Genomic DNA, 115,343 nt, shown 5'->3' on the forward strand with positions numbered 1-115,343 from the left:
AAACATGATAATTCCCATTTTGACTACTGTTGTCGATAGCATCAATCGCATTTTCGTACTCTATTATGGCCATATTAGCAGCAGCAGAAGCGGTTACGCCATTATTGAGCTCTATTACCAAGGTTTCATCAGGTTGCATAAAGTGGCTTATAAGATCGTAATCTGGGTCATCCTCGTGCGGTGCTTTAAAATAATCATTATATCCAAAAAATGCCTTGCATCCCTGACTCACCATTTCAGGACCCAGTGAATCTCCTGCAAAACAGGCATGGAGATGGACAATTTTGTCATCCAAATAGTTGGCTAAATCATTATCATCTTTATCAAATATTTTGGTATGCCCATAATCATTGATATAGTCAAAATGGCCATGACCACTAAAGGTGAATAATGCCTCCGCGTGGTTAGTGCAACCATTTTTTATAGCGCTGGCTCGGGCTCCATTGGATTCATAAGCAGCAACAACATCTGAATGAATGTTATTATATAGATGTTGTTTTCTATAGTCCCCTATTTGGGTACTATCTTCATCGTTTTTAACGTCTACGTAGATAATGCTCATTCCTCTGAGTTTAGGCGTTGTACCATCAAATCAATTGTTTTGAGTTCTAGTTGTATTAGATATTTTGCATGTTCAGAATCCTCTTTGATTAATTGAATGGCCTTCTCTCTGTCAACTTTGCCAACATCGGGCAAACGAAAAATACCATAGTTTTTTACATTTTCCAATCGGTTAAGCGCAAGCTCCTTTTTAGCGACTTCTGAGATGGAATCCGCTTGAAAAGGAAGTATTCTCTCCTTTTGGTTTGAATCATAATCTTCTAGAGTAATTTCATTACCGTTCTCATCAATCCTTATCACCAAATTCCATTGGTCTTTTGGTATTTTGTTTCTTTCCGGTTTTTTTTTCTGCACTGGCATATAAAAGTAATTAGATTAATCAATTTCATCATTCTTGTAGAAAGGAAATACAAAGTGTTCTTTGGCAGCACTAACCAAAGTTCCTTCGGCATTAAATAGTAATCCGGAAATATGTGCCCCACCGCTAAACTTGATATTATTCACCCACCAACTCTTTTTTGTAAAAGCAGTTCCGCTTGCCTCTACTTCAACAATAAGTATAAAGGAATTGGGTTCATTCAACTTGGTAACAATGGCTTCGATCTGCATTGATGATGCTAGCAAACTACTTTTGTCCTCCCCAACTTTATACAATCGTTTTGTCAAAGTATCAAAGACAGAAATTTGTGCTAAAATCTTCTGTAGGCCAGCACTTATCTCATCCAATCTTTCCTTTCTTTTCTTCTTCAATTTTGCATCCTTTTCATCAGCATGTGCTTTTTTGGCTTCTCCTTCAAGTTTTTTCACCTTTTCGGATAATTCAACAAATTTCGTATGTGTATCTGTAATGTTCTTCCATGCCATGGACAAGTCCCCAGAATTTCCGTTGAGTATGACCGGTATATGAACAGGTGAAATTATATTCACCCCACTAAATTTCTTATTTACAGCCTTGAACAAACTTGCCGCTATAGACACTTGTGAAATTTCATTTTCAGTAACTGTAAAGGATTGATCTACATTAAAAGCCGATTTTAAGGCACCAATAGTTTGAATGAGTGAATACACACCAACTAAAGTTGCTGTAAAACCAGCTAAATCAATACTTTTTGCATTGGGGTCAAGTGGTATATTGGCAATAGCCTTTAACTTTATGTACTCGCGCTCAAATCTGGTTTTAAAATCTTTCAAATCTAACTTGAGTTCCTGATAGGCTATTATTTGAGCCTTTATGGTCTCATTGTAAATGATGACATTTTGCAAACTTTTTGAATTGGAACTTACCACATCGCTTGTAAAAATGGATTGAACCAATTTTTCCATAGTATTATCAACCGCCTTTTGAGCCAATATCTCGTTTTCAATATGGACACCGGTTACCGAAGTATTTGATTTTACCGGATCCAGAGTCAAAGGCGACTTGAGTCCATCCAACTTTGCTGTCCGTTCTGCTTTTTCATTTTCAGCAATGGTTTTCTTTAAGTCAGATATCGTTTTTAGCTCTTTTAATGCTTTTACTTCTTCAGAATCAGGGGGTGTGGTATCCGTACTGTCAGTTTGGGCAGTGGTTTTGGCCATGATTAAAAAACTTATGATTAATAATATTGTTCTCATATTAAATAATAGTAAAGGCTAGATATTTGATACTGCATTATCTCATTTCAAAATTAGCATTTCTATGTATTTATTTATATACCCATTATTGGGTATTTTTAAACATGCTTGGGGATGAAAAACGTAGGTGTTAAATACTTTGAGGAATCTAAATATAATAAAAAATTAACAAGAAAGTAATTACGGTTTTCCTTAGTGATTTTAGAATTGTAGTAAAATACCATTTATAAAGAATCTTTTCGTTAGAAAACTTTTAAAATAAACTTTAGAGGTCATAAACTTTGCTTTTAACCAAAGCAAAGTGATCCTTCGGCAATACTTCGACAAGCAATGTTCCCAGTCACATCAACCCGCAACTTTTTATAATTGATTTTATGATCAATTATAAAAACTCGTGTAAAATATCTCGCAGTGATCCTATTTTACTATAATCGTAGCTGCTGGGGCCATTAAAAATCATTTTAAAGTGTTTATGATTTAAACCTCAAAGTTTGACACTAGTATCGCATTGGTAAATACCCTGATTTCCCAATTTATTATTATTTTATCCTAAAATGATAACCGATTCCCATTCCAAACCAATAAAAATCTGAGGGATGATCAAACAATTTGGTATAATTTGCGCCAATAGATAATCTGCTTTTTGAAGAAAGCTCAAAATCTAACCCTATACCGGCATTAGCACTCAAATAAGATTTATCATTCAAAACCCCGTGGACACCTGGGCCTAACTCGCCATAGATGTTTAAATTTCTTCGAATGGGTAAATATCCTTTTAATTGCAATACTCCAGACAGAATATTGAGATCAGGCTTAAAGTGCTCAAAACCTGCTAAAAATTGCAAACTATATTGCTTTTTTATTTTCCATTCTACATCCAGTTTACCATAAATACCGGAATCAAAAAAGGTATTTAAATTTCCTCTGGGTAATGTGGTTCCAGCATGAAAACTAAGAAACCATTGTTTAGTATTGGTATCTGGTAAAGTTCCATCATGCCATACTTCATCATAAAGCTGTATCTTAATATCTGGTTTGCGATCGGTAGTGGTAGACATCTCAATTTGATACGTACCATTTCCCATATCTTTTATCTCCTTCAATACCCCATTAGTAACGTGTATATCAAATACATGCCCATAATCAGGGCCCAAATAATTTCCAAATTTGTCCTTAGGTTCAAATTCCCATATCCAGGTATAATTTCCATCTGCTCCAGGACCTGATTTACTAATAAAAACATCTGAATCATCAAAACTGAAATTTGCAAAACGTACGACCACCGAACGTTGCTCTGTTCTTTCAAAATTTCCCAGAAAAGGATGATTTCCTTTTATAGTATAAATTATAGTGTATGTTCCGGGAATATTAGTGTTTGTAAAGTTTTCGCGAAAGACTTTATCTGATCCCGAGCTTAGTGTAATAGGTTGCTCTATCGGAGTTATTTTATTTACAAATGAAGGATCCTGAACCAGCACCGAAAGTTTTTGAGCTCCTATAGGTAGTCCAGGCTCAAATGTAGTAGGAGCCGGTGCATTGGTTGTACTTAATAAGGTTCCTAAACCTTGTTTTGGTCGTAATACTTTTGCGGTTACAGTGATATTCTCATCAACTAATTCATCATTAACCAGAACTTCTGCATTTATAGCTATAGGTTGCCCTACGAGATTAAATAGGTTACCGGCAGATAAATTATATTTTAGTGAGGATTCATCGGTAATAGCAGCTATTTCGTAAGAGGCTTGTCTTGCTCCATTTCTTAACACTACCGACCAATCTCCTTCAAAACGTGGGCCTTGCATTAAAGAAAGCACCTCAAAAGGAAAACTATAAATCTTATAAAACCCACCATTAATCACTCTTGCAAATTGGGTAACATCGACTTTCCCTTTTCTAATAGAGACACTTATTTCATCTCCCAGAGCATAACTCACTTTAAAAACCACTTGTTTTGATGGTGAATTAATTGAAAAAGATTCTGTTTTGAGATCATTTAGAATCCCTTTTCGATACGCTACCAGTTGCGGACTAAAGCTTCTTAGAGCATCTACTAACTCCTCTACAAAAAATTGTCTTAAATCCTCGTCGGGAGCAGTTGTGATTTTAGTAACTCCATTGGTAGCACTAGAGATATCTGCTAATTGTGATTCGAACGATGAAGTTGCTCCTACTCCTATAGTATTTACTTTTATCCCTAATGCATTATCTAGTGTAGTAGCCGGAGTTGTTGGATTTACATTAGAATTTGTTCCAAATTCTCCATTTTGTATATCCAAACCAGGAAAAGACACTCCCGGATCTACATTTTGCATTCCGTCTGTAAATAATATAATATTTCTTGGTCTTGATGTATCAGTTAGTTCATTGATGGCTACTTGCAAGCCTCCCCCCATGGCAGTTAACTGTGTGGCACTAGTGGTTTGCGAATTTACATTGGTAATCATTGCGTCTGTATTATCTATTACAGGTAATAAAACATCTCCACCAGAACTAAAATTATCAACATTGGTTCTAAAATATATGGTACCAATTCTATCATCTTCTACGGCAAGTCCTTTCCATAGTTGCATAAAAATCTCTACCGATTCTTTTAATACATCAAGCTTCGGATCACAAGTTGAGCAAGCATTACTTAACATGCTGCCTGAAATATCCAGCACCAAGGCAACATCTACCGGATCGCGTTCTGAAAAGTTGAACGTCCAGGCTCCTCTTCCTAATGTTCCGGCTAATAAAATATCATCTGCTGTATCATATTCGAGATCATATACCGGTACAGGAGGTAAATTTGTGCCTAATGGAGCCCAAGTACTAAAATTTGGCCCCGGAGCAATAAATACACCTATATCTGTCCCTACCGCTAGAATATCATCTCCGCTGTTAGGAATATAAGCGATGGATCTAAAGGTGCTCCCCGGATTTAATAAAAGTAAATTTCCTGTAATATCTGTCCAGCTAGAGCCGGTATCATCGGTTTCGAAAACACTATTGCTATCAATTACGTATGCAGATTGTGAATCGTCTGGATCTAATGTTACTCCTTGTACCGAGCCTCCAGTATATGCTGTAGAATTGGTAAAAGCTGCCGGAGCTGCTGCGGTTCTAATTTGCACATTAGAACCCGAACCGGCATAAATTATATCTGCATTATCGTTTGCCCCATATGCGATCGCATCCTCACCAGAATCATTTGTAAAAATTCCGTTGACCGTAAAAGTTGAAATGCTGGTAACTGTTGCCCCTCCATCAGAAGATTCAAATAACGCTCCATTTGTTGCAATTAATATTCTACCATCCTGGTTATTAACTTTTATAGGATTTACAAAGCCAAAATTGGTTATTGCCAAACCGGTGGCTGTATTGATAAGTCCTGGAAATACCTGACTTTGAAATACATTTCCTGTAGAATATACTCTACTTCTGAAATTACCCAGGTTTTGAGAACTGGCATATCTTGTTGAAGTAGTAGTGCTACTAACATCATCAATTGCAACATCACCACCGTCTCCTCTTACAATAGTATTCCAGGTACTGTTGGTCGGGAATTCTTGTTCTGGCACCCCATTATCTTGTAATCCACTGATAATAATATTAGAATTGGCGTCCCAATCTACACTATGGATTTCTGAAATATTGATATTTCCATTTAATGAAAACCAATCTCCGGTTGCATTAATGGGAGCTGTTTGTTTGTATACGCCCCCATCGTCACCTTCGATCAGATCGCCATTAGCATCAAAGTCCATATCCCTGGAGTCAGCATGCGGAGCACTGTTACTTGCCGTACCGACATGGGTAATACTAGTAAATTGACTTCCTGATGGCTGAGAAGCATCTACTCGGAATAACCTTCCTGAATAATCATTTGCTCCAAGTGAGTTAGGAAACCCCAGGAAAGGAGTAACCACAGGTTCGTTTGCCCAAGGTTGTCTGTCACCTCCAATATATACAACATCATCATTTGAAGGGTCTGCTATCAATGAAAGATGCGTATTTCCTTGTCCACCTACATGTATTCCATGAATATTACCGGTTTCAATGGTGGTTGGAATATCCAGTGCAGAATCCCAGCTAACTCCGGCATCTCCGGATCGATATAAAGCAGACAACCTCCCTAAGGTGACTATAGCCACATAAAGATTGTTATTGTTACCAATGGCAAGTTCCAGATTACCAGCACCAGCCAAACTTGTGTCTACAGTGGCATTACTTATTTTGGTCCAGGTCGCCCCGGTATCATTACTTATATAAATACCATTAGTACCTGCGTTGGTATATAAAATTGTAGTATCATTAGGATCAGAAACCAGATCAAAAGAATTCCCTGAAGGAAGCCCGGTACCAACCCCTCCTGATATCTGTATCCAATTCCCTCCAGTGTTAGTAGTTCTCCAGATACCACCAGAATCCGAGGCAACAATAATAGTTGCTCCTCTGGCTGCTATTCCTGTAATATCTCGTGTAGAGAACAATCCTCCTGTATCAATATTGGTCCAGGGCGCATTACCCGTAGTTGTTCTGTATACTCCTCTTGTACCCCCTCCTGCACTTAAAAAAGAACTTGTTCTTCCATTTCCCATAACTAACGTTTGGTTTGAAGCATCTGTAGGATCAAATTCTAACGCTCCAATAGATTGGCTCGGTAGAGTTCCGGAAATTAAAGTCCAATTTGGCGGAGAACTTAGTGCATTTTCAGTTTTCCATACCCCACCATTAGTACCACCAATATATAAAACATCTGCATTAGAGGGGTGTGGCGTCACACAATTTACAGCACCTACCACATGACGATCAGTGATATTTTCTACTTGCCCGTTTTTACTTGGTCCAGGGCCTTGTTGAATCCATTGCGCTTGCGATGTTAACGAGATAAAGAGTACTAAAATTATCGCACCAAACTGTAAAAAATTCTCAGAATGGATACCATTTCTTTTTATGCAAAATATACCCCTTTTTATGCTAGGTTGTTTTTTAAAACGTATCATACGAACAGGTTTTAAGTGTATTTAATAAATAGTAAAATGTGTGGGGTATTATAATGCATTATGCAATGCATCAAGTTTTTTTGGGTTACCCTTAAAAAGGATTGACCTGCAATTAAAAATGAAATACGGGAAGTTATTTTCAAGGAGGTGTTGGACCTCGATAAATTGTATCTAAAATTTCTATGGTCCACAAAACCTCACCGGTTTTCAAATTAATAGCTTTAAGTTGTAATGGGACTGTGGTTATTCGATTGTTTATATTTCTAGAGTAAAGCCCTGTCTCATATATAAGAATATCATTTTTGACAAAAAAAGGAGCATAAGATTTATGACTTTGGATTTCACCTAGTTTCTGACGTGTTCTTGTATCGTAAATTTCCCAGGAATATTTGTTAAATGCATCATCAGAAGCAATCTTTTTACTTAGCAAAATATTTTTTTGATCCTTTGAAATAAATTGTTGTCCTTCTATTCCTTGAATTTGTTGAGTCGAAGTCGGAATAATTGACTGAGCCATGTTAGAAGGTAATTGATTTTGCCTTATAGTACTGATTTTACCCTGAGTATTCAACCTTAGCGCTCCAGAACTACTTAAAAGATCATTAAGTGGAAGAGAATCCTTTTCTATGAGTCCCTTAAAATTTCTTTGTTGAAAATCCCAGCTAAAAAAAGTTTGATTTCCCACTACCTTAGCCCTTAAATCAAAAGAATTGTTAGCGCTTTGTACAAATCCTGCATTTACCTGTTGAGGTAAAGCTATAGAGTCTATCGAGATGTTTACACCCGATCTACCTAGATCAAGCTGAGTAATAATTACACTTTCTGGAGAAATAGTAGATTTACTTTGACAAACCAATTTATTATTGATGATAGCCAGTGCTTTGGCTTCTACCTGACTACTCCATAATGTCTCGCCAGTGGTGATAGAAATAGCTTGAGGTTTTCTTTCTGGATTAGTAATAAAAATCTGCCCCCTGATTGGATCTACCACAGCACCATCTCTCATAACGAAAGGTACTTCATTAATAGCCTGGGCTTGCATAGGAGTTTTACATCCCAAAATATTAAGAATTAGTAACCCCAGCAGTATTGTTCGAAATAATTTAGTTTTTTTTGACTTCATAATATGCATAATTAATTATGTCCTACAGTATTTTGCGGGGTTATTATAGCTGCATACATTTCATTCATTACATATTGCAAATTTAAACATATCAATAGTAGTGCCAAAAGGAAATCAACCCAAAGTAAGGGGGAGATTTAACCCTAAAATTATTTATAAATCATTATACTTAAATGTTATACAACTAAAATCACAAAGCTATATTGTAGCAAATTGGTGTATACGTAGTATTTACATAATTGCAGATATAATGTTTTAAACCTTATTATATAGATAGTAATTATGTACGTGCTATTTGTGACTTAGCCCTCCCCTGTTACCTGTAGAACTTCAATTCATCTTTTTTAATGTTTCAAGGCAAAATTCAGGGTAGTATGTCAAGTGGTTTTATTGTTTTTCTAGTATCGCAGGTAATATATAATCAATCATCATTTTATCGGCATTAACAATAGATCCAGGTTTGTTATATGCCGAAGCCGTAATGACAATAACAAAAGGAATATTTTTAAAGATATAAATCCTATTGCCTCCATTTCCAGTGCAAAAAGATACTTCATAATCTTTATCATTGATTGTATATACTCTATTCCAGAAAAGGTAACCGTAATGCAAGCCTTCTATTCCTCCATAGTTCTGCGATACTTGTTTGGCTAAACTTTTTTCTACCCATTCTTCAGTTAAGATTTGTTTGCCATTCCAAAGTCCTTTGTTTTTATACAGTTGTCCATATTTTGCAAAATCAATAGCACGAAGTTGTATTCCCCCACCTGTATATGCAGTATTTTGAGGAGTATAAAACCACTTATAATTGGTAATACCTAAGGGGGCAAATAATTTTTTATCGGCATAAGAAACAAGTCCATTAGGAACTGATTTATGAATAATATCCCCTAGCAAACCACTACCAGCAGTAAAGTAATTATAGTCTTTGCCTATTACTTTATCTTTATGCATAGGTAAATCTAAAGCAAACTTCACCCAGTTATCAGAAGATTGCATCTTATCTTCAGTACCAGGACTTTCATCATCCCTATCATCACCAAGAAATCCAGAACTCATGGTTAAAAGTGATTTTAACGTTACAGAATCTTTTTTGGGACTATAATTTTTATATGATTTTAAATCGTAAAAATCTTTTAATAAAGCATTTTCATTTTTTATTAATTTTTCTTTAACGGCAATACCCATTATTGTAGAAGCAAATGATTTTCCTACCGACATAGGGTTGTGCAAACTATCTCTTGCTGCGCCGTTAAAATATTCTTCTATTAGGAGTTCATCATCTTTTATCACTACAATTCCATTAATATCCTCAAATCTACCTTCTGCTATTTTTCTATTTAGAGCTTCAATTTTATTGTTGTCAAAATTATCTTTAGAAATTTTCCAACCACTATTAGGCTGTATTTTCTGAACAGGCACTAAACTTTCATCTATAACTATTTTAGGCACTTCTACAGCAATACTTCCTTTAGCCAAAAGAGGGCCAACTTTTAATCCATCTCCTTTTAAATAAGGTCTTACTTCGATACTAAAAGTATGATTTCCTTCTGTAAATGCATCTAGCCCACCATTAATTTTCATAAATCGTTGCCACATAAACCAACCCCAAAAATTAATTTGTTCTGGTGTTACTAGTGGTATTACTTGCCTGAGTTTTTCTGTTTTACGTGTTTTTGGCCCTGCTCCAGTGTTTAAGTTTTCCGCATAAATTAATTTTCCATCTACTAAATATGAAAATTGAAAATTTCCTTTGCTTAATAATTCATCTTCAGATAAGGTTGGAGCTAATTCTTGAAGACTTTGTATCAATGGTTTATCTAAGTTAAAAACAATACTAAGGTAGGCATCGTTATGTAAATTGAAGTTTTTTGAATATTCTTCTGAGGAAATTTTAGCTTTTGTAAAGTCTACTGTTGAAAAATATAAATTTTCTATTTCGTTTGAAGGTGTATTATCTGATTTTGACTGACTATTATTCTTGCACGATATTAATATACATACAATAAGTACTAAAAAATAATTTGATTTCATAGTTGTATTGATTTTAGCTTTAATTGAATTCAGAATTAGCGTAAGAATATTTTTAAATTAACATTGCTATTTCCTACATTAATTTTTGTAAAGAAAACTTTTTTTTGTCATCAGATGTAACAATTGTCGTTATTAGATGTCCTAAACTATAGTATCAGACCATTTTTTTAGTCCATACATAAATAAAGATCAAATTCTAACTAAATGAAATGATAAAAAATAGTAAACCTATTTTAATGTTAGACTAAAACACAACAATATTAAAATTTTGAGTGGATGAGTATATCACTATATGAGCTTTTTCTGGTATTAGTTATTGGTCAGTGTATTTTTTTGATTTTTGCCATTCAGTATATCCCTAAAAAGCATACAGGAGCAAACAGGACTATACAGTATTTATTGGCTATTTATAGCCTTTTTTTATTCGAAAGGGCTTTAGGTGCTGAATTTGAAAGAGACTTTTTGAGGCAATATAGTAATATCATTAATACTTTTTATCTTTTTATTGGGCCTTTAGTTTACACGTATATTAGGCGGTTACTTTTTTATAAAAATGGAAATTATCAGTTAGCATACTATCACTATTTGCCAGCATTATTGTATGTAGTATACTGTTTTTTTCATGTTTATATTTATGATTCAATAAAGGATTTAAGCAGTTATTTTAACACGTTATTGTTTTGTAACGACATCATATTTTTCGTTTTTATCTCGGCTTATTTATTCAAATCTAATAGACTACTAAATTACTATAAGAAGAATGAAGGACAAGAACTATCCTTTAATCAAACCATTATAAAATATATAGAGATTATGCTGATTGGTTTGTTAATTTATATGATTTTTTGGTTGCTAGGCATTGTTGAACGCTTTGTTGTTAAATTACCAATCGATATTAGAATGATCTGGGATATATCATGTTTAATCTTTGGTATACAAATTTATATAGTAGGTTTTTATAATTTAAAACATCCAGAAGTATTTAAAATTAGGTTTCCTTTAAATAAGGAAAACGAATCTAAAAGAAAGAATACGCTTGACGAAAAAGAAATAAATAAGATTAAAAATCTAATTGACACCTTCTTAGAAGAAAAGAAAGGCTATTGCCGACCAGAATTAAGTTTGTCAATTTTAGCTAATGAAATTAATACTACAACTAATAAATTGTCGTGGGTTCTAAATAATATTTATAAAAAAACTTTTTACGAACTGGTTAATGAATATCGAGTTGAGTATTTTTTACAAAGAATAAATGAAAATAAGCATAAAGAATTTACATTAATTTCTATTGCATTTGAAGTTGGATTCAATTCAAAGTCTACCTTTTACAAAGCATTTAAAGAGATAACAAATTTTACTCCTACAGAATATATTAGAAAGGTTGAGAACTTGCAAAGATAATGAGTATTAATAAATACGTAGGTTCAGGTTACAAGTGCAATTCTATATAACAGTGACATTTTATCAATGCTATGTTTAAAGTGTATGACTAAATGTGTTTTACCCTCTGAAAGCGGCTTAGATCTATATATCATCAGCGTTTATATAACAACGGTTTTATGACCTTAATTTCATTAATATTCGTAGGCTATAATTCTGTTTTAAGACACTAATTATTTTGGAATGTTTGTTAAACATTCCAAAATAATTACAAAAAATCAAGATTTCATTCTATAGTTATTAATTAACTATCTCGGATAAAAGCGCTGCAGCAACTTTACCAATTTCACCATCAGAATCTAAAGAAATAGCCTTTTTGAGTACTTCTTTTGCTTTTTGAGTTTCTCCCGTTGCAATGTATGATTCCCCTAGATATTTATAAGCGTTTGCTGAATTTGGAAATAACTCTAAAATCATAGAAAATACTTGAATGGAGGCCTGAATTTGTGGTGTACGACTACTTTGCAATAAAATGTTTCCTAGTGTAATTAGCTCTGTCTCAAAATCACAAAACGCATACAGTGGGTCTTGGATCATTTTAGGAAGTTCTTCTGCCAGTTTTTGTGCTTGTCCAGATAAATACAAGCTTACTATATAATCCATTGGCTTAGGTTTAAAATCCTGAACATTAAAAGTTAATGCTGCTTCTAATACAGGATCTTGATTGTTAGCATACTCATCAAAACTCATAGTAACTGGAATACTAGGGGCTATCCAATCTGCATTTTCTAAAGCTGGCTTATCTTGCCACCATAAATACGATAAAGAGATATTAATAGCACTGTTTGGTAGTGTTACAGGGCGGTTATCCCCCCAAAAATTGATATTTTCTGCTGTGGGCTCCCCCACAAAAATAACATTGGTATAATTGTCTATTTCATTAACGAGGTTTTGACAAGCAGAAAAGGTTCGTTTTCCTATAATAACAAATAGCTTTCCTATTTTATTTATCTTTTCAGCTTTAATGAGACCTTTTATAACATCTTTATTTAAATAGTTATTTCCTCCGCCATTTAAACGCAAATCAATAATTAATTTCTCGGTACCGTTAGTTTCTATTTCATTAAAAACACGGGCATAAAAATCCTTGGTACTTTCTTCGGCTTCATCTGCTATTCTACTATGTCTAACATACATCGCTTTTTCTTTGGCTAAGTATTCTGAAAAGTAAACCTTATCTAGCTGTTGTAAATATAAAGGTGTTGTTGATTGGTCTCTTGCATCTAACCAATTGTCTTTTTGATATACATAACCACGGTGTGTGGGCACAGTTTCTCCTTTAGGCAATGCAGTAAAGGATTGTGTAAATACTTTTCCACCTTTTTCTAACGTAAGTGTTATCTTATTTTGAAGGGTTTTTGTTACTTTTTGAGCATGTAAGACTTCAGGATATCGTATATTATTAATTCCGTAAGCTTTAAAATATTGTGAGTTCTCTACTTCTACTGTCGGTTCAATTGCTTTTAAAACCTCTGAAATTGGCTTCCCTTCTACCGCTACGACTTTTGCTCCAACTGCTTCTGGGTAGTTCTTGTGTGTTCCCTGAATATAAATCCCGTCATTAAATTCATATAAATTGAATGGAAATTGTGAAAATTCAAATGGCTTTTGATGAAAACTAATATAGGTATGCCCGTATTTGAATAAAGACACGAGTCGAGACATCCCAACAATAATTTCGTGTTCTTGTAAATTCGGAATGTCATTATATAGTGTTTCTACTTCGATATCAAAATTTTCTTTTGTTGTTTTTACAAAAAGAAACGAATAGTCTTTATGTATGGTGTTTTGTAAAAAACGAAGGTCTTCTTGCCATTGAGCTGTGGTTAGAGTCTCTTGAGACCATAGTTGAGTAAATAGAAATAGGTTGAGGATAATTAGTATTTTTTTCATGATGTTATTTTTTTAACCTGGATGTATTTCAGGAGTTTTGATTATATATTGATTGATGAATTAAAAGTGTTTATTTACTGTTCGTTCTTTCTAAAATTAAAGTAGCAAATGATTGTACGCCATGTTTTATGGTGGTTTCATCCACAGCAAAATTTGGTGTATGGGGCATAGAACTTATACCTTTTTCAATATTAGATCCTCCTAGGAAAAAGAATACTCCTGGTACTTTTTGTTGATAGTAAATGAAATCTTCGCCAAAATAAGGTGTTTGTCCATACAGTGGTTTAAACATTTCTTTATTATAAAAACTAGAAATTGTTTGTGATGCAATTTTTGTGAGTTTAGGATCATTTATAGGAGTTCCTGAATAGTCTTTTGAATATTCAATGGAAATAAAAGCATCTTTAAATTTAGAATTCAGGATTTGTTTTTTTATTTCAAGGGGTATGCTATTCACTTTTTTAACATCAGTTTCAAGAAAACTGGCGTTGTAAAAAGTAGCTCCATTATCTGTATTAAGCCTTGCTCCCTGTAAAATGAAGTAATCTTTAAAAATTGTTTCTTTTTTTGTCAACCCTATTTTAGAATCTGAAATCTTATTTATGATATCCCAGGGTGAGCCATTCTGTTCTATATTACGAACAAAACCATTTAATATAGTATTCATAAAGTTTTCTAACTCTTTTTCATTGGCACTAGGCTTGAATTTTATCTTAAGTGATTTTTGATAAGCAAATAACTCATTAGCCTTAACATTAATCTCTCCTGATGGACCAGGACCAATGTGTAATCCATAAATTTCATCTGGTTTAATAATCTCGAAAAGACCATCTTTAATCATATCCTTTGCACCTGAAAAAGTTTCTTCGGCAGGCTGGAAAATGAAATAAACGGTACCTTCTAAGTTTTCTTTTTGTTGCGATAAAACAGTAGCGATTCCTAAACCAATTGTGGTATGCACATCATGACCACAAATATGTCTCACTCCTTTATTTTTAGATTCAAAATCTACAACATCTGCTTCGTCTGTTTTTATGGCATCCATATCTGCTCTCCAAGCTATTTTTCTTCCTTTTTTACCGCCTTTTAGGATTCCTACAACTCCATATCCTCCAACATTCGTTTTAACTTCTAATCCCAAATTTCTTAAGTATTCCGAAACAATTTTAGAAGTTCTTTTTTCTTGCTTCGATATTTCAGGGTTCCTATGTAAATCCCTTCTAATTTTAACCAAGCTATTGTAGATGGCATCAGCTTGTTTTTCTATTTGCTGATAGTTGTTGGTATTTGTACCTGATTGGGCAGAAAGTATTCCGGTAGTTACTAAAAGAAGTATGACTATAAGTTGTGTTTTCATGATATAATTTTGTTTGCTATTATATCACAAAGATTGTCTTATTATGTCGTTAGAAATAGTGCTTTTTGTTGAAGTATCGTATTTGATATTTGAAACGTCACAGTAGCATTATTTGTTCATCCAGTCTTTAAAATCACTAGTCTTTTGTCTACTTACAATAAACTCTTGATCTCTTGGATTTGAAACAGATAACTTTACTCTATGATTAAAGTATGGTTCTATTTTCTGAATTGAAATTTTAGAGATAATCTGACCTCTATTAATTCTGTAAAATTTAGTGTCATCTAAGGAATCAAATAATTGATCCATCGTTTCATCTATGATGTAACGTTTGTTATGGGTAATACCAAAAGTAATACTATCCTGCGAATATATATACAAAAGCTCTGATACCCTTATTTGTACAAAGCCACTCCCCTCTTTCACCAATATTCCTGAGCGTTTTTGTGGGGTCTGAATACTACTCAGGAGTTCTTTTAAGATATTGGGTTCTATAGGATTAGATAGACTTTTAGATTTTGAGAATTTGTGTAATGCAGCGTCTAAGTCTTTTTGTTGAATGGGCTTTAGTAAATAGTCAATACTATTTACTTTAAATGCTTGAATAGCGTATTGGTCAAACGCTGTAGTGAAAATAATAGGTGTAGTAACTTCTACTTTTTGAAATATCTCAAAACTCAATCCATCAGCTAGTTGAATATCCATAAATACTAATTCAGGAGTAGTGTTCTTTTGAAACCATACTACAGCATCTTCAACGGTATCAATAATATCTAATAATTGAAAATCAAGAGTGCTTTTCTTTAACAAGTTTTGTAACTGACTTGCAGCCCGGGGTTCATCTTCAACAATTAGTATTTTCATGAGTTGTATTTTGATTTGATGCTTTTAATAATGGAAGAGAAACTGTAAAATGCTCCCCGTTATTATTGATAATAGGTGCTTTACTTGATATAAGTTGATACCGTTTTTCAATATTCTTTAATCCTATTTTTGTGGATGGTGTTTGGGTTGACTTCGCTTGTATTTTATTACTTACTACTAAATAATCATCTTTGGTTTCTATAGTAATAATCAAAGGTTTCGCCCTAGAAACGATATTGTGTTTTATAGCATTTTCTAGTAAAAGCTGCAAACTCATGGGGACAATCATAGCCATTTGTTTGCTTTCCGGAATACGCCAATTCACCTTTAGATTATCTCCAAATCTTTCTGATTGAATATGAATATAAGCTTTTGCAAATTTTAATTCTTTTTGTAATGAAATTAAATTGGTATTTCCTGATTCTAGTATAAATCGGTATACATCAGACAGATTATCAACAAATCCCTTTGCATCTTCTTTAGCCTCTTGATCAATAATATCGCGTAAGGTGTTTAAACTATTAAATAAAAAATGAGGTTGTGCTTGATTTCTTAAGGTATCTAACTGCGCTTGTATCATTATTTGTTTGGTCTGCTCTTCATCTCTAATTGATTTTTTAAGCCTTACATAATAATAAATTGCTTCATATATCGCCATTGTCATAATAATGATTAAAAAAACAGGTAAAAGAACCTTCAATATTACCATATGTGTGGAATTGAATCCCAAAAAGGTAAACAATTTTGCAAGCAAAAAACCCATTGTAAAATCAACAAACAACATCACACAAATAATTGCAAAAAGAAAGAAGATAATACGTTTTAAATCATCTTTAAAATCAGGATATTTTTTCCGTAAATGAATCAAAATAAACCTTATGATACACCAATCACAGGTTGTGGGAATTAATGAAGCAAACCAACCTATGAGTACTAATGTTATTGATTCTCTTTCTGATGGGTTATTGAATAAATAGTTTGTTATAAGACTTATAATAAGAATACCAATTACAGAAAACCATATATCATTAAATCCCAGATATTGTATGCGTTTTTTTTTATTAAATAGTACCATGAATTATAAGCGTATTAGCGGTATACCTTGTTTAACTTGATAGAATACAAATCCAAAAGCAATTACAGTAATAACCTGATTCCTGCTTCTAGTTTTCCATTATTAGAGGCATAATACGAATAACGGAATTATTTGTATCCTGTACAAACCAAAAAAAGGGCTTTTATTTGTAGTTCAAATATCTTAGGATTGACAAAAAAATGAAACCATAATATCTTGAAATGTCGTAATATGTATCTGAATTGTTATACTTTTTAGATATAATACCATTCTATACACATTCCCCTACTCTCCTACTATCGTTACTGGTAAAGAGTATTCCATTACAGTTGCCAAAGAAACTTTTGGAAAGGAAAAAATCAAAGAAGATTAGTACTGGTAAAAGCTATTTCCCAAGCAAAGTTACATAACGCAGAACATTATAGTATATATTAAACCCTAACTTCCATAACATTCTTTGTACTTTCGCCAATATAAATAATCACAATAATTAGTAAAAGAGTACTTACCATTACTATCACAGTTTTTTTTATTCTCTTGTTTGTGAAATAGGTATATAAAAAATAGGTTACATACAGTATTAGAAAGATAAAAGTAATCAACATTCCTATTGAACTTGAATCATAATAACCAATTGAGTTTACTAAAAAATAAAATGTTATTCTATTAATTAATAGAACAAATGATTGAATAATATTTATAGCACTCAACAAGAAGAGCGCAGCTATAATCGATCGGATAAATGATTGCTTCTTATAATCTCTTAATAGATGAAAAATAATAGAATATAGTGGGATAATTAGAATTGTAATTATAAAGTAAAGCCACCTCACTTGTTTCGTGTCCGGACCACGAGTATTAATTTTTATATATTCTTTTTTACCGTCTTCTAGTATTTGAAAAAAATCTCCATTTAATAAATCCTGAGTCAAGTTTAACATCAAAAATAAAAGTCCGAGTGTTGTAATATAAAAAAGAATGGGATTTTGAAACGGTCGTGTTTTCCCAGAAACAAATCGATTAGTTGTGTTTCCTCCTGAATAGAATAAACTTTTTAAATTATATACAAATCCTTTATCAAAAGAAAGTCCTTCTTTTATCATTTTCAATAAATAACTAGCATCAAATTGATCTATCTTTTCTTGCCCGCAATTTGGGCAAAACTTCATGTTTAAATCAAGTTTTTGATTACAATTCTTACAGTTCATTTTTTTAAGTATATGTAAAAGCTATTTCTATACTTTTTGATAGAATTCTCTTTATATATGTTCCTGATTGCGATTGTATGGTGCTTAACATTAATCGTAATGATTTTCTAAAATTTCAATTAAATTTATAGACACTATGCAGATTGTTTTAACACTTCTAGCCTTTGTTTTTTAATATAATTACTTCAGGTTTTTATCTAAAACTAGCTGGTGTTCTTCCATACTTTTTTTTAAAAGCTCTGTAAAATGCATCTCGGGAATTGAAACCTACCATTTCACCTATCGCTGCTATTGTATATTTATAATAATCATCATCTTCTAATAATAACTTGGCTTCTTCTACACGATAATCATTTACAAAATCAAAGAAATTTTTATGCTCTATATGATTGATTACATAAGAAACTTGTTTACTATTAACAGCTACAGTATCACTTAACTTCTTCAACGTAAGTTTTGGATTATGATATAACTTGTCACTTTTAAAAGCATTTTTTATTTTAAACCTTAATGATTTAATTTCTTCGTCGGGCAATTCTATAGTCTTCTTTTCTTTTTTATCAAATTGATCAATTGTTACTCCGATACTTTCATCTGTGTGGTTTAATGCAATAATAACAAATAGAAACACATGTAACGACATCAATACTATAGATACAGGTTTACTATATACACTTTCTAAATTGAAAACAACGGGAAATAATTCGATGCTAGATTCAATTCCCCAAATTAATAAATAGCCAAACAAAAGATTTTTCATCCATGATAATTGTAATTTAGAAATATCAGAAAAATACTGTTTTATATAATTATTGTATTTATAAATCAATACAAGAGAAAGTAATAAATAAATGAATGGTTGTATATGCCAAATGGCAAAATGTTGAAAAGCTTCAACTATGGTTTGATTACTTTTTTGATTACTATCTAAATAAACATAGGCATTTTGGAGCTTTCTTATCTTTTCTTCTTTTTGAAGTAAAAGAAGTTCAATACGGTTTACAAATACAAATAAAGTTGGAATAAAATGTAAAAAATCTACCCATTTTAACCGAATTCCTTTAATACAAATAAAACGGACATATAAAAAGATTAATGGACCAATTGCAAATGTAAAAACCGGTCCTAAACCCAAAAAATAAGGAACACTTATCATATAACGGCTATATGAGAGCACGTCATGAATGAGGACAAAAGCAAATATGAGTAGTAAGAACCCCAATAAGTAGGCTCTGGTTTTATGAGCTCTTTTTTTTACAAACATATATAACCCAAGAAAGATTCCCTGGGTTATAGCAGCAATGCCTATAATTGTGTAAATATTAATAATTAGCTTATTTTCTTCCATTTAATTAGACCAATTTGGCTGTGCATCATCCCAATCATTATTAGTTATTTTTTTTAACATTGTTCCATCACTTTTAATCGTATAAATGTCTAAATCTCCGTCCGCATCAGAGTTAAAAACTAAAGTCTTTCCATCTGGACTCCAATCTACCGCATAAGCAAAGAACGGTGATTCCCAATTACATAAAGGGCTTTTTAAATTAGCTTTGACTGTTAGATTAACAATTTTATTTGTTTTTAAATCTAAAACTAGTACATCTATATTATTGTGTACTTGATTAAAATTTAGATATGCCAATTTACTATTATCAGGTGAAATTGAAGGTGCAAATTCAAAACTAGTGGCAGTATTACTTATATTTTTTCTATTAGATCCGTCTATATTCATAGAGAAAAGGTCGTAACTCCCATTTTCTGAAACAGCATAGCAATAAATCATTTTATCGTCTTTAGAAAAAACAGGTGCATAATGGCTAAATTGTTTATAGTTTTTAGTAATATTTTTTGGGTTTATACCATTTGTATCTGTTATAAATACTTGTCTTTTACCCGATCGCCCTGCATCAAAGCCGATATAAGCAATATAATTACCGTTATTAGACCAAGAAGCATCGTATTCATATCCAACAGAATTTTTAATCAACTTATTTATCGACCTTAAATCAGACGTCGCTTTAGCCAACTTCCAACCACCATATCTATATGTATTAAAGGTAATGTATCTATTATCTTTTGAGAAATGTGGTTGATATTCGCTTCTTGACTCTTTTTTTGTGAGTTGTTTAAATGAAGAACCGTCTGGTTTTACAGAGCACAACTCTTCTTGTCCAGCTATTCTACTCACAAATAGTATACGTTCTGAAGTTTCTAAATAATCTTCACTATCAGAAGAATACAATATTTTATCATTAAATAAATCTAAATTACTTAATAGCCCAAGACTTGTTAAAACTCCAATAAATAGTATAAAATTTTTCATATTCCGCTTCATGTGTTAATTATCAAGAGAAGTTAACTGTGTTGTTTTTTGAGTATCAACATTTATCTTATAAATCTCTGTATTTCCGTTCTTATTAGACTGATACACAATAGTTTTATTATCTATCCACCTTGGTAAGAAATCGTGGTTTTTGTTATTTGTTAATCTTTGAATCTTTTTGGTTTTGAGATGCATCACATAGATTTCATAATTTTCGTCTGTATTTGAAACAAAAGTGATTTTTGATTTATTAGGAGAAACTTCCCCCATGAACTCATGACTTTTTGTATTAGTAATTTGTGAGTTTTTGCCAGTTATGATATTGTGTTGATAAAGTTCATAATCCCCAGTTTTATCAGAATTATAAACCAAAGTCTGATTATCTATCCAAGAGGGATTCTCTTCACTTACTTCTTTTGTGTTTGTAACATTAATGGTTTTATTAGTAGATAAATCTAATACCATTAGGTCTCTTTTACTATTCAATTCTACTTCATAACAAAGTAATTTTCCGTTAGTAGATAAAGTCGGGTTACTCTCATTATTTTTACTATTTACAATCGCTTTTTCTTTTTTTGTTTTTGCATTCCATCTATAAATATCAGATCCATCTGGAGTCTTTACTTCGTAAAAAATTTGCTTTAATGAATTAGCTACCGGAATATTTAGATTCTTGTTTGATGAAAATACCAGTTTAGATTTCTTTTCCCTTAAATGATAAGTATATACTTGAGGTTTTCCTTCCCTTTTAGAAACAAAAAGAACATGATTTCCTACAACACTTGGAGATTCATTTATTATAGAATTTCTGGTGATATTTTTATAATTCCTTCCATTCTTATCTATTACAATCACTTCGCCCATACCAAATGTTTCGGAAGAAAAGGCTATTTTTTTACCATTTGGAGACCAATCGGGTATATAACTATTCGTCAATTTTGAAGTTAAATGCTTTCTAAAGTTTCCCTCTAAATTTGTTTTATAAATACTGTTACTCCCTAAATCATTAGCTACAAAAACAATTTCTTTAGTATTAGATACATCCGGTGCCCATTCATTGATATTCGACGTATTAGTAATTTGCTTTATTTTCAAATCATCCAATGTCATAGTGTATATATCCTTATTGTTTTCTCCATTAAAATTTGCTCCGAAAATGATTTGTTTACCATTGTCAAAAAAATTGGCTTGCGATGCTCTATTCCCTTCTTTTACTAAAGTTTTGAGTTCAGTTCCATCAATATTAATAATGTATAAACTCGATTTTCTTTTTAATGACATATCAAAAACGATTTGCTTTCCGTTTGGAGACCAAACAGGATGAAATAACAACCCTTCTAAACCTGTCTTTATCTCTTTTATGATATTACCTTTTAAATCACTGATTACCAATATTCCTTTATCTCTTGTACAATACACTATAGATTTCCCATCTGGTGAAAACCTAGGATGAGAACCAAAAATATTTCCAACTTTTCTTTCTTGATTTGTTTTGATATTGCGAATGTATATACCTTGTCTATTGATCCCATAAGCATAATAAATTAGAGAAGTCCCATCTGGAGACCATTTTGGATGGTATTCTCTATTGGTTGTTCTAAATTGTGACCAAGCATTCATACATAAAATGGCAAAGACAATTAATGATGTTATTCTTTTAACGTTCATGAATTTCATTTTTTAAGTTTTTAACAAAGAAAAAGCTTACGACTTCAGAATGTCGTTTTTTGTAGTGTATTGATGTCTTATGTCGAGAATTAGGACATTTTTTTAACAAAATTTAAGGAGTTATCTCCTTTGACATACTATTTAAGAAAAGAAAATTAAGTATAGAGTTTCATTTCGCACATGTTCATTGTAACAAATTGGCCAATACCACGTATTTGATATAATATCAGATGTAACAGTATATCTCGTGTTTTAATCAAAGTTTTCTAAGGCCATTTCAACTATAATTTTGTCCTTTTCAGATTATTTATCATAATGCGCTTTGAATAAGTTAATATGTTTACTAAAAATAAAATAATTTGAAAAAAATTAAGTGCCTCTTAACGATACTAATTCTCACTATGTGTTCTAATGCATACGCTCAAGGTGAATTCGAAAAGAAATATTCTGCAGACAGTTTAAAAACATGGACTCGAAAAACAATGAAAGAAGTTTATAAAAGTCATCCAGGAATGTATCGATATACATCTAAAAAGACTTTTGATAAATTAATTGATTCAATAACAGTAACAATAAGTGACTCTCTATCTACAATAGAATATTACAGAAAATTAAAACCTTTATTCGCTAAAATAGGTTGTTTACATACCTCTTTAAATTTATCTAAACCCTACCAAGAGTATTATGAGACTCGATATAATTTTATCCCTATAGAAATCTTTATAGATAGTAATGATAAAATATTTATTACTAAAAATTATAGTACTGATACTACAATCCCAATTAAAAGTGAAATAATATCAATTAATAAAAAGCCTATTAAAGAGGTTATTGAGCAATTGTATAAAGCAATACCATCAGATGGTTATAATAAAACTTTAAAGACACTTGTATTAAACTATCATTTTCCGTTCTGGTACGAAAGTATTCTTGGTAGTACTAATGATTTTGAGATTAAAATAAACGACAATGGTCAAAAAAAATCTTACCATCTAAAGGGTGTCACTCGGAAAGAATTAAAATTACATGATTTTAATATTGATCAAAAAAGTCCATTAGCATTTGAAATCAAGGAAGATATTGGATACTTAAAAATTCAAACATTTTCAAGTAGTTCTTTTAAAAAAAATAATCAAAAATTTAAGGAAATTATTAAAGATGTATTTGTTAAACTTAAAAAACAGAACATACAAAATCTAATAATTGATGTAAGAGGCAATACTGGAGGAAGTGATAAAAACGCAGTAAAATTAGCATCTTATTTTTTTAATGATCCATTTCAATATTGGAATAATCCTGTAGAGATATCTGAAGGATTTTATAACGAATATAAGTTTTGGTATGGGATTTTTTTTAGAAGACCAAAAAAAGTAGATAACACCTATCAATGGAAAGGAATGCATTGGTGGCTTAGTACCGCTTTTAACTATTACAAAATTCAAAAGCCTTCAAAACAAAATTTTAATGGAAATACCTATCTAATAATAGATGGTGGTTGTATGTCTTCTTGCGCTGATGTTTCAGCAATTTTATCACATAACAAAAAGGTTATAGTTTTTGGAGAAGAAACAGGAGGAGGTTATCAAGGAAATACCAGTGGTATGATGCCTGTTATGCCTGTTTCTCCAAATCTTACAATGACAATTCCTCTACAGAAATATACAAATGCAGTTGATGCTACGAAGAATTTTGGTAGAGGTACTATACCAGATTACCCTATACATAATACCCTGGAAAGCTGGGTAAACAAAATGGATATACAATTAGATTATGTAATACAGTTTATTAAACACAAATTATAAATGCAGAAAGCTAGAAAAGACATAACTATTTCTTTATTATAGTCCTTAAAAAAGAAAAATTATCAAAATTTAAATCACTTCGTTATAAAACTACGTATATGGCAAAGAATACCTTAATTTTATTTTTATTATTCTCCTCTATTGTTTCAAGTCAAAGCCATAGAATAAAAGCTATCGACAGTCTTTTTGTTAAATGGAATCAACCGAATTCGCCTGGTTTTTCTGTTGGAATTATTGAAGATTCTAAATACGTTTATGCTAAAGGTTTTGGTTTGGCAAATTTAGAGTATAACATTCCAAACTCCCCTTCTTCTGTTTTTAGAATTGCTTCGACCTCGAAGCAATTTACTGCTGCTTGTATTATTCTATTAATTGAACAAGGTAAACTAAATCTTAACAATACATTAAACGAGTATTTCCCGAATTTTCCAGAGTATTCTAAAAACATAGCTATTCGCCATTTATTGAACCACACTAGCGGTATTCGTGACTATTTAACATTAGCCTTTTTAAAAAATTATGAAAGTAATGATTATTATGATGATAATGATATTATGCAATGGCTTGTAAACCAGAATGAGCTTAACTTCAAACTTGGTAGTGAATATTTATACAGCAATTCTGGCTATTGGTTACTCGGACAGATTGTAAATAAAGTCACTGGAATCAATATGGCAGATTTTGCTGAAAAAGAAATTTTTGAACCATTAGGTATGGTAAACACGCACTTTCATAATGACCATAACCATATTGTAAAAAACAGAGCTGTAGGTTATATCCCAAAAGATGACAATGATTATTCTATTAGTACAACCACTTTAGACATGATTGGTGATGGTGGCGTTTTTACAACAATTAACGACATGAAAAAATGGGATGATGAGTTTTATAAAAGAACGTTTTTTAGTGACACATTTTGGAATCTTATGACCAATCAAGGAATTCTAAATAATGAAAACCAAATTGAATATGCATCTGGTTTATTTATTGGACAGTATAAAGGCTTAAAAACCATCTCTCATGGCGGCGCATTTGTAGGATATAGGGCTGAATATATCAAATTCCCTGAACAAAAAACCTCTATTATTCTATTAGCCAATCGTGGTGATATCTACCCAACAGGTATATGCTATCAAATTGCTGACATTCTTTTTAAAGATGATTTTGTAGAAAGTGAAAAAGATATCAATATAACTCAAAAAAAAGAAGAATTTATTACGATACCCATTAGCAAATTAGAACAATTTTCTGGACATTATTGGAATAATGCTGGCTCTTATTCGAGAAAAATCTACGTGAAAAATGACACATTACGCTATTCTAGGTCAAAAACCAATGAAAGTAGTTTACTGCCTGTTAACAAAAACACATTTAAAATGTTGAATATCAACGCCAATATTCTGATAAAATTTGAAAGAGATAGTAAAGATAATTTTAACATGGTGTTTAGTGTCAATGAAGGCAATCCATTTATATCTAAAAAATATACACCAAAAGACTATAAAGATAAAGAGTTACAAAAATTTGTAGGTGATTATTATAGTAAAGAGTTGGACATGTACTATAAATTGAAAGTTGAAAAAGGAACCTTGCAGTTATACATAAACGATAAAAAATTTCTTATGAAATCTATCATGGAAAATTTCTTTACTAATAATAGATTTGGAAATATTCAATTCATTTTAAACTCTGACACCAATACTATTAGAGGATTTAACCTTGCTAGAGGAAGAGTAAAAAACCTAATCTTTAATAAAGTTGAATAATTATTCTCGCATGATGAAAGTTTGCCAATATAGATTAGGTTTGTATTTATTATTTTTTGTAACCTATTCCTATTCTCAAAATACTACAAGCCTAAATGGCGAATGGATATTGGAGACAAAAGCAAGTGTGCTTTACTCCAAAATAAATAACAAACCTATATCACATACAAATTCAGGCTATTTAAGAGTCACATTTGCCAGACCTAATTTAGTAGATATTACTAATAATTATGCGGCTAATTTACATTTTCAAAAGTTTTCACGTACAGACAATATAATTACGCTTCAGTTTGGGAGGCAATTTTTAATCGAAAAATTAACTGCAAAAGAGCTTGTTTTGGTTGAACTTGAAAATAACCAAATAAATATAAAATCTGTTAGATATTGGTTCATTAAGGAGCAATTGTATTTAGATAAACTTCCTTTAAAAGCAAATGACAGCCTATTTATAAACGGTAATTTTGTGTATCGTGCTTCTAAAAAGTTGTATCCAAAATTTACTAATAAAAAATATCCAGATTTTCATATTTATATGGATACACATATTAAGAGTTGTTATGAGAATGGAGAGAATTTTTACCTCGTCACTTTTGTATTAAAGCCTAACGGGAAAATTAGTGATATTGAAATATTTCATCGAGTTAATAAAGAACAAGATAAAAAGATAAGAAGAGCCATTAAAAACTCTGAAGGAATGTGGAAGCTTCCTAAACTAAATAATAAAAAAGTACCCATTTTATATTTTATTGAAGATAGAGTAAATAAAAAGAAAACTCAAAAAAAACTATTAAATTTTGCACCTCACACTTTTAAGAAATACTCTGATACGTACTATAAAAATTTCCATAAAGCTGTATTAAACATAAAGCAAAAAAATTATGAAGAAGCTTTAAAATACATAGCAATCTGCGAAAATGTCAATCCTAATGAGCCTAACCTTATTTTTTATAACATAAGATGTTATGAAAAAATAGGAAATATGAAGAAATCTAATGAAAATAAAGAGATACTAAAGAACACTAAACTTAAGTACTTATTAAAATAAAATCAATCATCATTTATTACTAAAATGAAAAAATTAGCCGTAATTCTTATTATGTTAATCACCTATCAATCATACACTCAAACAAAAACCATTTTTGAATATGTATGCGATGGGAATATTAAAAAAGTTGATTCTCTATTAAAAACAATTGACATTAATACAAAGAGTAAAAATCAATCTAATTTATTGCATTTTGCTACGTATTGTAACCAAAAAGAAATATTTGATTTTCTAATCAATCAAGAGATTAGTATTAATGAAAAAAATAAGTTTGGTGATACACCACTGATGTATGCTGTATTGAGAAGGAATGTAAAAATGACGAAAACACTCATTGCCAAAGGTGCTAATGTAAACACTGTAAACAAAGACAACCTAACACCATTATACAATGCGGTACAATCTGATAATAAAGAATTAGTAAATATCCTTATAAAAGCAAAAGCAGATATCAATTTAGAAGCTACTTTGCTGCACAAGGCAGTACTTAACAATAGTTTAAACGTTTTAAAAATGATAATCAATAGTGATACAGATATTGATATTATAAATGAGTATGGAAATACACCTTTAGCACTTGCGATACGTGAAGGAAATCCAGAAGTAGCAGAGTTTTTAATAACGAAAGGTGCTGATCGAAAAAAAGTACCTAAATATAATCTTAAAGGAGAATATTTAGGGCAAACAAAACCTGACAGCATTCCCATATTATTTGCTAAAAGCTTTATTTCTACAGAAAATTTTGTACATAGTCCTACATTTTCTTCAGATGGAAAAGAACTATACTACACTGTAGAATCATGGAGGTATCATGGAGGTACCATATTTGTCACAAAACAAGAAAATGGAATTTGGACACAACCAAAACCTGTAGAAATTGATGGAGACTATAGAGAAATAGACCCCTTTCTGTCTCCAGACAACAACACTTTATACTATTGCACAGACAGACCTATAATTGCAAGTGATTCTACACGAACGAATTGTGATATGTGGATGGTGAAAAGACGTTCAAAAACATGGAGTAAACCAATACATCTTGGTATATCTGTAAATAATGCTGAACATCATGATTGGTTTCCAACGCTTTCTAATGATGGTACACTGTTTTATTCAACTGGACCAAATCGTTTGAGTAATATTGTTTTTTCAGAATATAAAAATGGAGTCTATCAAAAACCTGTAGACTTGGGTATTAAAGTTAATTCGGAAAGTAGAGATTATGACCCTACTATAGCTCCAGATAAAGACTTTATTATTTTTTCTTCTAATAGATCAGGAGGATTTGGCTCTGTAGATTTGTATATTAGTTTTAAAAATAAAGCAGGCAACTGGACAAAAGCCAAAAACATGGGTGAATTAATTAACACGAAGAGCATTGAATTCGCCCCTCGACTATCGCCAGATGGGAAGTATTTATTTTTTAATCGTGGAGCTAGCATTTATTGGGTATCGACAAAAGAAATTCAGAAATTAAAGTAATACACCAAATAATTCTAAATTACCATGCCAAACTCTTAATTCGTGAAAAAAAAGACTAACCATATATGGCTTATTGTAATATCAGCAGTTGTTATTACCCTATTAGCTAATGTAGGGTTGTTTAATCACTTTCATAAGCTTCATAATTTAAAAGATCCTACACCAATGGATCAAGAGCAATATTATTTTACTATTCGAATTGGTTTTCTAGGCGTGGCTACTGAATTATTAATGCTTGTAATTTTTACATTTTTTAATTATTCATGGAAAGATAAACTAGTAAAGAAAAATAATACGTGGTTAATTATTATAAGTAATCTACTCATATTAATAGCTTTTGTTGGTATGAAACTATTTATATTTAAATATATAACCAAAACACACCCAAATTTAGTATTCTCTTTAAATTACTTTAAAGACTATCTAATTAATCATTCGTTGGTATTAACCATTGCCATAGCAGCTCCTTATATGTTATTGCGTATGGAAAAGGCAAGGGAAATGGAAATGAATTTAGTTAAGATAAAAGAAGAGAAATCTATCGCCGAACTATCTGCACTAAAGGAACAAATTAGTCCACACTTTTTCTTTAATACTTTGAGTACTTTGAGTACTATTGTTAGAAATGATACCAAGAAAGCAAGTCTTGAATTTATAGATGATATCTCAAACACTTATCGCTATTCGTTGTCATCTACTAAAACAGATTTAGTAACCTTAAAAGAAGAGCTCAACTTCATAACATCGTACTCAGATTTGTTACAAAAACGTTTCGGTCAAAAATTAAAAATTGCTTTAAACATATCCGAAAAAATATATGACAGTCATATACCACCTATGTCAATCCAATTATTAATAGAAAATGCTATACAACATAATATAATTACTACCGAAAATCCTTTATACATAAAAGCATATAGTAATAATAGTTTCATATGTATTGAAAATAATTTACAGGAAAAACAAGAAATTGAAAGTTTTGGTATTGGTCTTATGAATTTGAACAATCGCTATAAACTAATAGCCAATAAAGAAATTTTTATTGAAAAAAAATCAAATCATTTTTTAGTAAAACTACCAATATTAATATGAATGTAGTAATTATTGAAGATGAAACCAGTGTTGCGCAAAACTTGAGTGATTTGTTACTTGAGATTAATCCTAAAATTAAGGTTCTGGTTGTGTTAGAAACAGTAAGAGGAAGCATACAATGGTTTCAACAAAATAAACCACCAGATATAGCATTTTTTGATATTAAAATAGCAGATGGTAGTTCTTTTGAAATACTTGAAAAAATGACACTTAGCTTTCCTATAATATTCACCACTGCTTTTGATGAATATGCTCTTAAAGCTTTTAAATATAATAGTATTGATTATTTGTTAAAACCCATTAATAAATCAGATTTAAAGAAAGCGATTCTAAAATACAAAAACCTTTATACTCATGATAAGACCATTTTAAAAGATAATGCAAGGCTAATAGAAATAATAAAGGAGATTAAAGAATCTACTAAAAACAACATTTATAAAAATTCTTTTTTGGTAAGTTACAGAAATCAATTAATCCCATTAAGCACCAATGATATCTCATATTTTTATTTAGAAAATCAAATTATTTATATCAGAACAAATGAGAATAAAACCTACAAAACTCATAGTACTTTAGAAACATTAGAAAAGCAATTAAATCCTTTTTTGTTTTTTAGAGTAAACAGACAATGCATTGTTTCAAAACGAGCTATTAAGTCTGTTAATGTCTATGAAAAGAGAAAGCTAAAACTTTTTTTATATCCAGAACACTCTTTTGAAATAGTCATTAGTAAACTTAAAGCAACTAACTTTAAAAAATGGATGAAAAATTTACAGTAGATATTAGAGTACAACTATGTTTATATAAATAAAACGGTGAATAGAACTTTTTACTGCGCTAATTTCACATAATATCGAAACTATCTAGAACTTTTTTTCTTAGTCGTACACTTATAGGTATTTCAAATTCTCTAATGATTATTTGATTCTCTATAATTTTATCTACTTTATATTTAGACACTACGTATGATTTATGTGTTTGTATAAAATTATCTTTTGGCAATTGTTCTTTAAAACTCTTTAAAGGCATATTTGTAATTATAGTCTCTTCTAGCGTTATTACTTTAATGTAATTTTGCATTGCTTCTACGAATAGAATATCATTTATATGTATCTTTTTAAGCTGTTTTTCACTTTTTAAAAACAAAACTTCATTTTCTGTACTATTGGGGTAATATTTATAGACTTTATTAAGTGCCTGTAAAAAACGTTCGAACGAAATGGGCTTTACTAAATAATCTAAAACGTTATATGCGAAACTTTCCAGTGCATAATCTTCGTATGCAGTTGTCATAATAATTGAAGGAGAATTTTTTAAATCTTTTAACCAATCAATACCTGAAACTATAGGCATATTGATATCTAAAAAAATTAAATCAATTTGATTTTTTTCTAAATAATGATTTGCTTGCAATACATTCTTACATAACGCAACTACATTTAAAGACGAAATCTCATTACAATAATCTTCGATGCCTCTTCTAGCAATGGGTTCATCATCAATAATTAAACAGTTAAATTGTTTCATTTTTAAACGTTATAAATTAATAGAAAGGTCAACAATATGTTTGGCCTTGTCCTTTTTTATCTTGAGTTGATGTTGGTCAGGATATAATAATGATAACCGTTTTTGCACATTGGTTAATCCTATTCCTCCTACTCTAGTATTATGTACTGAAGATTCATCATAATTATTTACAACGCTTAAGGAAAGTTTTCTTTCAATTTCTTCAATTTTTATTGTAATAGTATTCAAAGTACTATCTATATGATTACTACCATGTTTAAAGGCATTTTCAATAAAAGGGATTAATAATAAAGGTGCAATCTTTAATTGAGAGTTTTCTGATTTGATTTCATAATCTAAGCGAATATCTGGGCCTCTACGTGTCTCTTCGATTTTAATATATTTTAATACATAATCTAATTCTTTTTCTAATAAAATGTGGGAGCTAGTTTCATATAACTGATAGCGCAACAATCCTGAAAACTGTAGCAAAGTCTCTTTTGCTAAAACATCATCTTTACCAATTAAATGATAAACACTATTAATACCATTAAATAAAAAATGAGGATTTAACTGTGCTTTTAGATATTTCAGTTCTGTTTTATAGGTTTCTTCTATCAATTTTTGCTTTGTTTTTTCCGATTTTCGGTATTCAAATTTTACGATGTAGTAAAAACCAGCGGCAGTATATAAAATATGTACAATAAAATTAGTTGAAAAACTTCCTAACAACGGCTCGTTATCCACATTATAGGCGTGATATAGTATAAAGTCACAATATGTTTCGATTACCGTTATTATTATAATTACAAGAACAGTTACTAGATAAAAGTTTACTTTTTTGTTACGCTTATATATTCTTGTGAACAAAAAAGCTTGCGAATAAAACAAAACTGCATTAAAGAAAAGCCCATAGGCATATGCGTACGCTAAACTACCAGAGATATAGGTAAAACCATTCCAATTAAATTCTGATCCAAGAGCAACAAACCAATAATTTAGTAACCAGAATATTAGATGTCCCGTATATAGCGCTATTCTAGATGTATTCATTGCACATTTTTTAACAAAGAAAGACAAAATTAATTTGTTTAGTTACGTACTTCAACGTTAATCAATAAATATAGAACGTTAATCAAATATTTATTTTCCGATACTATATTTTCTGTTGTTTTGTTTCAAATATTGAATATGAGAAAATATATTTTCGCCATCCTGTGCATATCTGGTATTACACTTAAGGCACAAGAAAAAATATCTAATAAAAAAAAGAATAAGCTTGAATTTTCTACAGCTTATAATTTTGGAGTATTAAAAAATTTAGAGCTCGCTCCTGTAGCACGTTACGATTATAACGGTATAGTTTACAAATTGAGCTACGAGCGTAGAAATAAAAACCAAAATATATTTGAGATAGGTTTAGGTTTCTTAGGAAAAACAGCATTAAAAACAGACAGATTATCAAATTTTAATACAGAACTTTTAAAAGGAAGGGTAAATTTCTCGTATTTAAAACAACTGTATACAAAGAATTCTTTGTCAATACATTTAGGTTTACAATCGCAATCAAATATTTCCCGTTTTTTTAACCATGGTGACTATGTAGATATACATCAAGAATTTGGCATTACTAGTCGTTTTGGATATCGACTAAATGAAAAACAATATCTATCATCACAAATTTCTATTCCGTTTGTTTTGGGTAGAGTTACAAGTATTAATGCAGGCTTGTATTTCTTCAATCGCTATCAAAGCATTTTATGGAATTTAAAGTATGGGTATACCCTTTCAGATAACTTAGATATAAAAGCAACCTATGATTTTAGTTATAGTAGACTTCAAATACCTATTGCTTATAGAGAATTACAACATCAATTAAACCTTGGTATTATTTATAAATTTTAAAACTTATGAAACCTATAATTTATACTTTCTCATTCTTAATTGTTTTATTAATGAGTTCTTGCGCTGATACTCTAATAGGAGATGAAGGACAAATCGAAGAAGATATTTTTTTAAATTACCAGACGAAAACAGAATTAGAACTGCCATTTGAAAACGAATGGTATGTAGTTTGGGGAGGAAAATCAATAGTACAGAATCAACATTTTAAAAATCGTCATGAGAGATATGCTATAGACATTCTTCAAATAGTTAATGGAGCTTCTTTTACTGGGGATGGTACTCAAAACGAAGATTATTATTGTTTTGGCAAACGCTTAAATGCGCCTGGTGATGGAAAAGTAATAGCAATAGAAAATAATATTGAAGATAATATTCCTGGAGTTCTTAATAAAGCCGGAGGTAATTATATCATAATTGATCACTTAAACGGTGAAATTTCTGTAATGGCACACTTAAAAAAAGAGTCAATTATAGTTGCTGTTGGTGATGCTGTGGTTAAAGGTCAAGAAGTCGGAAAAGCTGGAAATAGTGGAAATTCTACTGAACCACATTTACATTATCATTTAACAACATCAGATAGTTCAAATGGTATTGGGCTTCCTCCTCAATTTATAAATTACTATGAAGATGATATATTTGTAGAACAAGGTGAACCAGTAAGAGGACAGAAGGTTAGAAAAAATTAAAGTATAGTTAGAAATCCCATTCTATACACTTTTTGCCTCCACTCCTCTGCCCTAGTTGTAAAAAGAGTATTCCATTACAGTTATCAACACTTTTATTTGAATAAAGTCTTTATGCCATTTTTTAGTTCGAAAATAAATTTCACTTCTTTAAGATCTAGTGGTTTATCAAAAATGGTAAGCTCATCCATAAAGCCAATATAGCCTAGACCTAACATGATCTTTCCTTTTTCTGCTTCCCATGTGAATGGATCATTAACATCTTTTATAGCACCTTTGAATGTACCATTTAAGTATAATTTGAATATAGATTTTGTTGTATTCACTTTTGAGAAAGTAATAGTAATGTGTGTCCATTTTCCTTTGCCAAAAGGAGGTTGTTTTACGGTAACAGTGCGTTGTTCCCACTTAGCATCATCATTTTTGTTTTCTGGGTTCCAAACGTCTAAATCTCCCAAAGCTCCAAATCTAAACTTTCTTGGATCATGATCCGTAAAATCTACCCATAATGCAGCATCATTGTATCTAACATCTGTAATACATATTGGGTCACAATAACCCGGTGCCAAATCATTGTCGGGGTCTAATTGTAACCAAAATGATATGGTACCACTCCATGATTTATTACTGTACCCCACATTTTTATATGCCTTATAAAAAACAGCGGAAGTTTTTGCCTTTTTAAAGTGAAGTGCATCACCTATAAGGCCTTTATTTTTAGCTAAAATAACATTAGGATCGTTTAAACCCAATTTAGCATTATCTGCTTTTTTATAATTTTCGGCTGTATACATCATTGCATCGCCAACAGATACATCTGCAGATAATTTTCCGTCAAAAGAACTGTAAAAAAGTATATGGTCTTTTAATTGTTTATTTTGTGAAAAAGAAATAGTAGTAATTAGTAAAAATAATACTCTAGATATAGATAAAAGCATTGTTGTTTTCATGATTTCTTGATTAAAGATTAATATACATAACATCTGCCATGTTGTTTTTGGATGTATTAAAATTATTCAGATCACCTTAGCAAATATCAAATCCACATTAATTATGTATACTCCATTCAATAGCTTTATGAGCATGAATTTTTCCTGTATCGAATATTGGAATAGCTATATCTAATTCTGAAATTAGAATAGGTAATTCTGTACAACCTAAAATAACACCTTGGGCACCTTGTTTTTGTAGTTCTTTTATAATCCCAATAATTTTTTGTTTTGAAGCCTTTGTAAATTGCCCATTAACTAATTCGTTATAAATTATATCATGGACAATTTGTCTATCGCTTGTATCAGGAATTAAAATTTCAAGTCCAAAATCATTAATCAATGTTTTGGTATAAAAATCTTTTTCCATAGTGAATTTTGTACCCAATAACGCTACTTTTTTTATACCTAACTTTTTGATAGATTCACCAGTGGTTCTGGCAATATGTATAAACGGAATACTTACATTTTCAGAAATATAATGACTTACTATATGTATAGTGTTTGTGCCAAGTAAAATAATATCTGCCCCTGCCCTTTCTAACTGCTGTGCTGCTTGTTTCATAAGTTCTCCTATAGCATCCCAATCGCCCTTAAAAGTCAATCGTTCTATATCTGCAAAATCTACCGAAACCATAATGCATTTTGCAGAATGAGAACCCCCTAATATATCTTTTACTTTGGTATTTAAAAACTCATAATACAGTTTTGATGATTCCCAACTCATTCCTCCTATTAACCCTATTGTTTTCATATTCTTAGTATTAGCTTCAACAAAGCTATGATGAATAGTTAGAGGTAAACAGTTTTGAAATTGAGATAAATAAAATTATAACTGAAATAATTTCAACTACAACCTATACATAAGTAACTTATCTTTACAATTTATGGAACTCAAATATTTCAGATTAATAAAAACAATCGCTGAAGAAGGCAGTATTGCTAATTCTACCGAACGACTTTTTTTAACGCAGTCTGCTTTAAGTCATCAATTACGTGAGTTAGAAGAACGATTGGGTTTTAAAGTCTTTCAGAGAACAAGAAATAAATGGGAGTTAACTCAAGAAGGTTCAGAACTATATAAATTGGCTAATAAACTTTTTGATGCGATAGATGAAAGCCTTAGTACTATTCAGCATATAAAAGAAGGCTCAAAAGGTACCATTAAGTTAAGTGCAGAATGCCAATCGTTTTTTCATACTATTCCTGCGTTTATACAAAAAATGGGAATTCTATATCCAGAAATTGATATAGATATAACTCTAGGTGCAACACATCAAACCATATCACAACTATTATCTAATGATATAGATATTGCCATTGTAACATCTAAACCTGCTTCTGAAGAATTGGAAAGTATAAAAGTGTTTGAAGATGAGATTTTTGCTGTTATACATGAAGAAAATCATCTTAATGGTTTAGATTATTTGGAAGCAAGTGATTTTTCAGACATACACTTGTTAATCAACTCTTTCCCGCTAGAAGGTGTAGCTGTCTATGAGCAATTTCTAAAACCAAATGGAATACATCCTATTAAGGTTTCTGCAATTCCGTTTACAGAAATTACATTATCAATGATACATGCTAATATGGGAATCATGTGCGCTCCAAAATGGCAATTGACTCCTTTTAAATTGTCGAAAGAGTTGATGTTTAAACGCATTGGAAAAAATGGTTTAAAACGAAAACATTACTTAGTTGTAAAAATGAAACATCGAAATAAAAAGTATATACACGATTTTATCTCTAGTTTTGAGGAAGATTTTTTAGACGTATAATCTATTTCACATATATTTTCCCTAAACCAATCAAGATAAAACTCCCTAGTTTCCACCCAACCCACAATTCATCCTTAAAAAAACACAATTCGGTAACATCATTTTTATAGATAGCAATGTGCTTGCGATATTTGAACAATCAATAAGCAAAACCATCTATGATTCAAGTACAAAACCTTTCCAAATCATTTCAAAACATACAGGCGGTAAACGATATTAGTTTTACTATTAAAAAAGGAGAAATCTTCGGGTTTTTAGGTCCCAATGGAGCTGGAAAATCTACCACACTCAATATGATGAGTACTATTTTAAAAAGCGATGCAGGAACTATTCATATTGATGGTAAAAATAGTACTAAAAACACTTCAGTATGTAAGCATCTTATCGGTGTTGTACCGCAGGAAATATCCTTATACGAAGACCTTTCTGCCTATAAAAACTTATTGTTCTGGGGAAATCTATATGGAATTCCGTCCAAAATATTGAAAGAAAGAATCCATGCCACCCTGAAGTTGATTGGATTATTAGACAGAAAGAAAGATTTGATCAAAACCTATTCGGGGGGAATGAAACGCAGAATCAATATTGCTGCGGCATTGTTACATCATCCAAAAGTATTATTTATGGACGAGCCAACTGTGGGAATAGATCCGCAAAGTAGAAACCACATTTTTGAAGTCATCGAAACCTTAAACAAACAAGGAATGACCATTGTCTATACCACACATTATATGGAAGAAGTAGAGCGTTTGTGTGATCGTATTGCAATTATAGATTCAGGAAAAATCATCGCACAAGGAACACAATCTGAGTTGAAAGAATTGGTACATACAAAAGAAAGTATTCAGTTCGAATTTGATTTCCTTTCCGAAAGCAATGTAAATCAACTCAAAAAATTACTTTCCCATACATTGACACAAAATAAAAACAAGTTGTTGGTAGAGTGTACCGTGAAAGAACTTTCTAAAGTAATTACAGCGTGTAATGAATTGCAATTACCTATCAAAGACATACAATTGAACAAAGTAAACTTGGAAGCGATCTTTTTAAGCCTCACAGGAAAACAACTAAGAGATTAATTTCATATCCATCAATTACAAAATCAACCATCATGTTTATTACTATATTAAAAAAAGACTTAAGATTATATTTCACAGACAAAAAAGGAGTCCTGATTACTTTTCTATTACCTATTATTATGATTACACTATTTGCCTTTGCATTTGGAGGTGTTGCAAAAAAGAAAAGTGCTCCAAAACCTTTAGGGGTTTTGGTCGTGGATAAAGATGCTACAACAACTTCTCAAGAACTAATTACAAAATTGAATAGCATGCAAACCATTCGTTTGATCGCTTCTGAAGAAGAGAAAGCCTTAGACCTTGTTAGAAAAGGGAAAAATGTAGCCGTCCTAATTTTTGAAAAAGGATTTTCGGATGCTGTTAAAACCGATACAGACTTGCCTATCGAACTAAAATACGATGCTGCAAGAGATTTACAGATGCGAATTGTACATACCGTTTTAAAAGAAGGATTCAAATATCATTTAGGAAAAGTAGATGTGATTAATACTATAAAACTAAAAACAACTTCGCTAATCAAAGAGAGTTCTACCAAAGCACACCCTGGTTTGGTACAAGCTGTAGGAGGAACAGCAATTATGATGTTGTTATTTAGTATAGCCGCTATTGGCGGTGGATTGTTAGATGAAAAAGAGGCCGGTACTTTAAAACGTTTGCTAATTGCTCCTGTAAAACCATTAGATATTTTATTAGCAAAAATGGGAACAGCAATGGTGGTTTCTATTTTACAATTAACCACCATGTTTGTCTTTGCCTGGTTGGCATTTGGGTTACCTATTTTTATGGATCTATTCTCATTAATCGTATTGATTTTATGTATCTCGTTTGCAGTTTCTAGTTTTGGAGTTTTCTTAGTATCTACGGTAAAAACACGTCAACAATTACAAGGAATGAGCACCATTATTATCATTCTGATGTCAGCAATTGGAGGAAGTATGATTCCGATTAGTATGATGCCAGCCTTCATGCAAAACATTGCAGTAATTAGTGTAAATTATTGGGGAATTGAAGGTTTCTTTGATATTTTCTGGAGACAATTACCTTTGATAGCCATTCTTCCTAAAATGGGAATTCTATTAGCCATTGGCTTGGGAATGACTTTGATTTCTACAGTACTATTTAAGAAGAATATTATTGCCATAGAGTAAGCTTTGCTCCAATTCTTCAGCAATAAAATTTTTGATAGCTGTAACCCCAATTTGTTTTATGGTTTAGGTCTTAGTGTCTCAATAATCTGTGCATCTACCCAGAATATGTCTACGTTTTCATATTTGTCGGAGCCCATATTCCTATTAAAGAAAAGATATTTACCGTCTGGTGTAACACTTGCAGCTGCTTCCCAGGCACTGGTGTTTATCTTATCCCCGAGGTTGATAGCCTCACTCCAGGAACCATCTTGTTGTTTAAAACTAATGTAGATATCCGAATCTCCATATCCGTTTTCTCTTTCACCATCCCAGATTAAATAGGATTCATCTGGTGCAATAAATGGGTGTGCGTTCATCTTTCCGGTGTTAATCTTTTTACCAAATGCTTTAGGTTCTTCATGCCTCCCATTTATTAATCGAGAATACCGAATCACACCGTCTCCATCTGGCATGCCCACTTCATCAAAAACATAGGTTCCTTTTGATGAAGTCGTAAGGCGCATGATCTCTATTTTTTGAAATGAGGAGTCTAGTTTTTTTATCCCTGACCACTCCCCCGTCTCGGTTCGCTCCTTATATCGTCTGCCTAAATGCATGGTCTTACCATCGGGTGAGATAAATGGCTGCCCTACTCTCGCAGATATCACTGACTCCTGCCACCTATTATTTTTATATTGAAAAACAACAAATTCATGTTTTTTATTTTCCTTTACTTCTCTGATAAAATAAAACTCTTTCTGGTCGGGTGTAAAGACTCCTCCGTATTCCCAACCCTCAGTCACGATCATACCTGGAGCAAAACGTTCAGGTATTAAACCAGGTGGCTTTTGCCCCAGATAGGGACTTTCTATAATTGGTGAAGTAGTAGTTGTTGCGTGCTGTTTTTTAGTAGTGCAAGCATTAAAAACTAGTACCAATATAAGAAGCAAAATAAAATGTACTTTTTTCATTGTTCAACTTTTTTTATTCTTGGTAATTTATTGTACAGATCATGATTTGGGCCTGAGTTTCTCGATAATCTTAGCATCTACCCAGAATGTATCTACATCATCGTATTTATCAGTTGGTTTTGTTTTACCTACATTTCTATTGAAGAAAAGATATTTCCCGTCCGGCGACACAAATGCACCCGCTTCCGAAGACTCTGTGTTTATCTTATCGCCCAAGTTAATAGCCTCCCCCCATGAACCATCTCGCTGTTGAAAACTGATATAGATATCAGCATTACCATATCCACTATCTCTTCTACCATCCCAAAGAATATAGGATTCATCGGGAGCAATGAAAGGGTGGGCATTCGATCCTCCGGTGTTTATCTCCTTACCAAACTGTTTAGGTTCTTCACGTTCTCCCTCAATTAATCTTGAATAACGAAGAATACCTTCTCCCATTGAATCAAAAACATAGGTACCTTTAGCAGAAGCCGTAAGGAGCATGATTGGGAAGTCTTTAAATGGAACACCAAGGCTTTTTATCTTGGACCAATCGCCAGTTTCCGTACGCTCTTTATATCTTGTACCCAAGTGCATGATCTTACCATCGGGCGATATAAAGGGTTCTCCCACTCTGGGTGATATAACCGACTCCTGCCACTTATTATTCTTATTTTGAATAACAACAAATTTCATTTTTTTATCCTCCTCTGTTTCTCCAACTTCTCTGATGAAATAAAATTCTTTTAGGTCGGGTGTGAAGGCACCACTCCATTGCCATTCCTCTGTCGTAACAACACCAGGAGCAAAAGGTTCAGGAATTAAGCCTGGTGATTTTTGACCTAGATAGGGACTTTCTAAAACTGAGGAGTGATCTTTAACAAACGCAGGTAAGATGATTTTTGAAACCTGAGTCATTATAGTATCTTCTCTATCATGACCAGTAATCACAACAACTAAGTCAAGTTCATCAACGGTGATAATATATTGTCCACCACCACCCCAAGCGAAAGTGGTATCATAGCTTTTATCACCGACTGTTATATTCGTTTGATAGAAAAAATAACCATAATTAAAGTTGTCGGGTTGCCAATCTTCAGTAGGTTTAGTAATATTACTGGTGGCTTTAGCTAAAAATTCTGCTGAAATCAATTGTTCGCCATTCCATTTACCTTTATTGATGGCCAAAGTTCCCCACTTGACCATATCTCTCGATGTCATGCTCACTCGCCAACCAGCTTCTGGCAGGCCACTAACGCCAGTTCGCCAGCGATAATTTGTGATCCCCATTTTATCGAGAAGTTCATTTTTGATGAAATCCTGGGCGGTGCCTGGGACGACGGCCTCAATGACTTGCATCACCAAACTTGGATTGAAGTTGCCATATGAATAGTTCTGAGACGCTGAGGTAATAGGTGCACTATGCTCAAGAAGGGTTTGAACTAGGCCTTGGCCTTTTAACTTGCTTGGATTTTTCTCGAACTCTTTTCTCTGTTCTTCACTAATGCGAAGCCCCCCGCGCATGGTTAATACCTTATGGAGCGTGATTTTTTCTACGCCATCAGCAAATTTTGTTGGATCCAGATCTTTTAAAAAACTAACCAGGGGTTTATCGAGATCGGCCATTGTAAGATAGCCCAACTGGATAGCACGGCCCAGTATGAAGCTGGTGTAGGCTTTAGCGGCTGACGCTTGGTCACTGGCCAGATTAACTCGACCGCGCCGGTAGTAAGATTCAAACAAGAGCATACCTTTATGGGTGATAAGCATGCTGTCATAGAGACCGTGCATACTGTCTGCGATCTCCTCGGCTAGCTTGACAATCATGTCTTTATTGCCACCATTAGCGCCCAATTCACCTATTGCTAGACCGTCCTTTTTATCTGTTGGCGTTGTATCGATAAAGGCTTCTTTGAGATATGGTAAATCCCAGAACGATATTTTGGCTTCGGCAGCTGTAGCCTCTGGTGCGAGGCTATCACTTTGTTGGGCAAAGCTAATACTTGTTATTAAAAGTATAATTAAACAGAGAAATCGCGTCATGTTTTTCATTGTTTTATCTTTTGAATTCTAAATCGTTTAATCTTACAAAACCACTGTTATTTTTGTGTTTTTAACCAAACTGCTCCAAAAGCATTATTTATAAATTTTTCTACTGAGGAACCATCGTTGTTCATCATATAGACATGTTTTTCTCCATTCTCATCTGAGGATTGGAAAATTATTTTAGAACCATCAGGAGACCAGGAAGGATTCCAATCATCAACATCATTATTTGTTAATCGTTTTTGATTGGAGCCATCTATATTCATTACATAAATTTCATGATTTCCATCTCTATTAGACATAAAAACTATTTGTTTACCATCTGCAGAAACTTCAGGATGTAAATCTTTAGCTTTATTATTGGTTAACTTAGTTATGTTGCTGCCATCAACATTGGCTATGCAAATTTCTTCACTATTGGAATGAAAGATGGAATGAAAGACGAGTTTCCCTTCTTGAGTAAAATATGGTCCTCCACCATTCAGTGGTTTTATTTGAGCCTGGTCACTACCATTTGAATTCATAATCCAAAGTTCTGCCCTCCAAACTTCTTCCGAATCTTGATAATCTCTTGCAAAAACAATTTTTTTTCCATCAGGAGACCACGTAGGTGAATTATCCCATTTGTTTTTTGCATGCGTTAATCGTTTCATGTTGGTACCATCGCTATTCATGGTATGAATAGACCATGTGTTTCCTCCATCATAATAACCATAAGAAGTGATCCGTTTTCCATCAGGAGACCAAGCTATATAACCATCTCTCCCAGGGCGATTTGTGATTCTAGTTTTTGATTCAGCTCTACTATCGGTCAGGTAAATTTCTGAATCACCTGTTTCTTTTGATGCATAAGCAATCGTATAAGATATGGATTTCGAATTTTTATTGTTCTGACTATAACCAACCAAAAAAGAAAGGAAAGGTAAAAAGATTGCGATAGTTTTTATGTATTTCATATTCTTACTTTTTAATACTATTTGGGTTATACTATTAAACAAACCTATCAAATAGAATCCCTGAAAAACTGTAAAGCAGACGAATGATATCTTCTAACAGATACATACCTATCATCAACAGAAAATATTCTTAATCCGCAGGAAATGAGATTTGGGCAGTAGGTTATTAAGATTCGTCTTTATTACTGTAGTGCTCAACTCATATTTTATATATTTATGCTCTATGGTTAAAAGAAAGAACTTAATTGATTGGATTCTTCAGAATAGAGTTGTTTCACACCTCATATTTTGGTTTTTATTGTTTATAAGTTTACCCATATTGGCTGCATTAAATGATGGAAGCGTTGAAAAGACTGTAAACTCTAGTTTGAGTTTTTTACCTGCCCAATTATTAGCAAGTTATTTTTTAGTCTATTATCAGGTACCCAAACTTCTATTTAAAAAGAAGTATCTTAAGTTTGGATTCTCTTTTTTGATATCTGCATATGTGTTTTTAGTTATTTCAAAGCTTTCAAATATGTACTTGACTAAATTTTTTATTCCTAAATATTACGAGGAAGAAAGCTTCATAGAAATATTAGCAGACCCATTTCACTTGGCTGTCGTTCATTTTCCATCGGTCTATGTATTCGTTTTTTTAATGCTAATGACTAAGATAGTTAAGGACCGTTTTGAAGAACGTCATCAACTGGAAGTTTTACAAAAAGAAAAAGCGAATACTGAGCTTAAGTTTTTAAAAGCGCAAACAAATCCGCATTTTTTGTTCAATACGTTAAATAATTTGTATTCATTAACATTAGATCGATCTGAAAAAGCATCTGAAGTTGTTTTAAAACTGTCAGACATGCTAGATTATATGCTGTACCAGTGTAAAGATGCCGAAGTTCTTTTAAAAAAAGAAATTGCGTTGATACAGGATTATATAGATTTGGAATCCCTACGTTACGGTAATAAGTTAACATTGAACTTTACATACCACCTTCATGACCCTAACGTAATGATAGCCCCCTTGATCCTGATCTCATTTGTCGAAAACGCTTTTAAACATGGTGCTAGTAATAATCTCAATGATTCGGTAATTCGAATTGAATTAACGACAAACCAAGATCAACTTTGTTTTAAAGTTTTTAATACCCTACCCGATAGCAAACAAGACATTAATGAAAATGAATCCCGTTCTGGAATTGGATTTTCTAATTCGCAAAGACAATTAGAACTGAACTATAAAAATAACTATGACCTGAAAAGCATCAAAACAGATAATGATTTTCAGGTTGTATTAAGCATTAATTTACAATAATATGGAAATAAAATGTATGGTCGTAGATGATGAGCCACTAGCCATTAAGGTACTTGAAAAGCATATCATGAAAGTACCGGACCTTGAACTTGTATCAACATTTGATAACCCTATCCATGCGGGAGATTTTCTTCAAAAGAATACCATTGACCTTTTGTTTTTAGATATCCAAATGCCTGTAGTTACCGGTATTGATTTTATAAAAAACACAAACATACAACCCAAAGTTATACTAACTACAGCCTACAGAGAATACGCTTTAGAAGGATATGAACTGGATATCATTGATTATTTGTTAAAACCTATATCTTTTATTCGGTTTTATAAATCTATCAATAAATACAAAGCATTGAGTGCAGGGATCCAATACGTTTCTGATGAATCACCCGAAGCTAAGAAAACATTGGATCACATCTTTGTGAATGCTAACAAAAGAATGATTCGGGTCGAATTTAGCAACATTTTGTTTATCGACAGCATTAAAGATTATGTAAGAATACATACTGCAGATGATACCATCATTACCAAAGATAAGATCAGTGTCTTTTTACAAAAATTACCTTCTAATTTTTTGAGAGTGCATCGTTCCTATATCATTAATACAGAAAAAATTGCTTCTTTTACCTCAAAAGATATTGTCCTACTTAATGGTATGGAAATTCCGATCGGTGCCTCCTATAAAGAAATTATTAAGTTAATTAAAAATTGATAGCGCTCGACTATTAATTGCCACGCTCCTATCCTTTTGACAGTACTTCAATATTTCGATAGACTGAGTGTAAACAAACTTAGGGTGGTAACTTAGGAATCATATCTTTTTATATCATAGACATAGTATTCATTGCACAATGCGCTATGATCACAGGCCATAAATTTCTATTGAGTTTCACATAAGCGATCCCCATAATAATTCCGATTAGTGCTACTGATATAGAACGTTCAGAAATATCATACGAGTGTCTAAAACCCCAAATACAAGCTTGTATTATAATAGCAATTGCGGTCCTAAATTTTAAATTTGAAAACATACCCTCTATCCAGGTAATTAAGAAGCCTCGTTCTAGCAGTTCTTCAAATGCAGATTGTAGCCATACAAAAAGAATAACAGAAAAAAAATAGCCGTAATCTCCATTACTAAGAGAATACCCTGTATTGGTTCCTTTTACCGCTTCACTACTTTCTTTGACAACCAAAAATGAATCTTGTATTAGGTTAAAAACAAGAAGTGTAGCGATTATAGTAATAAATATTATTCCTGCATTTAAAAATGTTTTAGTAATGTTTTTAGGCCTTATAAGTCCTAAAGATTTCCATGTAACTCCTCTCCTTCTCATTTGCCAAGTAGCTACTAATAAAGTAGTACCTGAATATAAAAAACCTGTAACTAAATAGTGTGTATTAGGAATAAAGGTCTCTCTAATCAAAAACATGATTGTTATGTAAATAATTAGATCAAAGAGAAAACTAAGTTGGTTGTTTTCTTTTATATTATTTTTCATGCTTTTAATTCTATTGTAACTTTTCTTTAAATCGATTTAGATTAGCCGTAAAAGAATTTAGCAGCCTATGAGATTGCTTTTTAGCTACTTCTACCGCTTTTTCGTAGTTTTTTAAAGCTAAATCGAATTGTTCATTATTCTCGTAAGCTTCACCTAAACTATCATACATATTTGCTTCATCTGGAAATAAATGCACATTTAGCTTAAATAATTTTATAGCAAATTCAGTATTTTTCTCTCTCATAAACTCATAAGCAATAAGATTTAAACGTTGTGGATGATTAAGAGAATAGTTGTGTATTTTCACAAAGCTCTCAATATCTTTTAAGTCATTGAAATTGTTGATTTTAGCTTTGTTACTGTAAATAAAAAAGCGTAATCTCTCTTTTGGCAATTGGTATTTTTTATTATATAAGATATCCTCTATATAGTATACAATGTTTCTAGATATCATATCGTAGTTAGATAAAGCAATTATGGTGTATTTGTCATCTAAATATCTTGAAAAATATGACGAAAACCCTGGTAATCCTCCACCATGACCTACTACTCTATTATTATTTTTATTTTCTACCTGAAATGCCAAACCGTAAGTTATTTTTGGTATAACATTGGTAAATAATTTCTTTTTAGAATTTTCATTAATTAGAAGTGAAGTGTATAATGCTTGGTCAAATTTCAACATATCTTTAACTGTAGATAATATTCCTCCATCAGATTGTGGTGAACTATTTGTATATATCGTATTTGTATACTTACCAGATATTGACTTTAAATAACCTAATGCTCTATTTTCGACAACATCATCCCAAAATCTCATTTGCGTATTGTTCATTTTAGCGGGAATAAAGATATTCTGAGTAATAAATTCTGAATAAGACTGTCCCGAAATTTTTTCAATAATTGCACCTAACACAACCATTCCAGAATTAGAATATGCAAATTTTTTCCCTGGAATATCAAACTCTAATTTTTGTTCATAAATAAAAGGTATTATATCATTGATTACGTAACGTTTCCCTCTATTTGCTCTATACACTTTGTGCCGCATGTAATTGCTTAAACCTGAAGTATGAGACAGTAAATGATGAATAGTTATTTTATTGCCAAATGGAAAATCTTTCAGGTATTTTACAACCGGATCATTTATTTTTAATTTCCCTTGTTCTTCTAATTGCATAATGGAAACGCCAGTAAACATTTTTCCCATTGAAGCAATATTAAACTTTGTATCTATATTGTTTTTTATTTGATAACTTTTATTTGCATCGCCAAAAGCTTTTTGATATAAAATTTTGCCTTCTTTTGCCAGTAAAACAGTTCCTGAAAATTGATCAAGCTCAACGTGCTTTTGCATCATTTCCTCTATCTTGTCGTTTATTGTTTGTGCCTGTAAACCTGACACAAAACAAATTATTAAAAATGTAATTACTTTAATCATTGATATATAGTTTAATATGAATACATCAAAATTGATTAAATGTGAGAACTTATTAAAATGAAATAGATAGTTACGATACAATTCTAGACAAACAAGAAGATTTTATCTATTATGTAAAATCGGTATTAATAAATCTTTGAAAATCTTTTCTGTATTTTTCTGAAACTGGAATGTATTTATCCCCAAATACAATACGATTACGTTCTATGGTCGTTATCATCTTTAAATTAACAAGAAAAGAACGATGTACACGCATAAAGCTTTTTTTAGACAACTCTTCTGCTAAAGATTTCATGCTTTTTAAAGTGAGGATTGGCTTTTCAGAATTAACCGTGTAGAGTTTTAAATAATCTTTTAAACCTTCAACATAAATTAAGTCTTTTAAATTTATCTTAATTAGCTTGTAATCTGACTTTACAAAAATATAATCATCTATATAGTTTGTTTGAGTTGAGTTGTTAAGCATTAATTGTTTTGCCTTATTCGCAGCAGAGAAAAACTCAGGATAACTAATTGGTTTTACTAAGTAGTCAATAGCATTAACTTTATAACTTTCGAGTGCAAATTCTTCAAATGCAGTTGTAAAAATAACTTTAGTGTTTTTATTTAAAAGTAGTTTAGAGAATTCAATACCAGATAGGTTAGGCATTTGTATGTCTGTAAAAATCAAATCAACCGATTTGTGTTCTATAATTTCCATTGCAGCAATCGCGCTATTGCATTTAGCAATCAATTTTAAAAAAGGTGTAGATTTTACATAACCTTCTAATAAATTAAGAGCCAATGGTTCGTCATCAATTAAAACACAAGTAAGTATCATTTTTTAAAATTAAGTATTAATGTTGCAATATATTCGTTGTTTTCTTCTCTGGTGGTTAATTTAAATTTATTAGGATACAATAATTCTAATCGTTTTTTTAAGTTCTCTAACCCTATTCCAGAATTGGTAACTTTTTCTTTTTCGGGAAAAGAAGAATTAGTAACAGAATAATTAATACAATCATTTTCTATTGTTAAGTCAATGTAAATAAAGCTTGGTTGTATAGCATCTATACCATGTTTAAAAGCATTTTCTACAAAAGAAATAAGAAGTAATGGAGCAATTTGTATAGGTTGATTAATTATAGGAAAACTCTTTTTTAACGTTAGATTAGCAGATACTCGCAATTGCATTAAATCTATATAACGTTCTAGAAATTCTATTTCTTTTACAATAGGAACTTTATTAATTGATGCTTCGTGTAATAGATAACGCATCAGTTTACTTAGGGTGTGTATTGACTCTTTAGCCAAAAAAGGAGAACTATCAATTAATGCATAAATATTATTTAAGGTATTAAATAGAAAATGTGGCTGAACTTGATACTTTAAATACTTAATTTCAGTATCTAACTGTGTTTGTTTTACTTCTTGTAGTAATATTCTATTTTTATTAAATCTTGAATTTACTTTTAAGCCAACGCACATACCAATACTTAAAATTATAGGTAACATTAATTGAACAGTGGTCATAGCGCCACTTCTTACCTCTCGTATTAATTCTCCATTAATTGTTGGATGAAATACATTTGATTGTAACAGTTTTTTTAATAATACATAGAGTATAACAATCAAAAAAAAATTTAGAATATAAAATAACACCTTTTTACTTTTAAAAAAAAACTGATCAACTAGTACAAAGTAATTGAAGTAAAAAGCAAGAAAAATACTTGAAATAGACAGCCAATTTCTATTAATAAGATATTGCCCGTTTGGAATATGATTTAATGAAGCTATTGGATATATAAATACAACCAGCCATAAAAAACTGTGTAATATTATTTTTAAATAACTTTTCTGCATACCATTTTGATAAAAAACTAAGGTAAGCTAAACAAGGTAAATATTTGTAATCATATAGACGGTCTTTCTAATTTTATAGACGATTATTATAATTCTATCTATATTATTCCACACAGATTATACTCCTCTCCTATTTTTTAGTCAAAATTGCACGAACCCAAAAACACCATTATGTATATTTGTAAATGAGCATGAGAGTGTTAGCAAAAAATATAACTTGTATAAACCTCAAATGTCTTTTTTAGTATGGAGAAACCAGTAATTGAGTTTATCAAACACATAAGGCAATATAGTACACTTTCAGACGAAGCAGAAAACGCTATTGTAGTACTAGCTCGTAATGAGATTTTAGCTAAAGGTACCATCTTAAGTAAAGAAGGAAAAACATGCAAACGTCTCTATTTTTTAAAAAATGGGACGGTTCGTACCTATTTTTATCAAGACGGAAAAGATATTACACATTGGATTTATCCAAAAAACAATATGGTAACTTCCTGGCATAGTTATCTTTCGCAAACACCATCAAAAGATTATATCGAAACTACCGAAATCAGCGAGGTTATTTCATTAACCTATACGCAATGGCAGGAATTATATACAACTTTTCCAGAGTTAGAACGTTTTGGACGCCTACTCATAGAAGAACAAATGGCATTGATAGATGATTTTTATAAAGGCTATTATTTTTTATCGGCCAAAGAAAAATACCAATTATTAATAAAAGCAATTCCTAATATAACGCAAATTGCCAATTTAGGACATATCGCTTCAATGTTAGGTATAAGTCAAGAAACATTAAGTAGAGCTCGAAAGTAGATTTTGACATAAGTCAAAAATAACACTAAACGCTCTGATTAGTTTTGCCTCATAATCTTCATAAACCATTTACAATATGAATACTAATAATTTTATTTGGGCAGACTTATCCAGTTACAATCTTGATAAAACAAAGCAGTTTTATGAAACTGTTTTTGGTTGGAAATATTACAATACCGATAATTATTTAATTGCATATAACAGTAAAAAAGAAACTGTTGGTTTATATCAAACACCACAGAAGTTTCAAGATATGAAAATGCCATCTTTTTGGATGCCCTATATTCAAGTAGAAAGCGTTACAGAAACTATAGAAAAAGCACGTAAACTAGGTGGGATTATAGAACTGGTAGATACCAAAAATTCTATTGGTAGCATCGCTTTAATACGTGATACATTAGGTGCAGGGTTTACTGTCTATGAAGGCAATGCATTGAATTCGAGAACTAAAAATAAAGAAAACACTTTAATTTTTAACGAATTACATGTGTCTGACATCCAAAAAGCGATTTTATTTTATAAACAGCTTTTTAATTGGAAATTTCAAAAAGTGAATGATAATAGCTTCGAGATTTATAACTTAAAAAATGAGCATATAGCAACTATTAATGAAATACCTAACAGTATAAAAAGTAAATACGAATATTGGGTATGCACATTTGGTGTAAAAGACCTGAAACAATCACAAAAAACTATTGAAGCAAACGACGGAAATCTAATTCTTGATGAAGGTAACCGGTTATTATGTTCTGATGGAACTGAAGCCTTCTTTTACATACAAAAAGTATAACTTCTTACTAGGAAGAACACTATCAAAAACTTATAAAAACATAAAAAAATGAAAAATTCAACATTATTGTTCAGGAGTTTAGCCGTGGTTATCCTACTTGCTGGTAGTGCACACTTGGCAAGCTATGCTTCACAAAGTTCAAACGATACATCTCGAACTGATTTAGAAGAAAACACTATTTCTCAATTTCCTGATGAGAAAAAGCAAACCATAGAAAATGAAGGTGATAATAAAGAAGCTTCTAATACTTCTACAAACTATTATAATAAAGAGACAGATTATATTATTGGCAATTGGAGAGTTACTTATCACTCAAAAGAATTTATGGGTGCGATAGTATATACTATTAAAAAAGAAGACAATGTATTTAATGCCTATACCTACCAATATGAAGACGAAAGTGGAAATAGCAAAAAAGCCAAAGGCACAAAAGCGCTTATTATAAAATCATTTGATGGGTATAAAGGAAAAGGGATCTATACAATTGAATATAAAAAACAAATGTATGATATCGAGTGTGCCATTGATATGGTTGATGAAAATACTTTTAAACTAAGCTATGACTATTATGGTTATAGCGATGTAGAAACTTGGAAAAGACAATAAATCATGATTGAATTTTTATCAAAACAACTAGACTGGGTCGATGTTAATTACTGGTTTTATCTAATTAACGATTTAAGTTTACTGTACATCATTATTCCGTTTTTTGTATTAGAGCTAATTCGTTATGCATGGCAAAAGCGCTTAAACAAAAACCTAGTTTTTGATAGTATTGCTAATATAATTACGTTTGGTGCATTTCTTCTTATTGAAATTATCCTTGGAGTTTTAGCCATAACTAAACTTTATTATTGGTTATATAATAATGCCAGTCTACCGCATTTAGAATTAAATTGGGCAACAATTATTTCTTGCATAGTATTAGCAGACTTCGCTTATTATTGGGAACACCGTATGATGCATCGTATAGGTATTGGATGGGCAACACATACTGTACACCACAGTTCACCACATTTTAATATGTCGGTAGCCTATCGTTTTGGTCCTTTAGATGCTATAATGCCAATTCTTTTTTCACTTCCATTAGTGATGTTGGGATATGATCCTATTTTAGTATTATTATCTGAAGTATTTGTACAAGTGTTTCAAACCTTATTACATACCGAGATTATTGGTAAGTTCACAAGGCCAGTAGAATTTATTTTTAATACACCATCACATCATCGCGTACATCATGGCTCAAACAAGCAATATTGGGATAAAAACTATGCCGGAATTCTTATTATTTGGGATAGAATGCTTGGCACATTCGAACCCGAAGTCGAAACCGTAAAATACGGTATTTCAGAACCCTTAAATAGTACCAACCCAATAAAAGTATTTTTTCATGGAATAACTCGATTGTTTAAAAAAATGGTTGGTGTTGAAGGTGTCAAAAACAAACTTCTGGTCTTGATTAAACCACCCGATTGGATGCCAAAAAGTTAAACAACAACCTCTTGATTTACTTAAATTACCATCTACATCATAAACCTTAGGTAATTATAGAGGAATGATAAATTATAGAAATTTCAAATTAGTTAAATATCTATTATATAATTTGCCAAAAGGTACTTTAGACGAGTTTTGCATCAATTAAGTTCAAAAAAAATCTATCAGGATGACTTTAGATCTAAAGAATTAGAGTGCAAAAATGTTTCTACACTTCGACGGTTTTAAGTAAAAACATGTTCGGTATCAACTCAGGAGTTATGTTGTTTTATAAGAAATTAGCTTTCAACTTTTTCCAAGTGGTCTTTAGAATCAAAAGAGATAATAAATTTGGTTCCGACACCTAATTCACTTTCACAGTTAATTTCGCCATCCATCGATTCGATATATTTTTTAACGATGGATAATCCTAATCCAATAGATGCCTCACCTTCTGTGGGTTGTGCGCTAAGTTTCTGAAATCTACCGAAAAGTTTCTTTTGATCCTCTTTGCTAATACCAGGTCCTTGATCTTCTACCACAACATATGTTTTAGCGTCATGAGATTTTACATGTAATATGACTTCACTTCCTCTTTCAGAAAACTTGATGGCATTAGAAACCAGATTTTCTAAGACCTGGATCATATAGTTTTTATCCACTTCTACAAAGTGACTTCCTGGTTGTGATGTAGTGATCATTTTAATCTCTTTATCCTCGGCGGTAAGACGAAAACACCTTACCACATACTTCACCAATTCTACCAAATCAAGAATTTGATTCTTTAATTTAACCCGATTTGTTTCTAATGCATGTATATTTAAAATACGACCAATCATCTGTGAGAGACGATCTGCTGAGTTGTCGATTTCGGTTAAATAGGATACCTGATCTTTAGTCAAATCTAGAGAAGTAATATCAATTAATTGTAGCAATAATCGTATATGACTCAACGGAGTCCTAAGATCATGAGCAACTATATTGACTAACATATCCTTTTCCTTGTTCAGGTTAACTAGTTCTTCATTTCGAATAGCGACTTCTGCTGTTCGTTCCTTGACCTTCTTCTCAAGTATTATATTTTGCTCCTGAATTAGTCTTTCATTTTCTTTGGCTGCCAACAGCGCTTCTAACTGTGCATCTTCTTTTTGTTTTTTGTACATATTAATTCGATCACCCAACGCAAATGAAAGCAGTAAAACTTCGAGAGCCGAACCAATCTGCATCGCATTTAAATACGTCATCACAAAAGTTAGATTTAAAGACTCGAGAATGGCAAAACATATACCAATAATAAGGGCACCCCAGGCTAATAAATAATATTTGGCCGGGCGATATCCTTTTAATTTAAATCGAATACCTAAGATAAGAAAGTATGATGCCATGATTAACAGTCCTCCTTGTGATAATTTTAGGCCTTCTATTTTAAAACCTAATAACACAAGAGCACATACCAAAATACCAATAACAAGAAATACCATGGATCCCTTGTGCATAGTAGAACCTGATTCTTTGGTGTTTAAAAATTTTTGGGTAAATAAAGTGGCAGTAATCATAGTCAAGCCAGAACTAACAACCACAATTTGATTAATGAAAGGGGTATTAGGCCAAAAATATTCAAAGAAATAGCCAAATACTGAAGCCATAAACCAGGTAATACTAAATACATAAGCAATATAATAGAGGTATATTCTCTCTCTGGTCGAAAAATATAAAAAGAGATTATATAAGAAAATCAAGAGCATAAACCCAAAATAGATCCCCTGCAAAAAGTCTAAATCATGCTCATAGTCCAAAAAATTGGGAAGTGTTCCCACCCGAAGCGGAAAAAACAAAGGTTGATCACTCTTTACCCTAAGGTAAAAAGTTCGTGTACTATTTACATCAAAATCAAGAGCAAATAGATAATTACCTACTTCAATTTCCCTGGTATTAAAGGGTAAGTCATCACCAGTATGTCTGGTAGAAATTAATTGATTTGTCTTATCAAATTCATAAAGTGATATAGAATCTATGAACGCCGAACCTACATTCAGATAAAAATCGCCCGGTATAGTCTTAGTAATTCTAAATTTTAACCAGTAAGCAGAAGCTGTACTGGAAAAATTTATAGTTTCCTGAGTACACGCTTTAAACCTCGTTTCAAGGCTATTATCTATAATTTCTTCAATAGATAGTTTAAGTGAAGTATCCTCCAGATACTGCGTTTGTTTACCTATATCTCGCAATTCTGTCGAATCATCATCTAGAAGAATAGTAGTTTGACTAAATACATTAAGGGGAGACAATAATATAATCAATAAAAACCCCAAATAGTATTTAAAATATGTTGTCATTCTTAATGTTTAATAGTTTGAGAAATCATTTTTTGCTCAACAAGGAAATTTAATGCATCATACTACTTGAATTTCCTAAAATATCTATTGTATATAATAATTTTACTTGTAAGTTTATAAACCTTTTTACTAATATATGAACAAACTCGAAATACTTAAGGAAAAAGCCAAAGGAATTGTACTTCATGCCTCCGAAACTCCGCAGAATCGCTATAAATTACGTTACGAATTCTATCAAAAATACGGAGAACCTTTCATTAATGGAAAAGAAGGACTGGGAAATTCTGAATTAGCATTTATGGATTGGGAAATAAAAAGGGGTACACTTAATTCTATAAACGTGCAACCCCCTGGTAGTCTGTGGTGGAGATCAGTAAATAGTCATTTTTTGTATCTAGCGACACTTGCACAATTAATCTATGAATCTGGTGAAACGTTTCCGGATCTACCAGTTCCTGTCAATTTTTGGTTGGAGTATATTCATACTCCCAATGAATGTTCTTGGTATCGTGCTCATAACTCTAGTATCATTGCTGGGTACCAAGTAGCCGATTCGTTAGCATTTAAAGAAAATATTTATGAACAATATTTTATGAATATCGTGCTTTATCGCGTATTGTATGCTCAGTCAATGGTTGAAGGTGTAAGTTTTGGAATTTTAGGCAAAATATTTGGCAATCCGCGAGGAGCTGCAGTTTCTATCCTAACAGATATCGAAGCTTTTTATCCAAGTCATTATCCATTATCTAAAAAAGACATTGAGTATGTTACGCATCGTGCACATAATCTAAATGGATTAATTGAAGATGTTTTCGACAAGCTTTTTATCATACCACATTTAGATGAGTTATATACCGAAGCTGCCAAATGGAACAACTCTCCCATAGTATTAGAGTACATCAAAAAAAATAAACCGCTCTATCCGATTAGTGAGAGTGAATTTAGTTCAGCACATTTCAATACAAAATTAACACCTAAGAAAATCCATACTCTTTAAAATTAATAAACCAATGCAAAACTCAGAAAACAAAAAGAAAATAGCCATACTAGGTAGTGGTATGTCATCACTAACAGCCGCTTATGAACTTAGCTCTTACGAAAACTGGAAAGATCATTACGATATCACCATTTATCAAATGGGTTGGAGACTAGGAGGAAAAACCGCTACGGGTAGAGGTCCAAATGAAAGGATTCAAGAGCATGGTATTCATATTGCCCAGGGATGGTACGAAAATGCTTTCCGATTGATCCAGGATTCTTACAAAGAATGTGAGCAACATAATCTAATGCTCGATAGTCCCTTTAAATCCTGGGAAGAAGCTTTTGATCGGGAAGATACCACCCTACTCACCCACTTTGATCCTAAAACAAATCAGTGGATTAAAAAAAATATCATTTTTCCATCTAATGAGTATATACCTGGCCAGGGTGGCCCTTTGCCTTTTTCGGCCATTATTCACAAAGCAGTAGGTCTAGTCTCCGAAATTTTGTTTGGTACAGATCCAAATAAGGATAATCTGGTAAGCATGGTTTCTGAATCTGCTAAAGAAATCAAACCACCTGAGCATCATCCGCTTTGGGCAAGTTTTAAATCTAAATTTGAAACGTTTGTAAAAGATAAACTCTTTAAGCATGAAGGTGAAAAACTATTGAATTATATATCAGAATTGGTTCAGAACCTGACCAGTGAGGATCACGATCATGCACAACGAAAAGAGCATCATTCTATGATCAAAGAACTACTCGACTTACTTTCTAAATGGGTAGCTAAACTTATTGATTCTATAGCAGATCACAACGAGTACTTCTATTGGTTAGCCGTATTTGTAGAATTTGGTTTAGTCAATATGAAGGGAACATTTGAAGATGTATATGACCCTGAAACTCATGAGTTAGATTATGAACGTATCAATGATTTAGATTATCGTGAATGGCTTAAAAACCATGGAGCAAGTGAACGATTATTGAGTTCTGCTATGGTAAGATTTCTTTACACAGGAACCTTTCACAACCTTACAGGATCTAATCACCAGGGTAGTTTGGCAGCTGGAGTAGGGCTTCATTTTCTAACAAATTCTGCAGGGTATAAAGGATCTTTTGTATGGAAATTCAAAGCAGGAACTGCAGATACTATGATTACTCCAATTTATTTGGTCCTTAAAAACAGAGGTGTGAAATTCAAATTCTTTCATAAAGTAGAACAGGTACATTATTCTGATTCTAGAGAAATAGAAAAGATATCTATGGCCGAACAGGTCACCTTAAAAAATGGGACGTATACCCCTACTTATAAATTCAAAAATCTGGATGTATGGCCTGGAGAGCCACTTTATGATCAAATAGACGATCAACAGGCCAAAGCACTTAAAGAAGGTAAATATGATCTTGAAGAAGCCTGGTGTGGTTGGGAGAATGTTGGCAAAATATCTTTAGAAAAAGGTAAAGATTTTGATGATGTGGTTTTAGGTATCCCTATTGATGTATTGGGTGGTGATGAAGGGATCTGTAAAGAGATTATTGATAATAATGAGGCATGGAAGAATATGTACAATCATGTTAAAAGTATCCCTACCATGTCTATGCAATTATGGATCAAACCTACATTAAAAGAATTAGGTATGAATTTGCCCGATTGGGGATTTCCTGAAGGGTCATTACCCAACCTGGTTACGTATGCCGATCCTCAATATTCGTTTATAGATATGTCGCAGGTGATGCCATATGAAAATTGGAAAGGTGATGAACCCGGGGTATTAATATATTTTACAGGATCGTTTCTAGATCCAGAAGTAATACCTCCATACTCAGATCATAGGTATCCTCATGAGCAATTAGAACGTATCATGCGTGTTTCAGAACAATGGTTAAAAGATAAAATGGGATGGTTTTTCCCGAATGCTACTACTCTGGAGTATCCGGAAGGAATGAAATTGGATGTAATTCATGATTTCTCGAAAAATGCCAAAACTGATTATAGTAGGTTAAAAACACAGTTTTTTCGTGCTAACGTAAACCCAACAGATCGATACACACTATCACTTCCTGGTTCTAATAAATACCGTCTTAAAGCTAATGAGTCTGGTTTTGATAATCTTATCCTTACCGGAGACTGGATCAATTTTGGTGTTAATGTAGGGTATTATGAAGGAGCTATCGTTGCAGGTCTTCAAGCGGGTCAGGCAATTAGAGATAAACTTGAATTACCAAGTGAAACAGAAATTTTTTCTGGAGTAAAATTGAAATAATAAAACGAAATACTTTCACAATACAAAAAGGTTGATTACAAGTTGTAATCGACCTTTTTTATGATTATAATCCAGAAACCCACAGGATAAAATATTAGATATAGATAAATAATTATTCTTAACCACAGCCTTTATAGGCGATAAAAATTATGATGCCAATAATAATCAACATCATTGTTCCACCTCCTCCTGATGAATTATTTTTATTTCCTCTTCCATAATCATTTTTGCTTCGTGACCGTTGAGCATCTTCAAAATCATTTGCTTTATCCTCTCTTTCAAACCAAGAATCTCCCATATCTTATATTTTTAATATTACTAACAAATAGAATTCATCTAAAACACGTATTACACAAATTGATAATCAAAAAAATGGGGAATAAAAATGACGATTGAAGTACCCAAAATTAGCAAGTACGTATTGGATATAAAATAAGTAAAAACACTTGTTTTTTATATTAACAAATTTTTGAAAAATTTCTACATTAATAAAATTACATCATTTTTATATCCACAGCACACTTATTTCTATAGTCTCTTATCCCTCTTTTCAAGTTTATCTACAGTTACTCTATTTTTATATACGGATAGCTTCTAAACAGCTCTTTTTTTGATAAGAAAATGATAATTTGATTATATTTCCAGTTATGAGTTCTAACAAAAAAAGAAGCCTTAGTCATATTATATTTTGGGTGGGAATTTTTCTTTTCTACATTTTTTCTTCTACTAATCCAGAATTGTTTGAACAATCTATAGAAACAACTTTGCTTAAACTCCCAATATTGATGATAGCTGCTTATACTTTCAACTATTGGCAAATACCACACTATTTAAAACATAAAAAATATGTTGCTTTTGGATTATCTATGATTTTTATGATTATCATATTAGTGCTACTATTTCGTATAATGGGATATTATCATCTGGACAAATATTGTGCAGATGGTCCTTACCCATTAATCAGTTTAGACGATTTTCCTTTTTATATGCTGTCCTTTCATTTTCCTGCCTTGATCATGTATTTCTACAAGACTAATAAAGAGCAAGAATTAGAAAAAGAAAAAGTGTATCAATTAGAAAAAGAAAAAATAGCTACAGAGCTTAAATACTTAAAAGCGCAGTTAAATCCTCATTTTTTATTCAATACACTAAACAACCTATATTCTTATGTGATTACCAAATCTCCTAAAGCGCCGGATATGGTATTACAACTCTCAGAAATTTTGGATTATATTTTATATAGAAGTCAGCAAACATCAGTTCCATTGGTCGAAGAGATTCATACTATAGAAAATTATGTAGCGTTAGAACGAATTAAATATGGTAAACGATTACATGTTGTTTTTGAAAAAAATCATTTTAAAAATGAACAACCAATAACTCCTTTATTGCTGCTATCTATTGTCGAAAATGCTTTTAAACATGGAGTTAGAGGGAATATTAAAAAACCAGAAATAAAAATTACGCTTGAGCAATTTGACGGATATATAGAGTTTGGTGTCTGGAATACAAAACCTGAAACCGAATACAACTATAAAACAGAAGAATATAAAAGCGGAATTGGCCTTGCTAATATCCAACGGCAACTGGATTTAATCTATCCCGAAAAACACAAATTTGAGATTGATGAATCTGATATATTTTTTAGTTTAAAACTGACTTTAAAAACAAATTAATATGGTACGATGTTTACTTGTTGATGACGAATCTCCTGCAATTGATTTGCTAAAAAATCATATAAAAATGCTTGATGATCTAGAAATTGTTACCAGTTGCTATAGTGCTGTAGAAGCTTTTGAGGTCATCAAAAAAGAAGAAATCGATTTGTTATTTTTAGATATTGAAATGCCCGTTTTAAAAGGTCTCGATTTTCTAAAAACATTACAACACCCCCCTAAAGTGATTATTACCACAGCCTACAGAGAATATGCAATAGAAGGATATGATTTGGATATTATAGACTATTTATTAAAACCTATTTCTTTTGATCGGTTTGTAAAAGCCATTGATCGCTATTATGAAAGAGTACAATCTCCTCCTTTGGCTATTGTCGAAAAGAACGATACATTTTTTTATGTAAACGTGAATAAAAAACATATTAAGATCGTATTTGATGAAGTTTTATATATCGAAAGCCTAAAAGACTATGTGAAAATCCATACTACTCACCAAAAATTGGTCGTTAAAAGTAACATTGGTAAAATAGAAACTCAACTCCCTTCAACTCTGTTTCTACGTACCCACCGTTCTTATATTGTTGCTATTGATAAAATCACGGCGTATACACAAAAAGATATAGAAATAGATACTATAGAAATCCCAATCGGATCTAGTTACTCTGGCAAAGTCTTCTCTTTATTATCACATACTTAGACACTTTTGTAGTTTTTATCAATGGTTAGTCTAGCATCATCTATTTTTTAAAAATAGTATTCATATCGAATATAATTTTACCATAAATTAATTAAAAAATGTAGATATGAACATGTTTAAACATCTAAGTATTTTTTTACTTGTAGTGAGTTTTTCATCTTGCCAATCCCAGAAAACAGAACGCGAAATTGAGGACGATTTTGTTAAAAAGTATGCTCCTTCTAATTTAAATACTCATGGGTTTACCCTGCCTGTAGACTCAAAAGTATCAGAGGTACATCAACTCTTTAATGATCTTGAAGCAAATTTCTTTTTTTATGGAGATAAAGAAGAGTTTGAAAAGAAAGCGGCAAAGATTATGAAATTAGACCCTAATTACCCTAGTGGTTTTTTAATGGGAGGGTTTTACGAACAAGACCCAGAAAAATATAAAGAAAAAGTAACTAAAGCATTTGAACTCTCTAAAGTAACAACATTAAAATCAGAGCGAGATATTATGCAAGCAGAGTATTATCTATTGGTAAAGGAAGACTACTCTAAAGCTCAAGAATACTTTCAAAAAGTAGTGAATATGTATCCAGACAGCGCTGCGGCTGTTTGGTCTTTAGGTATGGCATATTATTACAATAGTGAATTTGACAAGGCCTTAGAATGCTACAAAAAGAGTACAGAATTAATACCAAATCTACCCAAAGGCTATGAGTTTATGTCTGTTATGTATTATGAAAAGAAAGAATATAAAAAGGCATTAGAATATCTTGAAAAGGCCAAAAAATATGGGGCCAACACCAAAAATGACATCTATTTTGCAGAGTATGAGCATATTGTTTACTACAAAAATGGGTTTTATGATAAAACAATGAAGTCTATTGAAAAAGCCTATACCTATGGAAAGTATTTTAAAAACAGTGAAAGTCTAAAAAAAACATATGAAGTTGCTAAAGCAAAATTAGATTCGATACAATCATCAAAATTGTAAAGTATAATGTAGTGAATAGTTAAAAATGGTTATTTAATAACCTTTGAACTTCGGTATCAAAGGTTATTTTTTCTATACAACGATGGTGTTATACCTTCAAATTTCTTAAATGCTCCATTAAAAGAGGAAAGACTACTAAAACCTGTATCAAAAGCAATTGATGAAATCGTATATTTATCACTTCCTGCACTCGAAAGTAGTTTCTTTGCATCTTGAATTCGATAATAGTTAATAAAATCGTTGAAATTTTGTTTGGCATATTGATTAATAACCGATGAGGTTAGTTGTGTACTTTTTCCTATCATTTCACTCAGTTTTGCCAGAGATACATCTGGTTCGAGATATAACTTAGAATCAATAACCAATTTTGAAATCTTATCAAATAAGAGGTTATTGTTGTTTGCTTTAAACACGTTACCATCCAAATCTGTAACTTTAAGTTGGAATGCCTTATAGCTTAAAAAATAGATAATTACCGAATATAATATTGGGCCTACAATATAAGGTACTGTTTCATCTAATATGTTTAGAACATAAGATCCCCAGATAACCACAAAACCAATAATCAGGAAGTGTAACCAATGTAGTACAGCACTACGAGATTTTGTTTGTTGTTCTTGTTTATAGTGCTTCTTTGCACGTTTTAAGATTCTCCAGGATAAAACTATATAAAAAGCGAAATGCAGATATATAAAAACAAGACCACTCGAAAAAATGATAATAACCAACTTGCTGTTTTCATACCATTCTTTGGTCACAAAAAGACTAGCGATAAAAATCAAAGCAAATGGAATGAATTCTGAAATGTAATACTTGGGTAATTTAAAATTAGGACGTGTCATTCCTAAAATATACCACCTTAAAAGTGGTCCGATTAGTAAAAGAAATGCCAATCCTATAAAAATGAATACCGGTTCTAAATCATCACCAAAATTTAACATAACCGATTTACCTATTCTAAATGCCATACATACAAGAATCAATCCCAGCAAAAGGTTACTCAGTGTCTTTTTCTTTTTGAAAACAGTTAAATAAAAGGCAAACAATACTCCATGCAAAAGCCCTGCACTACTAACAATAACAAGTAATATATCTAAAAAACTCAATGGAATCATTTTTTCCAAATGTAGGGATATTTAGAATTCAAAGAAAGTACAAACCAAGTATTGATTTGTACTTTAAATCTAAGACAAATACTACTTATGCTATAAACCTCTATATGTTTTTGGATTCTCCTTTTGCATATGATGTTAAACTAACAAGGTTAAAAAACCGTCCAATACTACCTCTCATGATTGCAACGGCACCATGTACCGCTATAAGTTCTCTGGCCAAAGGTTTATTTTCTACAGTAGATATTTGCTTAATTACTTCTTTGGCTTTCTGAGTACCTCCTTCTTCATAAGCTATTAATACCTTCATTGCATTTTCTTCGGCTGTGATTTCTCTATGTTTTGGTGTATATCCCAATGCCGAAATCATCGTTTCGGCTAATCCCCATGTTGACCAGGGATTTTGACCTGTCACTAAGTTTTGATCACGGCTAATATGCTCTAAATACATAGCTCCTTTACTAAAACGTGCACCCTGAGCTGTTAATTTATCTTGTAAAAAAAAGGGAAATATAGTCTCAGCATCAGGAATGAGTAGTAATTCCTCATCATTGGTAAAGCTACTCACTTTTTTGTTTTCCAGTAGCGGGCGACCAGTATCGAGAGTTACATTTACCAAAGCTGCCGGACCATGACATACCGCTCCTATAACCTTATTTGATTGATATAAATGACGTACAATATGTTGAATAGCCTTGTTTTCTGGGAAATCAAACATTGCCCCTTTTCCTCCTGCAAAAAATACGGCCTCATACGCTTCTGGGTTAATATCTTTTACCATAATAGTATGTTTTACTTTATGTTGAGCAATGCTATCGTTTAAAAATGCATAATCATATTTCCCCATGTCATCATCATCGATCACAACTGGTGGCTCTCCTCCTAACGGACTTGCAATATCAACTTCAAAACCATTAGCCATAAACACATAGTATGCACGCGATAATTCGGTTAACTCATATCCTGTACTTTTATCGGTGCTTCCCATAGTATTTGTACTTGTCACTATAGCCAAAATCTTTCCTCGTGGGGGCTGAATGTCTTCAGATAAATATGGTAAATCAAATGTTTGTGTCGTAGATACGTCTGGACCTATTTCTTCTGATGAGGGTAATAAACTTATAAACCACCAGCCAAAAATAAAAAGTAAGACGATTACACTGCCAAGGATAGTTAGACTCCACTTAAGGATTGGATATTTTTTAAACATAATATGATTTTTAGAATTACAGTGCGAAGTACTACCAAAATCACTGTAAAAACTGTCGAAATGATAATTCCGTCAGACTAAATTATGTTTTGAATACCTTATGTAGTAATTAGATAAGTAAAAAAGAGACCCTCTATAAAGATGATCTCTTGAATATTCTAAAAATAAATTCAATTAGAATTTTAATATTATTAAAAGAGATGCTAGCATATATAATGACCGCTCCAAGGTATATAACAACATACCTTAACACCATCTACATATATAAATGAACCATCTCCACCGCATGGACGACTTGGGCCTGCGCCTCCATCAATACTTTTTTGCTCATTTTTAGATAACTCTTTAGCTCCTGTTACATTTAAAAGTGCTTTTTTCATAATTCAGAATTTTAGGTTTTAAGAATGTTTTTTGAATAGAATTTAACTCTAAATTTAATGTTTTTTGGTGTGATATTCTATCACATTAATTAAACTTTAGGAATTATGTTACAAACGATCATAACGTAAAAAACCTATCACCAAAATGATAGGCTTTTACTGGTAGAATTGGCTAATTCATTACCATATACAGTTGATATGGTATTACCGTTGGATTGCGTTCCTTACCAACGTGAAACTTTTATTTTGCTAGTAATTCTCTTTTAAATCCGTTATTAAATTTGACATTTGTAGTGGTTTGTACATACAATACTTTACCTTTAATATTTCCATCCCAATCTGCTGGAATTACTTTTCGCTTTGCCATAAAAGTATATCCGTTCACGGTTTCATATTCTATTTCCATAAGAGATATCCCTAATGCACTTCCTTTTACAGTAAACAAAAATCTATCTACAAGAAAAGTAGTTGGATTAATATACAGTACAAAATCATCCTGAACATCCCCGATTCCTTGTTCAAAACCTATTTTTACTATTTTGTAGTTGATCTTGTTATGTACTCTATCAGGCAGCTGCGTATACACAATACCTTTATCTAATAACTTAGGCATCATGGTAAACCAGTAATAATTAGCTTTACGCAAAAAATCAGAACTTCGTAATGTTCGTGTATCTGTTATCTTAGTGTTTTCAATAGTTATCCACGAATTACCTGTACTTTCGTAATATTGGGTAACTATTCCTTCCTTCTTAGGAAGCACAAATACATTATGTGTCTTATATTGTCCCCACGACACTTCTCCATTAAAAATATAACGCTCTACAGAAATATCACTTTTTCTAGTCTTTGGACTATAAAAATCATAGGTAAACTCAACATCTTTTAGCTTCTTAAGTAGTTCATAACTTCCTGTTTTAGCAACCATTTTTTCTATTAGCGCTTTAGCAGAATCATTACTTGATAATTCCTTTTTTTGAGCAAAGGTTATGTTAGCCAGTATACAGGCTATACCTGTAATGTATATTTTCAATTTCATAATCTTGTAATTTTATAAGAATTTATCAGCTTTTTCATTTTTGTCACGTTTTTTACGTTTTAGTCTTTTGTTTTTTCCTCCACCAAAACGGTAAGAAAGTCCAAAATAAACAGATTGGCTATCTCGCCTAAACTCACCATCTTGAATAACAGTCCTATACGCTTCAAAAGCAAACCTTTGTGTTCTGAAAATGTCATTAAAATTAACACTAAAAGTTCCTTTCCCTTTGGCAAAATTGTAACGTGCACCGGCATTTACGAAAACATTATCCTTTAATTCGTACTGTAATATTTTTTGCGGACCACTATAAAAAGTAAAGATTTGGAATGTTAAGTTTTTAGAAGCTTTAAAACTATTATTAAGCCTAGCATTTAATAAAGTATTATGAACTTTTACATTTTGACCTTCAATAACTCCTTTTTGTGTTCTGGTGTACACATCAAAGTTTGCATTAAAATTCCACCATTTTATTGGTCGGTAACTTGCAGAAAATTCAACTCCATACGCATCATTACTATCAAAATTTGCATAATCAAGAATGAGTAGTGTTGGATTGTTTTGATCAAAATAGCCTATTCTATTAATCTCATCATTAATTTTTCTATAAAAACCACCAAACGTTATATTGCCTTTATTTATTTTTCTATTATAATTGAGTTCGACAGAATTAGTAAACTGCGGCCTTAAGTTTGGATTACCAACGATAATAATCTGCGGGGTACTAATCCGTCGTATAGGATTAATCTGGTTTAGTGATGGCCTATCAATTCGTCTACTAAAACTTAATTGATACGAGTTTTTTTGTTCTTCATCGGGTGTGTATTTTAAAAATCCAGAAGGAAATACATTAAAAAGGTGATCTTTAAAACTATCCTGTGGTTCCTCTACTTCAATAAATTGAGTCGTTACACTATAATCTTCTAATCTAACCCCTACATTATATTGCCATTTATTAAAGTTTTGACTAAAAGTTGTATAAAATGAATAGATATCTCTATCATAAGAAAAGGTTGAATTTCTAAAATCAACACGACTCGTTTCATAAGAATTATCGGTACGTCGAAGACGTGTTTCTACTCCAATTTCTACGATTGATTTCTCGCTAAGAGGGTTTACATAATCAAGATTTACTATCGTATTTGTTCGTTTATCATCAACAACTTCGGTATAATTGTTTACAGGTGAATTTCCTGCAAACTTAAAATCGTTAGCAATATCACTTTGTAGCGTATTATAATCTAATTCGAGTTCTATAGTATGTCCTTCTTTAGCAAACGAGTGTAGAAAATCAACATTATAAGTCGAATTTATATTATCTCTATTTATCGTATCATATTGTATGAAGTTTGAAGCAGTATCATTAAAAAAAGTAAGTGTTTTTTCACCTTCTAAATCTGCACTAAACAAATTTTGATTGGTATACACCGAAAATGTGTTTTTTTCGTTAATGTAATAGTCGACACCTACTTTAAATAGATGTGATGTACGACCATTATTATTTTTGGTTAACTGATTCGTTTGTTCTATAGTTCTGGTAACAGTTCCATCTGTTATTTGCGTCCCGAAACGATTGCCATAGCTCCCGTAAAAATTAGTTTTCCCTGTTCTGTAATTTAGACTCAGCGAATTATTAAATCGTGCCTTTTGCCCAAAAGTTACTCCAGAGTTTATGGACCCGTTAAACCCTAAACGAGTACTCTTTTTTAGGATGATATTAATAATTCCACTCATGCCTTCAGGATTATATTTTGATGAAGGACTTGTAATCAATTCTATGGTTTTAATTGATGTAGATGGTATTTGTTGTAATAGATCGGTAGCGCTAATATTGGTTGGTTTTCCATCAACCAGAATACGAACATTTTCATTACCTCGAAGAGAGATTTCGCCATCTTGATTAACACTTACCGAAGGAATATTACTCATAATATCACTAGCCGAAGCACCGGCAGTGGTTAAATCTTTTCCGATATTAATAACTTTTCTATCTATTTTTTGTTCAATAGTCGAACGTTCGGCTGTAATTTCGACTCCCTCAAGAGCGACAGCTTCTTCTTCTATTAAAATGGTCCCAAAATCGATTTTATGGTTTGATTTGGTGATTGTAACACCCTTTGTAACTGTCTTGAACCCAATAAACTGAACTTCAAAATCATATGCTCCAAAAGGAATTTTATCTACAAAAAATACCCCCTTGTCATTTGTAATCCCACCAGTTGCGATCTTATCTCCAGATTTAACAATTACGTTCACATAAGGTATAGGTTCTTGTGTATTTTGATCTAATATTTCTCCTGTAACTGTACCCGATTGTCCATACATACCTATAGAAATAAGGAAAAGGAATATAAATGCATGCTTTCTATTCTTTAAAAGGTAAAGTAACATTGTTTTCATAAAGTTCATTCTCAAAAAAATTATGGTTTGAGCGGCTAAATTATAAGAAGAGTAAACCCGTATAAAAAAAAGCAGACGGAAGCAGTATAAGCGATGCTATAGATTGGGTTACAGCCGATATATGAATTTGTCTACGGGAAATAGATTTTCGGCACCACAAACCCGCAGTTTGGTATCCTATACTAACTTGGGTTCTTTAAATTTGTACCTTTACAATCAATAGAAATAGAAAACGATATGTTACATAAAATCCAAAGCTTTCTGGAAGTTTCAAGATTCAAGTATCTTATATTTGGGCTTTTGATTTTTGTCTTTTCCGCTTCTGCCTCTAGTTGGTATTATTCTACAACTGAAGAATTACTAATCACTTATAGTATAAGGGTTATACTACAAATTGCTATGTCCTATGTGATTATAGAATTTTTAATTCTACATCTTTTAAATAAGGGTAAGGTCTTGATTTTTTGGATATCGATCGTAATAACATTGCTTACTTTTTACCTTATTTGCACCTTAACGTATATGTATTATTTTGAGCCTACCTTCCCTGCAACGTATGTAAATTATATAAAACGTTTTACCGATACTTCACTGTTAGGGAGATTTACTAACATAGGTGAATTTATATCAAAATCATTGTATTTACTATATCCAACATTCTTAATCCTGGTATTAAAACTTTATACAGAGAAGCAACGTTTACTAAAGTTAAATGAACAGAAAAAAACAACCGAGCTTGCTGCATTAAAAAATCAATTAAACCCCCACTTTTTATTCAATACATTAAATAATCTACATGCATTGGCATTAAAAAAGTCTGATGACACCACCAAAGTAATCCAAAAGCTTTCTAATATCCTCGATTATATCTTATATCGCTGTAATGAAAATTATGTATCATTAGATAAAGAGATTGATTTAATCGAGAACTATTTATCCTTAGAAAAAATCCGTTATGCCGATAGAGTAAAAATCTCATTTAGTAAAAATGTAACAGGACAAGAAAAAATAGCTCCTTTATTATTGCTCACATTTATCGAAAATGCATTTAAACACGGTGTTAAAGAAGAAATAAATCAAGCAAGTATCGAAATCAACATCTCTAAAAAGGGAGAGCAATTAGTGTTTAATGTAAAAAACAGCAAGCCGATGGGAGTTAATATTTCTATGAATAAAGATTCTATAGGGCTAAAAAACATAAAAAAACAATTAGAATTACTGTATCCCAAAGCATATGATTTGATTATTGAAAACAAATCAAATTCATTTTCTGCTAATCTTAAATTAGATATTATATGAGCTATACATGCTTAGTTATAGACGATGAACCTTTAGCCAGAGAATTAATCGAAACGTATTTAAATAAGCTTCCGGATTTTGAATTAATTGCTTCGTGCTCAAGTGCTATTGAGGCCAGTTCGATATTAAATACAACAAAAATAGATTTACTTTTCTTAGATATTGAAATGCCTATACTAAAAGGTACCGATTTTTTTAAAAACCTTGTATACAAACCTCAGGTAATTTTTACTACTGCTTATCGTGATTATGCAGTAGATGGATTTGAATTAAATGCGATAGACTATTTATTGAAACCCATATTTTTTGAACGCTTTTTCTTAGCCATTCAGAAGTTTTTGAAACAGGAAAGAAAATCCATTTCGTCTGATTCATCAGAAGATACTACTCATAAGAAAATAGAATTTGTTTTTGTAAACAAAGCCAAAAAACAAATAAAAGTACTTTTTGATGATGTTCTATATATTGAAAGCTTAAAGGATTATATTAAAATTCATTTAGAGAATGAAGCACTAACGATTAAGGAAAGTATCTCTAGTTTCGAAAAACGTATTGATAAACGTTTTATTCGCTTACATCGTTCTTATATTGTAAATAGTGAAAAAATTACAGCATATACTAAAAATGATGTAGAAATAGGAAGAATTGAAATCCCTATTGGAAACAGTTATAAAGATAATATGCTAGCTTTTTTTAAATGACTTGTATAAAAGTTTCCTACAAAAAACAGGTATACAAATATCAAAACAACTTTAAAAATCTATTCTAAACACTTATTTTTTAATTCCTCTAGTGCGAAAAATGGATCTTCATTAAATTCTTTCCAATCCTTCTTTAACTGTTTATAAAGTTCGTCAATTTCGGTAAAATCAATTTTTAAATCACTTTCTGATTTTTTGAGCTCCAGGATATACTCCATAAGTTCATAGCAGAGCGTAAATTGACCGCAGGCGATTAGTGTATCCATTCTATTTTTGGCAATATCTTTCTTATCCCACCATAATGTTGTTGGTGTTTCGGATGCAGTTAACCCAACACTCATTAACAATTTGCTTGGCGCAGGTTTAATATCCTTATTATAATTCGGTTGAGCACCAGAATAAGGTGTCTTTTGACCATTTAGCTTATACACTGTAGTAGTTATGCGTTTGTTTTGAAGTGAATATTTAGAATAAAACAGATCATAATTAAGTCTGCGCATTTGCTTTAAGAAGACGTCATTGATCATTTTTACTGCAGATGTTAGTCGATTGGTAAGCATCTGTTGCACCAATCCAATATCTAGCTTTTTAAAACTCAGGATGTCATCTACAAGTGGTTCTGGTACATTTTTTTTAAAGAGTGAAGCCATCTTACCTTTAAAGAATTTCAGTACAACCGAGGCAAATCCACCCAATAGAGTTAGTGTTAAACCGATACCAATTAATATACTACCAATGATATAGATGGCAGGCGAGCCACAATCATCACAATGGTTGAAAATTTTCATCGAATTTATAACTACCATAATTACTCCTAATAAAAGAAGTATCCAATACAATGGTTTAATTCTGAAATATGCTAAGGCTTTTGCTACAAATTGTTTTAAAGAAACTCCTTTTTTCTCAAAACTATTATCCTGACGCCAGGGTACCATTTTAAAACTTCCAACATCATTTACGATGATAAGACTGAGTGCATTTTTCATTCTCTCATTAATTCGGATCATACTACCGATCCCTTGATTATCCGCAATACCACCATCCATGATTCCTACCCCATCAATAAATCTATCAAGGCTTTTCAATGCTTTATAATCTGTAGTATTATGATCTTTAAAATAATCATCTGGAAATTGTAACGGTTCAAACCCAAGAGGAAAACAGGAAGATGAAGCAATAATATCTCCCAATTGTACTTTAAATTTAAGCTTTTCTACAGATGTATTAGAAAGTGGGGAGCTTCCAAAAACTCCTGTATTTTGAAACCTATACGTAAGTCCAAACGAAAAATCTGTAGCATTATAACATACCTGTTTTAAATGTTTTGATGCTGGGTTCTCAAACATAGAAAAATCACCTTTAAAAACTTCCATTTCTGCATATGTCAATGCAAACGCATTAATCAGGGAACGAGTCTTGTATGTATTATTTTTCCATACGGTATCATCTTCCAGTTTCTTAATTGCTGTATCTAATAATTTATCATTTTTAGGTTCAAAGGTTTGGTAAAATGCTTTAAAAAAATCTGTAAAACTGTGTTTCGTATCCTGTGCAGATTTGGCATAAGCCACTGCCAAAAGTGTCCCGCCACTAACAGAACTTAGAGCTTCTACATATTCTAATAAAGGTTTTTCTTTAAATTTGACTTTATTTAAATACGAGAGTATTCCCAAAGAATAGAATGTTGCTCGATATCCACCACCACTAAAACACAAGCCTATATTTTGAAAAGGAATAAAGGTACTTTCGGGACTACTATTGTCTTCACTCATAATTCCAGAATTTTACAGTATAATTTTAATAAAAGATTACATTAATAAGAAATCTAAATCAACTATTTATAATCAATGTGGGGAATTAAAAAATGACGATTATGATGTTTAAACTTAAGATGAACTTTTATAGCTAACAATACGTAAAAATACCTGTTTTTAAGTCAACATGCTACAAGTAGCTTTTTTATTGAATACAATCCTGTATTGCTTCATCTAAGATCGCAATCCCTAAATCTATTTCTTCGATACTTATGGTTAATGGAGGAGCAATTCTAAAAACACTTCCGTAACCTTTCATTCGAACTATATTCATATTTAATCCCAGCTCCAGGCATCTACTGCATATTTTTTGACCCAGATCATCGTCTGGTATCTTTGTTTCCCGATCCTTTACAATTTCAACACCTAATAAAAGTCCGCTACCTCTTACATCCCCTATACATTCATATTTCTCATATAGTTGTAACAATTGCTGTTTTAAGTACTCCCCCTTTTCCAAAGCATTTTCGGCTAATTGTTGTTCATCAAGTATATCAAAAGCGGCTAAGCCAAAAGATGCACAAAATGGATCGGATACGTGAGAAGTCATATAAACGAACCCTCTTTTATGACATTCTTCCTCTATTTCTGCTGTGGTAACCATTGCTGCCAAAGGAAGCCCACCCCCTAGTGTTTTTGATAAGGTTAAGAAATCGGGAACAACATCATATTGTTCAAAAGCAAAAGTTGTCCCCAGACGTCCTAATGCCGTTTGAGCTTCATCAAATATTAGTAATAATCCGCGTTCATCACATAGTTCTTTTAACCTTTTAATATAATCGGGTTTTAATTCTATCATCCCTGCGGCACTCAATAAAGGTTCGGCTATTAATGCGGCATATTCACCAACAGATTGTTGATCCGCCATTTTCATACCTACCTCCAGGCAAGTATGATCACAACTCCCTTTACAATGTGCAATCGGGCAGCGATATTCATAAGGTGCCGGTATCATCAAACTACCCGACATCGCAGGTCCATATCCTTTTCTTGTTTTTGAATAGGTATACGATTGTGCTCCGGCCGTCATACCATGCCAGGACCCTGAAAATCCTATGATTTCAAAACCGCCAGTAACTAATTTTGCCATTCGTATTGCCACTTCATTCGACTCGGATCCTGTATTTAGAAATATACATTTGGATAGACTATCGGGGAGTTTGCTGGTTAGTTTTTTGGCAAGATCAATCACCGGAGGAGACAAAATAGAACTTAGTAAATGAATAGCTTTATCACCTGACTTTTCTAATATTTCAACAAACTTTGGATGATTATGTCCAAATACAGAACACATTTGACCAGAAGTAAAATCCAGAATCGCGTCTCCTTTTTTATTGTAGATATAGCTTCCAAAAGCTTTTTCGGCAATAAAAGGTGAAAACTCACCACAATACCGTATTAATGTTTCCTGGGCTTCTTCTACTTCTTTTGGGTTTAAATCTTGCATAACGTTTTACTTTTGATAGCAAGTTCGATCAATTTTAAACCCTAAAATTGTAAAATTCAATCATTTTTAACCAGGTCGGCATATTTTTTTGGGATCATCCCAACATTCATTTTAAAGTATTTATTAAAATGACTTTGATCAAAAAAGCCCGTATCATAAGCAATATCAGTAAAACTGTCCCTCGTCTTTATGTATTCTTTAGCTTTTTCTATTCGTAAATTTTGTAGATAACGAATAGGCGAAATCCCTATATTGGTTTTAAAAAGACGCTGAAAATGACTATCACTTAAACAGGTTAGATCCAATAATTCTTCTACCAATATGGTACGATTATAATTATGCTCAAAATGTACCAGTGCCTTTTTTAAAATAAGTTTTGACTTTGTTGAATTAGCGCTTGTACTAATCAAAAAATGTTTAAATACATCCGGGACTTTAGTTTCTTCATGATCCTTAGTATCAAAATTCTTCTTATTAGCAACCCTAATAGATTCGAACCAGGCATCAAAATGATGTTTATACGAATGGCAATTCTGTATTATAGTTAGACCTAATCGGTCACTGGAAATAGTATTGAAAGAGTATAATTTTGGAACCCGTATCACCTTATAATGAAAAAAATTCTCTACCAATGTCTGATGTGCCACATAGGGAGGGATCACGACCAAATCACCAGCTTTTAAGGTAAATATAGCATCTTTACAGATAAGATTTGAACTTCCATTTATGATATAAGAAAATGTATAGCGATCCGGATGCAAATGCATCGGAAAAAAATGTCTTTTATCATAACATATGGTCGCACATTCCATGATATAGGTAACTTATCATACGAAGGTAATTAAAAAAAACACATACCCTTTACATAAAATTAGTCATTATAACGACAATACCAGTGTTTCTTAAATTGAGTTTTTGGGTATCTCTATGTTAAAAATTGAAGAATCCTTAAGTATTGATAATGAATACTATGATCTTAAACATGTGCTATTTTTACCAATTTTAGGTAGAAAACCCGCTATAAATTGGGGGTTTTAACTCTTTTTAATTGATTGTAAATACTATAACTTTAGTAAAGCTAAATATGGACTAACGGTATTCTAAATCTGTTATTATGAATCCAGCTTCTATCGATGAAGTAATCGAAAAATTAGAATCTATTCTACAGTGGTCAAAAGAACACTCTAGTCGAGTGGGCTATTTCGCTAGTTTATATTTGCGAGTAACCCAAACCATTAAAAGCAAATTAGGTACCGGGTATTTTGATGATGATAAACGACTTGAAGAGTTAGATATTCATTTTGCAGCACGCTATTTTAAAGTAGTTGAACAATTTCAAAACAATGATCCTGCCATGCCCAAAGCATGGGCAGTTGCTTTTAATGCAATATCTGATCATGAACTCATTATTGTTCAACACTTATTATTAGGCATGAATCCGCATATCAATATCGATTTGGGAGCTGCTGCTGCAGAAATTGCTCCTGGAGCAGCTATTCATGATTTGCACGATGATTTTCAAAAGGTAAATACTATTCTTGCTTCTATTATACCAACCGTTCTGAAGGAGTTAAGTGAACTTTCCCCATTATTATACTTATTAGAGGATATTGCAAAAAAAGAAGAAGAGGCGATTATTAATTTTAGTATGAAAATCGCACGAGATTTTGCCTGGAAACTCGCTACCGAACTAGCGCCTCTTACCATACAAGATCAACAAGTCGTTATTGAACAAAAAAATGTAGATATAGCCAAGGTAGGTGAAAAAATTATTGACCCTGGTTTTTTGGCATCCTCTGTTTTGAAGGTTATTAATTCTGTAGAAGTAAAAGATGTCGATCAGAGTATTGATACCCTAAATGCTGGAAACGAATTACTCGAATTAATAGAACAAGAACAAGGTATCATACTAAGTCCAGAAGCACTTAAGAATGCTCCTAACCAGATATATTACTTTCGAATAGCAAAAGGAGAATGGACTGGTAATTTTAATTTTAAAATAAAAAGTTGGTCCAAAATGCTAAGAGCTTCGATTAGTATTAAAAATAAGATATTGCTTACTATGATGGGGTTATTTCAGAAAATAGTTGGAGATGCGGCTATCAAATCAATTATTACTCCTTTACCAAATGAAGGAAAAGCAGGTGTTGCCAAAAATGATTTCCGAATTCATAAAGGTTGGTTTACCCTTTTTATTTCTAAAGAAGATTACCTTTTATCTCCTAATGGCAAAGGAGTAATTGTAGATGCCCATGTTCGTTTTGGACCTTTTTCTTTTTTGTTTAGAGAACATGATGTGTATCCTGCTGTGATTTATGCTAATGGGCTCAAAGCATTGTATCATATTGATTTGTTAGGCACCCAATTTGTTGGTGATTATACTGTTCGATCAGATCAAAAGCAAGTACATTCGGTTTTAGAGAATGATTGGGCAAAAGCAGTAGAAATCTTGAATAAGCAATGATAGTTTATATTATTACATAGTAACAATAGTATACATAATAAAAAAAACCCATCAATAATGATGGGCTTTCATTAAACTTGAAAGTATATGTATTAGATAACTTTTACGTTTACCGCGTTTAATCCTTTGTTACCTTCTTGTAGATCAAATTCAACTGCGTCGCCTTCACGAATTTCGTCTACTAATCCAGAAATGTGTACAAAATGATCTTTGTTAGCACCTTCTTCAGTGATAAATCCAAAACCTTTAGCGTCATTGAAGAATTTTACTGTTCCTTTATTCATTGTAATGTAATTAAATTTATTATATAATTTGTTTTGCAAAGATGGTGTCAATTATTTGATAAATAACAAATTAATTCATTAATTTTCAATTATATATCAAATTGACAGTAAAACCCTACTAAACAGAAACTGTCATTATCAAAACACAAAAGTCATTTAATAGAGTTCCATATATCTAAATATATTTTCCAGTTAGCTCCTACTTTTTTCCAGACGATTACATATTTACCTTTCCAGGTAATTTCTTCTCCGTCAGCTTTTTTTGTAGTGCCTTGATAGGTACCATAATCATATGCTTCATTACCGATGATTTTAATTTCGATAGGATCTATTTTATGATTAATGATTTTTATACCTTCCGGAAGTCTCCAATACCCCAATATATCTTCGGTTCCTTCAAGAATTTTTAAATTATTAGGGAATATTTTGGCATCTTCAGTATATGACTCACCAATCATTTTATAGTTTGAAGTATTTACGTATTTAGAAAAGTTTTTGCCATTTTCTAGTATTTGGTTGATCTCCGCTTTTTCTCCGATATAGTTTTGTCCAATTGCCTGGCTGCCAATTAACATGAGAAATAAGATTGATAAAAATGATTTCATTTTTTAGTTCTTTTGCTTTCTATAGAATATTTTACTCACTACTTTCCATTCTCCATCTACTTTTAATAAATTCATATAATCAATAAATGCAAAGGTTTCATATTCAATTTCAAGTTTTGCCTGGGCTGCATTTCCTGTGATATCTATAGATGTAATCTTTGTTTTTCGGTTTTGTTTTGGTCCGGGTTTCATTACTTTTTTAAAGAATTCTAAAGCATTAACCTCTTTGTACCCGTCTTTTGAAATAAATTTCATCGTAGCATTGGTATGAAATGCTTTTTTTAAGGTTTCAAAATCATTGTTTGTACCACCATCCAGGTAATACGTAACGGTCTTTTCTACAAGTGTTTTATCAGATTCCTGAGCAAAAGTTAATGAAGAAGTACTAATGCATACGAGTAGGATATAAAGTATTGTTCTCATCTGTTTATTTATTTTAAGTTATTTATGATTTGTTTTCTGAAGCATTCCTACAACTTGTTTTGCTACCGATACAGATGCTGTTGGGTCTTGTCCGGTAATTAATCTGCCATCAACTATATAATGATTATCCCACCCCTTTTTAGAATAGATGAAATTTCCACCATTTTTAGTAATAGCCTCTTCAATAGAAAAGGGAAAAGTTTTATAATACGCTTTGTTTTTATTTTCAAAAGCATCGGCAAAACCATTTACCTTTTTTTCTTCATACAGATATTTTCCATTTGTAAGCTTTAAATTTACGATTCCTGCGGTTCCGTGACAAATGGCTGATACAATTCCTGTATTCTCATAAATTTTCCTTGAAATACCCTGTATAGCTTTATTCTCAGGAACTCCAAACATAGCAGCCCCACCACCACTATAATAGACTGCTTTATAGTTTTTTGCATCAATAGCTTCTGGTGAGTACGTATTTTTAAATAAATTCATAAAATCTTTGTCGTCTAAATATTTTTTTTGAATAGGATCTGAAGTATTTATATACCCTATCGGAATTTCGCCACCTTCTGGGCTTACAAAATCAACCTGATAACCCGATTTTATAAATACATCATAGGCCAAAACGATTTCTGCAAAATGATTTGCAGTTTTCAGATCTGTATTACCGTAGGTGCGTTGATTAGAGGTAACAAACAAAATCTTATCTTTTGAAGAAGCCGAACACCCCAAAAAAAGAAAAATCATCAAAAATGGTATTATACAATTTCTCATACTGAATTAATTTTCAGCAAATTTGAAAAATCATTACCTGTATAGGTTTATATATTATAAATCAGAAGTACTGATTTATAAATTAGAACTATGCTACTTCTTTTTTATAGGCCGCAGGAGTTTTACCCACTATCTTTTTAAAGGTAGTGTAAAATGTTGATTTCGAATTAAACCCACATTCATAACCAACAGCTTCTGTAGTGTAATTGTCTTCATTAATCAAAAGTTGTTTAGCTTCTTGGATTCGATATTCATTAATAAATAAAGGGAAGCTTTTGCCTAGATTGTCATTTAGAAATTGAGATAAATAGTGTGGTAAAACATGTAGTTGTTTAGAAACATCTGCAAGTTTTAAATCTGGATTTTTAAATAGCTCCTTTTCTTTAATCATCCTATCTAATTTGATTTGAAACTCACTTGCTTCATCAAGATCAATCTTTTTATCAGCATATTTAATCGTTTCTTCAAAAAACAAAGACGTTTTATTTCTTTTCAATACCCAAAATAAAATGAAAAGGAAAAATACAAACGAAAACGAAAGTGCACCTACAATGTACGATGTATAAGATCCGATATTATAACCCATCCAGATAATAGATACTCCGCCAAATACACTTAACACCCAAATTTCTATTTGTTTGATTTTATGTTCTTTGGAAAACAATGTATTAAAAACCGATTTTAATTGAATCGCTGTAAATACGATATACAAAAGCCATTGTAAATAAATGATTTTGACAAAGAATCCAGCCCATAATCTTTTATGTTCCCAATATGGATATATAATGCTTAATACAATGACCAATCCCAGAGCAGGAATAATATGTAATAGCCACCGACCATTACGTTCATGCTCAACTATCAGACTTTTGGCATATAGGTACAAAAAAGGACCTATTAGAACACAAGCCGAAAGCCCTATTTGAATAAATACTTCTGATAATTCTGGATTAAAATAAAAGAAAACAGATTTTAGTATTCGTACACTTAATACAAATAAAAGTGCCGATAGGAAATAATTAGACAGTCCTCTCTTTTTAGAAAAGAAAGCAAAATAAAAACTTAATAAAAAACCATTTAACGCTCCTAGTGCACTAAAGAGAAATAATAATTGACGCTCTAAATCCATGAAAATATAAAAAGTAAATATATAGCAAATATTTAAAAATGGTTTATAATTTTCATTTCCATTCCAGAGACATTACCTGAGTCTTACTATTCTTTGATAACCCCAGGAATTACATATTCAACATGAATTCGATGTAAGGATTTAGTTTAAAAAAGCCATCAAAAGGCATTGACTTGAAAATTTACGTCAGTCAGAGTAATTTTCGGTAGAAAATTGTATCGAAGACAAGTAAATTTTCTTACGTCGAACTCACATTATTTACTTTACTATTTTATCTGGCTTATACTGTAGTTGATTAAACTACACCAACTCACGTCTTAATTCATTTAAGGAGATGTTGCTATTAATCAACCTGGTGATTACTTCTTCACGAAATTCATCCAGATCATCATAATCATAATATTTGGCCCACTTGTAGGTTTCGAGAAGGTTTTTGATTTGCTTGATAAGCTTTCGGGTTGCATCTGCAGAACGTAACACGGCAACCTGATCATAATCAGGATTATCCTTATGCATATAGCTTACCTTTTTGGTTTCAAAATCAACCGAAATGTAGTATGCATCTACATCGGGATCCAGGTTTTCTCTAAAATCCACCCAATCTGCATATCCTAATCGTAAGTCGTCAATTTCTGGAGGGAAATCAGATACTAATCTCCATTGGCACTTTGCAGCTCTACCCCAATGGTTAGACATTCTATATACTCCATGTTTTGTATAATAATAAGTACTCCCCGACTCACTTCTGTAATTTGGTTTTCTTCTTGTGATTTCGCGTAGCGAAGCTCCTCTGAATACACAATACGTTTTATTAAAGAAGTTATAACGCGTGTATACCTTAACGTGTTCTTTTTCCTGATGTTCCAAATGCATGTTTTTTTCCCGGTGGCAAAGAAATCACATTTTTTGCAGAAAGTAAAAACAAGTTTTTAACATCTTTTCACTAAGCCATTTTTTTGCTCTTATACCCCCATGTATTTGGGAAGAACATTGTAAAAAAAGCGTCAATTCGAGTATTTTGTCGTAATAAAATGAAGACAAAATGTACTACGGCAAGCTCAGCAGAACTATCGAGAATAGCTTTTTAAATCAATAGTCCTTGTTATCCTAAGTGTGTCAAGATATCATAATCATATAGTAAAAAAGGGGGATTCAACCTGTCTATAGTAGGCATTACACTCTTTTATGAGTACTGTTTGTATGCTAACTTTGATCGATGAGTTTAGATCTTTAAAATGATAAAGTGAACATAATAGTCAATTGGCTTTTGATAAGCTTATCAAACGAGAAGTAAAGAGAAGTCCTGTTGCAGGGACTCATATTTTTGAATTAGCTTGATTCTAAAAAAGCATCTTGTTACAGAACAAGATGCTTTTTTACTGGCATGTACCTTATTACCCCAAGATATAACTACTTTGCATTTTCATAAAATGTCAAGGCTCCAGAAGGGCATTTTCCGATCTGGTCTTTTAATGCTTCAGAAGTAGCCATCTCTGGTCGGATCCATGGTTTTTCCTTAGGTTGGTACACCTTTGGTAAGGTCTTTACACAAACACCTGCATGGGTACATTTTCCAGGTTTCCAAACTACTGTAATCTCTCCGTTGGTGTATTCTTTTCTAATCTCGTTTGCCATGATATAATGATTTAAAGTGTGGATTATACTACTATTTAAAGATATAGCTTCCTTTTAAATACAATATAAAACCGAATGGTTTTCTCAGTAAATCCGAATCATATTCGATAATTAATCAATATACACTATTTTATTAGGCTCTTTCAGGCTTCGTTTCTTAGACCGGTTATAGATTCATGATGTAACGTTTTTAGACAATACTCCTCTAATAGGTAATAGTTTTTAGATATATTTAGAAATGAAAAAGGAATTCTTTACTGCTGCTAAGGTATATGTAAGTACCTGGATGTTGATTGTATTATTATTCCTTTCACTATCATTACGAGCAGATATTAGTTTTAAAAAATCGGTTCAAACCATAATAGAACTGCTTCCGAATACTACATTTTTAATTGGTGTTCATATTACATTTCTCATTTTTTATGTATTGTTCCTACTCATTCGATATTTCATAAGAATTTATCGTCGTAAAGGTTTTATTATTATGGGGAAACAAGCGATATTTAGGGTAGTTATTCCTTTTTTTATCCTCTTTGGCGTCTACAAAGCTATTGTACATGCTAATAGTACAGAAGAGTTTTCCTATCAATGGGATTATTCTATTGAAAATACTAATGATACGACAAATGATCTTTATAAAACCGATGGGAAACATCGCGGAATGAGTGTATTTGGTTGGGGTTCTCATAACAAAAAGTCTATTGCTACACTGGTAAAAAACAATATAGAGTGGGTAGCTGTTATTCCTTTTTTATATCAGAAAGATCAACATACCATACAAATGAATACTCCAAAAGCTATTGGGCAATGGTCTAGCAGAGATTCTGTTTTTATCAACAGTATTGCACAACTGCAAGCAAAGGGAGTTTATGTACACCTAAAACCACATTTATGGATGGGCGAGGGCTGGCGCTCTGATATTTCGTTACCATCTGCCACCGACTGGGATACCTGGTTTGACTCTTATCGTAGTAATATGATCCATTATGCACACATGGCTCAAAAAACAGGGGTTAAACTATTCTGCGTAGGGACCGAGTTACGATCATCAGTACAACATCAGCCAGATCGATGGAAAGCCCTGGTACAGGAAATCAAGACTATATATCATGGCAAGCTTACGTATGCCGCCAATTGGGACGGAGAATTTAAACATGTCGATTTCTGGAAAGAATTAGATTATATTGGTATACAGGCTTATTTTCCACTCACTAAGAAGTCTAATCCCGATCTGGTTACTCTTAAAAAGGGCTGGAATACACATATCACGACCTTAGAAACCTTATCTCAAGCCCACCAAAAACCAATTCTATTTACAGAAGTAGGCTATAAAAGTGAAGCTTCTGCTGCAATACAACCCTGGGAGTGGCAATCTCTCTTTGGTATCCTATATCAGAAAAAATCTGATCGTACCCAACAGCTTGCATACCAAGCTTTATTTGAATCATTATGGGATAAAGAATGGTTTTCGGGTATGTATATCTGGCAATGGGACACCAGAACTTCTATCGATAGTGCACCTACAAGCCTGGATTTTTCACCACGCTACAAACCAGCACAAAATACTATTGCACAATGGTATGCCTGCCAATAAATAGATCTAAAAAAGCTATTCTCGATACAGTTTTTTTCCATTTTATTCTTAAAAACCACTCGAATTGACGCTTTTTATAACATTTAAGTTTAGGTCGAACTCAGGTTAAAAGATCAATTTATTTGGTTACCACTTGATGTGTATCACATTTTCTAAGCATATGTAACTCTTCGGTACCAACTACAATATTATTAGCTATAAAAGTGTTGGCATTATCCAGCTTTACGATAGTGTAGGTTTGTTGTGCCGTATCAATTTCTTTGATATTTACAATTTTCACCGCACCAGAAATGGTGCGTATTATACTCCCTTTTTGAAGTTGTTTAACATCATCAAACCGATATGCCATCTGTGTTTTCTCGGGAGAATAAGACAACCAATCTCCAGAAGAAGATAAAAGTGGATGATCGCGGGTACAGGTAATCGTCGAACCATCAGATAACCAAAGAGTAATCAAAGTATCATGCATCGGACTTGCCAGTTCTTGAATGGTCGCAGCAATATAGCTATCTCTAGCTTGATGATAAGAAAGCACTTGCTCTCCCGGCAGTATCTCTTCTATTGGTTTTTGAGTATGATCTGCCATAGTGATCAAAGTCCCTTTGGCAAAACAGTGTACGTCGATCCCATCAAAATAAATTTCAGAAAGTACCGTATCCTCATATTTATCTCCCGGATATACCTCCATAATCTCGAATTTCATGGTCCAGGGTGGTAAACTTTTTGAAGTAATATAATCTATGCTTTTATCTAATTTACCTATCGGAGCTACTTTAAAATGTTGTGCAGCCCGCTGATCAGTAAGATTTAGAATGGCATAGGGTCGGTCTTTAATATACACTTTAAGTTTTTTCACGCGACTATTATTTCGCCAGGCAGTTTCACTTTTCACATGTCCATTTACAACGATAATTTCTGTTATACGCGGCCTTCCCTGGTAAAAACTATATTCGAGATACTCTCCTACTCCATATCCCGGCACTCCTTCTGCCCATACGTTTTTATAGTTAAGATCCATTGCATTTTCTGCGCGATAATTTATATTACCCTGATCCGCCAAATGTGATGATGCCGTTTCTTTAAACGACCCACCACCACAATACCAACTACACCCCTGGCCTTCAATATCCCAATAATTAGTCATTGTTTCATCAACCATCTTATCTAATTCTGCTTTCTCTTCCTGGGTGAGGTCTTCTTTTTTTAGTCCTTTTGACATGCGTTCCCAAATGGCTTCACAAGCTTTTCTGTTTCTGTTAAATTCCTTTTCATCTGTAGTATTCAAGTCCAGTACTTCGATACGTGTTGGCGTGAGCACCTTTATTTCCTGGGCATCAGAAAAAAAAGTGATGAGTAGTATGATACAGGTAAGTGTGTTTTTCATAACATGTATGGTATATCATTGGTATGCATTACAAATATATCACTTATTACATCCACTACCTCCCCTGTTTACCGTGATAAAATAAAGGTAACAACCACATCTCTGGGTTCGGTTTCCTTCGAGGGCAAGTTCTTTCGGTTTGGCTCAGGAAATACATAGCTGAAATCCTTTTACCATAAAAAATGTTATCAACATCCTTTCTAAACCTAATAAAGATGTATGTTACATACCTCTTGTTGAATCAACGCTTCCATGTAAACACAACAACCTATAGTAGTGTTGAGAAACCAATAATTTCCACACTACCAAAAAGTGAAAATTATTATTTATTTACGGTTTATACTTCGATTTTATGTTTGTGTAAACAATTAAAAAGCAATAACTAACTCAGCTGTTTTTTAAATAGTTTTGGATCATCATTAACCAAATTCTTAAAATCTTACACAATGAAAAAATCCATTTTAAAATTAGGCCTGTTTGCTTTTATCTCCGTTACTTTTATAGCATGTCAAAACGATGGTCTTGATGCTCCCGAAGCACAAGAGGTACAAAATGCAACTGTTCAAGATGCTTCAAAACAGTTTGTAAGCGAAAAAGATGTATCAAACAATCCTACGATGCCACAATTAGTAGAAAAACTGATACATCAAAACAATCAGGCAACTGCCAAAAGGTTTGGATGTACATTAGATAGTGATATCGGATGCGGTAGTGATGCCGTGGCAGAGATCGAAGAATATGTAAATCTTTCTAACTGTATTTCTTTTAGCAAAGGAACATTGATCATCCCTATTCAATCCAGACAGTTTACCTATAACTATTCATATTATATCGATGGAGACGGAGATATAAACATGGATCAGTATCAATATCAATTCGACTCTCATGTGGCAGATATCGCACAGCGAATAGCTCCTAATAAAATAGCACTGGTAAGTGCTAATGCATCTAATGGTTGCGGAAGAGGTTGGAAAGTAGCTAATATCACGTATACTGTTATTCTTGGTAACTAAGATTCATCTTGATCTTGCTATAAAACAACACATGACAAGCCCTATATATCTGTTTGATGTATAGGGTTCTTTTATTTTATAGAGGTATGTTTTATGCTCACCCTTCGACACTTCGACAGGCCTGTCCTGAGTTTACCAAAGGGCTCAGTGTGACAGCTCACCCTTCGACTACGCTCAGAGTTCGGGATTCGTTGTTGTATTGGTATTTGGGCCGAGGGTTCATTATGACAAAACACACTTCTAAAAGTTAAAATCATACCAAAAGATTCATTATTTTAGTACTATAAACCACAGTTCGATTAATATTTGGATATACGATAAAAACCGTCAATTCGAGTGATTTTTCGTATTAAAATGGAGAAAAATTGTATCGAGAATAGGTTGTACTAAAAGATTCAAACAAAACTATGATATAGCATGAAAAACAGCTTAGGTATACGTGCAAAAAATCTTTTGTTGATATACTTTGTACTCACTTTTTTGATTTCGTGGACGGGCCTAGTTTTTATTATGGGTATTGACGGATTTACCGGAAAGAAAGAAGTACCGGATAGTCAAATTCCATTACTATTTTTGGCTATGTGTGCTGGGCCTTTTATAGCAGGGTTACTAGTTAACTACTTTGAAAATGGTAAAGCCAGTTTTAAACAACTAAAAACCAGAATGGGAAAATGGAAAGTAGGTACCCGATGGTATGCCATAGCTCTTTTTTCTGCTCCGCTACTTTTTGGGCTTACCTATATACTACTCTCTTCCTTTTCTTCTAAATTTTCTCCTATCCTTCTTTCTACCGATGATCTTCTCTTTTTAATTCTTGGAGGAATTCTAGGTGGCATCGTAGCCGGTTTTTTTGAAGAAATTGGCTGGACAGGATTTGCTGTACCAAAAATGAGACTACATTTCAATATACTCACTACAGGGTTAATCGTTGGTGTGATATGGGGAATATGGCATTTGCCTCTTTTTATGGACAGTGATCCCAACGGAGATGTTCCATTAGCAATATTACTGATCATAAAACTCGTTACACATTTACCAGCTTTTAGAATTTTGATGGTCTGGGTATATGATCACACCCAAAGTTTGTTTATAATAATTCTTATGCATATGTCTCTTACAGCAAGTACTATGATTTTTCAACCCACAACGACAAAAGGGATTGATATCGTTGTTTTTAACCTTATGTTTACCGGATTGATTTATGTGTTTATGGTTATACTTAGGTATCTTACCCTTCGAGTGCCTCAGGGTTCGAGTTCAATTTATCATTAAAGTCCGAGATATCATGGGAGGTTGAGGTTCTCGAAGCCCCATCTTTATTCCGATACGTACTCACCCTTCGACTACGCTCAGGGTTCGGAGTTCAATTTATCATTAAAGTCCGAGATATCATCGGGGGCTGAGGTTCTCGAAGTCCCATCTTTATCACGATACGTACTCACCCTTCGACTACGCTCAGGGTTCGGTCTCGTTCGAGGGCTGAGTCCTTCGGCTTAGCTCAGGAAACACGGAGTCGAAGCCCGAATACCTTTCAAGCCAATGTGTATCATTTTTACATTCAGCAATCTCACCCTTCGAGTGCCTCAGGGTTCGGAGTTCTATTTATCATTAAAGTCTGAGATATCATCGGGGGCTGAGGTTCTCGAAGCCCCATCTTTATCACGATACGCGATAGATAATCCTGGTAATGTTTCCAACTCCCCTCTCATTAATGCTTCTTTCTTTGCTCTCGACCAACCTTGTACTTGTTTTTCTCTGTAGAACGCGGTATCGATACGATCATAGTGCTCATAATACAATAGTTTTACCGGTAATCTTTTTTTGGTATGGTTAGCTCCTTCTCCTTTTTGATGTTGTTGTATTCTTCTCTCCAAATATTTTGTACTGCCTGTGTAGTAACTCCCATCACTACATTCTAAAATATACATATACCCATTCATATAAAGTTTTGTTTTTACAATAGTAGCGCATACGAGTTTCATTTTTTGAAACCAGAGCATCATCGTACAAAAATCTCAGTATTGTAAACCCATAACAGGACGAACTAAAAGTAGTAATGTATACTAGTTTTTAATAAAACGACACTTATTATAATAAGATCACGTTATAATAAGATCACGGTTTAGTGTTAAAATATGTAAACCTGTTTGTTATTTTGTGTTATTTCAACATAAAAAAGAGATCTAAAAAGTAAGTCCAATGTCATATTGAGCCTGTCGAAATATTTTTATCTTACTGGTAATCAATATGGGTTTCGACAAGCTCGACCTGACAAATCAAAATATAATGACTTTTTAGGCCTCTTAACATCTAATAGTTATTTATTTTTTGCCTTTTACTCCGTTATTTTTAAGAATATAGAAACTATACCCAAATTGAAGTTGTGAGAAGTTATTATTTATATTATCTAATTCATGGATAAGTTTATATCTCAGAAATAATTTTCCTGTGGTAGATATATCGACCAGTAAGTCTATATTAAAACTATTAAGCCATCTGTTTTTTGAAACTACTTCACTATTTTCTATAGATCGGATTGCAATATCTTCACTAAAGGTTTCGAACCAGGAAAGACGATCTGTAAATGAAAAGCTTACTCTTTTCTCGGGTAAAAGTTGTATCGAAGCCTCAAAAGGGATCTCGAGGTTGTTATAAAACACTCCTTCTTCATCTGCTGCATCTAACTTTACACCTGTTCTACCATACAAAGCTCCTGCATTAAAAAACATATTGATTTTAGAGTTTTGATTCTCAAATGTCATTAAATTCAGAATACCCCCAACTGCAAAATTTCTATACTGTAGTAACGAAATCGGGGTATAAAACGTTTCGCTACCAACTGTCTGAGGTAACAAAAATTTATTATTTTCTTCAATCTTAGAATATTGAAAGAATACATCTGCATTCTGAAACACTCCTGCCCCTTCAAACAACAAAAAAGGCGGAATAATACCATAATACCAAGGCCTGTCATACCTACGTGTATTCAGGTTAAATCGTTTTTTGACTTCTAATTGTACCAATCCATTAGGGTTTTCCTCATCAAACAACCCAATGAGATCGGTATAGGCAACCGCTTCAAATAACTTAGAAGATTCTTCCCTGTAGAGTTTCGATTCTTTTTTACTTTTATCCAGAACAATAGTTTGAGGTACGGGACTAATATCATTGGCATTAACATCTACTTTTTTGATATAACGAATCACATCATCTACCTGGATAAATAGGCTCTTTTTCTCTGTTTTTTCATATTGATACTGATCTTCATGAAGTAGTTTTATAGCATTAGTATCTGAAGTGTCTCTATATATTTTTTCATTAGAATACAAAACATAATCCGACAGTTGTTGAATATTTTTGGTAGAACTGATCCCGATGGAGTATTTGTTATTGAATGAGTAATTCTCTTCTCCCATACTGCCATTTACCTGTATCTTTTCTATAAACCCGCCAAAGAATGAAATCTCGACCTCTATATTTTTTAAAGGGTCATCAAGGGGAATTTTTCGTATACTCTTTACATCGGTATTATAATATACAGGAATCTCTTCATTTTTTAATTTGATCGTAGCTACTTGGGGGCGTTCTTCTTCGGTATTGTAAAACGTAACAATCCGTGCAAAAAGTTGTGTAATTCGATTACGAACCAAATCGGTATTCGTTACATCTTTGGGAACCAAAGGAACATCGTTATTATCCTTGGTAGAAGTAATGATTGTTTTAATCGCTTGCTTTACCCTTACTTCAAAGTTTGGATAAGTTAATGGTTTTAGTTTAAACGTTTGTGTATCTGCACAATCACAATCCAACTCTATGGTATGAAAACCATCTGCATCGATACTGGCTGATAGGATGATATGTATCTTATCACTGTCTGTAAACTGATCAATAAGATCTGTATCGACTGTATATTTTTGAGCAAAAACTGAGATAGAAAAAATCAATAAAAAGCTGGTAAAAAATCTTTTCATTTTTTAAAATTTAGATGATTAATAAATTACTTCTTTTCAAGGTGGGATATAAAAAGAAGGAATACGTTAAGAGAAGAATATTTTTGTAATAAAAGGTAAAATTGTTACATAGGATAAAATTTATTTAGGTTTATTTTGATTAAATATACATAAATATTCACAAGTACTAACAAAATTTTAAGATGTTGATCTAGAAGAGAAAAAATAACTAGATTTCGGTATACACTATACCAAAATATTGAAGATAAAAGAACGTTTTTTGTATTCGAAACTCTCTTACTATGAGTTTTATTTTTTGAAACCAGAGCATTATCACCCAAATATCTCAGTATTGTAAACCAATATCAGGACGAACTAAAAATGGTAAAGTTATTCTAGGATTAATCTAAAATATGTAAACTTTTTTTAGGACGATAGGGTACTTACGAAGTACCCTCCCCCCACTGCAGAAGTACCCATCCCCTTGTGCAAACACAGGTGTGTCCTGTATAAAACAGAGGCCACATCTCTGTTGAACACAAGTGCTGCCTCTGTTTGAAGTACCCCCACCCAGGAATCGAAGTACCCCTGGCCAGGGTTACGGGCAGTCATACCCACTACCATAAGTACCCCCTATAGCCTATATACCCTTAACCTACCCACTACTATAAGTACCCACCCCCACTTATATAAGTGGGGTTTAGCCTATTTTATACGGTAGATGGTTATTTTTTAACAGTTTTTGTTAATAATAGTTTTCACCACTTTTAGAACGGTATATATCTTTTATCCATTCGTGATTGCATTTCTCACAGCTATAATAATTACGAAAAATACGTTTTTCAGGGTTAGCAAAATCTTCACCCAAATAGTCTTCTTTTGTTCTCGCTATATTAAAATAGTCTGCTTTACATTTTGGGCATCTACTTGATCTATATTCTTGCACCAAAGCATAAATTATAATAGACAACATAATTATGTATATCAAAAAGCTACCCAAATTTTCTTCCATATTATTTTGTTCCAAAGGTATCTATGATCATTTCCCGAAATTTCTCTTTGTGTGTTTCTTGCATTAATAAATATTTACTTCTTTATCTTCTTTGGCTGCAGCACATCTAATTTCTGCGTAACTCTTGGTTTTTTTATGAATATGAAAGTACGATATACGATTATTCTTCTCCATATATATATTTACGAACAATAGTTTGACTAACAGGTTTTAATGTTTTGCCATTAGTTGGATGCGTGCCTGGCATTGTAAAAAATTCAATTCCTACTGTCTTGTCATACCAAAATAGAGCTTTTCCATCTTTAAAAAACGTCATTGTGGTATCTGGTTCAATTTTTCTAAAATTCTCTAACAAATCTTTATTTAGTGCAATATCCAGAGAGGAAGTTTTTCCACATTCTACTAACTCATAATGATCTTCTGACCAGATCATACATTCTTTTCGTTGCCGATCAATTACAAAATATAGAATAACAGCAAACGAAGAAATAAAACTAACGGTAATTACAATTTTTTTCCAAGGAATTCTAGGTTTTGGTGGAAAACCACCTCCTGATTCTCCTTCTGGAGGGTCTATAATTTTACCTTTATTTTTTCTAAATTTTGAATACGGTCTTGGATTAAAGTTCAATAACCAAGAAGAAAATTCTACTACTTCCTCCCTTGGTTCTTTAGTTATTTGGTTAAGAAACTGTTTTACCGGAATAAGTTTATCTGCATCAACAGAATCTAAAAACTTCAAAAAATCTCTATTAATAGGAATTTTGAAATAAGATGATAAAGTATGAATATCTTGTTTACTATTTTGAGTTTCTAAAATAATTTTACTGGCGCTCTTAATTTTCCCAGGAGTGATGTTATTACAAAATCTATTTAATTGGTGATTAGAATCATTTTTGATAGAACCATAATGTTCCAATATTTTCCCTTTGTAATCTTCAAACGTCATCACAATCAGTTTTTTATTAAAATTTAGAAACGAATTTATCCTAATAATTCGAATTCATCCGAATGATCCGAATTACTTACTATCAGAGGGGTAAAACAGCCATACCTTTACAAAAGTTTTGAAAACGTATTGATTTAGCTATCAAGACAAATGTATACAAACTAATTCAAAACCGGAAATATAAGACGGGATCTGCGTATTGATCCAGGAAGTACAATTCACTTTTCCTGTCGGCCTATTTCCACTCTACTTCCTAAAACTAAGAAGAGGCCTCTTCTGAATTTAAATGAGTTGCTGGTTGGCAAATAATCCTCCGGGTTCAAACCTCGGACAGCAACCGCTATGTCAAATTTTAAAATTCAGAAATTATGCGTAAAGCAATTTTAATATTAGGAATCGTGTTGTTTAATATGTCTTTATTTTCATGTACCACTTCAGATATCGCCGACGAAATCGGTATTGAAGAATTAGCTACTGAGGGAGAAGATGGTGATTTAGGCCAAGAAAGCTCTGAAGAAGATGAAGGATAAATAATCCTTAATAATAATGAGGTCTTATCTTTTTTATAGATAAGACCTTAATTTTTTTATTTAATTTACGAGGAATTTTGAATTTAGATCCTCTTGAAAGCTTTTATCAAAACTATTCTATTTCTACTATTATGCATCCGATGTAGCTCTCCTGCCCCATCTAATACAGAAGAGTTACCTAATGATCATCCCTTTCGTTACTTCGAGCTAGGCAAAGAAAAGCGATCATTAAAAGAACGCCTTTGTTACTTAACAGAAGCAGAGAAAAAAGCTACTATTTTAGGTTTGGATTCAATAGTTATTAAATCTCTTTCCTTTAAAGCCTATTTATTCAAAGAAAATAGATATAAAGATGAGAGATACCTAGATAGTGTTTTACCTGTTTCAAAAAAAATGCTTAAAGCTGCTATAAAAGCTAAAGATTCAGCTAATATTGGGAAAGCCTATTTTAAAATTGGGGAAAATTTCCTCAACAAAAATATTAATGATTCTGCTTTCTATTATTTCGACAAATCCAAATATATATATGCTAGTATAAAAGATAGTTCTCAAACTGGAAAGAAGATAGATCGAATGGCAAGGATTCTAATAGACGATAGTAATTACAATCTCGCAGAAAGTTTATTAGTTGAAGCATTAGAATACCTTGAACCAATTAAAGATAGTGTTAGTCTTACTTCTGTTTATTTAAACTTAGCAATTAAGTATAAAGAACAAGCAAATTACAATAAGGCAAAAAGTTTTATTAATAAAGCTTATGAATATTCGTGTTCTCCTAAAGCAAATAAAGTAATAAAAAATACGGAGTTATTAATTCTTCAGAAAAATGGCGATTTTGATGCTTTGATTAAAAAATATTCTAAATTAATTAACGATAAAGATATAATTAATAACAAAAAGGAATATGCTCGTATTTTAGACAATTTTACGTACACAAAATGGCTTGCTGGTTATAATGAAAATATCGAAAGTAAATTACAAGAATCTTTACATATAAGAGATAGTTTACAGGATGTCTCAGGTTTAATAGCTAGTTATGAACATTTAATGAGGTTTTATAGCAAGAAGAATGCATCTAAAGCTACTCTATACGCTAAAAAACTTTTTAAACTTACAGTAGCGCAAAATAATTTAACAGATAGATTAGATGCCATAGAATATTTAAAAACATCTTTACCAAATGAATCTATGCAATATACTCGCTTAGAATTGGAACTAAAAGATAGTTTGCTTAATGCACAAAAGTTATCTGGTTATCAATATGCAGCAATGATATATGACACCAATAATCTTGAAAAAAAATTATTTAAAGAACAAAAAGAAAAAGAACTGGTTAATCAAAAACGTATAACCCAAAATATTATATATGGGGGAAGTGGATTATTAATACTTATAAGCTCTATTTTTTTACTTTTCTATTTACAAACTAAACATCGTAAAGAAAAAATACAAGAACGCCACTCAACCGAAAAAAGAATCTCTAAAAAGATACACGATGAAGTTGGGAATGATATCTTTTATCTCGCTACACAATTACAACAAGATCCGGATTTCACAACCGATCCCGATAAACTAAAGATACTTAAAGGATTTGATAGTGTATATCATAAAGTGAGAGATATTTCGAGGGATCATACGGTAGAAACTGGAGAAGAATACGGTGATGAGGTATTATCCTTATTAAACTCTTACGGCAGTCAAACCACAAAGGTGATTACCAATACTGTAGATGTTGATTTCTGGTCTTCTGTATCTGCCTATAAAAAGGGAGAACTATATTGGGTACTTAAAGAATTACTCACCAATATGAAGAAGCATAGCAAAGCTAGTTTTGTGTCTGTACAATTTCTTAAGGAAAAACAACATCTCGTCGTTACCTACGTGGATAATGGTATCGGTATTAACGATACACACCTTATTTCTAAAAACGGACTTCGTAATGTGGAAAACCGCATGAAAGACATCAAAGGAACTATTACTTTTGAATCAGAACCTAAGCAAGGTTTTAAAGCAAAAATTGTTTTTACCTCCTAATCAATCAAGGTATGTTTACAAAAATTATTATTGCCGAGGATATCGATAATGAAAACCTGGGAATTGTTTCTTCAGTCAATGCATTTACCAATGCACAGGTAGATACGGCTCAGTTTTGTGATAAAACAAAACTCAAGATCGAAAGGACACTACAAGAAGATTCTCCCTACCAACTCCTGATTAGTGACCTTTCTTTTACTTTGGATTATAAAGAACATAACATCACATCGGGGAAACAACTTATTGAAGAAGTCAAAAAAATACAACCTGATATTAAAATCATTGTTTTTTCGGGTGAAGATAAACCAGCCATTATGAAATCCCTTTTTGAAAACTACAAAATTAATGGGTATGTCTGTAAAGGATTATATGGGTTATCTGAGTTAAATAAGGCTATACAAGCAGTATATAATCATAAGACATTCACTTGTCCGGTTTCTAAAAGTGCCTTACATCAAAAGAATATTTTACAACTGGATGCTTACGAAATACAACTACTAACCTTACTAGTACAAGGGTACAAACAAGAAGAAATTAGTCAATACCTTACACAAAACAATATTTCACCAAATAGCAGACGCTCTGTAGAAGACAGAATACGTAAACTACGAGAAGATTTTAATGCCAAAACCAATGTACAATTAATCTATATGGTAAATCAATTAGGTTTGATTTCATAAACTAACCCTATAAAAGCATACATTTTTATCCCTTGTGGTTTTCCACGAGGGATTCTTTTTGGGGCAAAGTAAGTTTGTTGTAGTATTAATTTAAAAACTTTTAAAAATGGCAGATCCAAAATTTAAAATTCGTAAAAGTAGTAATGGGGAGTACTATTTTAATTTATACGCAGGCAATGGTCAGGTAATAGCTACTGGTGAAACCTATACATCTAAGCAAAGTTGTAAAGATGGAATAGAATCTGTAAAGACTAATGCTCCTATTGCAGATATCGAAGATTTAACATAGCGTAAGTATTGGGGTAACAAGCTTTATTATATGTAGACCTCACAGGTTTTAAAACCTGTGAGGTCTTTTCTTTTCTAATAAGTTTTGGACTCTGTGGAAAACCACAAGGGATTGGTTTTCAGGGTTGGTAAGTTTGAAGTGTATTAATTATAAAATTTAGAAATATGTCAGATGTAAATAAACCTAGAAGGCCAGAAGGAATACCTCCAAGAGATTTTCCTAATAAACCAAACCCAACCCCCATTCCTAATAAGCCAACACCTTATCCCGAAAAACCGATAGAAATCAAGTAATAACTTCAAAAAAATAATCATGGCTAAATATTATGTAAATAAAAACGCACAAAACAATGGTGATCATGAGGTCCACAAACAAGGATGTATCTGGTTACCTAAAGTAGAAAATAGAATCTATTTAGGAGAACACACTAGCTGTAAATCTGCAGTTAGAAAGGCTAAGGATTATTATGACCAAGTGAATGGTTGTTATCACTGTTCAAACGAGTGTCACACTTCATAAATTTTAACTATGAAAAAACTAACCATAATTTTTATTGCCTTAATTGGCATTTCAAGTTTCATTTCTTGTGATTCAAGTGAGGAAACAGAAAATGATATAGAAACTCGAACAGAATGGGAATGTGGAACTCATAATGGTAATACATTATATACAGGACCACAAGGTGGATGTTATTATTATAATAGTAATGGCAACAAAACCTATGTGGATAGATCAGAATGTAATTGTTAATCAATAATAATTTACTATGAAAACAATCCAAGTTAAGTTCAACATAAAAATAATATCATTTATATGTGCCTGTTTATTATTTGCTGCAGTTTTGAATCTACCTATTGAATATTATTCAATATTAAGAATTGTAGTTTGTATGGGATCTCTATTAGTAATCATATCACTATTCAAAAAAAACACTTGGGCAATTGTTTTTGCTGTCATAGCAGTTCTATTTAATCCAATAATTCCCGTATACCTTTATCTAAAACCATATTGGATTCCTATAGACATTATTTCAGGGATACTATTTCTTTTAATTCTGTTTTTCGCTAAACCGAAGAAAGAAATAAAAAAAGTAGAAACAAAAAAACGAAGAGAATTCAAAAGAGATAAAATTTATTAGAACCTAATCAATTATGGAAGAAACAACCATCACAGCCGAATTAAAAAGTCATTTTTTAAGGCTATATCAAATTGCATTGTCTGACGATAATTTCAGCCATTTAGAAATGCAGTTATTATACAAGTTTGCTCAGGAAAGAGCAATCTCTAAAGCTGAATTAGACACCATTTTAACTGGGCATGCCGGAGATATAATTATACCAGAAACCATAGAGAAAAAAATTGAATACCTCTATGACTTTGCCTTAATGATTTGGGCTGATAAAATTATAAGCAAAGATGAAGAAATAGCACTTACAAAATACATTAAAAGCTTTGGTTTCCTGGAAGAAAATGTCCACAAGTTATCTAACTATTTATTAGAAAGTGCAAAAGCAAATACACCTAAAGAAAAAATACTTGAAGAACTTAAAGATTAATCTATTATGGGACTATTAAAAAAACTCACTCAATTAACTTCCCAAAATGGGAAAATGAATGTGGTAAAACCAGAAACTGAAGTCAATGAAAAGCTTACATATCATGATGATGGATATGATACATCCAAAGCTTGTCATGGAAATGCACATAATTTACAAATATCATTAGATACTATATATCAGAAATTTGAAAACAAGTGTAAAACTGATTATAACGAACAAGAGCGTCTTAAGCAGCCTTATGTTACTGAGCAAAAAGGAAAGAAAACTGCTTTATTAAATAAAACAGAAGAGCTAGAACGAATTGAGAATAATATTAGCAAGGTTAATGATGATATCGAAAAACTAAATCAAGATTGTAGAAAAGTAAAGATACATCCAGAAGAATTCTTTGTTGACATAGATAAAAGAGCATCTGCTAAATTCTGGATTGGTATAAGTTTTTTACTACCATTGGCTGTGTATCTTTTCGTTTTTTATATTTCAACATCTTTTTCTGCCTTCTTTAGAAAGTTTGATCCAGGTATTAGTCTCTTTCAAGGGATGTTCGATCCAAAAGCGCTTTCAAAAGCTTATGAAGGAGGTCTACTAGAGTTATGTTTTGTGCTTTTTATTCCTTTTGTATTTTTTGCTTTAGGATACTTAATTCATATGTTTCAAGAGGAAAAAGGGATCGTTAACAAATTCAAGATTGCAGCGCTATTTATAATTACGTTTTTATTTGATGCTATTCTGGCATATTTAATAGATGAAAAGCTATATAATCTAAATAAAACTTTTAATAGTGAAGAGTTCTCTATATCTATAGCTTTTCAGAGTATTGATTTTTGGCTGATCATTTTTGCGGGATTTGTGTCTTACATAGTTTGGGGTTTAGTATTTGATTTCGTTATGAAAGAACACTCAGATAGAGATAAAATTAAATCGTTCATCAGAGAGAAAAAGGACGCAATCTTTGAAAAAGAAAAGCTACTCTTAAAATTAAGAGGTAAAACTCAAAAAGGAGAAGATGAAATATCTAAAATAAAAATTAGAATATCTGAACTTCAAAACATCATTGATGGGTGCATACTCCCTGTTATGAATTATAAAGCACTCTCTACAGAATATCTTCAAGGCTGGCAACAATATATATCTGCAGGATTAAGAATGGGAGGCGATGAAAAAGATACACTATTACAGGAATGTAAGAATGTATATGAAAAACATATTAAGGGATTAGAATTAGATACAGATACCTACCAAAACAAAATATATACTAAAACATTGTAAACATGAAACAGATAAAGTTTTTAATTCTTATTTCTATACTATGTCTATTGTTCTGTTGTAAGAATGACATCAAAGACGAAACTAAGACAATAGAAGCTAATATTTCATCTACTAGTATTAGCAAATGTCCAAAACATATATTGGATCAAAAAGAGAACAATCTTAACATAAGCATTCTTTTGGATTTATCAGATAGAATTGAAAAAACTAAAGTAAGACAAAAGGATTCAGCATATTTATCAAGTTTGTCAAAATCATTTGTAGAACATATAAAGCATAAAAAATTGATTTTGCTTGAGGATCGTATGCAATTGTTCTTCAATCCCGAGCCTTCAGATGAAAAAATAAATGAAATCGCTGAAAAATTGGAAGCTGTTTTTACTAAAGAAACTTCCAAAACAAAAATAACAGAAACCTTATCTCTTTATACAAATACTCCTTCAGAGTTATATGATTTAGCTAAACATGATGCTGAAAGCTCAGGAGGTTATCCAGGCTCAGATATTTGGCGTTTTTTTAAAGACAATATAAAAGACTATTCTATCGATGAATGCCACAGAAACATACTTGTTATCCTAACTGATGGTTATATGTTTTATGATAAAACAATCATGAATGAAAAAAACCGTACATCATATTTAACACCCAAAAGTTTAAGAAAGCTACAATTAAATAAGGCCAACTGGAAGGACGAAATGGAAAAGAAAGATTTAGGTTTTATACAAGCTAACTCGGGGTTACATGATTTAGAAGTTCTAGTCATCGGTATCACAAGTCATAATGATGAAAATCCATATACGCTAGATGTCATAGAAGCGTATTGGGCAAAGTGGTTTGATGAAATGGGAGTAAAAAAGTACAAGATCAAAAAAGCAGATATTTCATCTAGTATAGAAAAAGTGATTACAAATTTTGTTTTAAAAACATAAAAGAAAATGGGTTTACGATTTAACAAGCGAATAAACTTGGGAAAAGGATTTGGGTTTCATATCAGTAAATCAGGAATCACTCCAAGCTATAGAAACAAAAGAGGTTCTTTAAGTTCAAAAGGGTATTCGATACGGACTGGAATTTCAGGAATTACATACAGAAAAACTATTAGTAAAGCTAAAAATAATGGATGTCTGCTAATGCTAATTTCATTAATACTAACGAGTTTTTTACTAACAATTAATTCTTGTAAAAATAAAACTTCACAACCAAGAAATAAATGGTACCAAGGTGGGACATTGCACAAATCTAAAATAATTGATTGGAAAAATGCCTCGGAAAGGAATAAACTAGCCACTTGTGGTGATTTTTGTGCAAATATTTATAAAAGAAATAATTCTATAGATGAAGTTAAACTAATAGCAACAAATTTAGTGATCTGTATAGATGAAGCAACCAAAGAGAGTGGCAATACTTTAGATAACTCATCAATTTCAGAAATAGCATCAATGTGCTTATTATTAATGGAAAAATCAAACTAGCTTATGGAATTAAACAACCAACTTAAAGCCCTTGCCGATAAGATCGAGCAATTAAAAGATAAAATAGAAAACGAAGAATCTACCAAACATGCTTTTGTATTACCCTTTATTAATCTATTAGGATACGATAGCTTTAACCCTACAGAAGTGGTTCCCGAGTTTACAGCAGATCTGGGTCTAAAAAAAGGAGAGAAAGTAGATTATGCTATTTTTCAAAATGATCATCCAGTTATGATCATAGAATGTAAAAATTGGAGAGAAGATCTTAATGTACATAACTCTCAATTAGCCCGATATTTTCATGTTACTCAAACACGATTTGCACTATTAACCAATAGTATTGAATATCGATTTTATACAGATCTCGATGAGGCCAATATTATGGATGAAAAACCATTTCTCGAATTTGATATCACGCACCTTAAAGAAAGTACCATTAGTGAGATTGCCAAGTTTCATAAATCTAATTTTGATATCAATAAAATTGTTGATAATGCCAGCTCTTTAAAATATACTAAAGAAATTAGAAAGCTTATTAATGCAGAATTGCAAACGCCTTCTTATGATTTTATACGATTATTTGCTAATCGTGTATATTCTGGCAGACTCACAGAACGTGTAATGGAAGAATTTACAGAATTGGTACAAAAAGCTTTTAACCAAACAATTAGTGAACGAGTAAGTGATCGTCTAAACTCTGCACTTAGCCAGGAAGTAGAAAAACAACAGGAAGAAGGGTTAGAACATGAGGAAGAGATTAGCAAAATAATCACTACAGAAGAAGAACTAGAAGGGTATCGAATTGTAAAAGCTATTCTTCGTCGAAAAATATCAATAAATAGAATTGTACATAGGGATACACAATCCTATTTCGGAATTCTATTGGATGATAATAACAGAAAACCTATTTGCAGACTCCATCTGGATGGAAACAAAAAGTATATCAGTCTTTTTGGTCAAAACAAAGATATTCAAAGGGAGCAGATACATGCCGTAGATGACATCTATAATTTTGAAGAACAATTACTACAAACTATAGATCATTATGAACAGGAAATCATTAAAACACCTATACCATGAAAATAACAATTATAGCTTTACTACTATTCATATCCTATCAATGTCATTCTCAAAGTGTAGAAGCCTCGCTATATCTAAGAGAAGAACTGATAAAACAACAAGACGATTTATTGCAACAGGTACGTGAAATACAAGCACGGATTGATGCAATAGACTTAAAATTGGGTAACGCTACAACATCAAATACTGAAAAGAAATACCTTACAAAATCGGTCAACTATAATACACAAACAAAGTATTCAAACTCTATAAAGAATACTACCACCAGGCAGAAACAATATCGACCAAAAACAACAAGAACCTATTACCGAGGACCAAGAGGTGGATGTTACTATATTAATTCTAATGGTAATAAAACATACGTAGCCAGAAGTATGTGTAATTAACTAAGTACCAAATATTTAATTTATTAAAAATAAAGTTAATGAAACTTACTTACTTTAAATATCTATGTATTTTAGTACTATGCCTATCATTTGATTCTGTAGAAAAACTCCCTCATGAGTTCTTTGCTAAAGTTATCGGAATAAAAGATGGGGATACTATAGAAGTGTTATACAACAAAGAAGCCATCATCATTAGGTTAGCGCATATTGATTGCCCTGAGAAAAAACAACCTTTTGGTCAAAAAGCAAAGCAATTTGTTGCAGATTTCTGCTTTGATAAAGAAGTAAAGATCATTACTAAAGGAAAATTTGATCGGTATAGAAGACTTATTGCTGTAGTAGAGTATAAAAACAAAATACTTAATAAACAGCTGGTTGCGAATGGATATGCCCTACATTTTAAAAAATACTCCAAAGACACTACCTACAATACACTGGAAGAAGAGGCTCGTTTTCTTAAAAAAGGAATGTGGTCTCAAAAAGAACGTATAGAACCCTGGCTTTTCCGTAAAAGAAAAGTCTCAAAAAAAACACATCAATAATTTATACATGAATATAAAACTACACCACCATGAAAACAATACTATTCATCATAGCAATGCTTCTCTCCTGCTCTATATATAGCCAGGAAGAAAAAGAAAATGAAGAGAAAAATCAAGAAAATACTAGAGAAACCCTACAAATGGTATATATCTGTAATAGCATGAGTAGTAAACGCTATCATTATAAAAAAGATTGCGCAGGGTTAAAAAACTGTAGAGATTCTATTGTAAAAGTCTCTATTAGAAAAGCCAAAAACTTCGAGAGAACGGTATGTGGTTTTGAAACACACAGAGAAAGTTCTTCTGGCAGGGATAATTGAATTAATGATACTCTAGTAATTGAATCAAATATAAGGTTGAAGGAGTTTTAATTCTTGACTCTTCATTAAATCGCATACTCGTTACGGGAAATCCCCATTCTCAACAACCTTATATAGGTAACCTGTTTTTAAATTTATATAGTTCCCTACGTATTAAAAGCAGTAACTAGTTCTTACAACAAAGTATCGGTTAAAAACCAACAAAATACCTACTATTGGGTATTCCCTCCCATAGCTACCCCTATTACTTTTGAATACACTAAAAACCAATACCTTATGTATATCAAAACGAACACGCTTTATTTTTTATGGGGAGTACTCATATGTTTCTTTTCATTTCATGTTTCTGCCCAAGAGGTTTTAGAAATCAAATATGACGATAACAAAAGATCTTTATCCAAAATATCTACTAAGGATTTACATCCAGATGAAACCTATTTTATAAACATAACTGGGATAAATACCGCTTATATGGATATAACCATAAATGCAACACCGAAAGAACTGGTATCTCCTATCCCAGAGCCGTTAAAAGCTATATTACCGGATATTACAGAGGGGTTTAGCATAAAATCAATTATGAATAACCTTACAGTAAAAGAAAACGATTCTATTGCCGACACCTCTAAAAAAGAAAATTTTTATAAAAAAATTAGAGATGAAACTGAAAAACAAAAAAAGCGATTGAATACATTACGGATAAATACTTCATTACTCTACGATTTAATACAAAAATATCCTTCAAATTCGGCTCTGATAAGGAATAAAATTACTATTATTCTTAATAATTGGAAATCAAGCGATACTCCTCTGATTCTTTTCCAAGATCAATTACTATTAAAAGAAAATATCCTATCTGCTATTTATTATATAAAATCGGCTAATACCTTTTTCTCTAATTATCTTGCTGAAGCTAAAAGCGCAGGGGTTATACTTGATAATAATTTTTTGAATTATAAATCACAAATAGAAACAATTGCTAGTCAGTATAATACAGAAGAGTTCCTTCGTTATTGGAAATTGATTGTTAAAGCCAATAGCTATACAAATCATAAAAAATCAAATCAATCTTATACTCCTGATAAGGATGTGCTAGAGGCCAAAGTAACTATAGTGAACTGGTTTACTAAAGATACCCTGGTTCAAAAAACTTTGGACTTTTATAACAAAGGAAACAAATTAAAACTTGGATTTTCTTCAGGGTTTATTTTTAATAATATCATTGAGGATACATACTTTTTAAAGGCACGTGATACTATATCTAATTCTATAATTAGAGAGAATCAAGACAATGCAGATATTACTATTGGTGCTTTAGCACATCTACATTATCAGTTCTCGAGTTTCACCAGTGCCGGGATAAGCTTAGGATTGGGAATATCCCCTCTTGATGGAGAAACACGATATCTCATGGGAGGTAGTATTTTATTAGGAAAGAAAAAACAAGTTGTAATTAGTGCTGGAGCAGCTATGTCAAGAATTAGTGTTCTGTCTGGAGCTGTATCTGAAGATGATCAGGGACTATATATACCCATAGGGCAAGAAATCCCAACTTTCAAAAAAACACAATGGGGATATTTTATTGGCCTTACCTACAATATTCTCAGGGAAAAGAAATAATGAATACAAAAAACACTCCCGATAGCTGCGTCCAACTATCGGGAGTGTCTTCCTCTTTACATTGATGTGCAGAGGATGTATTTCAAATTACCCTTCACCACTTCGACAGTACTTCGAGTGTACTTCGACAAGCCTGTCCTGAGTTTACCGAAGGGCTCACCCTTCGACTACGCTCGGGGTTCGTGGAGTTCGTTGCTTTATTCGTTTCGAGGGCTGAGGTGTCATACTGAGCTTGTCGAAGTACACTCGAAGCCCGGTATTCTGTAGTAATCAAGGTTCGGTAAATATAGAGATACTAATGCCTAAACGAAGTAAGATGCAGTTTTACCTCTTTTAAGGTATCCTGAGTGATCATATACTCCTGTCCCATGAGGTTAATTTTGCACTCACCATCTATTTCGCAAATAGCCGAAATATGACTGGGATTGATATAATGAGTAATTCCCTGCTTATCTTTGATTTCCATAAATTCCATAATCGATATTGTTTTTATTTATATTCCTGATTTTTGATAAAAATACAATACACTTGGTTTCAGAATAATGATTCCTGTCATTTTTTGATAATAAAATGGTCTGGTTGTTTATCCCTTCGGCTAAGCTCAGGGTTCGGAAGAAGTCGTTCTTTCATTCAAATCGAGGACTGAGCCCTTCGACTAGGCTCAGGAAATACGATTCCGAGGACTGAGCGAAGCCGAAGTCCTAGGTTACTGGACAAATACTTCTAAGTCAATCAAAATTCCACTAAATTTGTACATCAACTACAAGTATTACTATTGCAAACTATAGATCATCTTCATAAACTGTATAATCCCTTCTATTTTTGGGGACTACTGTTTATCGCAAATATAGCGATGTTCTTATGCACCATCCTGATTAGCTACCTTTGGTCATCTTTTTATCGACATCAAAAGTTACCCATCGAAAAGAAAGACATTACCTTATCTATTGTAATTATGATGATTAATGTACTCGTTGCAATTCCCGGATATCTGCTCTTTATCAACTCCAACATTACGTTTACCAATACTAATCTTATACGGGATTTTATACTACTCTTTGTGGTTGTTGATTTTGTAATGTATATATTTCATTATGCCTCTCACTATGTTTGGCCATTTACGTTAGCACATGAAAAACATCATGAACACCATAGTTTTAATGAAATTAGCCTCTATGTGATGCATCCTCTTGAAGCTATTCTTTTTGGTTGTATACTCACCCTGCTTCCATTTGTAATCTCTCTTAATTTCTATAGCTTTATTTTCTTTCTATTCTTTAATTGGTTGATCGGAGTAGTATCACATCTAAATACATCTTCGAATACCCGAGTTGTACTATTTGGTAATAATATTTTTCATAGAAATCATCACGAATACTCCAAATACAATTTTGGATTTTATACCGTGATCTGGGATAGGATTTTTGGCACGTATTATAGTGCAGATCGTAACTAATTTATCAATTTCTGTATTCTCGAGTAAGAAAAGAAAATGTATGCTTATGCACTTTTCTCATTTTCAGAATCCATTTCTGTATTTTGAGCAAGTTGTTTTGCCCAGGAAATGGCATCACTAAGGTTATCAAAACTCTGGAAGCTATTCCTCATAAAGAGCTTTTCTATCAGAGAATTAAAAATTCCCCTCGAGGTATAACTTACCACCCCATACCCTCTAAGTTTATATCCATTTCTAAAAAACTTAACCCAATCACTAGGTTTCACAGAATATAAATTCACACGATTAGATATATATACAATATCTTCTCCGTTATTATCATACAGATGAGCAAACTCTTCGGTAATGGGTTTGGCATGATCCTCCCAGGTAAATAGTACTCCTTCGTTAATCTCTGCAACTACAAAAGTATCAAACAGGTAATAATTACCGCTAGAAAAATTAAATTCGTGTATCGCATCCTTGTAGAAAGGAGAATCCTTTATATATCCCATACTATGTGTATATATTTTAAGCCCCTTTAAACGTCACATTATATAAGTTGTTGTGCCAGTTGTGTGTTTAGATACTCTTTTTGATAAAAATCCTTATCATTCTATGCGAAGGAAGGGCTCAACAGCCTTGCTGTGCTAAGCATTTCGAAATACGTATTGCTTCCAATTATTGAAATAACATACCCGTAGTAATTCTTTTTATAGTGTTCCCTAAATATACAACAGCCATAATATAATAATTAATCTGCAATCTGAAAAAACGAGCTGCATATTTACCCTTATTTATACTCATTATAATTATTTGTGTCTTCTAATATAAAACCAAAAAATAAACCCTACCGTTTCTGTATAAACACAACTTTATATAGTACTACTGCTGGCCATCAAATGTTTAGTCTAAATATTTTCTTCAAAATACGGTACATTATTTACTTGTTAATTTATCATTACAAATAGGTGAAATTTCCCTGTAAATTGAATTGGTTTCTTCACATATTCTTAAAACACAAATCGAATAGTATCAGACAGATAATTAGTTATTTAGTAGAAGCATTAACCAATAAATAATATAAAATGAAATTACACTCAAAAATCTTATCAAGTCTATTAGTATTCCTTGTACTACTTACCTCTTGTGAAACTGATACAGAAGAACTAGAAATTGTTAAGACTAATCCATATTTAGAACTAGTGGGTACTGTAGAATATCGTCAGGCTACAGAACAGGAATTAAGTAAACTTGTTCCTGGTCAAGCTAAGGCTAATTGTACACTTCACGGAGATGAAGGATGTAGCGAGGATGCTTCATCAGAGTTCGAACGTTATGTAAAAGAATGTACTACGTATCCTCGTGTATGGCCACCAACAGGAGCTGTTTCTACACACTACAAAAGTATGATCTATTATGTTGATGGTGATGGAGATATCAATTTAGATCACTATCAAGATGATCTACAGGCACACGTAGACCAATTAACCAGTTCTGCAGGAGCTGCTTTTATTAGTGCCGACATTGTATTTTGGACATGTAATGAAAGAGAAAGCAATTCTTGTGTAATAGCTTACACAGTATACAGATAGAGAATTCATAGTATCGATGGTAAAGAAGCAGGCTTCTACGTGAAGTCTGCTTTTTATTTGTCCTATAGTCATGTCTCACTTTTGAACGCTACTTTTTCCAGTGTTTTAATACCTGATTGATATCTGATCGTACTTCTTTTCGGATTTCTTTTTTACGTTTCCCTTTACCAAACTGATCGTCATAATTAGTTTCGGCATGTCGTATATGAGCTTCTACTGCAAGATCAATCATTTTATCATCAAACTCCTTAGCATTGGCTGTACGTCCTACTCTACCACTATATTTCTCGCATGCGTGTTTTGCTATATCAAACTCTCTTTTTGCTGGACAATTAGGATATCGTCTTCTGATAGCGATGGCGAAATTAATAATATATTCTCTGTCTTGTTGTTCTCGTACTATAGCTGCTTTTCTATTTTTTTCTGCACGAATATCCTGATCTTTCTGACATTCTATTTTTGCTTTCTCTATTGCGATTTCTTCGACCAATTGTCCTTGTCGCTCATAACGCTTTCGACGCTGGTTCCATGCCCAAACTACTCCGCACAAGGTAGAATGTTTTTTAGATCTACGGGTCATTGCAGCATCTCCTGGCGGTAACAATACATACCCACCAAACGGAGAACAACTAAAACAGGTTCCTTTGTGCTTTTCGCTTTCTGCGACAAATGATTTCCCTACAAGAATTCGTTTACCACATTGTATACATCGAAGTTTTTCTTTCTTCGTTAAAAATATATTCTGAGAGGTTGTAGCCAAATATCAATTGTTTTAAAAGAAGGCGAAAATACATTTTTTAGTATTGAATTCACCTCAAAACATCACGTATATTTACTCCTCCTTATGTATACTCATTATGATTATTTTCATCTTCTGCTATAAAATCCAAAAGTAAATCCAACTACTTCTGTATATACATAACTTTGAATAGTTGTGCCGTACTCGATCGGAGCATTTAATGCTCTCATGAGTTTAATCATTCGATAAAGTTTAGTTTTTGAAATCCCTAATCGTTGTGCAAATTTTTCTGGTGATCCGGTGGCTTGTAAACGAATAAGCTGATCCATTCGTTCTATGATTTTGATATGTTTGATCATACAATCCATATACGTTTCTCTTTATATGTTATACCTAATAACAATCCTTTCCCTTTCTGTAACAGTGAGATTGTTATGCTAAACTATGTTGTCGTGATATGACTACTGACTCATGTCCTATATAAGCACAGTATTGAGAAAAAAGATTGATGAATTGTACTACTGTAGTGTGTTGAATTTTTCATGGTGAGTTGTTTTAACCCGGATTATGCAGTAGAACTATTTTGAAGCAGTTTCAAGGCGTAATAGATTTTCTACTGCATAATCCGGGTTTAAGTTATACTTAAAAATATCATATAGACGATATCAATAAAATCATAAATGAGGGAACTCCCCTTTTTGATGAGGGAACTCATTTTTGGTCTATATATATTATATCATAAGTAACAAGAAATGCCTAATGTTAAGTTTTTGATTTGTAAGAAAAAAAGAAGCTCCTGTACTCAAAAAAATGGTACATTGGTAGCAACATATATTGTCAACATGGTAGAACACATAGTACTAAAACTGGCTACCGAAGCTGATCTCTCTGCAATGGTGCAGGTGGGAGATGCCTTGTTTGATTACCCCATAAAAACAAATCGGGCCAAAGAATTTTTAAAGGATCCAAGACACCACATGGTACTAGCCTATGATGGTGCACAAATTGTAGGAATGGCTTCAGGATTTCATTATGTTCACCCCGATAAAGATCCTGTATTCTTTATCGATGAAGTCTCTGTACTGGATGAATATCATAATAGAGGAATCGGACGCAAAGTCACCAGGTATTTATGTGAATATGCAAAACAATTAGATTGTGAAGAAGCCTGGCTGGCAACAGAACATTCTAATATAGCTGCAAGAAAAGCCTATGCCGCTGCAGGAGGGATAGAAGACAAAGATCCTATTGTTCTTATTAATTTTGAGCTAAAAAAAGATAAATAACACTCCTTTTTACTCTAAGTCTTGTTTTAAGGAAATGTATGATTATCATACCAACTACCTATACTATTTTTACTAACTTTATCCGAATCAAATAGAATCATCAATCAAACCACACAACAATCAAAATCATCATGAAAAAACTCATATTTCTTTTCCCTGTTCTTTCTTTTTTTATTTCTTGTTCTACTACTCCGGAAGCAGTCGTTGCACCAGATCATGTAAAGCTGGTAGAAACCAATCTTAGTCATCCGGTATATATCAAGGGGGATTCGACATGGACTATAGAAGAACGTATGAAACATTACGGGGTTCCGGGAGTAAGCATTGCTGTTATTAAAGATTATAAGATCGATTGGATAAAGAGCTATGGTATCACAGACAAGGAAACTAAATCTCCTGTCACGGATCAAACGCTTTTTCAGGCCGGATCAATTAGTAAACCTGTAGCAGCATATGGGGCATTAACACTTGTAGAACAAGGTAAAATTGATCTCGACAAAGATGTAAATACCTATTTACAATCCTGGAAATTACCAGACAGTGAATTTACTAAAGAAAAGAAAGTTGCCCTTAAGCACCTTCTTAATCATTCTGGAGGATTAACCGTACATGGTTTTTTAGGATACAGTCCTGATTTGCCTGTACCTACTCTTGTACAGGTATTAAATGGGGAATCTCCGGCTAATTCTGGAGCTATCTTTGTAGACAAAATCCCAGAAAAGAGTTTTCGGTACTCTGGAGGAGGATATACATTGATGCAACAAATGATGATCGATGTTGCTCAAAAGCCATTTCCGCAGCTTATGAATGAATTGGTATTGCAACCTTTACAAATGAGTAATAGTACATATGATCAACCTTTACAAAGTGAACAATTAAAAATGGCTGCAACCGGTTACCTGCCTGATGGTTCTATGACCAAAGGGAAACGACATACCTATCCAGAAATGGCTGCAGCAGGATTATGGACTACCGCAGAGGACCTGGCTAAATTTGCAGTTAATATACAACAGACATTAAAAGGAGAAAGCAAAGCTGCATTATCCCAGGATATGACTACCAAAATGCTAACTCCGTTTGTAGAAGATTTTAGTGGATTGGGCATCTTTATAAACAAAATGGAAGACGAAATTTATTTTGGCCACGGGGGTTGGGACGAAGGGTTCTCTAGTGAAATGATAGCGCATAAAGATAAAGGATATGGAGTAGTCGTATTAACCAACTCTAATCATCCTGATTTTATTTCAGAATTGATTCGATCGGTAGCACTTTCCTATTCGTGGGATGGTTTTGTACCAACATATGAAAAAATAGAAATGGACGTTGCTCAGCTTGAGGAAATTAGTGGTCGATATAGTTTAGGGAATAACAACCTCATCAATGTATACCACACTAATAATCAGCTATTCAGAAAAGATCTGGGCGCAGAGCCGGTAGCTTTATTTAAAGTATCTGATAGCACGTATATTAGTAGAGAAAACAACCAACCCATTCAGTTTACAACCGATACAGAAAGTGGGCAACTGAATATGTTACTCATACATCCTATGAAAAAAACAGTGGAATCTACCCTCGTATTGATGAAAGAAGATGAAAAAATTCCTTTTGAATTCCTTGAAGAAGGTAATTTTGAAGAAGGCCTGATAGCCTATCAGGAAATAATGAAAACCAATGCAGATGATCCTGCGGTTTCAGAAAATAATCTAAACCGATTAGGATATCGTTTTATGGGTGCCGAAAACTTAAAATTAGCACAAGATATATTTAAAGTTAATATGCTACTCTATCCAGAAAGTTTTAATGTATATGACAGTTATGCTGAAGCCTGTATGAAAATCGGAGAACTGGATCTGGCCATTGAGAACTACAAAAAATCGTATAGCCTCAATGAGAAAAATACGAATGCCTTAAACATGATCAAGGAAATAGAGCAGAAAAAACAAAATCAAGTCGAATAAAGATTTTGATTATCTACCTATTACAACACTATTCTTGAACTAGTGATAGGTGCAATCAAAAACATGCCACACTAAGTTGTCACACTGAGCTTGTTTACACTGAGCCCTTCGATAAACTCAGGACAGGCCTGTCGAAGTGTCGAAGCAGTGTCGAAAACTAACCGATTACCTCTGGGCATTGTAACAATACCCAGAGGTAATCGTCCTATACATACACACCAATCCTAAATCATAAATACGCATGGGGTATAGTATAGAAAAGGATACTCAAATGAAAGCCCTGATGTATCACAAATATGGTACGTCTGATGTACTTACTTTTAAAGAAATTCCAGTACCTATTCCCAAAGAAAATGAAGTGTTGGTCAAAATTCGGGCAACTGCTATCAACTCATCAGATTGGGAACTCCTGAGAGGAAAACCTTTCTTTGCCCGTATCTGGGGGCTCCTAAAACCCAAATATCATATTCTAGGTTCTGATATTGCCGGGCAAGTTGTTAGTATTGGTAAAGGCGTTAGTAAATTTAGGCCTGGTGATACCGTTTTTGCAGATATATTTGAACAGTGGGGAGGTTTTGCAGAATATGTATGTGTTCACGAAGATTCATTATTGTCAAAACCTGAGCATATGACATTTGAAGAAGCATCTGCTATACCCCAGGCTGGTGTTGTTGCACTACAAGGACTTCGCTATAATGGAGAGATTAAACCCGGACAACAAGTTTTGATTAATGGTGCTGGTGGCGGTGCAGGTACATTTGCGATACAGATCGCCAAATCCTTGGGTGCCGAAGTGACTGGAGTAGACAGCGCCAGAAAACTAGACTTGATGAGATCAATCGGTGCAGATCATGTTATTGATTATACCAAAGAAGATTTTACTAAAAACAAACAACAATACGACTTGATTTTTGATATTGTGGGGCGTCGTTCGATTTTTGACTTTAAGCGTATTTTAAAACCTAAAGGAGCATATGTTATGGCAGGTGGTTCTATGCGTAGACTTTTACAAGTTCTCTTTTGCGGTCCCTTAATCTCCAAAATCACTACTAAGAAAATGGGACTCCTGATGCATAAACAGAATAAAGAAGATATCGGTCATATGCTGAAACTACGTGATGCCGGAAAAGTAGTACCGATTATTGATAGATGTTATCCATTGTCTGAAGCCATTGAAGCATTTCAGTATTTTGGAGAAGGACTTGTACTTGGAAAAATAATCATCACATCTGAAGCCTAAATTAAAAGAACAAATATATGAAACGAGAAAAATGGTTTGATCGAAAGTTTGACTTCTCTTTCGAAGAAAACATCTTTCCTTTACTACTCAAAAGATTGGAAGAAGCTCCCTCTATTCTTGCAAATACGATCGATTCTCTTACAAAAGAACAATTAATCCATAAAAGAAACGGAAAATGGTCGATACAGGAAAACATGGGTCATCTGATCGATTTAGAACCTATCTGGCAAGGAAGGCTCAATGATATTTTAACCGACAAAATAGAATTGAGACCTGCCGATCTGCAAAACCAAAAAACAGATTTTGCACAACATAACCTTAGAGATAGTAATGATTTACTTCGTGAGTTCTCTGATATTCGTTCGATAACTGTAAACCAACTTTATCAACTTACCGAAAAGGAAATCTATAAACATGCATTACACCCCAGATTAAAAACACCAATGCGTACTATGGATCTGTTTCTTTTTGTTGCAGAACACGATGACCATCACATCGCTGCTATTGAAGAATTAAAGATGAAATAAAACAATGGATCATGAATAGCATTAAGGAAAAACTATGGGTACAGATTTTTATCATTTATACCCGATATATGATCGGTGGAGCATTTGTTTTTGCCAGTCTTATCAAAATCAAAGGGAAACGATTTACATCTGTAAGCGGAGCATCGGAGCCTATTGATACTGCCTGGCATTTTTTTGAAACCATGTATCAATCTGGGGTATATTGGAAATTTATTGGCATTGGCCAACTCATCGCAGGAGGTTTACTCATGACCCAAAGGTATGCTAAACTGGGAGCACTACTTAATCTACCTATAATCGCCAATATATTTATAATTACCTTATCCTATTACTTTGCCTACACGCCTGTAATTACAGGGTTAATGCTATTCGCAAATATGCTACTGATTATATGGGATTGGAATGCGCTAAAGGTTATAATCAACCTCCCTCCTATATTTGATAAAAAGAAAAGGTTTGAAAAAGATAAAATCTGGGAAATAACTGGGATCGCCCTATTCCTGTTCACTTTTATCTATAGATTACTGGTTGACGGTTATGCCCCTTTCTTTTGGGCAGGAGTTTGTTTTCTGGTTGGTATAGTCGGATTAATCATAGGACTAAAAAGAAAACGAATGTATTATCCCAAAGAGAATACCTCACAATAATACATTTCAAAAACGAATTGATCAAACCGGGCCTTCCTGGAAGTTTGTTTACTTATTTTGATGGTTATATAGGTTTAGAAAAGCTCGGTCTGATACTAATACATTCTTTTTAAAAAAATTACTTGAGTCGTTTTTTTATACTACTCATTTTCTTATTCAGTTTTAAAATTTCTTTCATAAGATGAACATTTTCAATTGCTCTGTACGAATCTGGACCTGGAGGTGGCGGTGGATCTGGTACTCCTCCCGGTGGTAACCCTCCATCAGGTCCATAAAACTGAGGTCTAAATTTAACTAAGATATCTATTAGTAATTGTGGGTCTTTTTCAAGATCAATAATGGGTCCATGCTTTTTTATAACATCCTTTATAATTTTCTCCTGGTTCTTTACAGAAACAATAAGGTTCTTGTCTCGTATATGAGATAGTTTAGAACCTTCGGCTTTTAAATTTTTGATTTTTTTTGTCATATGCGTTTCAATTTTAGAGTTTTTATCGTATTGCTTTTTGTCTTTCCCAGGTAACCAATGTTGTTTTTTTACCATTAATAATGGGTAATCCTGCATGCAACATATTATAATTACAATTTCCGTCTGGCAGCAAATTATCCCAGACCAATAACCTTCCTTGTTTTGGTTTGACTTTGATATCTAAATTTTTGAAATGTGTAGCTCCTCCTTTTTTAGGTCTATTGAGGTATAACAAATAGGTTTTCTTTCGTTCTCCTGCATAATGCTCTCCCCAGGCCCCACTGTCATAGTGATAATCAAACTTACCGTGTTTGGCATATTTTGTGGCTTGCCATTGCTCTAGTTTATTTAAGTTTACATCAAATAATGCCGTAATATCTTCCTCTATTTTCTTTACCACCCCTATAAGTGTATCTGTAAATAACTCCTGGTCTGCACTTTTACTAATCCGGGTGTTACTAAGATGACTCTTATGTATCCTTGGGTCTATTACCGTACTATGTTTCCAAAAAGAATATTCGAGTTCTTCTAATATTGTCGTACACATCGATGCAGGTACAAAATCATCAATACATACGATTTTATCTTTTTCTAATATTTCAGCTACAGATTGCTTCATTTTCTATACCATTATCATACAACTTAAGATCAATATGTTTTTCATACTCAATCACTTTCCTATCAGGACCAAGTATAGTATTAGAAGTCATGTTTGTTGTATAGATTATTTTCATTTTATTATAAGATATCTCCTCCTGTTCATACCATGAGGTATGATCATCCCAATGTGGTGTTCTTGTTTTTCTATCGTATAAATGCCACCCTAAAATAATATGAGGGTGAAATAAATCATATCCATACGTATATGCCCTAAGACTGGTTAATACCTCGTCTCCAAAAAAGTAGATCTCTGGATCAAAATGAATTTCTTTATTAAAGAACCCATCGGCAAACAAAAAGTGTAATGAGATGAATTGTGCAACAAGTGGTTTTTTAATTTTTTTCCAATGTGGAATAGGATAGCTTGTTAATTTAGTGAGAAGTCCTTTATCTCGTTCTAAAGGATAGATTTTAAGAGGGTATTTCATTCTTCCACCAGGTTCGTTTTCGGGATCATAAGAAGGGAGATATGCTGTGATAATTGGTTTTTTTATACCTTCATCTTTTAAGGCTTTAAACATTTTTATAGTTTCCTCATCCCAGTCTTTTACAAACCTATGATGAGAATCCAGATATAAAGTATAAGCTTCATTTTTCCATTGTTTCTGGAGTAAATTACGCGCCCAGTTACAACCTTTACTGTCTTTATAGTGAATATCAAGAATTTCGACATTACCGTAATCAAAAACTTCTTTTTTAAGTTGTTCTTTATTTCCATGTTGCCATGCAATTACGATTCTTAGTCTCTCGGGATGTTTAGCCTTTTTGTTAAGATCAATCACTGTGTTAGACAGCTCTTTATCCCGGTATGCTGGTATTTGTATGTATATCTTTTCGAGCATTATTATGTTCTTTTTAGTTGTATGTTGTATCGTTATACTTATCTATACAACTAAATTTTCATCAAGATACAATGGGTTCGCCTCTCAAAAAAGGGGGATTTACCTATTAATAGTCAGTGATTTACCCTTTTTAGGTATGATCTAATGAGATGTAACCTAGGAGAGATTAAAGTAGTGGTATGCTCTTATTAAGATGGGTTAGCCCGACTTTTGAGATCAGATTTAGAATCTATAATTGAATCAAAATATCTATTCAATCATACTACTTCTTTAGTATATTGCAAGTGCATCATTTTTTAACTCAAAAAGACGGTTTGTTTAAGCATTTTTCAAATGATTAGGATCAATCAAGAATTATTAGATTTCTTTTCACAACTATCAGAGTCTTCTATAAGTACTATGGTAAAAGAGAAGAAATTTATGTCAAAAGAAAAAATTATTATTCAGGGAAAATATGTACCCTCTATCTTTATCATAAAAAGTGGTGTAGTAAAATGTTACGTAAACGAGGATAATGGTAGAGATTTTATCCAGGAGTTTTTTAGCACTGGTGAAATCCTTGGAGAATTAGAAATTTTTAATGATATTATTAGCTTTTGTAATGCAGAAGCAATAACAGAAGTTAAGGGATATGAGATTGATGCTAAAAATTTCTATACCCTACTAGAAAATCACCCAAAACTTAATTTATTACTTTTAAAAGCATTAGCCAATAAAGTAAGAGATACTGCGATTAGAGCATCCCAACAACAGTCATACCCTATTGCATATAACCTCAAAAAATTAATGAAATTTTCTTCTGATGAAGCTATGGCTTTTTCTAAACAAGATATAGCTGATTATTTAGGAATAACACTACGCAGTCTTAATAGAGCGCTACATGAGATATCTTAATATAGTTAGTATATTTGGTGAAATTATGAGAATCCTGTATAGAAACCAATGTATCATTAAAGGTAAACACAAGTATTAAATTATTAAATGGATAACTACGCTATTCTTAGCATTATAAGCCTGATGATTGTTTTTATATCATCGCTTTTTGCCATCTTCTTACTAACTGTAAAAACAAAAAACAAAACCAGTAATCGGCTTATTGCTGCTTTTCTTATTCTTGTAGCTATCGATATCAGCTCTTTTTTCTATCATAGATTTATAGATATGCCTCTTGTGCTGGAGATGCTACGAATGGATCTTCCACTTTTCTCTAGTCCGGTACTTTATCTTTTTGTCTTATCGGTTATCTATATAGATTTTAAGCTGAAACCAAAACATCTGTTACATGGCCTTCCATTTGTAATGAGTACTGTAGTATTTTTACCCAGGTTTTATTTAGCAAGCCCAGAAGCCAGATATTCATTTTTGAATAACTATATAGATACTCCAGAATCTTTATTCTCACTAATCATTGGTCATATTCAGGTTATAGTATATATCGTTGCTATTTTTGTCATCTTAAAAAAATCTAAGAAGGTAATGCTGGAAAACTATTCTAATGCAACCACGGCAAAACATAAATGGTTGTTTCAGTTAAACGTTATTTCTGCTGTTATCTTTGTGGTCACTACTTCTAAAACAATATTTAAATATTATAATGATGATTTTCAAACCATAAATATTGCCAGGATTATTGTTGTGTTTCTGGTCCTGTGTTTTATATGTTGGTTAATTTTAAAAGCATTGTATGATCCTGGAATTTTTAGAGGAATCGATTCTAAACTCCTCCCAGTAGAAAATATGATCACAAAAAATGAAACAGTGATCGATCTTCCAGATGATAAAGGAATTCAAGATCAAATACAGCAATTAAAAGCGTATATGATCGACCAAAAACCTTATCTGAATCCCACACTTACGATACAAAACTTGGCAGATGATCTGCAACTACCCGTTAGAGAAGTATCGATTCTGATCAACCATCACCTGGATCAGCACTTTTTCGATTTTGTAAATGAATATCGTATACAACATGCGATGGATATTTTAAAAGATCCTGCCAAAAAACAGCTAACTGTTCTCGAAATCTTATACGAAGTAGGTTTTAATTCTAAATCTTCTTTCAATACTTCTTTTAAAAAATACGCTGGCACCACCCCTACTCAATACAGAAAAAACAACTCATAATCAGGTATTTGTAAAAAGTCGAACGTTTGGTTGTAAAAAGTCGAACTCATTTTTGGTGATCAAAAGCGTTCGATTATTTTAATCGGTCGCACAGGTTGTGTTCAAAAATGATATTTGCTTCATAATTAATCTTAAATATAAAATTGTGATGCGATCTATTTTTATTTCTTTATTGTTTTTATGTCCCTTCTTATGCTTTTCTCAACTAGAAATCAAAGGAACGGTAATTAGTAAAACAGAAACCATAGCTTTTGCTAATGTTATTTTATCAACTCCAGGATCTGATGGAGCAGTAATTACGGGAGCAATTACTGATGAAAACGGAAACTTTATAATATCTGCAAAAGAAGGAACTTATACACTAGCAATACGTTTTATGGGATATACCGAATGGCAAAAAGACATTGTATTAAATAACACCGTAGATTTAGGTACTATTACCCTCGAAAGTAGTACTACCAGTCTTGACGAAGTGGTGATTACCAAAACCAAAAAAGTAATTGAACGTAAACCCGATCGTTTGGTGTTTAATGTAGAAAATAGTATTGCAGCCAGTGGTGGAGATGCTTTAGATGCCCTTAAGATAGCACCGGGGGTTACGGTTCAGAATAATACCTTGAGTATGATTGGTAGAGGTGCATCGCGTGTAATGGTAGACGGAAGGATATTGCAGCTATCTGGAGAAGAACTGATAGATTTTTTAAATGCTATAGCAGCAAGTGATATTAAGAAAATAGAAATCATTACGAACCCACCAGCCAAATATGAAGCTGCCGGAAATGGTGGACTTATTAATATTGTTTACAAAAAAGGAGCACGTAACTCATGGAAAAATACCACTACTCTGGCTTACAATCAGAATACATACAATTTTACTACGCTTCGTAACAACTTTTTCTACAACAAAAACAAACTACGATTTTCTGTAACTGCTAATGGTACTAAAGGAAATAATAGAGAAATCGAAGAAGTAGATG

At 32.4% G+C, this 115,343-nt stretch carries 110 protein-coding genes (2 of these 110 only partly in view); 56 read left to right on the forward strand and 54 right to left on the reverse strand.

All coding sequences use genetic code 11. The features are described 5' to 3' along the window. From DK441_RS24850 to DK441_RS24875, 6 genes are all read right to left on the reverse strand, one after another. Window positions 1-562, reverse strand: partial view of a hypothetical protein gene (locus DK441_RS24850; protein ID WP_109853243.1) — the 5' portion only. 89 nt of this gene lie to the left of the window's left edge; 562 of the gene's 651 nt are visible here — the first part of the coding sequence; it begins with the start codon at window positions 560-562; the stop codon falls past the left edge of the window. Further along, entirely contained in the window at window positions 559-921 is a 363-nt protein-coding gene (locus tag DK441_RS24855) for a hypothetical protein (RefSeq protein ID WP_109853244.1), read from the reverse strand. Before DK441_RS24855 ends, DK441_RS24850 begins: the two co-directional genes overlap by 4 nt. Before the next feature lie 15 nt (window positions 922-936). After that, entirely contained in the window at window positions 937-2,139 is a 1,203-nt protein-coding gene (locus DK441_RS24860) for a hypothetical protein (RefSeq protein WP_109853245.1), read from the reverse strand. Window positions 2,140-2,714: 575 nt separating this feature from the next. Beyond that, window positions 2,715-7,160: a VWA domain-containing protein gene (locus DK441_RS24865; protein WP_109853246.1), complete on the reverse strand. Its 4,446-nt coding sequence runs from the start codon at window positions 7,158-7,160 to the stop codon at window positions 2,715-2,717. 139 nt (window positions 7,161-7,299) lie between these two features. Continuing rightward, entirely contained in the window at window positions 7,300-8,283 is a 984-nt protein-coding gene (locus tag DK441_RS24870) for a hypothetical protein (protein ID WP_160112271.1), read from the reverse strand. Window positions 8,284-8,670: 387 nt separating this feature from the next. Continuing rightward, window positions 8,671-10,317 (reverse strand): serine hydrolase, encoded by a 1,647-nt coding sequence (locus DK441_RS24875; RefSeq protein WP_109853248.1) that lies wholly within the window; start codon window positions 10,315-10,317, stop codon window positions 8,671-8,673. A gap of 276 nt (window positions 10,318-10,593) precedes the next feature. On the opposite strand from DK441_RS24875, the gene DK441_RS24880 reads away from it, so the two are divergent. Next, window positions 10,594-11,718 carry an AraC family transcriptional regulator gene (locus DK441_RS24880; RefSeq protein ID WP_109853249.1) on the forward strand — a complete coding sequence of 375 codons (1,125 nt, stop codon included), beginning with the start codon at window positions 10,594-10,596 and terminating at the stop codon, window positions 11,716-11,718. A 279-nt stretch (window positions 11,719-11,997) separates the two neighbouring features. On the opposite strand, the gene DK441_RS24885 is transcribed toward DK441_RS24880, so the two are convergent. The 8 genes from DK441_RS24885 to DK441_RS24920 all read right to left on the reverse strand — a co-directional run bounded on the left by DK441_RS24885 (window position 11,998) and on the right by DK441_RS24920 (window position 22,148). Next, window positions 11,998-13,650: a S41 family peptidase gene (locus tag DK441_RS24885; protein WP_109853250.1), complete on the reverse strand. Its 1,653-nt coding sequence runs from the start codon at window positions 13,648-13,650 to the stop codon at window positions 11,998-12,000. A 70-nt stretch (window positions 13,651-13,720) separates the two neighbouring features. Continuing rightward, window positions 13,721-15,007 (reverse strand): M20 family metallopeptidase, encoded by a 1,287-nt coding sequence (locus tag DK441_RS24890; protein ID WP_109853251.1) that lies wholly within the window; start codon window positions 15,005-15,007, stop codon window positions 13,721-13,723. Window positions 15,008-15,115: 108 nt separating this feature from the next. Then, the gene (locus tag DK441_RS24895; protein WP_109853252.1) at window positions 15,116-15,871 is read right to left on the reverse strand and encodes a LytTR family DNA-binding domain-containing protein; all 756 of its coding nucleotides are present in this window, start codon (window positions 15,869-15,871) and stop codon (window positions 15,116-15,118) included. Continuing rightward, complete coding sequence (locus DK441_RS24900; RefSeq protein WP_109853253.1) at window positions 15,852-16,946, reverse strand: sensor histidine kinase; 1,095 nt, start codon at window positions 16,944-16,946, stop codon at window positions 15,852-15,854. The genes DK441_RS24895 and DK441_RS24900 overlap by 20 nt, the downstream gene beginning before the upstream one ends. A 431-nt stretch (window positions 16,947-17,377) precedes the next feature. Next, complete coding sequence (locus tag DK441_RS24905; protein ID WP_109853254.1) at window positions 17,378-18,154, reverse strand: zinc ribbon domain-containing protein; 777 nt, start codon at window positions 18,152-18,154, stop codon at window positions 17,378-17,380. A 193-nt stretch (window positions 18,155-18,347) separates the two neighbouring features. Then, window positions 18,348-19,502, reverse strand: a complete 1,155-nt coding sequence (locus DK441_RS24910) for an AraC family transcriptional regulator (RefSeq protein ID WP_109853255.1) — start codon at window positions 19,500-19,502, stop codon at window positions 18,348-18,350. Then, window positions 19,503-20,480, reverse strand: coding sequence for a PD40 domain-containing protein (locus DK441_RS24915; RefSeq protein ID WP_160112272.1), 978 nt, complete (start codon window positions 20,478-20,480; stop codon window positions 19,503-19,505). It abuts the gene before it with no gap. Window positions 20,481-20,495: 15 nt separating this feature from the next. Continuing rightward, complete coding sequence (locus DK441_RS24920; protein ID WP_160112273.1) at window positions 20,496-22,148, reverse strand: PD40 domain-containing protein; 1,653 nt, start codon at window positions 22,146-22,148, stop codon at window positions 20,496-20,498. Window positions 22,149-22,507: 359 nt separating this feature from the next. Between DK441_RS24920 and DK441_RS24925 the strand changes: the two genes are divergently transcribed. The 6 genes from DK441_RS24925 to DK441_RS24950 all read left to right on the forward strand — a co-directional run bounded on the left by DK441_RS24925 (window position 22,508) and on the right by DK441_RS24950 (window position 30,114). Beyond that, entirely contained in the window at window positions 22,508-23,950 is a 1,443-nt protein-coding gene (locus DK441_RS24925) for a S41 family peptidase (protein WP_160112274.1), read from the forward strand. A gap of 98 nt (window positions 23,951-24,048) precedes the next feature. After that, window positions 24,049-25,716, forward strand: coding sequence for a serine hydrolase (locus DK441_RS24930; RefSeq protein ID WP_109853259.1), 1,668 nt, complete (start codon window positions 24,049-24,051; stop codon window positions 25,714-25,716). Window positions 25,717-25,726: 10 nt separating this feature from the next. Continuing rightward, a complete protein-coding gene (locus DK441_RS24935; RefSeq protein WP_160112275.1) occupies window positions 25,727-26,761 on the forward strand; it encodes a hypothetical protein in 1,035 nt (344 codons plus the stop codon). A 24-nt stretch (window positions 26,762-26,785) separates the two neighbouring features. Next, window positions 26,786-28,243 (forward strand): ankyrin repeat domain-containing protein, encoded by a 1,458-nt coding sequence (locus DK441_RS24940; protein WP_109853261.1) that lies wholly within the window; start codon window positions 26,786-26,788, stop codon window positions 28,241-28,243. Window positions 28,244-28,285: 42 nt separating this feature from the next. Further along, window positions 28,286-29,335 (forward strand): sensor histidine kinase, encoded by a 1,050-nt coding sequence (locus tag DK441_RS24945; RefSeq protein ID WP_109853262.1) that lies wholly within the window; start codon window positions 28,286-28,288, stop codon window positions 29,333-29,335. Beyond that, entirely contained in the window at window positions 29,332-30,114 is a 783-nt protein-coding gene (locus DK441_RS24950) for a LytTR family DNA-binding domain-containing protein (RefSeq protein WP_109853263.1), read from the forward strand. The genes DK441_RS24945 and DK441_RS24950 overlap by 4 nt, the downstream gene beginning before the upstream one ends. Window positions 30,115-30,178: 64 nt before the next feature. Here the strand turns inward: DK441_RS24950 and DK441_RS24955 are convergent, their stop codons facing one another. Both DK441_RS24955 and DK441_RS24960 read right to left on the reverse strand, forming a co-directional pair. After that, window positions 30,179-30,862: a LytTR family DNA-binding domain-containing protein gene (locus tag DK441_RS24955; RefSeq protein ID WP_109853264.1), complete on the reverse strand. Its 684-nt coding sequence runs from the start codon at window positions 30,860-30,862 to the stop codon at window positions 30,179-30,181. 9 nt (window positions 30,863-30,871) lie between these two features. Further along, entirely contained in the window at window positions 30,872-31,894 is a 1,023-nt protein-coding gene (locus DK441_RS24960; RefSeq protein ID WP_109853265.1) for a sensor histidine kinase, read from the reverse strand. Window positions 31,895-32,032: 138 nt separating this feature from the next. On the opposite strand from DK441_RS24960, the gene DK441_RS24965 reads away from it, so the two are divergent. Next, window positions 32,033-32,746, forward strand: coding sequence for a hypothetical protein (locus DK441_RS24965; protein ID WP_109853266.1), 714 nt, complete (start codon window positions 32,033-32,035; stop codon window positions 32,744-32,746). Window positions 32,747-32,751: 5 nt separating this feature from the next. Continuing rightward, entirely contained in the window at window positions 32,752-33,432 is a 681-nt protein-coding gene (locus DK441_RS24970; RefSeq protein ID WP_109853267.1) for a M23 family metallopeptidase, read from the forward strand. 92 nt (window positions 33,433-33,524) lie between these two features. Here DK441_RS24970 and DK441_RS24975 read toward each other — a convergent pair whose 3' ends face one another. Next, the gene (locus tag DK441_RS24975; RefSeq protein WP_160112276.1) at window positions 33,525-34,379 is read right to left on the reverse strand and encodes a LamG-like jellyroll fold domain-containing protein; all 855 of its coding nucleotides are present in this window, start codon (window positions 34,377-34,379) and stop codon (window positions 33,525-33,527) included. A gap of 97 nt (window positions 34,380-34,476) precedes the next feature. Beyond that, window positions 34,477-35,172, reverse strand: a complete 696-nt coding sequence (locus DK441_RS24980) for an aspartate/glutamate racemase family protein (RefSeq protein WP_109853269.1) — start codon at window positions 35,170-35,172, stop codon at window positions 34,477-34,479. 133 nt (window positions 35,173-35,305) lie between these two features. Here DK441_RS24980 and DK441_RS24985 point away from each other — a divergent pair, with 133 nt between their 5' ends. The 3 genes from DK441_RS24985 (at window position 35,306) to DK441_RS24995 (ending at window position 38,423) form a co-directional block, all read left to right on the forward strand. Then, complete coding sequence (locus DK441_RS24985; RefSeq protein WP_109853270.1) at window positions 35,306-36,196, forward strand: LysR family transcriptional regulator; 891 nt, start codon at window positions 35,306-35,308, stop codon at window positions 36,194-36,196. Window positions 36,197-36,354: 158 nt separating this feature from the next. Further along, on the forward strand, window positions 36,355-37,275 hold the full coding sequence (locus DK441_RS24990; RefSeq protein ID WP_109853271.1) for an ABC transporter ATP-binding protein: 921 nt from the start codon (window positions 36,355-36,357) through the stop codon (window positions 37,273-37,275). A 32-nt stretch (window positions 37,276-37,307) separates the two neighbouring features. Beyond that, window positions 37,308-38,423 (forward strand): ABC transporter permease, encoded by a 1,116-nt coding sequence (locus tag DK441_RS24995; RefSeq protein ID WP_109853272.1) that lies wholly within the window; start codon window positions 37,308-37,310, stop codon window positions 38,421-38,423. A 56-nt stretch (window positions 38,424-38,479) separates the two neighbouring features. Here DK441_RS24995 and DK441_RS25000 read toward each other — a convergent pair whose 3' ends face one another. Genes DK441_RS25000 through DK441_RS25010 form a run of 3 tightly spaced genes read right to left on the reverse strand, consistent with a single transcriptional unit; the run spans window position 38,480 to window position 42,357 of the window. Beyond that, window positions 38,480-39,373 carry a PD40 domain-containing protein gene (locus DK441_RS25000; protein WP_109853273.1) on the reverse strand — a complete coding sequence of 298 codons (894 nt, stop codon included), beginning with the start codon at window positions 39,371-39,373 and terminating at the stop codon, window positions 38,480-38,482. A gap of 39 nt (window positions 39,374-39,412) precedes the next feature. After that, window positions 39,413-41,407, reverse strand: coding sequence for a serine hydrolase (locus tag DK441_RS25005; RefSeq protein WP_200822886.1), 1,995 nt, complete (start codon window positions 41,405-41,407; stop codon window positions 39,413-39,415). A 47-nt stretch (window positions 41,408-41,454) separates the two neighbouring features. Continuing rightward, window positions 41,455-42,357 (reverse strand): DUF5050 domain-containing protein, encoded by a 903-nt coding sequence (locus DK441_RS25010; RefSeq protein ID WP_109853274.1) that lies wholly within the window; start codon window positions 42,355-42,357, stop codon window positions 41,455-41,457. A gap of 223 nt (window positions 42,358-42,580) precedes the next feature. On the opposite strand from DK441_RS25010, the gene DK441_RS25015 reads away from it, so the two are divergent. Then, window positions 42,581-43,657 (forward strand): sensor histidine kinase, encoded by a 1,077-nt coding sequence (locus DK441_RS25015; RefSeq protein ID WP_109853275.1) that lies wholly within the window; start codon window positions 42,581-42,583, stop codon window positions 43,655-43,657. Window position 43,658: 1 nt separating this feature from the next. Then, on the forward strand, window positions 43,659-44,366 hold the full coding sequence (locus DK441_RS25020; RefSeq protein ID WP_109853276.1) for a LytTR family DNA-binding domain-containing protein: 708 nt from the start codon (window positions 43,659-43,661) through the stop codon (window positions 44,364-44,366). A gap of 109 nt (window positions 44,367-44,475) precedes the next feature. On the opposite strand, the gene DK441_RS25025 is transcribed toward DK441_RS25020, so the two are convergent. The 4 genes from DK441_RS25025 to DK441_RS25040 form a co-directional block, all read right to left on the reverse strand. Next, window positions 44,476-45,156 (reverse strand): CPBP family intramembrane glutamic endopeptidase, encoded by a 681-nt coding sequence (locus DK441_RS25025; protein ID WP_109853277.1) that lies wholly within the window; start codon window positions 45,154-45,156, stop codon window positions 44,476-44,478. Window positions 45,157-45,166: 10 nt separating this feature from the next. Next, the gene (locus DK441_RS25030) at window positions 45,167-46,597 is read right to left on the reverse strand and encodes a serine hydrolase (RefSeq protein ID WP_109853278.1); all 1,431 of its coding nucleotides are present in this window, start codon (window positions 46,595-46,597) and stop codon (window positions 45,167-45,169) included. 109 nt (window positions 46,598-46,706) lie between these two features. Further along, the gene (locus DK441_RS25035; protein WP_109853279.1) at window positions 46,707-47,417 is read right to left on the reverse strand and encodes a LytTR family DNA-binding domain-containing protein; all 711 of its coding nucleotides are present in this window, start codon (window positions 47,415-47,417) and stop codon (window positions 46,707-46,709) included. Then, a complete protein-coding gene (locus DK441_RS25040; RefSeq protein ID WP_160112277.1) occupies window positions 47,414-48,211 on the reverse strand; it encodes a sensor histidine kinase in 798 nt (265 codons plus the stop codon). The genes DK441_RS25035 and DK441_RS25040 overlap by 4 nt, the downstream gene beginning before the upstream one ends. A 474-nt stretch (window positions 48,212-48,685) precedes the next feature. Between DK441_RS25040 and DK441_RS25045 the strand changes: the two genes are divergently transcribed. From DK441_RS25045 to DK441_RS25060, 4 genes are all read left to right on the forward strand, one after another. Next, the gene (locus DK441_RS25045; protein ID WP_109853281.1) at window positions 48,686-49,255 is read left to right on the forward strand and encodes a Crp/Fnr family transcriptional regulator; all 570 of its coding nucleotides are present in this window, start codon (window positions 48,686-48,688) and stop codon (window positions 49,253-49,255) included. 76 nt (window positions 49,256-49,331) lie between these two features. Beyond that, window positions 49,332-50,045: a VOC family protein gene (locus DK441_RS25050; RefSeq protein WP_109853282.1), complete on the forward strand. Its 714-nt coding sequence runs from the start codon at window positions 49,332-49,334 to the stop codon at window positions 50,043-50,045. 48 nt (window positions 50,046-50,093) lie between these two features. Then, window positions 50,094-50,651: a hypothetical protein gene (locus tag DK441_RS25055; RefSeq protein WP_109853283.1), complete on the forward strand. Its 558-nt coding sequence runs from the start codon at window positions 50,094-50,096 to the stop codon at window positions 50,649-50,651. A gap of 3 nt (window positions 50,652-50,654) precedes the next feature. Next, window positions 50,655-51,536 (forward strand): sterol desaturase family protein, encoded by an 882-nt coding sequence (locus tag DK441_RS25060; protein WP_109853284.1) that lies wholly within the window; start codon window positions 50,655-50,657, stop codon window positions 51,534-51,536. Window positions 51,537-51,817: 281 nt separating this feature from the next. Here the strand turns inward: DK441_RS25060 and DK441_RS25065 are convergent, their stop codons facing one another. Further along, window positions 51,818-53,854 carry a sensor histidine kinase gene (locus DK441_RS25065; protein WP_109853285.1) on the reverse strand — a complete coding sequence of 679 codons (2,037 nt, stop codon included), beginning with the start codon at window positions 53,852-53,854 and terminating at the stop codon, window positions 51,818-51,820. Between the two features lie 136 nt (window positions 53,855-53,990). On the opposite strand from DK441_RS25065, the gene DK441_RS25070 reads away from it, so the two are divergent. Continuing rightward, window positions 53,991-54,851, forward strand: coding sequence for a hypothetical protein (locus DK441_RS25070; protein WP_109853286.1), 861 nt, complete (start codon window positions 53,991-53,993; stop codon window positions 54,849-54,851). Window positions 54,852-54,864: 13 nt separating this feature from the next. Next, complete coding sequence (locus tag DK441_RS25075; protein ID WP_109853287.1) at window positions 54,865-57,099, forward strand: FAD/NAD(P)-binding protein; 2,235 nt, start codon at window positions 54,865-54,867, stop codon at window positions 57,097-57,099. A 118-nt stretch (window positions 57,100-57,217) separates the two neighbouring features. Here the strand turns inward: DK441_RS25075 and DK441_RS25080 are convergent, their stop codons facing one another. Further along, window positions 57,218-57,397 carry a hypothetical protein gene (locus tag DK441_RS25080; protein WP_109853288.1) on the reverse strand — a complete coding sequence of 60 codons (180 nt, stop codon included), beginning with the start codon at window positions 57,395-57,397 and terminating at the stop codon, window positions 57,218-57,220. A gap of 349 nt (window positions 57,398-57,746) precedes the next feature. On the opposite strand from DK441_RS25080, the gene DK441_RS25085 reads away from it, so the two are divergent. The 3 genes from DK441_RS25085 (at window position 57,747) to DK441_RS25095 (ending at window position 60,451) form a co-directional block, all read left to right on the forward strand. After that, window positions 57,747-58,775, forward strand: a complete 1,029-nt coding sequence (locus tag DK441_RS25085) for a sensor histidine kinase (RefSeq protein WP_109853289.1) — start codon at window positions 57,747-57,749, stop codon at window positions 58,773-58,775. Window position 58,776: 1 nt separating this feature from the next. Next, complete coding sequence (locus DK441_RS25090) at window positions 58,777-59,472, forward strand: LytTR family DNA-binding domain-containing protein (RefSeq protein WP_109853290.1); 696 nt, start codon at window positions 58,777-58,779, stop codon at window positions 59,470-59,472. 106 nt (window positions 59,473-59,578) lie between these two features. Continuing rightward, complete coding sequence (locus DK441_RS25095; RefSeq protein ID WP_109853291.1) at window positions 59,579-60,451, forward strand: tetratricopeptide repeat protein; 873 nt, start codon at window positions 59,579-59,581, stop codon at window positions 60,449-60,451. A gap of 56 nt (window positions 60,452-60,507) precedes the next feature. On the opposite strand, the gene DK441_RS25100 is transcribed toward DK441_RS25095, so the two are convergent. From DK441_RS25100 to DK441_RS25115, 5 genes are all read right to left on the reverse strand, one after another. After that, a complete protein-coding gene (locus DK441_RS25100) occupies window positions 60,508-61,566 on the reverse strand; it encodes an AraC family transcriptional regulator (protein ID WP_109853292.1) in 1,059 nt (352 codons plus the stop codon). A gap of 100 nt (window positions 61,567-61,666) precedes the next feature. Beyond that, a complete protein-coding gene (locus DK441_RS25105) occupies window positions 61,667-62,773 on the reverse strand; it encodes a type 1 glutamine amidotransferase domain-containing protein (protein ID WP_109853293.1) in 1,107 nt (368 codons plus the stop codon). 203 nt (window positions 62,774-62,976) lie between these two features. Further along, the gene (locus tag DK441_RS26830) at window positions 62,977-63,153 is read right to left on the reverse strand and encodes a hypothetical protein (RefSeq protein WP_160112278.1); all 177 of its coding nucleotides are present in this window, start codon (window positions 63,151-63,153) and stop codon (window positions 62,977-62,979) included. 241 nt (window positions 63,154-63,394) lie between these two features. Continuing rightward, a complete protein-coding gene (locus DK441_RS25110) occupies window positions 63,395-64,192 on the reverse strand; it encodes a DUF6503 family protein (protein WP_109853294.1) in 798 nt (265 codons plus the stop codon). A gap of 12 nt (window positions 64,193-64,204) precedes the next feature. Beyond that, on the reverse strand, window positions 64,205-66,589 hold the full coding sequence (locus tag DK441_RS25115; RefSeq protein ID WP_235015832.1) for a TonB-dependent receptor domain-containing protein: 2,385 nt from the start codon (window positions 66,587-66,589) through the stop codon (window positions 64,205-64,207). A 237-nt stretch (window positions 66,590-66,826) separates the two neighbouring features. Here DK441_RS25115 and DK441_RS25120 point away from each other — a divergent pair, with 237 nt between their 5' ends. Together DK441_RS25120 and DK441_RS25125 are read left to right on the forward strand one after the other, a co-directional pair. Further along, window positions 66,827-67,888, forward strand: coding sequence for a sensor histidine kinase (locus DK441_RS25120; protein WP_109853296.1), 1,062 nt, complete (start codon window positions 66,827-66,829; stop codon window positions 67,886-67,888). Beyond that, window positions 67,885-68,589 carry a LytTR family DNA-binding domain-containing protein gene (locus DK441_RS25125; protein WP_109853297.1) on the forward strand — a complete coding sequence of 235 codons (705 nt, stop codon included), beginning with the start codon at window positions 67,885-67,887 and terminating at the stop codon, window positions 68,587-68,589. The genes DK441_RS25120 and DK441_RS25125 overlap by 4 nt, the downstream gene beginning before the upstream one ends. Window positions 68,590-68,648: 59 nt before the next feature. On the opposite strand, the gene DK441_RS25130 is transcribed toward DK441_RS25125, so the two are convergent. The 3 genes from DK441_RS25130 to DK441_RS25140 form a co-directional block, all read right to left on the reverse strand. Beyond that, window positions 68,649-70,361: a patatin-like phospholipase family protein gene (locus DK441_RS25130; RefSeq protein WP_109853298.1), complete on the reverse strand. Its 1,713-nt coding sequence runs from the start codon at window positions 70,359-70,361 to the stop codon at window positions 68,649-68,651. Between the two features lie 187 nt (window positions 70,362-70,548). Further along, window positions 70,549-71,850: an aspartate aminotransferase family protein gene (locus DK441_RS25135; RefSeq protein WP_109853299.1), complete on the reverse strand. Its 1,302-nt coding sequence runs from the start codon at window positions 71,848-71,850 to the stop codon at window positions 70,549-70,551. Between the two features lie 56 nt (window positions 71,851-71,906). Beyond that, a complete protein-coding gene (locus tag DK441_RS25140; RefSeq protein WP_109853300.1) occupies window positions 71,907-72,662 on the reverse strand; it encodes an AraC family transcriptional regulator in 756 nt (251 codons plus the stop codon). 302 nt (window positions 72,663-72,964) lie between these two features. Here DK441_RS25140 and DK441_RS25145 point away from each other — a divergent pair, with 302 nt between their 5' ends. After that, entirely contained in the window at window positions 72,965-74,314 is a 1,350-nt protein-coding gene (locus tag DK441_RS25145) for a DUF5995 family protein (protein WP_109853301.1), read from the forward strand. A gap of 92 nt (window positions 74,315-74,406) precedes the next feature. On the opposite strand, the gene DK441_RS25150 is transcribed toward DK441_RS25145, so the two are convergent. The 7 genes from DK441_RS25150 to DK441_RS25180 form a co-directional block, all read right to left on the reverse strand. After that, complete coding sequence (locus DK441_RS25150) at window positions 74,407-74,598, reverse strand: cold-shock protein (protein WP_074406110.1); 192 nt, start codon at window positions 74,596-74,598, stop codon at window positions 74,407-74,409. A 152-nt stretch (window positions 74,599-74,750) separates the two neighbouring features. After that, window positions 74,751-75,203 carry a DUF4440 domain-containing protein gene (locus DK441_RS25155; RefSeq protein ID WP_109853302.1) on the reverse strand — a complete coding sequence of 151 codons (453 nt, stop codon included), beginning with the start codon at window positions 75,201-75,203 and terminating at the stop codon, window positions 74,751-74,753. Window positions 75,204-75,206: 3 nt separating this feature from the next. Continuing rightward, entirely contained in the window at window positions 75,207-75,626 is a 420-nt protein-coding gene (locus DK441_RS25160; protein ID WP_109853303.1) for a nuclear transport factor 2 family protein, read from the reverse strand. A gap of 18 nt (window positions 75,627-75,644) precedes the next feature. After that, window positions 75,645-76,397 carry a type 1 glutamine amidotransferase domain-containing protein gene (locus DK441_RS25165; protein WP_109853304.1) on the reverse strand — a complete coding sequence of 251 codons (753 nt, stop codon included), beginning with the start codon at window positions 76,395-76,397 and terminating at the stop codon, window positions 75,645-75,647. Window positions 76,398-76,485: 88 nt separating this feature from the next. Beyond that, window positions 76,486-77,526: an AraC family transcriptional regulator gene (locus tag DK441_RS25170; RefSeq protein WP_109853305.1), complete on the reverse strand. Its 1,041-nt coding sequence runs from the start codon at window positions 77,524-77,526 to the stop codon at window positions 76,486-76,488. A gap of 300 nt (window positions 77,527-77,826) precedes the next feature. Beyond that, window positions 77,827-78,399 (reverse strand): hypothetical protein, encoded by a 573-nt coding sequence (locus tag DK441_RS25175; RefSeq protein WP_074406105.1) that lies wholly within the window; start codon window positions 78,397-78,399, stop codon window positions 77,827-77,829. A 537-nt stretch (window positions 78,400-78,936) separates the two neighbouring features. Further along, on the reverse strand, window positions 78,937-79,161 hold the full coding sequence (locus DK441_RS25180) for a (4Fe-4S)-binding protein (RefSeq protein ID WP_109853306.1): 225 nt from the start codon (window positions 79,159-79,161) through the stop codon (window positions 78,937-78,939). Window positions 79,162-79,399: 238 nt separating this feature from the next. Here DK441_RS25180 and DK441_RS25185 point away from each other — a divergent pair, with 238 nt between their 5' ends. Further along, window positions 79,400-80,755: a hypothetical protein gene (locus DK441_RS25185; RefSeq protein WP_109853307.1), complete on the forward strand. Its 1,356-nt coding sequence runs from the start codon at window positions 79,400-79,402 to the stop codon at window positions 80,753-80,755. Between the two features lie 118 nt (window positions 80,756-80,873). On the opposite strand, the gene DK441_RS25190 is transcribed toward DK441_RS25185, so the two are convergent. Continuing rightward, entirely contained in the window at window positions 80,874-82,139 is a 1,266-nt protein-coding gene (locus DK441_RS25190; protein WP_109853308.1) for a hypothetical protein, read from the reverse strand. A gap of 446 nt (window positions 82,140-82,585) precedes the next feature. On the opposite strand from DK441_RS25190, the gene DK441_RS25195 reads away from it, so the two are divergent. Both DK441_RS25195 and DK441_RS25200 read left to right on the forward strand, forming a co-directional pair. Continuing rightward, entirely contained in the window at window positions 82,586-83,152 is a 567-nt protein-coding gene (locus DK441_RS25195; protein WP_109853309.1) for a hypothetical protein, read from the forward strand. A gap of 417 nt (window positions 83,153-83,569) precedes the next feature. Beyond that, complete coding sequence (locus tag DK441_RS25200; protein WP_109853310.1) at window positions 83,570-84,424, forward strand: CPBP family intramembrane glutamic endopeptidase; 855 nt, start codon at window positions 83,570-83,572, stop codon at window positions 84,422-84,424. Between the two features lie 326 nt (window positions 84,425-84,750). Here the strand turns inward: DK441_RS25200 and DK441_RS25205 are convergent, their stop codons facing one another. From DK441_RS25205 to DK441_RS25220, 4 genes are all read right to left on the reverse strand, one after another. Continuing rightward, a complete protein-coding gene (locus DK441_RS25205; protein WP_235015833.1) occupies window positions 84,751-85,134 on the reverse strand; it encodes a GIY-YIG nuclease family protein in 384 nt (127 codons plus the stop codon). Between the two features lie 339 nt (window positions 85,135-85,473). Further along, window positions 85,474-87,123 carry a hypothetical protein gene (locus DK441_RS25210; RefSeq protein ID WP_109853311.1) on the reverse strand — a complete coding sequence of 550 codons (1,650 nt, stop codon included), beginning with the start codon at window positions 87,121-87,123 and terminating at the stop codon, window positions 85,474-85,476. A gap of 724 nt (window positions 87,124-87,847) precedes the next feature. After that, window positions 87,848-88,114, reverse strand: a complete 267-nt coding sequence (locus DK441_RS25215; protein ID WP_109853312.1) for a DUF6671 family protein — start codon at window positions 88,112-88,114, stop codon at window positions 87,848-87,850. A gap of 160 nt (window positions 88,115-88,274) precedes the next feature. Then, window positions 88,275-89,063: a hypothetical protein gene (locus DK441_RS25220; RefSeq protein ID WP_109853313.1), complete on the reverse strand. Its 789-nt coding sequence runs from the start codon at window positions 89,061-89,063 to the stop codon at window positions 88,275-88,277. 368 nt (window positions 89,064-89,431) lie between these two features. Between DK441_RS25220 and DK441_RS26835 the strand changes: the two genes are divergently transcribed. From DK441_RS26835 to DK441_RS25295, 17 genes are all read left to right on the forward strand, one after another. Further along, a complete protein-coding gene (locus DK441_RS26835; protein WP_160112279.1) occupies window positions 89,432-89,593 on the forward strand; it encodes a hypothetical protein in 162 nt (53 codons plus the stop codon). A 93-nt stretch (window positions 89,594-89,686) separates the two neighbouring features. Further along, complete coding sequence (locus tag DK441_RS25225) at window positions 89,687-91,627, forward strand: tetratricopeptide repeat-containing sensor histidine kinase (protein ID WP_109853314.1); 1,941 nt, start codon at window positions 89,687-89,689, stop codon at window positions 91,625-91,627. 11 nt (window positions 91,628-91,638) lie between these two features. After that, window positions 91,639-92,307: a response regulator transcription factor gene (locus tag DK441_RS25230; RefSeq protein ID WP_109853315.1), complete on the forward strand. Its 669-nt coding sequence runs from the start codon at window positions 91,639-91,641 to the stop codon at window positions 92,305-92,307. A gap of 106 nt (window positions 92,308-92,413) precedes the next feature. Then, complete coding sequence (locus DK441_RS25235) at window positions 92,414-92,596, forward strand: YegP family protein (RefSeq protein WP_109853316.1); 183 nt, start codon at window positions 92,414-92,416, stop codon at window positions 92,594-92,596. Window positions 92,597-92,760: 164 nt separating this feature from the next. Then, complete coding sequence (locus tag DK441_RS27180) at window positions 92,761-92,889, forward strand: hypothetical protein (protein WP_255412329.1); 129 nt, start codon at window positions 92,761-92,763, stop codon at window positions 92,887-92,889. Between the two features lie 19 nt (window positions 92,890-92,908). Further along, entirely contained in the window at window positions 92,909-93,115 is a 207-nt protein-coding gene (locus DK441_RS25240) for a hypothetical protein (protein ID WP_109853317.1), read from the forward strand. A gap of 9 nt (window positions 93,116-93,124) precedes the next feature. After that, complete coding sequence (locus tag DK441_RS25245; protein ID WP_109853318.1) at window positions 93,125-93,346, forward strand: hypothetical protein; 222 nt, start codon at window positions 93,125-93,127, stop codon at window positions 93,344-93,346. Window positions 93,347-93,362: 16 nt separating this feature from the next. Then, window positions 93,363-93,734, forward strand: coding sequence for a DUF6804 family protein (locus DK441_RS25250; RefSeq protein WP_109853319.1), 372 nt, complete (start codon window positions 93,363-93,365; stop codon window positions 93,732-93,734). A gap of 13 nt (window positions 93,735-93,747) precedes the next feature. Next, a complete protein-coding gene (locus DK441_RS25255; protein ID WP_109853320.1) occupies window positions 93,748-94,152 on the forward strand; it encodes a hypothetical protein in 405 nt (134 codons plus the stop codon). 6 nt (window positions 94,153-94,158) lie between these two features. Next, entirely contained in the window at window positions 94,159-95,424 is a 1,266-nt protein-coding gene (locus DK441_RS25260; RefSeq protein ID WP_109853321.1) for a hypothetical protein, read from the forward strand. 2 nt (window positions 95,425-95,426) lie between these two features. After that, window positions 95,427-96,353, forward strand: a complete 927-nt coding sequence (locus DK441_RS25265) for a hypothetical protein (protein WP_109853322.1) — start codon at window positions 95,427-95,429, stop codon at window positions 96,351-96,353. Window positions 96,354-96,359: 6 nt separating this feature from the next. Continuing rightward, on the forward strand, window positions 96,360-96,896 hold the full coding sequence (locus DK441_RS25270; protein ID WP_109853323.1) for a DUF4236 domain-containing protein: 537 nt from the start codon (window positions 96,360-96,362) through the stop codon (window positions 96,894-96,896). 3 nt (window positions 96,897-96,899) lie between these two features. Continuing rightward, window positions 96,900-97,976, forward strand: coding sequence for a type I restriction endonuclease (locus tag DK441_RS25275; protein WP_109853324.1), 1,077 nt, complete (start codon window positions 96,900-96,902; stop codon window positions 97,974-97,976). Continuing rightward, window positions 97,973-98,362, forward strand: a complete 390-nt coding sequence (locus DK441_RS25280; protein ID WP_109853325.1) for a hypothetical protein — start codon at window positions 97,973-97,975, stop codon at window positions 98,360-98,362. Before DK441_RS25275 ends, DK441_RS25280 begins: the two co-directional genes overlap by 4 nt. Before the next feature lie 38 nt (window positions 98,363-98,400). Next, window positions 98,401-98,904 (forward strand): thermonuclease family protein, encoded by a 504-nt coding sequence (locus DK441_RS25285; RefSeq protein WP_109853326.1) that lies wholly within the window; start codon window positions 98,401-98,403, stop codon window positions 98,902-98,904. 29 nt (window positions 98,905-98,933) lie between these two features. Continuing rightward, complete coding sequence (locus tag DK441_RS25290) at window positions 98,934-99,224, forward strand: hypothetical protein (RefSeq protein ID WP_109853327.1); 291 nt, start codon at window positions 98,934-98,936, stop codon at window positions 99,222-99,224. Between the two features lie 276 nt (window positions 99,225-99,500). Then, window positions 99,501-100,844, forward strand: a complete 1,344-nt coding sequence (locus DK441_RS25295; RefSeq protein WP_109853328.1) for a hypothetical protein — start codon at window positions 99,501-99,503, stop codon at window positions 100,842-100,844. Window positions 100,845-101,139: 295 nt separating this feature from the next. On the opposite strand, the gene DK441_RS25300 is transcribed toward DK441_RS25295, so the two are convergent. Further along, a complete protein-coding gene (locus DK441_RS25300) occupies window positions 101,140-101,319 on the reverse strand; it encodes a hypothetical protein (protein WP_109853329.1) in 180 nt (59 codons plus the stop codon). A 300-nt stretch (window positions 101,320-101,619) separates the two neighbouring features. On the opposite strand from DK441_RS25300, the gene DK441_RS25305 reads away from it, so the two are divergent. Then, complete coding sequence (locus DK441_RS25305; protein ID WP_160112280.1) at window positions 101,620-102,300, forward strand: sterol desaturase family protein; 681 nt, start codon at window positions 101,620-101,622, stop codon at window positions 102,298-102,300. Between the two features lie 44 nt (window positions 102,301-102,344). Here DK441_RS25305 and DK441_RS25310 read toward each other — a convergent pair whose 3' ends face one another. Then, a complete protein-coding gene (locus DK441_RS25310; protein ID WP_074406084.1) occupies window positions 102,345-102,794 on the reverse strand; it encodes a hypothetical protein in 450 nt (149 codons plus the stop codon). Window positions 102,795-103,367: 573 nt separating this feature from the next. Here DK441_RS25310 and DK441_RS25315 point away from each other — a divergent pair. Then, window positions 103,368-103,874 carry a hypothetical protein gene (locus DK441_RS25315; RefSeq protein WP_109853331.1) on the forward strand — a complete coding sequence of 169 codons (507 nt, stop codon included), beginning with the start codon at window positions 103,368-103,370 and terminating at the stop codon, window positions 103,872-103,874. Between the two features lie 88 nt (window positions 103,875-103,962). Here DK441_RS25315 and DK441_RS25320 read toward each other — a convergent pair whose 3' ends face one another. After that, entirely contained in the window at window positions 103,963-104,634 is a 672-nt protein-coding gene (locus tag DK441_RS25320) for a DUF2293 domain-containing protein (protein ID WP_109853332.1), read from the reverse strand. A 107-nt stretch (window positions 104,635-104,741) separates the two neighbouring features. Further along, window positions 104,742-104,981 (reverse strand): HTH domain-containing protein, encoded by a 240-nt coding sequence (locus DK441_RS25325; protein WP_109853333.1) that lies wholly within the window; start codon window positions 104,979-104,981, stop codon window positions 104,742-104,744. Window positions 104,982-105,455: 474 nt separating this feature from the next. Here DK441_RS25325 and DK441_RS25330 point away from each other — a divergent pair, with 474 nt between their 5' ends. From DK441_RS25330 to DK441_RS25350, 5 genes are all read left to right on the forward strand, one after another. Next, on the forward strand, window positions 105,456-105,899 hold the full coding sequence (locus tag DK441_RS25330; RefSeq protein ID WP_160112281.1) for a GNAT family N-acetyltransferase: 444 nt from the start codon (window positions 105,456-105,458) through the stop codon (window positions 105,897-105,899). A 131-nt stretch (window positions 105,900-106,030) separates the two neighbouring features. After that, complete coding sequence (locus tag DK441_RS25335) at window positions 106,031-107,857, forward strand: serine hydrolase (RefSeq protein ID WP_109853335.1); 1,827 nt, start codon at window positions 106,031-106,033, stop codon at window positions 107,855-107,857. A gap of 241 nt (window positions 107,858-108,098) precedes the next feature. Then, on the forward strand, window positions 108,099-109,097 hold the full coding sequence (locus tag DK441_RS25340) for an NAD(P)-dependent alcohol dehydrogenase (RefSeq protein ID WP_235015834.1): 999 nt from the start codon (window positions 108,099-108,101) through the stop codon (window positions 109,095-109,097). 17 nt (window positions 109,098-109,114) lie between these two features. Further along, window positions 109,115-109,624 carry a DinB family protein gene (locus DK441_RS25345; protein ID WP_109853336.1) on the forward strand — a complete coding sequence of 170 codons (510 nt, stop codon included), beginning with the start codon at window positions 109,115-109,117 and terminating at the stop codon, window positions 109,622-109,624. Between the two features lie 11 nt (window positions 109,625-109,635). Further along, a complete protein-coding gene (locus tag DK441_RS25350) occupies window positions 109,636-110,271 on the forward strand; it encodes a hypothetical protein (protein ID WP_235015835.1) in 636 nt (211 codons plus the stop codon). A 118-nt stretch (window positions 110,272-110,389) separates the two neighbouring features. Here DK441_RS25350 and DK441_RS25355 read toward each other — a convergent pair whose 3' ends face one another. From DK441_RS25355 to DK441_RS25365, 3 genes are read right to left on the reverse strand one after another with little or no spacing between them, the layout of a single operon-like run. After that, window positions 110,390-110,740 (reverse strand): hypothetical protein, encoded by a 351-nt coding sequence (locus DK441_RS25355; RefSeq protein WP_160112282.1) that lies wholly within the window; start codon window positions 110,738-110,740, stop codon window positions 110,390-110,392. Window positions 110,741-110,762: 22 nt separating this feature from the next. Further along, window positions 110,763-111,359, reverse strand: a complete 597-nt coding sequence (locus DK441_RS25360) for a 2OG-Fe(II) oxygenase (protein ID WP_109853338.1) — start codon at window positions 111,357-111,359, stop codon at window positions 110,763-110,765. Further along, a complete protein-coding gene (locus tag DK441_RS25365; protein ID WP_109853339.1) occupies window positions 111,340-112,242 on the reverse strand; it encodes a GlcNAc-transferase family protein in 903 nt (300 codons plus the stop codon). Before DK441_RS25365 ends, DK441_RS25360 begins: the two co-directional genes overlap by 20 nt. A 333-nt stretch (window positions 112,243-112,575) precedes the next feature. Here DK441_RS25365 and DK441_RS25370 point away from each other — a divergent pair, with 333 nt between their 5' ends. The 3 genes from DK441_RS25370 to DK441_RS25380 all read left to right on the forward strand — a co-directional run. After that, window positions 112,576-113,136, forward strand: coding sequence for a Crp/Fnr family transcriptional regulator (locus tag DK441_RS25370; RefSeq protein WP_109853340.1), 561 nt, complete (start codon window positions 112,576-112,578; stop codon window positions 113,134-113,136). A gap of 87 nt (window positions 113,137-113,223) precedes the next feature. Further along, window positions 113,224-114,366 carry an AraC family transcriptional regulator gene (locus DK441_RS25375; RefSeq protein ID WP_109853341.1) on the forward strand — a complete coding sequence of 381 codons (1,143 nt, stop codon included), beginning with the start codon at window positions 113,224-113,226 and terminating at the stop codon, window positions 114,364-114,366. A 148-nt stretch (window positions 114,367-114,514) separates the two neighbouring features. Continuing rightward, a protein-coding gene (locus tag DK441_RS25380) for a TonB-dependent receptor domain-containing protein (RefSeq protein ID WP_109853342.1) crosses the window boundary here: on the forward strand, window positions 114,515-115,343 show its 5' portion. 1,556 nt of this gene lie beyond the right edge of the window; only the first 829 of its 2,385 coding nucleotides appear in the window; the start codon lies at window positions 114,515-114,517; its stop codon lies off the right edge, out of view.

This window comes from Aquimarina sp. AU58, from assembly GCF_900312745.1.
GTDB classification, from domain to species: domain Bacteria; phylum Bacteroidota; class Bacteroidia; order Flavobacteriales; family Flavobacteriaceae; genus Aquimarina; species Aquimarina spinulae.

Excerpts from the sequence above, each read along its gene's own strand:
- DK441_RS25125 (WP_109853297.1), top strand. The coding sequence starts at position 67,885 with ATGAGCTATACATGCTTAGTTATAGACGATGAACCTTTAGCCAGAGAA.
- DK441_RS25280 (WP_109853325.1), top strand. The coding sequence starts at position 97,973 with ATGAAAATAACAATTATAGCTTTACTACTATTCATATCCTATCAATGT.
- DK441_RS26830 (WP_160112278.1), bottom strand. The coding sequence starts at position 63,153 with ATGAAAAAAGCACTTTTAAATGTAACAGGAGCTAAAGAGTTATCTAAA.
- DK441_RS24995 (WP_109853272.1), top strand. The coding sequence starts at position 37,308 with ATGTTTATTACTATATTAAAAAAAGACTTAAGATTATATTTCACAGAC.
- DK441_RS25370 (WP_109853340.1), top strand. The coding sequence starts at position 112,576 with ATGATTAGGATCAATCAAGAATTATTAGATTTCTTTTCACAACTATCA.
- DK441_RS24860 (WP_109853245.1), bottom strand. The coding sequence starts at position 2,139 with ATGGCCAAAACCACTGCCCAAACTGACAGTACGGATACCACACCCCCT.
- DK441_RS25240 (WP_109853317.1), top strand. The coding sequence starts at position 92,909 with ATGGCTAAATATTATGTAAATAAAAACGCACAAAACAATGGTGATCAT.
- DK441_RS25185 (WP_109853307.1), top strand. The coding sequence starts at position 79,400 with ATGAAAAAGGAATTCTTTACTGCTGCTAAGGTATATGTAAGTACCTGG.
- DK441_RS25110 (WP_109853294.1), bottom strand. The coding sequence starts at position 64,192 with ATGAAATTGAAAATATACATTACAGGTATAGCCTGTATACTGGCTAAC.
- DK441_RS25180 (WP_109853306.1), bottom strand. The coding sequence starts at position 79,161 with ATGGCAAACGAGATTAGAAAAGAATACACCAACGGAGAGATTACAGTA.
- DK441_RS25020 (WP_109853276.1), top strand. The coding sequence starts at position 43,659 with ATGGAAATAAAATGTATGGTCGTAGATGATGAGCCACTAGCCATTAAG.
- DK441_RS25075 (WP_109853287.1), top strand. The coding sequence starts at position 54,865 with ATGCAAAACTCAGAAAACAAAAAGAAAATAGCCATACTAGGTAGTGGT.
- DK441_RS25245 (WP_109853318.1), top strand. The coding sequence starts at position 93,125 with ATGAAAAAACTAACCATAATTTTTATTGCCTTAATTGGCATTTCAAGT.
- DK441_RS25150 (WP_074406110.1), bottom strand. The coding sequence starts at position 74,598 with ATGAATAAAGGAACAGTAAAATTCTTCAATGACGCTAAAGGTTTTGGA.
- DK441_RS24865 (WP_109853246.1), bottom strand. The coding sequence starts at position 7,160 with ATGATACGTTTTAAAAAACAACCTAGCATAAAAAGGGGTATATTTTGC.
- DK441_RS25255 (WP_109853320.1), top strand. The coding sequence starts at position 93,748 with ATGGAAGAAACAACCATCACAGCCGAATTAAAAAGTCATTTTTTAAGG.
- DK441_RS25335 (WP_109853335.1), top strand. The coding sequence starts at position 106,031 with ATGAAAAAACTCATATTTCTTTTCCCTGTTCTTTCTTTTTTTATTTCT.
- DK441_RS26835 (WP_160112279.1), top strand. The coding sequence starts at position 89,432 with ATGCGTAAAGCAATTTTAATATTAGGAATCGTGTTGTTTAATATGTCT.
- DK441_RS25210 (WP_109853311.1), bottom strand. The coding sequence starts at position 87,123 with ATGAAAAGATTTTTTACCAGCTTTTTATTGATTTTTTCTATCTCAGTT.
- DK441_RS24940 (WP_109853261.1), top strand. The coding sequence starts at position 26,786 with ATGAAAAAATTAGCCGTAATTCTTATTATGTTAATCACCTATCAATCA.
- DK441_RS24905 (WP_109853254.1), bottom strand. The coding sequence starts at position 18,154 with ATGAACTGTAAGAATTGTAATCAAAAACTTGATTTAAACATGAAGTTT.
- DK441_RS25275 (WP_109853324.1), top strand. The coding sequence starts at position 96,900 with ATGGAATTAAACAACCAACTTAAAGCCCTTGCCGATAAGATCGAGCAA.
- DK441_RS25065 (WP_109853285.1), bottom strand. The coding sequence starts at position 53,854 with ATGACAACATATTTTAAATACTATTTGGGGTTTTTATTGATTATATTA.
- DK441_RS25030 (WP_109853278.1), bottom strand. The coding sequence starts at position 46,597 with ATGATTAAAGTAATTACATTTTTAATAATTTGTTTTGTGTCAGGTTTA.
- DK441_RS25205 (WP_235015833.1), bottom strand. The coding sequence starts at position 85,134 with ATGAAACTCGTATGCGCTACTATTGTAAAAACAAAACTTTATATGAAT.
- DK441_RS25195 (WP_109853309.1), top strand. The coding sequence starts at position 82,586 with ATGAAAAAATCCATTTTAAAATTAGGCCTGTTTGCTTTTATCTCCGTT.
- DK441_RS24990 (WP_109853271.1), top strand. The coding sequence starts at position 36,355 with ATGATTCAAGTACAAAACCTTTCCAAATCATTTCAAAACATACAGGCG.
- DK441_RS25035 (WP_109853279.1), bottom strand. The coding sequence starts at position 47,417 with ATGATACTTACTTGTGTTTTAATTGATGACGAACCATTGGCTCTTAAT.
- DK441_RS27180 (WP_255412329.1), top strand. The coding sequence starts at position 92,761 with ATGTCAGATGTAAATAAACCTAGAAGGCCAGAAGGAATACCTCCAAGA.
- DK441_RS25355 (WP_160112282.1), bottom strand. The coding sequence starts at position 110,740 with ATGACAAAAAAAATCAAAAATTTAAAAGCCGAAGGTTCTAAACTATCT.
- DK441_RS25015 (WP_109853275.1), top strand. The coding sequence starts at position 42,581 with ATGGTTAAAAGAAAGAACTTAATTGATTGGATTCTTCAGAATAGAGTT.
- DK441_RS24915 (WP_160112272.1), bottom strand. The coding sequence starts at position 20,480 with ATGAAAAATTTTATACTATTTATTGGAGTTTTAACAAGTCTTGGGCTA.
- DK441_RS25120 (WP_109853296.1), top strand. The coding sequence starts at position 66,827 with ATGTTACATAAAATCCAAAGCTTTCTGGAAGTTTCAAGATTCAAGTAT.
- DK441_RS24980 (WP_109853269.1), bottom strand. The coding sequence starts at position 35,172 with ATGAAAACAATAGGGTTAATAGGAGGAATGAGTTGGGAATCATCAAAA.
- DK441_RS25175 (WP_074406105.1), bottom strand. The coding sequence starts at position 78,399 with ATGCATTTGGAACATCAGGAAAAAGAACACGTTAAGGTATACACGCGT.
- DK441_RS24985 (WP_109853270.1), top strand. The coding sequence starts at position 35,306 with ATGGAACTCAAATATTTCAGATTAATAAAAACAATCGCTGAAGAAGGC.
- DK441_RS25270 (WP_109853323.1), top strand. The coding sequence starts at position 96,360 with ATGGGTTTACGATTTAACAAGCGAATAAACTTGGGAAAAGGATTTGGG.
- DK441_RS25250 (WP_109853319.1), top strand. The coding sequence starts at position 93,363 with ATGAAAACAATCCAAGTTAAGTTCAACATAAAAATAATATCATTTATA.
- DK441_RS24970 (WP_109853267.1), top strand. The coding sequence starts at position 32,752 with ATGAAACCTATAATTTATACTTTCTCATTCTTAATTGTTTTATTAATG.
- DK441_RS25340 (WP_235015834.1), top strand. The coding sequence starts at position 108,099 with ATGGGGTATAGTATAGAAAAGGATACTCAAATGAAAGCCCTGATGTAT.
- DK441_RS24955 (WP_109853264.1), bottom strand. The coding sequence starts at position 30,862 with ATGAAACAATTTAACTGTTTAATTATTGATGATGAACCCATTGCTAGA.
- DK441_RS25190 (WP_109853308.1), bottom strand. The coding sequence starts at position 82,139 with ATGAAAAACACACTTACCTGTATCATACTACTCATCACTTTTTTTTCT.
- DK441_RS25105 (WP_109853293.1), bottom strand. The coding sequence starts at position 62,773 with ATGTTTAAAAAATATCCAATCCTTAAGTGGAGTCTAACTATCCTTGGC.
- DK441_RS24965 (WP_109853266.1), top strand. The coding sequence starts at position 32,033 with ATGAGAAAATATATTTTCGCCATCCTGTGCATATCTGGTATTACACTT.
- DK441_RS24890 (WP_109853251.1), bottom strand. The coding sequence starts at position 15,007 with ATGAAAACACAACTTATAGTCATACTTCTTTTAGTAACTACCGGAATA.
- DK441_RS24930 (WP_109853259.1), top strand. The coding sequence starts at position 24,049 with ATGGCAAAGAATACCTTAATTTTATTTTTATTATTCTCCTCTATTGTT.
- DK441_RS25350 (WP_235015835.1), top strand. The coding sequence starts at position 109,636 with ATGAATAGCATTAAGGAAAAACTATGGGTACAGATTTTTATCATTTAT.
- DK441_RS25025 (WP_109853277.1), bottom strand. The coding sequence starts at position 45,156 with ATGAAAAATAATATAAAAGAAAACAACCAACTTAGTTTTCTCTTTGAT.
- DK441_RS25050 (WP_109853282.1), top strand. The coding sequence starts at position 49,332 with ATGAATACTAATAATTTTATTTGGGCAGACTTATCCAGTTACAATCTT.
- DK441_RS25170 (WP_109853305.1), bottom strand. The coding sequence starts at position 77,526 with ATGGATTTAGAGCGTCAATTATTATTTCTCTTTAGTGCACTAGGAGCG.
- DK441_RS25345 (WP_109853336.1), top strand. The coding sequence starts at position 109,115 with ATGAAACGAGAAAAATGGTTTGATCGAAAGTTTGACTTCTCTTTCGAA.
- DK441_RS24895 (WP_109853252.1), bottom strand. The coding sequence starts at position 15,871 with ATGAAAATACTAATTGTTGAAGATGAACCCCGGGCTGCAAGTCAGTTA.
- DK441_RS25215 (WP_109853312.1), bottom strand. The coding sequence starts at position 88,114 with ATGGAAGAAAATTTGGGTAGCTTTTTGATATACATAATTATGTTGTCT.
- DK441_RS25315 (WP_109853331.1), top strand. The coding sequence starts at position 103,368 with ATGAAATTACACTCAAAAATCTTATCAAGTCTATTAGTATTCCTTGTA.
- DK441_RS25265 (WP_109853322.1), top strand. The coding sequence starts at position 95,427 with ATGAAACAGATAAAGTTTTTAATTCTTATTTCTATACTATGTCTATTG.
- DK441_RS25100 (WP_109853292.1), bottom strand. The coding sequence starts at position 61,566 with ATGATTCCATTGAGTTTTTTAGATATATTACTTGTTATTGTTAGTAGT.
- DK441_RS24960 (WP_109853265.1), bottom strand. The coding sequence starts at position 31,894 with ATGAATACATCTAGAATAGCGCTATATACGGGACATCTAATATTCTGG.
- DK441_RS25095 (WP_109853291.1), top strand. The coding sequence starts at position 59,579 with ATGAACATGTTTAAACATCTAAGTATTTTTTTACTTGTAGTGAGTTTT.
- DK441_RS24950 (WP_109853263.1), top strand. The coding sequence starts at position 29,332 with ATGAATGTAGTAATTATTGAAGATGAAACCAGTGTTGCGCAAAACTTG.
- DK441_RS25200 (WP_109853310.1), top strand. The coding sequence starts at position 83,570 with ATGAAAAACAGCTTAGGTATACGTGCAAAAAATCTTTTGTTGATATAC.
- DK441_RS25140 (WP_109853300.1), bottom strand. The coding sequence starts at position 72,662 with ATGGAATGTGCGACCATATGTTATGATAAAAGACATTTTTTTCCGATG.
- DK441_RS25045 (WP_109853281.1), top strand. The coding sequence starts at position 48,686 with ATGGAGAAACCAGTAATTGAGTTTATCAAACACATAAGGCAATATAGT.
- DK441_RS24920 (WP_160112273.1), bottom strand. The coding sequence starts at position 22,148 with ATGAACGTTAAAAGAATAACATCATTAATTGTCTTTGCCATTTTATGT.
- DK441_RS24855 (WP_109853244.1), bottom strand. The coding sequence starts at position 921 with ATGCCAGTGCAGAAAAAAAAACCGGAAAGAAACAAAATACCAAAAGAC.
- DK441_RS25000 (WP_109853273.1), bottom strand. The coding sequence starts at position 39,373 with ATGAAAAAAGTACATTTTATTTTGCTTCTTATATTGGTACTAGTTTTT.
- DK441_RS25130 (WP_109853298.1), bottom strand. The coding sequence starts at position 70,361 with ATGAGTGAAGACAATAGTAGTCCCGAAAGTACCTTTATTCCTTTTCAA.
- DK441_RS25070 (WP_109853286.1), top strand. The coding sequence starts at position 53,991 with ATGAACAAACTCGAAATACTTAAGGAAAAAGCCAAAGGAATTGTACTT.
- DK441_RS25155 (WP_109853302.1), bottom strand. The coding sequence starts at position 75,203 with ATGAAATCATTTTTATCAATCTTATTTCTCATGTTAATTGGCAGCCAG.
- DK441_RS24870 (WP_160112271.1), bottom strand. The coding sequence starts at position 8,283 with ATGAAGTCAAAAAAAACTAAATTATTTCGAACAATACTGCTGGGGTTA.
- DK441_RS25080 (WP_109853288.1), bottom strand. The coding sequence starts at position 57,397 with ATGGGAGATTCTTGGTTTGAAAGAGAGGATAAAGCAAATGATTTTGAA.
- DK441_RS24880 (WP_109853249.1), top strand. The coding sequence starts at position 10,594 with ATGAGTATATCACTATATGAGCTTTTTCTGGTATTAGTTATTGGTCAG.
- DK441_RS25165 (WP_109853304.1), bottom strand. The coding sequence starts at position 76,397 with ATGAGAAATTGTATAATACCATTTTTGATGATTTTTCTTTTTTTGGGG.
- DK441_RS25360 (WP_109853338.1), bottom strand. The coding sequence starts at position 111,359 with ATGAAGCAATCTGTAGCTGAAATATTAGAAAAAGATAAAATCGTATGT.
- DK441_RS24875 (WP_109853248.1), bottom strand. The coding sequence starts at position 10,317 with ATGAAATCAAATTATTTTTTAGTACTTATTGTATGTATATTAATATCG.
- DK441_RS25115 (WP_235015832.1), bottom strand. The coding sequence starts at position 66,589 with ATGAAAACAATGTTACTTTACCTTTTAAAGAATAGAAAGCATGCATTT.
- DK441_RS25085 (WP_109853289.1), top strand. The coding sequence starts at position 57,747 with ATGAGTTCTAACAAAAAAAGAAGCCTTAGTCATATTATATTTTGGGTG.
- DK441_RS25005 (WP_200822886.1), bottom strand. The coding sequence starts at position 41,407 with ATGAAAAACATGACGCGATTTCTCTGTTTAATTATACTTTTAATAACA.
- DK441_RS25295 (WP_109853328.1), top strand. The coding sequence starts at position 99,501 with ATGTATATCAAAACGAACACGCTTTATTTTTTATGGGGAGTACTCATA.
- DK441_RS24935 (WP_160112275.1), top strand. The coding sequence starts at position 25,727 with ATGATGAAAGTTTGCCAATATAGATTAGGTTTGTATTTATTATTTTTT.
- DK441_RS25285 (WP_109853326.1), top strand. The coding sequence starts at position 98,401 with ATGAAACTTACTTACTTTAAATATCTATGTATTTTAGTACTATGCCTA.
- DK441_RS25055 (WP_109853283.1), top strand. The coding sequence starts at position 50,094 with ATGAAAAATTCAACATTATTGTTCAGGAGTTTAGCCGTGGTTATCCTA.
- DK441_RS25330 (WP_160112281.1), top strand. The coding sequence starts at position 105,456 with ATGGTAGAACACATAGTACTAAAACTGGCTACCGAAGCTGATCTCTCT.
- DK441_RS25260 (WP_109853321.1), top strand. The coding sequence starts at position 94,159 with ATGGGACTATTAAAAAAACTCACTCAATTAACTTCCCAAAATGGGAAA.
- DK441_RS25135 (WP_109853299.1), bottom strand. The coding sequence starts at position 71,850 with ATGCAAGATTTAAACCCAAAAGAAGTAGAAGAAGCCCAGGAAACATTA.
- DK441_RS25160 (WP_109853303.1), bottom strand. The coding sequence starts at position 75,626 with ATGAGAACAATACTTTATATCCTACTCGTATGCATTAGTACTTCTTCA.
- DK441_RS25325 (WP_109853333.1), bottom strand. The coding sequence starts at position 104,981 with ATGGATTGTATGATCAAACATATCAAAATCATAGAACGAATGGATCAG.
- DK441_RS25235 (WP_109853316.1), top strand. The coding sequence starts at position 92,414 with ATGGCAGATCCAAAATTTAAAATTCGTAAAAGTAGTAATGGGGAGTAC.
- DK441_RS25090 (WP_109853290.1), top strand. The coding sequence starts at position 58,777 with ATGGTACGATGTTTACTTGTTGATGACGAATCTCCTGCAATTGATTTG.
- DK441_RS25365 (WP_109853339.1), bottom strand. The coding sequence starts at position 112,242 with ATGCTCGAAAAGATATACATACAAATACCAGCATACCGGGATAAAGAG.
- DK441_RS24910 (WP_109853255.1), bottom strand. The coding sequence starts at position 19,502 with ATGGAAGAAAATAAGCTAATTATTAATATTTACACAATTATAGGCATT.
- DK441_RS25375 (WP_109853341.1), top strand. The coding sequence starts at position 113,224 with ATGGATAACTACGCTATTCTTAGCATTATAAGCCTGATGATTGTTTTT.
- DK441_RS24975 (WP_160112276.1), bottom strand. The coding sequence starts at position 34,379 with ATGAAAACAACAATGCTTTTATCTATATCTAGAGTATTATTTTTACTA.
- DK441_RS25010 (WP_109853274.1), bottom strand. The coding sequence starts at position 42,357 with ATGAAATACATAAAAACTATCGCAATCTTTTTACCTTTCCTTTCTTTT.
- DK441_RS25290 (WP_109853327.1), top strand. The coding sequence starts at position 98,934 with ATGAAAACAATACTATTCATCATAGCAATGCTTCTCTCCTGCTCTATA.
- DK441_RS25310 (WP_074406084.1), bottom strand. The coding sequence starts at position 102,794 with ATGGGATATATAAAGGATTCTCCTTTCTACAAGGATGCGATACACGAA.
- DK441_RS24885 (WP_109853250.1), bottom strand. The coding sequence starts at position 13,650 with ATGAAAAAAATACTAATTATCCTCAACCTATTTCTATTTACTCAACTA.
- DK441_RS25220 (WP_109853313.1), bottom strand. The coding sequence starts at position 89,063 with ATGACGTTTGAAGATTACAAAGGGAAAATATTGGAACATTATGGTTCT.
- DK441_RS25230 (WP_109853315.1), top strand. The coding sequence starts at position 91,639 with ATGTTTACAAAAATTATTATTGCCGAGGATATCGATAATGAAAACCTG.
- DK441_RS25145 (WP_109853301.1), top strand. The coding sequence starts at position 72,965 with ATGAATCCAGCTTCTATCGATGAAGTAATCGAAAAATTAGAATCTATT.
- DK441_RS24900 (WP_109853253.1), bottom strand. The coding sequence starts at position 16,946 with ATGGTACTATTTAATAAAAAAAAACGCATACAATATCTGGGATTTAAT.
- DK441_RS25300 (WP_109853329.1), bottom strand. The coding sequence starts at position 101,319 with ATGGAATTTATGGAAATCAAAGATAAGCAGGGAATTACTCATTATATC.
- DK441_RS25060 (WP_109853284.1), top strand. The coding sequence starts at position 50,655 with ATGATTGAATTTTTATCAAAACAACTAGACTGGGTCGATGTTAATTAC.